General features: G+C 62.7%; 109 protein-coding genes and 1 pseudogene (2 of these 110 running past the window's edge). 44 read left to right on the top strand and 66 right to left on the bottom strand.

Features of this window, described 5'->3' with window-relative positions; all coding sequences use genetic code 11:
- Positions 1-571, top strand: partial view of an aldehyde dehydrogenase family protein gene (locus tag ACIQUG_RS23550; protein ID WP_402324449.1) — the 3' portion only. It extends 863 nt beyond the left edge of the window; the window shows 571 of its 1,434 coding nt (coding positions 864-1,434); its start codon lies off the left edge, out of view; it ends in the stop codon at positions 569-571.
- A gap of 132 nt (positions 572-703) precedes the next feature.
- Here ACIQUG_RS23550 and ACIQUG_RS23545 read toward each other — a convergent pair whose 3' ends face one another.
- The 4 genes from ACIQUG_RS23545 to ACIQUG_RS23530 form a co-directional block, all read right to left on the bottom strand.
- The gene (locus ACIQUG_RS23545) at positions 704-826 is read right to left on the bottom strand and encodes a hypothetical protein (protein ID WP_256442748.1); all 123 of its coding nucleotides are present in this window, start codon (positions 824-826) and stop codon (positions 704-706) included.
- A gap of 154 nt (positions 827-980) precedes the next feature.
- Positions 981-1,907 (bottom strand): dihydrodipicolinate synthase family protein, encoded by a 927-nt coding sequence (locus ACIQUG_RS23540; RefSeq protein WP_205239963.1) that lies wholly within the window; start codon positions 1,905-1,907, stop codon positions 981-983.
- A complete protein-coding gene (locus ACIQUG_RS23535) occupies positions 1,904-2,611 on the bottom strand; it encodes a ribonuclease activity regulator RraA (RefSeq protein ID WP_402324446.1) in 708 nt (235 codons plus the stop codon). The genes ACIQUG_RS23540 and ACIQUG_RS23535 overlap by 4 nt, the downstream gene beginning before the upstream one ends.
- Positions 2,612-2,627: 16 nt before the next feature.
- Complete coding sequence (locus ACIQUG_RS23530) at positions 2,628-3,413, bottom strand: SDR family oxidoreductase (RefSeq protein ID WP_192449127.1); 786 nt, start codon at positions 3,411-3,413, stop codon at positions 2,628-2,630.
- 91 nt (positions 3,414-3,504) lie between these two features.
- Here ACIQUG_RS23530 and ACIQUG_RS23525 point away from each other — a divergent pair, with 91 nt between their 5' ends.
- Together ACIQUG_RS23525 and ACIQUG_RS23520 are read left to right on the top strand one after the other, a co-directional pair.
- Entirely contained in the window at positions 3,505-4,362 is an 858-nt protein-coding gene (locus ACIQUG_RS23525; protein ID WP_402324444.1) for a LysR family transcriptional regulator, read from the top strand.
- Positions 4,363-4,692: 330 nt separating this feature from the next.
- Positions 4,693-4,995 carry a putative quinol monooxygenase gene (locus tag ACIQUG_RS23520; protein ID WP_402324443.1) on the top strand — a complete coding sequence of 101 codons (303 nt, stop codon included), beginning with the start codon at positions 4,693-4,695 and terminating at the stop codon, positions 4,993-4,995.
- Between the two features lie 47 nt (positions 4,996-5,042).
- On the opposite strand, the gene ACIQUG_RS23515 is transcribed toward ACIQUG_RS23520, so the two are convergent.
- From ACIQUG_RS23515 to ACIQUG_RS23490, 6 genes are all read right to left on the bottom strand, one after another.
- A complete protein-coding gene (locus ACIQUG_RS23515; RefSeq protein ID WP_043612605.1) occupies positions 5,043-5,744 on the bottom strand; it encodes a FadR/GntR family transcriptional regulator in 702 nt (233 codons plus the stop codon).
- Positions 5,745-5,794: 50 nt separating this feature from the next.
- Complete coding sequence (locus tag ACIQUG_RS23510; protein WP_402324441.1) at positions 5,795-6,697, bottom strand: dihydrodipicolinate synthase family protein; 903 nt, start codon at positions 6,695-6,697, stop codon at positions 5,795-5,797.
- 10 nt (positions 6,698-6,707) lie between these two features.
- On the bottom strand, positions 6,708-8,423 hold the full coding sequence (araD, locus tag ACIQUG_RS23505; protein WP_402324439.1) for an L-arabinonate dehydratase: 1,716 nt from the start codon (positions 8,421-8,423) through the stop codon (positions 6,708-6,710).
- A 166-nt stretch (positions 8,424-8,589) separates the two neighbouring features.
- Positions 8,590-9,366 carry an SDR family oxidoreductase gene (locus tag ACIQUG_RS23500; RefSeq protein WP_402324437.1) on the bottom strand — a complete coding sequence of 259 codons (777 nt, stop codon included), beginning with the start codon at positions 9,364-9,366 and terminating at the stop codon, positions 8,590-8,592.
- Positions 9,367-9,377: 11 nt separating this feature from the next.
- On the bottom strand, positions 9,378-10,526 hold the full coding sequence (gene dgoD / locus ACIQUG_RS23495) for a galactonate dehydratase (protein ID WP_402324436.1): 1,149 nt from the start codon (positions 10,524-10,526) through the stop codon (positions 9,378-9,380).
- A gap of 54 nt (positions 10,527-10,580) precedes the next feature.
- Positions 10,581-11,348, bottom strand: coding sequence for a FadR/GntR family transcriptional regulator (locus ACIQUG_RS23490; protein WP_402324434.1), 768 nt, complete (start codon positions 11,346-11,348; stop codon positions 10,581-10,583).
- 182 nt (positions 11,349-11,530) lie between these two features.
- Between ACIQUG_RS23490 and ACIQUG_RS23485 the strand changes: the two genes are divergently transcribed.
- From ACIQUG_RS23485 to ACIQUG_RS23445, 9 genes are all read left to right on the top strand, one after another.
- Positions 11,531-12,514 carry an arabinose ABC transporter substrate-binding protein gene (locus tag ACIQUG_RS23485; RefSeq protein ID WP_029742701.1) on the top strand — a complete coding sequence of 328 codons (984 nt, stop codon included), beginning with the start codon at positions 11,531-11,533 and terminating at the stop codon, positions 12,512-12,514.
- 170 nt (positions 12,515-12,684) lie between these two features.
- A complete protein-coding gene (araG, locus tag ACIQUG_RS23480; protein WP_402324432.1) occupies positions 12,685-14,199 on the top strand; it encodes an L-arabinose ABC transporter ATP-binding protein AraG in 1,515 nt (504 codons plus the stop codon).
- Complete coding sequence (gene araH, locus ACIQUG_RS23475; protein WP_029742703.1) at positions 14,196-15,146, top strand: L-arabinose ABC transporter permease AraH; 951 nt, start codon at positions 14,196-14,198, stop codon at positions 15,144-15,146. Before araG ends, araH begins: the two co-directional genes overlap by 4 nt.
- Positions 15,147-15,150: 4 nt before the next feature.
- On the top strand, positions 15,151-16,038 hold the full coding sequence (locus ACIQUG_RS23470) for an aldose 1-epimerase (RefSeq protein ID WP_402324429.1): 888 nt from the start codon (positions 15,151-15,153) through the stop codon (positions 16,036-16,038).
- Positions 16,039-16,233: 195 nt separating this feature from the next.
- Entirely contained in the window at positions 16,234-16,677 is a 444-nt protein-coding gene (locus ACIQUG_RS23465; RefSeq protein ID WP_246765120.1) for a PRC-barrel domain-containing protein, read from the top strand.
- Between the two features lie 320 nt (positions 16,678-16,997).
- The gene (gene proV / locus ACIQUG_RS23460; protein ID WP_402324427.1) at positions 16,998-18,230 is read left to right on the top strand and encodes a glycine betaine/L-proline ABC transporter ATP-binding protein ProV; all 1,233 of its coding nucleotides are present in this window, start codon (positions 16,998-17,000) and stop codon (positions 18,228-18,230) included.
- 23 nt (positions 18,231-18,253) lie between these two features.
- On the top strand, positions 18,254-19,138 hold the full coding sequence (locus ACIQUG_RS23455; protein ID WP_402324425.1) for an ABC transporter permease: 885 nt from the start codon (positions 18,254-18,256) through the stop codon (positions 19,136-19,138).
- Positions 19,139-19,209: 71 nt separating this feature from the next.
- Entirely contained in the window at positions 19,210-20,085 is an 876-nt protein-coding gene (locus ACIQUG_RS23450; protein ID WP_402324423.1) for a glycine betaine ABC transporter substrate-binding protein, read from the top strand.
- A gap of 182 nt (positions 20,086-20,267) precedes the next feature.
- A complete protein-coding gene (locus ACIQUG_RS23445; RefSeq protein WP_402324421.1) occupies positions 20,268-20,534 on the top strand; it encodes a helix-turn-helix domain-containing protein in 267 nt (88 codons plus the stop codon).
- A 125-nt stretch (positions 20,535-20,659) separates the two neighbouring features.
- Here ACIQUG_RS23445 and ACIQUG_RS23440 read toward each other — a convergent pair whose 3' ends face one another.
- The 7 genes from ACIQUG_RS23440 to ACIQUG_RS23410 are packed head-to-tail and all read right to left on the bottom strand — an operon-like array spanning position 20,660 to position 29,289.
- A complete protein-coding gene (locus ACIQUG_RS23440; protein ID WP_402324419.1) occupies positions 20,660-21,571 on the bottom strand; it encodes an FAD:protein FMN transferase in 912 nt (303 codons plus the stop codon).
- Between the two features lie 4 nt (positions 21,572-21,575).
- Positions 21,576-22,157 carry a nitrous oxide reductase accessory protein NosL gene (locus ACIQUG_RS23435; protein WP_402324417.1) on the bottom strand — a complete coding sequence of 194 codons (582 nt, stop codon included), beginning with the start codon at positions 22,155-22,157 and terminating at the stop codon, positions 21,576-21,578.
- Positions 22,154-22,975, bottom strand: coding sequence for an ABC transporter permease (locus tag ACIQUG_RS23430; protein ID WP_043612627.1), 822 nt, complete (start codon positions 22,973-22,975; stop codon positions 22,154-22,156). The genes ACIQUG_RS23435 and ACIQUG_RS23430 overlap by 4 nt, the downstream gene beginning before the upstream one ends.
- A complete protein-coding gene (locus ACIQUG_RS23425) occupies positions 22,972-23,871 on the bottom strand; it encodes an ABC transporter ATP-binding protein (protein WP_402324415.1) in 900 nt (299 codons plus the stop codon). The genes ACIQUG_RS23430 and ACIQUG_RS23425 overlap by 4 nt, the downstream gene beginning before the upstream one ends.
- Entirely contained in the window at positions 23,837-25,165 is a 1,329-nt protein-coding gene (locus ACIQUG_RS23420) for a nitrous oxide reductase family maturation protein NosD (RefSeq protein WP_402324413.1), read from the bottom strand. Before ACIQUG_RS23420 ends, ACIQUG_RS23425 begins: the two co-directional genes overlap by 35 nt.
- A 3-nt stretch (positions 25,166-25,168) precedes the next feature.
- Entirely contained in the window at positions 25,169-27,097 is a 1,929-nt protein-coding gene (gene nosZ / locus ACIQUG_RS23415; RefSeq protein ID WP_402324411.1) for a TAT-dependent nitrous-oxide reductase, read from the bottom strand.
- Between the two features lie 35 nt (positions 27,098-27,132).
- Entirely contained in the window at positions 27,133-29,289 is a 2,157-nt protein-coding gene (locus ACIQUG_RS23410) for a 4Fe-4S binding protein (RefSeq protein ID WP_402324410.1), read from the bottom strand.
- A 138-nt stretch (positions 29,290-29,427) separates the two neighbouring features.
- Here ACIQUG_RS23410 and ACIQUG_RS23405 point away from each other — a divergent pair, with 138 nt between their 5' ends.
- Positions 29,428-29,679: a hypothetical protein gene (locus tag ACIQUG_RS23405; RefSeq protein WP_402324409.1), complete on the top strand. Its 252-nt coding sequence runs from the start codon at positions 29,428-29,430 to the stop codon at positions 29,677-29,679.
- Between the two features lie 97 nt (positions 29,680-29,776).
- On the opposite strand, the gene ACIQUG_RS23400 is transcribed toward ACIQUG_RS23405, so the two are convergent.
- Positions 29,777-30,484 carry a DUF542 domain-containing protein gene (locus tag ACIQUG_RS23400; RefSeq protein WP_402324644.1) on the bottom strand — a complete coding sequence of 236 codons (708 nt, stop codon included), beginning with the start codon at positions 30,482-30,484 and terminating at the stop codon, positions 29,777-29,779.
- Between the two features lie 463 nt (positions 30,485-30,947).
- On the opposite strand from ACIQUG_RS23400, the gene ACIQUG_RS23395 reads away from it, so the two are divergent.
- Genes ACIQUG_RS23395 through ACIQUG_RS23370 form a run of 6 tightly spaced genes read left to right on the top strand, consistent with a single transcriptional unit; the run spans position 30,948 to position 36,021 of the window.
- Complete coding sequence (locus ACIQUG_RS23395; protein ID WP_043621853.1) at positions 30,948-31,991, top strand: transporter substrate-binding domain-containing protein; 1,044 nt, start codon at positions 30,948-30,950, stop codon at positions 31,989-31,991.
- A 29-nt stretch (positions 31,992-32,020) separates the two neighbouring features.
- Complete coding sequence (locus tag ACIQUG_RS23390) at positions 32,021-32,602, top strand: hypothetical protein (protein ID WP_402324408.1); 582 nt, start codon at positions 32,021-32,023, stop codon at positions 32,600-32,602.
- The gene (locus ACIQUG_RS23385; RefSeq protein ID WP_402324407.1) at positions 32,599-33,219 is read left to right on the top strand and encodes a GntR family transcriptional regulator; all 621 of its coding nucleotides are present in this window, start codon (positions 32,599-32,601) and stop codon (positions 33,217-33,219) included. Before ACIQUG_RS23390 ends, ACIQUG_RS23385 begins: the two co-directional genes overlap by 4 nt.
- Positions 33,216-33,725, top strand: a complete 510-nt coding sequence (locus ACIQUG_RS23380; protein ID WP_402324405.1) for a protein-tyrosine phosphatase family protein — start codon at positions 33,216-33,218, stop codon at positions 33,723-33,725. Before ACIQUG_RS23385 ends, ACIQUG_RS23380 begins: the two co-directional genes overlap by 4 nt.
- 8 nt (positions 33,726-33,733) lie before the next feature.
- Entirely contained in the window at positions 33,734-34,927 is a 1,194-nt protein-coding gene (locus tag ACIQUG_RS23375) for an amino acid ABC transporter permease (protein WP_402324404.1), read from the top strand.
- The gene (locus tag ACIQUG_RS23370; RefSeq protein WP_402324402.1) at positions 34,924-36,021 is read left to right on the top strand and encodes an amino acid ABC transporter permease; all 1,098 of its coding nucleotides are present in this window, start codon (positions 34,924-34,926) and stop codon (positions 36,019-36,021) included. The genes ACIQUG_RS23375 and ACIQUG_RS23370 overlap by 4 nt, the downstream gene beginning before the upstream one ends.
- A gap of 168 nt (positions 36,022-36,189) precedes the next feature.
- Here the strand turns inward: ACIQUG_RS23370 and ACIQUG_RS23365 are convergent, their stop codons facing one another.
- The 3 genes from ACIQUG_RS23365 to ACIQUG_RS23355 are packed head-to-tail and all read right to left on the bottom strand — an operon-like array spanning position 36,190 to position 38,545.
- Complete coding sequence (locus ACIQUG_RS23365; protein ID WP_402324401.1) at positions 36,190-36,996, bottom strand: aspartate dehydrogenase; 807 nt, start codon at positions 36,994-36,996, stop codon at positions 36,190-36,192.
- A 28-nt stretch (positions 36,997-37,024) separates the two neighbouring features.
- Positions 37,025-37,567: a 3-hydroxyanthranilate 3,4-dioxygenase gene (locus ACIQUG_RS23360; protein ID WP_402324399.1), complete on the bottom strand. Its 543-nt coding sequence runs from the start codon at positions 37,565-37,567 to the stop codon at positions 37,025-37,027.
- Positions 37,568-37,588: 21 nt separating this feature from the next.
- Positions 37,589-38,545, bottom strand: coding sequence for a dihydrodipicolinate synthase family protein (locus tag ACIQUG_RS23355; RefSeq protein WP_402324397.1), 957 nt, complete (start codon positions 38,543-38,545; stop codon positions 37,589-37,591).
- A 141-nt stretch (positions 38,546-38,686) separates the two neighbouring features.
- Between ACIQUG_RS23355 and ACIQUG_RS23350 the strand changes: the two genes are divergently transcribed.
- Positions 38,687-39,592 (top strand): LysR family transcriptional regulator, encoded by a 906-nt coding sequence (locus ACIQUG_RS23350; protein WP_402324395.1) that lies wholly within the window; start codon positions 38,687-38,689, stop codon positions 39,590-39,592.
- A gap of 76 nt (positions 39,593-39,668) precedes the next feature.
- On the opposite strand, the gene ACIQUG_RS23345 is transcribed toward ACIQUG_RS23350, so the two are convergent.
- From ACIQUG_RS23345 to ACIQUG_RS23325, 5 genes and pseudogenes are all read right to left on the bottom strand, one after another.
- Positions 39,669-41,099 (bottom strand): NAD-dependent succinate-semialdehyde dehydrogenase, encoded by a 1,431-nt coding sequence (locus ACIQUG_RS23345; RefSeq protein ID WP_402324393.1) that lies wholly within the window; start codon positions 41,097-41,099, stop codon positions 39,669-39,671.
- A gap of 196 nt (positions 41,100-41,295) precedes the next feature.
- Entirely contained in the window at positions 41,296-42,537 is a 1,242-nt protein-coding gene (gene kynU, locus ACIQUG_RS23340; protein ID WP_402324391.1) for a kynureninase, read from the bottom strand.
- Between the two features lie 12 nt (positions 42,538-42,549).
- A pseudogene (locus tag ACIQUG_RS23335) lies at positions 42,550-43,499 on the bottom strand (ABC transporter permease).
- A gap of 7 nt (positions 43,500-43,506) precedes the next feature.
- Positions 43,507-44,286, bottom strand: coding sequence for an ABC transporter ATP-binding protein (locus ACIQUG_RS23330; protein ID WP_402324389.1), 780 nt, complete (start codon positions 44,284-44,286; stop codon positions 43,507-43,509).
- A gap of 139 nt (positions 44,287-44,425) precedes the next feature.
- A complete protein-coding gene (locus ACIQUG_RS23325; protein ID WP_402324387.1) occupies positions 44,426-45,412 on the bottom strand; it encodes an ABC transporter substrate-binding protein in 987 nt (328 codons plus the stop codon).
- A gap of 167 nt (positions 45,413-45,579) precedes the next feature.
- Between ACIQUG_RS23325 and ACIQUG_RS23320 the strand changes: the two genes are divergently transcribed.
- The 5 genes from ACIQUG_RS23320 to ACIQUG_RS23300 all read left to right on the top strand — a co-directional run bounded on the left by ACIQUG_RS23320 (position 45,580) and on the right by ACIQUG_RS23300 (position 51,601).
- Positions 45,580-46,365 (top strand): GntR family transcriptional regulator, encoded by a 786-nt coding sequence (locus ACIQUG_RS23320; protein WP_402324386.1) that lies wholly within the window; start codon positions 45,580-45,582, stop codon positions 46,363-46,365.
- Between the two features lie 230 nt (positions 46,366-46,595).
- Complete coding sequence (locus ACIQUG_RS23315; RefSeq protein ID WP_402324384.1) at positions 46,596-48,332, top strand: hypothetical protein; 1,737 nt, start codon at positions 46,596-46,598, stop codon at positions 48,330-48,332.
- 147 nt (positions 48,333-48,479) lie between these two features.
- Positions 48,480-49,553 (top strand): porin, encoded by a 1,074-nt coding sequence (locus tag ACIQUG_RS23310; protein WP_402324383.1) that lies wholly within the window; start codon positions 48,480-48,482, stop codon positions 49,551-49,553.
- 172 nt (positions 49,554-49,725) lie between these two features.
- Positions 49,726-50,250, top strand: a complete 525-nt coding sequence (locus tag ACIQUG_RS23305; protein WP_402324382.1) for a DUF2127 domain-containing protein — start codon at positions 49,726-49,728, stop codon at positions 50,248-50,250.
- Positions 50,251-50,518: 268 nt separating this feature from the next.
- Complete coding sequence (locus tag ACIQUG_RS23300; protein WP_402324381.1) at positions 50,519-51,601, top strand: fatty acid desaturase; 1,083 nt, start codon at positions 50,519-50,521, stop codon at positions 51,599-51,601.
- 301 nt (positions 51,602-51,902) lie between these two features.
- Here the strand turns inward: ACIQUG_RS23300 and ACIQUG_RS23295 are convergent, their stop codons facing one another.
- The 4 genes from ACIQUG_RS23295 to ACIQUG_RS23280 form a co-directional block, all read right to left on the bottom strand.
- A complete protein-coding gene (locus ACIQUG_RS23295) occupies positions 51,903-52,790 on the bottom strand; it encodes a branched-chain amino acid ABC transporter permease (protein WP_402324380.1) in 888 nt (295 codons plus the stop codon).
- A 26-nt stretch (positions 52,791-52,816) separates the two neighbouring features.
- The gene (locus ACIQUG_RS23290; protein ID WP_402324379.1) at positions 52,817-53,554 is read right to left on the bottom strand and encodes an ABC transporter ATP-binding protein; all 738 of its coding nucleotides are present in this window, start codon (positions 53,552-53,554) and stop codon (positions 52,817-52,819) included.
- A gap of 92 nt (positions 53,555-53,646) precedes the next feature.
- The gene (locus ACIQUG_RS23285) at positions 53,647-54,810 is read right to left on the bottom strand and encodes an ABC transporter substrate-binding protein (protein ID WP_402324378.1); all 1,164 of its coding nucleotides are present in this window, start codon (positions 54,808-54,810) and stop codon (positions 53,647-53,649) included.
- 22 nt (positions 54,811-54,832) lie between these two features.
- Positions 54,833-56,713: an ATP-binding cassette domain-containing protein gene (locus ACIQUG_RS23280; protein ID WP_402324377.1), complete on the bottom strand. Its 1,881-nt coding sequence runs from the start codon at positions 56,711-56,713 to the stop codon at positions 54,833-54,835.
- 179 nt (positions 56,714-56,892) lie between these two features.
- Between ACIQUG_RS23280 and ACIQUG_RS23275 the strand changes: the two genes are divergently transcribed.
- The 5 genes from ACIQUG_RS23275 to ACIQUG_RS23255 are packed head-to-tail and all read left to right on the top strand — an operon-like array spanning position 56,893 to position 61,995.
- On the top strand, positions 56,893-57,774 hold the full coding sequence (locus tag ACIQUG_RS23275) for a MurR/RpiR family transcriptional regulator (RefSeq protein ID WP_402324376.1): 882 nt from the start codon (positions 56,893-56,895) through the stop codon (positions 57,772-57,774).
- Positions 57,775-57,816: 42 nt separating this feature from the next.
- Positions 57,817-58,479, top strand: coding sequence for an isochorismatase family cysteine hydrolase (locus ACIQUG_RS23270; protein ID WP_402324375.1), 663 nt, complete (start codon positions 57,817-57,819; stop codon positions 58,477-58,479).
- A 34-nt stretch (positions 58,480-58,513) separates the two neighbouring features.
- The gene (locus ACIQUG_RS23265; RefSeq protein WP_402324374.1) at positions 58,514-59,857 is read left to right on the top strand and encodes a glutamine synthetase family protein; all 1,344 of its coding nucleotides are present in this window, start codon (positions 58,514-58,516) and stop codon (positions 59,855-59,857) included.
- Between the two features lie 18 nt (positions 59,858-59,875).
- Complete coding sequence (locus ACIQUG_RS23260; protein WP_402324373.1) at positions 59,876-60,694, top strand: N-formylglutamate amidohydrolase; 819 nt, start codon at positions 59,876-59,878, stop codon at positions 60,692-60,694.
- Positions 60,691-61,995: an aspartate aminotransferase family protein gene (locus tag ACIQUG_RS23255; RefSeq protein ID WP_402324372.1), complete on the top strand. Its 1,305-nt coding sequence runs from the start codon at positions 60,691-60,693 to the stop codon at positions 61,993-61,995. Before ACIQUG_RS23260 ends, ACIQUG_RS23255 begins: the two co-directional genes overlap by 4 nt.
- A 110-nt stretch (positions 61,996-62,105) precedes the next feature.
- Here the strand turns inward: ACIQUG_RS23255 and ACIQUG_RS23250 are convergent, their stop codons facing one another.
- Complete coding sequence (locus ACIQUG_RS23250; RefSeq protein ID WP_043621807.1) at positions 62,106-62,489, bottom strand: MerR family transcriptional regulator; 384 nt, start codon at positions 62,487-62,489, stop codon at positions 62,106-62,108.
- Between the two features lie 75 nt (positions 62,490-62,564).
- Between ACIQUG_RS23250 and ACIQUG_RS23245 the strand changes: the two genes are divergently transcribed.
- On the top strand, positions 62,565-63,353 hold the full coding sequence (locus ACIQUG_RS23245) for a MauE/DoxX family redox-associated membrane protein (RefSeq protein ID WP_402324371.1): 789 nt from the start codon (positions 62,565-62,567) through the stop codon (positions 63,351-63,353).
- 155 nt (positions 63,354-63,508) lie between these two features.
- Here ACIQUG_RS23245 and ACIQUG_RS23240 read toward each other — a convergent pair whose 3' ends face one another.
- The 9 genes from ACIQUG_RS23240 to ACIQUG_RS23200 all read right to left on the bottom strand — a co-directional run bounded on the left by ACIQUG_RS23240 (position 63,509) and on the right by ACIQUG_RS23200 (position 72,796).
- Positions 63,509-64,042 (bottom strand): 2,4'-dihydroxyacetophenone dioxygenase family protein, encoded by a 534-nt coding sequence (locus tag ACIQUG_RS23240; protein WP_205239922.1) that lies wholly within the window; start codon positions 64,040-64,042, stop codon positions 63,509-63,511.
- Positions 64,043-64,068: 26 nt separating this feature from the next.
- Complete coding sequence (locus tag ACIQUG_RS23235) at positions 64,069-65,751, bottom strand: thiamine pyrophosphate-requiring protein (protein ID WP_402324643.1); 1,683 nt, start codon at positions 65,749-65,751, stop codon at positions 64,069-64,071.
- A gap of 55 nt (positions 65,752-65,806) precedes the next feature.
- Positions 65,807-66,565, bottom strand: a complete 759-nt coding sequence (locus ACIQUG_RS23230) for an SDR family NAD(P)-dependent oxidoreductase (RefSeq protein ID WP_402324370.1) — start codon at positions 66,563-66,565, stop codon at positions 65,807-65,809.
- Positions 66,566-66,657: 92 nt separating this feature from the next.
- Positions 66,658-68,109, bottom strand: coding sequence for an aldehyde dehydrogenase (locus ACIQUG_RS23225; RefSeq protein WP_402324369.1), 1,452 nt, complete (start codon positions 68,107-68,109; stop codon positions 66,658-66,660).
- Between the two features lie 21 nt (positions 68,110-68,130).
- Positions 68,131-68,844, bottom strand: coding sequence for an ABC transporter ATP-binding protein (locus ACIQUG_RS23220; protein ID WP_402324368.1), 714 nt, complete (start codon positions 68,842-68,844; stop codon positions 68,131-68,133).
- Positions 68,837-69,565 carry an ABC transporter ATP-binding protein gene (locus ACIQUG_RS23215; protein WP_402324367.1) on the bottom strand — a complete coding sequence of 243 codons (729 nt, stop codon included), beginning with the start codon at positions 69,563-69,565 and terminating at the stop codon, positions 68,837-68,839. Before ACIQUG_RS23215 ends, ACIQUG_RS23220 begins: the two co-directional genes overlap by 8 nt.
- On the bottom strand, positions 69,562-70,515 hold the full coding sequence (locus tag ACIQUG_RS23210) for a branched-chain amino acid ABC transporter permease (protein ID WP_402324366.1): 954 nt from the start codon (positions 70,513-70,515) through the stop codon (positions 69,562-69,564). The genes ACIQUG_RS23215 and ACIQUG_RS23210 overlap by 4 nt, the downstream gene beginning before the upstream one ends.
- Entirely contained in the window at positions 70,512-71,384 is an 873-nt protein-coding gene (locus ACIQUG_RS23205; RefSeq protein ID WP_402324365.1) for a branched-chain amino acid ABC transporter permease, read from the bottom strand. Before ACIQUG_RS23205 ends, ACIQUG_RS23210 begins: the two co-directional genes overlap by 4 nt.
- A gap of 188 nt (positions 71,385-71,572) precedes the next feature.
- On the bottom strand, positions 71,573-72,796 hold the full coding sequence (locus ACIQUG_RS23200; protein WP_402324364.1) for an amino acid ABC transporter substrate-binding protein: 1,224 nt from the start codon (positions 72,794-72,796) through the stop codon (positions 71,573-71,575).
- Between the two features lie 178 nt (positions 72,797-72,974).
- On the opposite strand from ACIQUG_RS23200, the gene ACIQUG_RS23195 reads away from it, so the two are divergent.
- Together ACIQUG_RS23195 and ACIQUG_RS23190 are read left to right on the top strand one after the other, a co-directional pair.
- The gene (locus ACIQUG_RS23195) at positions 72,975-73,877 is read left to right on the top strand and encodes a helix-turn-helix domain-containing protein (protein ID WP_402324363.1); all 903 of its coding nucleotides are present in this window, start codon (positions 72,975-72,977) and stop codon (positions 73,875-73,877) included.
- Between the two features lie 72 nt (positions 73,878-73,949).
- Complete coding sequence (locus ACIQUG_RS23190; protein ID WP_402324361.1) at positions 73,950-75,110, top strand: ROK family protein; 1,161 nt, start codon at positions 73,950-73,952, stop codon at positions 75,108-75,110.
- Positions 75,111-75,182: 72 nt separating this feature from the next.
- Here the strand turns inward: ACIQUG_RS23190 and ACIQUG_RS23185 are convergent, their stop codons facing one another.
- The 3 genes from ACIQUG_RS23185 to ACIQUG_RS23175 are packed head-to-tail and all read right to left on the bottom strand — an operon-like array spanning position 75,183 to position 77,386.
- Positions 75,183-76,409 carry an NAD(P)/FAD-dependent oxidoreductase gene (locus tag ACIQUG_RS23185; protein WP_402324360.1) on the bottom strand — a complete coding sequence of 409 codons (1,227 nt, stop codon included), beginning with the start codon at positions 76,407-76,409 and terminating at the stop codon, positions 75,183-75,185.
- A gap of 46 nt (positions 76,410-76,455) precedes the next feature.
- Positions 76,456-76,776 (bottom strand): 2Fe-2S iron-sulfur cluster-binding protein, encoded by a 321-nt coding sequence (locus ACIQUG_RS23180; RefSeq protein ID WP_402324359.1) that lies wholly within the window; start codon positions 76,774-76,776, stop codon positions 76,456-76,458.
- Positions 76,777-76,783: 7 nt separating this feature from the next.
- Positions 76,784-77,386 carry an MSMEG_1061 family FMN-dependent PPOX-type flavoprotein gene (locus tag ACIQUG_RS23175; protein WP_402324358.1) on the bottom strand — a complete coding sequence of 201 codons (603 nt, stop codon included), beginning with the start codon at positions 77,384-77,386 and terminating at the stop codon, positions 76,784-76,786.
- Between ACIQUG_RS23175 and ACIQUG_RS23170 the strand changes: the two genes are divergently transcribed.
- Complete coding sequence (locus tag ACIQUG_RS23170; RefSeq protein WP_402324356.1) at positions 77,385-78,629, top strand: hypothetical protein; 1,245 nt, start codon at positions 77,385-77,387, stop codon at positions 78,627-78,629. The genes ACIQUG_RS23175 and ACIQUG_RS23170 overlap by 2 nt on opposite strands.
- Positions 78,630-78,632: 3 nt before the next feature.
- Here the strand turns inward: ACIQUG_RS23170 and ACIQUG_RS23165 are convergent, their stop codons facing one another.
- From ACIQUG_RS23165 to ACIQUG_RS23150, 4 genes are read right to left on the bottom strand one after another with little or no spacing between them, the layout of a single operon-like run.
- Positions 78,633-79,934 (bottom strand): hypothetical protein, encoded by a 1,302-nt coding sequence (locus ACIQUG_RS23165; protein WP_402324354.1) that lies wholly within the window; start codon positions 79,932-79,934, stop codon positions 78,633-78,635.
- The gene (locus ACIQUG_RS23160; protein WP_402324352.1) at positions 79,927-80,685 is read right to left on the bottom strand and encodes an ABC transporter ATP-binding protein; all 759 of its coding nucleotides are present in this window, start codon (positions 80,683-80,685) and stop codon (positions 79,927-79,929) included. The genes ACIQUG_RS23165 and ACIQUG_RS23160 overlap by 8 nt, the downstream gene beginning before the upstream one ends.
- Entirely contained in the window at positions 80,678-81,727 is a 1,050-nt protein-coding gene (locus ACIQUG_RS23155) for a FecCD family ABC transporter permease (RefSeq protein WP_402324351.1), read from the bottom strand. The genes ACIQUG_RS23160 and ACIQUG_RS23155 overlap by 8 nt, the downstream gene beginning before the upstream one ends.
- A 7-nt stretch (positions 81,728-81,734) precedes the next feature.
- The gene (locus ACIQUG_RS23150; protein WP_402324349.1) at positions 81,735-82,802 is read right to left on the bottom strand and encodes an ABC transporter substrate-binding protein; all 1,068 of its coding nucleotides are present in this window, start codon (positions 82,800-82,802) and stop codon (positions 81,735-81,737) included.
- A 288-nt stretch (positions 82,803-83,090) separates the two neighbouring features.
- Here ACIQUG_RS23150 and ACIQUG_RS23145 point away from each other — a divergent pair, with 288 nt between their 5' ends.
- The 10 genes from ACIQUG_RS23145 to ACIQUG_RS23100 all read left to right on the top strand — a co-directional run bounded on the left by ACIQUG_RS23145 (position 83,091) and on the right by ACIQUG_RS23100 (position 92,623).
- A complete protein-coding gene (locus tag ACIQUG_RS23145) occupies positions 83,091-83,876 on the top strand; it encodes a L,D-transpeptidase (protein ID WP_402324347.1) in 786 nt (261 codons plus the stop codon).
- Between the two features lie 301 nt (positions 83,877-84,177).
- Positions 84,178-84,624, top strand: a complete 447-nt coding sequence (locus ACIQUG_RS23140; protein WP_402324346.1) for a GNAT family N-acetyltransferase — start codon at positions 84,178-84,180, stop codon at positions 84,622-84,624.
- 297 nt (positions 84,625-84,921) lie between these two features.
- Complete coding sequence (locus ACIQUG_RS23135; protein ID WP_402324345.1) at positions 84,922-85,968, top strand: glutathione synthetase; 1,047 nt, start codon at positions 84,922-84,924, stop codon at positions 85,966-85,968.
- Positions 85,969-86,162: 194 nt separating this feature from the next.
- Positions 86,163-86,411 carry a hypothetical protein gene (locus ACIQUG_RS23130; RefSeq protein WP_402324344.1) on the top strand — a complete coding sequence of 83 codons (249 nt, stop codon included), beginning with the start codon at positions 86,163-86,165 and terminating at the stop codon, positions 86,409-86,411.
- A 160-nt stretch (positions 86,412-86,571) separates the two neighbouring features.
- Positions 86,572-87,069, top strand: a complete 498-nt coding sequence (locus ACIQUG_RS23125) for a hypothetical protein (protein WP_402324343.1) — start codon at positions 86,572-86,574, stop codon at positions 87,067-87,069.
- Positions 87,070-87,312: 243 nt separating this feature from the next.
- Complete coding sequence (locus ACIQUG_RS23120) at positions 87,313-88,656, top strand: extracellular solute-binding protein (RefSeq protein WP_402324342.1); 1,344 nt, start codon at positions 87,313-87,315, stop codon at positions 88,654-88,656.
- A gap of 75 nt (positions 88,657-88,731) precedes the next feature.
- Positions 88,732-89,622, top strand: coding sequence for a carbohydrate ABC transporter permease (locus ACIQUG_RS23115; RefSeq protein WP_060521199.1), 891 nt, complete (start codon positions 88,732-88,734; stop codon positions 89,620-89,622).
- 7 nt (positions 89,623-89,629) lie between these two features.
- The gene (locus tag ACIQUG_RS23110; protein WP_402324341.1) at positions 89,630-90,517 is read left to right on the top strand and encodes an ABC transporter permease subunit; all 888 of its coding nucleotides are present in this window, start codon (positions 89,630-89,632) and stop codon (positions 90,515-90,517) included.
- Between the two features lie 42 nt (positions 90,518-90,559).
- Positions 90,560-91,681: a sn-glycerol-3-phosphate import ATP-binding protein UgpC gene (locus tag ACIQUG_RS23105; RefSeq protein ID WP_402324339.1), complete on the top strand. Its 1,122-nt coding sequence runs from the start codon at positions 90,560-90,562 to the stop codon at positions 91,679-91,681.
- Positions 91,682-91,708: 27 nt separating this feature from the next.
- Entirely contained in the window at positions 91,709-92,623 is a 915-nt protein-coding gene (locus tag ACIQUG_RS23100; RefSeq protein WP_402324338.1) for a TIM barrel protein, read from the top strand.
- Between the two features lie 352 nt (positions 92,624-92,975).
- On the opposite strand, the gene ACIQUG_RS23095 is transcribed toward ACIQUG_RS23100, so the two are convergent.
- The 19 genes from ACIQUG_RS23095 to ACIQUG_RS23005 form a co-directional block, all read right to left on the bottom strand.
- On the bottom strand, positions 92,976-93,200 hold the full coding sequence (locus ACIQUG_RS23095) for a hypothetical protein (RefSeq protein ID WP_402324336.1): 225 nt from the start codon (positions 93,198-93,200) through the stop codon (positions 92,976-92,978).
- Positions 93,201-93,395: 195 nt separating this feature from the next.
- Positions 93,396-93,926 (bottom strand): NUDIX hydrolase, encoded by a 531-nt coding sequence (locus tag ACIQUG_RS23090; protein ID WP_402324334.1) that lies wholly within the window; start codon positions 93,924-93,926, stop codon positions 93,396-93,398.
- Between the two features lie 568 nt (positions 93,927-94,494).
- Entirely contained in the window at positions 94,495-95,841 is a 1,347-nt protein-coding gene (locus tag ACIQUG_RS23085; RefSeq protein ID WP_402324332.1) for an aspartate aminotransferase family protein, read from the bottom strand.
- Positions 95,842-95,862: 21 nt separating this feature from the next.
- Positions 95,863-96,306 (bottom strand): GNAT family N-acetyltransferase, encoded by a 444-nt coding sequence (locus ACIQUG_RS23080; RefSeq protein WP_402324331.1) that lies wholly within the window; start codon positions 96,304-96,306, stop codon positions 95,863-95,865.
- 55 nt (positions 96,307-96,361) lie between these two features.
- The gene (locus tag ACIQUG_RS23075; protein ID WP_402324329.1) at positions 96,362-98,317 is read right to left on the bottom strand and encodes a hydantoinase B/oxoprolinase family protein; all 1,956 of its coding nucleotides are present in this window, start codon (positions 98,315-98,317) and stop codon (positions 96,362-96,364) included.
- Entirely contained in the window at positions 98,310-100,349 is a 2,040-nt protein-coding gene (locus ACIQUG_RS23070) for a hydantoinase/oxoprolinase family protein (RefSeq protein WP_402324328.1), read from the bottom strand. Before ACIQUG_RS23070 ends, ACIQUG_RS23075 begins: the two co-directional genes overlap by 8 nt.
- A 97-nt stretch (positions 100,350-100,446) precedes the next feature.
- Complete coding sequence (locus tag ACIQUG_RS23065) at positions 100,447-101,418, bottom strand: helix-turn-helix domain-containing protein (RefSeq protein ID WP_402324327.1); 972 nt, start codon at positions 101,416-101,418, stop codon at positions 100,447-100,449.
- Positions 101,419-101,712: 294 nt separating this feature from the next.
- Positions 101,713-103,080 (bottom strand): amidase, encoded by a 1,368-nt coding sequence (locus ACIQUG_RS23060; protein WP_402324326.1) that lies wholly within the window; start codon positions 103,078-103,080, stop codon positions 101,713-101,715.
- 9 nt (positions 103,081-103,089) lie between these two features.
- Positions 103,090-104,310 (bottom strand): PotD/PotF family extracellular solute-binding protein, encoded by a 1,221-nt coding sequence (locus ACIQUG_RS23055; RefSeq protein ID WP_402324325.1) that lies wholly within the window; start codon positions 104,308-104,310, stop codon positions 103,090-103,092.
- Positions 104,307-105,386 (bottom strand): CobW family GTP-binding protein, encoded by a 1,080-nt coding sequence (locus ACIQUG_RS23050; RefSeq protein WP_402324324.1) that lies wholly within the window; start codon positions 105,384-105,386, stop codon positions 104,307-104,309. The genes ACIQUG_RS23055 and ACIQUG_RS23050 overlap by 4 nt, the downstream gene beginning before the upstream one ends.
- Positions 105,386-105,709, bottom strand: a complete 324-nt coding sequence (locus ACIQUG_RS23045; RefSeq protein ID WP_402324323.1) for a hypothetical protein — start codon at positions 105,707-105,709, stop codon at positions 105,386-105,388. The genes ACIQUG_RS23050 and ACIQUG_RS23045 overlap by 1 nt, the downstream gene beginning before the upstream one ends.
- 53 nt (positions 105,710-105,762) lie before the next feature.
- Positions 105,763-106,644, bottom strand: coding sequence for a polysaccharide deacetylase (locus tag ACIQUG_RS23040; protein WP_402324322.1), 882 nt, complete (start codon positions 106,642-106,644; stop codon positions 105,763-105,765).
- Between the two features lie 34 nt (positions 106,645-106,678).
- Complete coding sequence (locus tag ACIQUG_RS23035; protein WP_192449049.1) at positions 106,679-107,785, bottom strand: ABC transporter ATP-binding protein; 1,107 nt, start codon at positions 107,783-107,785, stop codon at positions 106,679-106,681.
- Positions 107,786-107,936: 151 nt separating this feature from the next.
- Positions 107,937-109,169 (bottom strand): PotD/PotF family extracellular solute-binding protein, encoded by a 1,233-nt coding sequence (locus tag ACIQUG_RS23030; protein WP_402324321.1) that lies wholly within the window; start codon positions 109,167-109,169, stop codon positions 107,937-107,939.
- A gap of 141 nt (positions 109,170-109,310) precedes the next feature.
- Positions 109,311-110,090 carry an SDR family NAD(P)-dependent oxidoreductase gene (locus ACIQUG_RS23025; RefSeq protein ID WP_402324320.1) on the bottom strand — a complete coding sequence of 260 codons (780 nt, stop codon included), beginning with the start codon at positions 110,088-110,090 and terminating at the stop codon, positions 109,311-109,313.
- A gap of 8 nt (positions 110,091-110,098) precedes the next feature.
- A complete protein-coding gene (locus tag ACIQUG_RS23020; protein WP_402324319.1) occupies positions 110,099-110,845 on the bottom strand; it encodes an SDR family NAD(P)-dependent oxidoreductase in 747 nt (248 codons plus the stop codon).
- Positions 110,845-111,690: an ABC transporter permease gene (locus ACIQUG_RS23015; protein WP_402324318.1), complete on the bottom strand. Its 846-nt coding sequence runs from the start codon at positions 111,688-111,690 to the stop codon at positions 110,845-110,847. Before ACIQUG_RS23015 ends, ACIQUG_RS23020 begins: the two co-directional genes overlap by 1 nt.
- Positions 111,691-111,692: 2 nt before the next feature.
- Entirely contained in the window at positions 111,693-112,583 is an 891-nt protein-coding gene (locus ACIQUG_RS23010; RefSeq protein WP_371258906.1) for an ABC transporter permease, read from the bottom strand.
- A gap of 84 nt (positions 112,584-112,667) precedes the next feature.
- On the bottom strand, positions 112,668-113,522 hold the 3' portion of the coding sequence (locus tag ACIQUG_RS23005) for an ABC transporter ATP-binding protein (protein ID WP_402324316.1). The gene runs 222 nt beyond the window's last position; the window shows 855 of its 1,077 coding nt (coding positions 223-1,077); its start codon lies off the right edge, out of view; it ends in the stop codon at positions 112,668-112,670.

The following is a 113,522-nucleotide window of genomic DNA, read 5'->3' as shown; positions in this document are numbered from 1 at the left end:
CACCGAGGGCATCCACGATCGCTTTGTCGCGGCCATGGGCGAGCGGATGAAGGGGCTTGTTATCGACGACGCCTTGAAGGCCGGCACCCAGATCGGCCCGGTGGTCGACCAGAGCCAGCTCAACCAGGACACCGACTATATCGCCATCGGAAAGCAGGAGGGCGCAAAGCTTGCCTTCGGCGGCGAACTCTTGAAACGCGACACGCCCGGCTTTTACCTGCAGCCGGCGCTGTTTACCGAAGCCACGAACCAGATGCGCATCTCGCGCGAAGAAATCTTCGGTCCGGTCGCATCGGTCATCCGGGTCAAGGACTACGACGAGGCGCTCTCTGTCGCCAACGACACGCCCTTCGGCCTGTCGTCGGGCATCGCCACCACCAGCCTCAAGCATGCGACCCATTTCAAGCGCAATGCGGAAGCCGGCATGGTGATGGTCAACCTGCCGACCGCCGGCGTCGATTTCCACGTGCCCTTCGGTGGCCGCAAGGGCTCGTCACACGGCTCGCGCGAGCAGGGGCGCTACGCCGCCGAATTCTACACAACCGTCAAGACGGCCTACACCCTGGCGTAAGTCTCGGGCAAAGCCCTGCCACCCATCAAGCGACTGGCTTGTTGGGTGGCAGGGCTATTTCGCTTGTTGAAAGAGATGCGCGAGGAAAGCAGCCAAGGCCGCCAGCTTAAGGCGCACGCGCGCGGCTTTCTCTCAAAGAGCGGGATAGAGAGATCGCGAGGAGACCACGTACTGGATCGTTGCAAGCAGGATGGCGACCGCAACGATCACACCGATCCGCAACGTTCGTTCAAGGAAATCTTCCTGGCCTTGCATCTTCAAGCCTCGTTCTTCAACCGCCATGTTCGACGATCGCCAAGACCGAAATCCCGTCCTCATGGCCCTCGGCTCAGGATGGTGGAGGATGGCCCCCTCTACGCCCGTCCGCGGCCTTTGATCGGCGGTGGACGGGCTTGGGACAGGCGGGTAATTAAAGGGCAGCGCGCTTGTCGTGTCGCGCGACGCGGGCAAGCAGGTAATCCACTTCTGCCCGCGCGGCCGACGTGAGCATCTGTGCCGGCTTGCGCTGCGCGTCGGTGGCGATGACGCCGCGACGCTTCAAAACGTGCTTGCGAATGGCAAGGCCGATCCCGAGCTGCTGCTCGTAACGGATCAGAGGCAGGTGCGCGTCGAAGAGATCGTGTGCTTCATCCCTCTTTCCGGCCGCAGAAAGCTTCATCAGTTCGGTGAGCATGTCCGGAAAGCCATAGCCGGTCATGGCTCCATCGGCACCGCGCTCCGGCTCGAAGTCGAGGAACAGCCCGCCGTTGCCGCAAAGGATGGAAAACTCGCGAAGGTCGCCCGCCTTCTGCATGGCGCGCAACTTCGAAATCTTCTCAAGGCCGGGCCAGTCCTCGTGCTTCAGCATGAGGCAGGACGGGTGGTTGGTGATGATCTTCGCGATGACGCCTGGTGTCATGACAACCGTGAGGGTCAGCGGGTAATCCTGCAGAACCCACGGCACATCTTCGCCGACCGCTTCCACCGCCCCGGCGAAATAGTTGACGATCTGATCATCCGTGCGCAGCGCGGGTGGCGGAGCGATCATGACGCCGGCAGCACCCATCTCCATCGAGTCACGCGCCAGCGAGCGCATGCTGGCAAAGCCTGGGGCGGAGACCCCGACGATCACTGGAATCTTCGACCGGGAGACAACGCGCTTGACGATGGCTCGGCTTTCCTCCGGCTCGAGCTTCGGGGCCTCCCCCATGATCCCAAGGATCGTGACACCGGTGCAACCGCTCTCTTCATAAAAGTCCGTCAACTTGTCGATCGAGTTGAAGTCGATCGAGCCGTCCTCGAAGAACGGTGTCGTCGCAATGGCGTAGACGCCCTTGGATTGCGTGCTGAACGTCATTTCTGCTTTTCCTTCCAGGCCTCGTAGCGGGCCTTCGTTTCAGCGTTCATCGGGTAAAGACCGGGAAGCGGTACGCCCCGGTCCACTTCGCTCATGATCCAGCCTTCTATGCGTTCCTGTTCGGGGGCCTCAGCGAGCACCTCTTCGAGGAGCGCGGCCGGGATAAGGACTGCACCGTCGTCGTCGACCACGACAATATCATCAGGCAGAACGGCAACACCGCCGCAATTGATCGGCTCCTGCCATCCAACGAAGGTCAGGCCCGCGACGGAAGGCGGTGCTGCGATGCCATTGCACCACACCTTCATGCCGCTCGCCAGCACCCCCTCACCGTCCCGCATCACGCCATCGGTGACGAGGCCGGCAACTTTGCGTTTCGCCATCCGGGCGCACAGGATGTCGCCGAAGATGCCGGCGTCACTGACGCCCACCGCATCCGCGACGGCGATGCAGCCCTCCGGCATCGCTTCGATCGCCGCCCGGGTGGAGATTGGCGAGGCCCAGCTTGCAGGCGTAGCGAGGTCCTCTCGGGCAGGAATGAAGCGCAGCGTAAATGCCTTGCCGACAACCCGTCCCTGGCCGGGCTTCAGCGGCTTCGTGCCGCGCATCCAGATGTTGCGAAGCCCCTTTTTGAGGAGAACCGTCGTGAGCGTCGCAGTGGAGACACTCTTCAGGGTTTCAACGACGTGAGGCTCAACTGTCATGGGATACCCACCCAAATCAAATGCTGTTGATCAGGCCGCCATCGACACGGATGACTGAGCCGGTGATGTAGGAGGCGCGGGGGCTCGCAAGGAAAGTGACGGTGTCGCCATATTCCTTCGGATCGCCGTAGCGGCCGACCGGGATCGACCCGGTGCTTTCAGCCGTGACATCGGCAACAGGCCGGTTCTCGCGCTTGGCCTTCTGCTCGTCCAGAAAGACGATCCGGCCGGTGGCGATGCGCCCCGGCAGCACGATGTTTGCGGTGATGCCGTCGCGGCCGACCTCGCGCGCCAGGGTCTTCGACCAGCCGACCAAGGCCAGCCGCAGGCTGTTTGATATACCGAGATTTGCAATCGGCGCGACGACGCCGGAAGACGTCGAGGTAACGATGCGGCCCCATTTGCGCTCGCGCATGCCCGGAAGCACCGCATCGGTGACCGCAATCACCGAGCGAACCATGAGATCGAAATATTTCGACCAATCGTCGGGCGACTGCCCGGCGGCGGGCGTCGGCGGCGGCCCGCCGGTGTTGTTGACAAGGATGTCGACCGGCCCGAACGCAGCCTTGATGGCATCGAGCTTCTGACCGATCAGGGAAAGGTCGCCGATATCCCAAACGAGCGGAATGGCCTTGCCGCCAGTCTCCTTGATTGCTTGCGCGGTCGCCTTGGCGCTCTCCTCGTGGATATCGGCCACGACGACGGAAACGCCTTCGGCCGCAAGCGACCTGGCGATCGCGCCACCAAGTCCACCACCGGCGCCGAATACGAGCGCCGTCTTGCCATTCAACTGAAGATCCAACTCTTCCTCCTGTGTTTGACGGCACTATGACAAGGCGAAAACGGAAGAAAAACCTTCCTTTTTATCCCTTCAGACGATAGAAAAACTAACGATGGAGACACGCTTTCTCGAAACCTTTCTGGCAGTGGTCCAGCATGGCTCTCTCGCCGAGGCGTCGCGCCGCATGGGCGTCACGCCCGCGGCGGTCGCGCAACGCATCCAGGCGCTGGAAGACGAGATCGGACTGCCTCTCCTTGCGCGTTCTGGCAGGCGGGTTAAGCCAACCGAAGCGGGCGTCGCAATCCTGGAAAAGAGCCGACGCGTTCTGGCCGAAGTCAGGCAGTTGAAAGGCCTGGCGCGCGACGACCAAGCATTCGGAGAACTGCGGCTGGGCGCCATTTCGACGGTTCTGACCGGTTTGCTTCCGAACGCCTTGCGGCGGGTCTTCGATAGGATGCCGGGCGTCGACATCTTCCTGCTCCCGGGTACGTCGGCCGAACTCTACAACGGTGTCGCGGAGGAGAGGATCGATGCGGCGATCCTTGTCAAACCGCCCTTCCCCATCCCCAAGACGCTCAGTTGGGACCTCATCCGGTCGGAACGGTTCGTGCTCCTAGCCCCGCCGGACCTTGCAGACATTCCCGTCGATCGCCTGCTTCGCGAGCAACCATTCATTCGCTACGACCGAAGCAACTGGGGCGGCCGGCTGGCCGATACCTACCTTCAAACCCAGCGTATTCTCCCTCGTGAGTGGCTGGAGCTCGATTCACTGGAAGCCATGTCGATGATGGTTGAAGCTGGGCTCGGGGTATCGCTGATGCCCGACTGGCGCTCGCCGCTTTTCGACAACCTGCGCGTTGCCCGTCTGCCGCTACCGAACGCGCCAAACCGTGAGATCGGCTTGCTCCGGCCGCGCAACGTACCGTCCGGTCGACTGATCCAGACCGTCCTCGACGCCATTCGATCATAGAAAAGCGCGGGTCGCGTCGGCGATTACCTCGAGGGCGCCTTGGGCACTGGCCGACGGCCCCGAGCCGGAACCGACACCCGAGCCAAGATTATTCGGTAATTCCGAAATAACATTTCCGTTCGTCACGGATTATCGTGACAGGCCGCAAGGTACTATCGTCACTCGTAGTCGATCGGGGCTCTTTGACGAGGACGTGCCCTGATCGGCCCAAAGCATTTCAACCCGTTTGCACCAACCATCCGCGGAACCACGGACGGGGTCGTCCGCGCGCCCGTCGGAAGGCTTCGGCTGGATGATCGCCAAGACAACCGCCCGACGAAAGGAGCCGTCATGACCAAAGAAAAGGTAATCTCCATCGCGATCTTGAAGGCCAAGCCGCACCAGCGCGAGGCTCTCCGGCAAGGCCTGCTCGGCCTCATCGCCCCAACGCGGGCAGAACCCGGTAACCTCGACTATGTCTTGTTCGAGCTGCGCGATGAGCCCGGAACCTTTTACATGCGCGAGGCTTTCGCCGACCAGGCTGCGCTCGACGCACATTTCGCGACACCCCATTTTCAAGCCTTCGCCGCCGAAATCGATGCCCTCCTTGAAGAACCTCTGCGCCTGATTTTCTTGGATCAGGTCTCCACCTGAGGCGCGGTAACGATCTCACGTACGGGCGCGACCGCCGGAACAACTCGCTACGAGGCGAAATTGCGCTTGTAAGTCGAAGCGATCAAGGCCGCTGCGCGGTCGAATGCCTTGTCCTCGTCGCGGTCTTCAATCGCGATCAGGATCGCCTCGTGCTGGGCCAGGGATTGGCCAAAACCGCCTGTCGCCGCCATCGTCTTCGGGATGCTGATGGAGAGCGCCGCCCGGATGACGGACGCAACCGGCAGGAGGAAACGGTTGTGCGCAGCCTGGAAGATGTTGAGGTGGAAGGCGATATCGGCCTCGATCGCGTCTTCGACGCGGGCGCCACCCTCTGCCATCCGCTCGAAGGCGGCGCGGATCTCGGCATGTTCGGCCGCAGATCCACGTCTGGCGGCAAGGCGTGCGGCAAGCGGCTCGATCGACAGGCGGAGTTCGAACAGTTCTTCGGCAAGCGTTGCCTGATCCTCCGCATCGCTTTGCCACGACAGCACGACGGGATCGAGCGTGTTCCAGTGTTCGGCTGCCCGCACGCGCGTCCCGAGCCGTGGCTTTGCCTCGATGAAGCCCTTGGTCGACAGGATCTTCAGCGCTTCGCGCAGCGTCGTGCGGCTGACGCCGAGCGTCGCCAGCATGTCGGCTTCCTTCGGCAGGGTGTCGCCGACCTTCAGTTCGCCGAGCGTGATGCGGCGGCCAATATCGCCTGCGATACGAGCCGGCAGGCCACGATCCTCCCGAGCGATTGCCTTCATGCCCACACTCTCCATTGCATCTCCGCCCCGTTCATAGCCGGTCGCCCCGATCAGGAAAAGCCACCCATCGCGGCCGCATAGCGGCGGGTCATTTCGATGCCAAGCGCAGTCGGCCGCATGGCCGGCGCACGGTCGTGGATCGTTATGCCCGCCCGCTCGCCGAAGAGGCGCTTGCCGTAACAAAGCAGCGTCTCGATGCCCTGCATGGTGAAGACCACACCGGGCAGCATCTGCCGATAGGCCTCCTCGGCATGCTCGTCCCAGCCGTCTGAAAAGAACTCATAGGCGCGCACGGCGTAGTCGATCGAGTCAGGCGCAAGGATCAGGCCGTGGCAACCGATCCGCAGGTTCTCGAGCAGTTCGAGGCCCGCACGACCGTTGAACACCGGCAACCGGCCCTCCGTAACCTCGATGAGATGGGCGATGTCGACGACGGGCCCCTCGCCCTTCACCAGCCGGATGTTCGGGTGCTGGCGCACGAGTTCGCGAATATCCGCGGCCGTCAGCCCGCGCCCCATCAGGGCCGGGGCGTTCTGGATGGCAAGCGGCAGATCGGTCTGATCGGCGATGCGGCCGAAGAAGCGGATGTATTCGGCAGCCGCGAATTGGCCGACCATCGGAGGCTGGAGGATCAACCAGTCGGCGCCAACCCGTGCCGCATGCCGCGCCTGGCGTACCTGTTCCTCGACCGACGCGCCAAAGATCGTCAGGGCGACCGGCACCTGGCCAGCCGTATCCTCGACCAGCCACTCCATGATCGCCATGCGCTCTGCCTCATCCAGCTTTGAAGCCTCGGTCGCAAGGCCAAGCCCTGCCATGCCGTGCACGCCGCTTGCCAGGCAGATCTCCGTCTGGCGTCGCATGGCGGCGCGGTCGAGTTTTTCATCTTTGTCGAAGAGCGCGTAGAGGATGGCGTGGATGCCGTGAAGGTTTTCGATGCGGAAGTCGTCCACCGTTGCCTCCTCAGTGGCTTTCGCGCGGAACCGCATGGCCGCGGCTGCCGACAAGGAAATCGAGATCCGCACCGGTGTCGGCCTGCATCACGCGCTCGACATAGAGGCCCTGGTAACCGCCGGCCATCTCGGGGACAGGCGCCTTCCAAGCCGCCCTTCGGCGCGCCAGCTCCTCTTCACTCACATCGAGGTGGAGGCGACGACCGGCGACGTCGAGCTCGATCCAGTCGCCATCTTGCACCAGCGCCAGCGTGCCGCCGACAGCGGCTTCGGGGGCCGTGTGAAGAACGACAGTGCCAAAGGCGGTGCCGGACATGCGCGCGTCCGAAATCCTGACCATGTCGCGCACGCCCTTTTTCAGCAGCTTCTGGGGGAGAGCCATGTTGCCGACCTCGGCCATGCCCGGATACCCCTTCGGGCCGCAGTTCTTCAGCACCATGATCGAGGTCTCGTCGATATCGAGATCCGGGTCATCGATGCGCGCCTTGTAGTGGTCGATGGTTTCGAACACGACGGCGCGACCACGGTGCTGCATCAGCGCCGGCGTGGCTGCCGAAGGCTTGATGATCGCGCCATCAGGCGCAAGGTTTCCGCACAGGACAGCAATCCCGCCGCTTGCGGTGAGAGCCCGATCGAGCGGCAGGATGACATCGTCGTTGAAGTTTTCGACGCCTTCGATATTGGCGCCGACGCTCTGGCCCGTCACCGTCAGGGCGCTGAGTTCCAGAAGCGCGGCAATCTCCTGCATCACGGCAGGCAGCCCGCCAGCATAGTGGAAATCCTCCATCAGGTAGCGACCCGAAGGCATGAGGTTGACGATGGTCGGGACGTCGCGGCCGAGCCGATCCCAGTCGTCCAGCGAGAGCTTCGTGCCTATCCGGCCAGCAATTGCCAGGAGATGCACCACCGCGTTGGTGGAACCGCCGATCGCGCCATTGACGCGGATCGCATTGGCGAAGGCGTCACGGGTGAGGATCTTCGACAGGCGTAGATCCTCGGCCACCATTTCGACGATCCGCCGCCCGGTCAGCCGCGCCAGCCGGGCGCGGCCGGCGTCAACCGCCGGACAGGACGCATTGCCGGGCAGCGCCAACCCCAGGGCTTCAACCATGGAGGCCATGGTCGAGGCGGTGCCCATGGTCATGCAATGGCCCGGCGAGCGCGACATGGCGCTTTCGGCCGCCATGAAATCCTGCTGGGACATGACACCGGCGCGCACGTCTTCGGAAAACTTCCACACGTCCGTACCCGAGCCGATCGTCCGGCCCTTGAAGCGGCCGTTCAACATCGGCCCACCGGAAATGACGATCGAAGGAAGATCGCAGGAGGCGGCCCCCATCACGAGCGACGGTGTGGTCTTGTCGCAACCGGCCATCAGCACGACGCCGTCGATGGGGTTGCCGCGGATCGCCTCCTCGACGTCCATCGAGGCGAGGTTGCGGAAGAGCATGGCGGTCGGCCGCAGATTGGACTCACCGCAGGAAAACACCGGAAACTCCAGCGGCAGACCGCCAGCTTCGAGCACGCCCGCCTTGATGTGTTCAACCAGCCCGCGGAAATGTGCGTTGCAGGGCGTCAGCTCCGAGAAGGTGTTGCAGATGCCGATCACCGGCCGCCCGTCGAAGACATCGTCAGGCAAACCGTTGTTCTTCATCCAGCTGCGGTGAATGAAGGCGTCCTTGTCCAGTCCGCCAAACCAATTCTGTGATCTCAATTTTCTGGACATGCGCCCTCCCTGACGACGTTGAGCGCCGCCGCTCATTGTATTTCTCATATAATCGGAGTTATTTTCGGTCAAGCGGTGAACGGCCCGAACGTGAAGGCAAAGAAAAACCTCCGGCGGGAGACGCCGGAGGCTGCAAAAAGTCGAGGAAAGCTGTCGAAGTGGTCGTTCAGGGATGATGCAGCACGCTCATGCCGCCATCGACTGTCAGGCAGGTGGCATTCATGAACGGGCATTCGTCCGAGATCATGAAGAGCGCAGCCTTGGCGATTTCCTCTGGCGTTGCGATGCGGCCGCCGGGATGGAGCTTCATCGTCTCGGCCTCGGCTGCGAGCGGATCGGGGAAGCTGTTCCAGTATTCCACGGCCTTCTGCGTGCGCACATAGCCCGGCGCCAGCGCATTCACGCGCACGCCCTGCCCGGCATATTCGAGCCCCAGCGCCTTGGTCATGCCGAGAAGCGCATGTTTGGCGACCGGATAGGGGAAGGTGTGGGGGATGATCGTGAAGGCGTGGGTCGAGGCGATATTGAGGATGACGCCGCCGCCGGCCGCAATCATGCCCGGCAACACAGCCTTGCTGCAGTTCCACGCGCCCTTGAGATTGATGTCGAAGCAGCGCTGCCAGTCGGCGTCCGACAGTTTCAACGGCTCGAAGAATACGTTGACGCCGGCATTGTTGACGAGCGCATTCGGCTGGCCGATCTCACGCGCGGCGGCAGCAACGGTCTGCTCGATGGCATCCGCATCGGTGATGTCGGCCGTGGCGTAGCCGACCTTTCCGCCCGCCGCACGCAGCCGCTCGGCTTCGCTCGCCAAGAGGTCGCCATCGCGGTCGATGAGGAAGAGGCTCGCCCCCTCCCCAAGGAAAGCTTCGGCGATGGCAAGACCTATCCCCTGCGCTGCGCCGGTGACAACGACGCGTTTTCCCTCAAGACGACCCGCCATATCCGCGCTCCCTACCACTCGGCGACGCTGCCATCGGCGTGGCGCCAGATCGGGTTGCGCCAGCGATGGCCCTCCTTTGCCCGCTCGATAACATATTGCTCGTCCACCTCGATGCCGAGGCCAGGACCTTGCGGGATCGAAACGAAGCCATCCGCGTAGTGAAAGACTTCCTTGTTGGAGATGTAGTCGAGAATGTCGTTACCTGTGTTGTAGTGGATGCCGAGGCTCTGTTCCTGGATGAAGGCGTTGTAGCTGACGGCATCGACCTGGAGGCAGGCGGCAAGCGCGATCGGTCCGAGTGGGCAATGCGGCGCCAGCGCCACGTCATAGGCTTCCGCCATCGCAGCAATCTTGCGGCATTCGGTGATGCCGCCGGCATGTGACAGGTCCGGCTGCAGGATATCGACATAGCCGTCGGACAGCACCGACTTGAAGTCCCAGCGCGAATAGAGCCGCTCCCCGAGCGCGATCGGCGTCGAGCAATGGTTGGCGATCTCCTTCAACGCTTCGCGGTTTTCCGAAAGCACCGGCTCTTCGATGAACATCAGGTTGAAGGGCTGAAGCTCCCTTGCCAAGACCTTCGCCATCGGCCGGTGCACGCGGCCGTGGAAATCGACGCCGATGCCGATATGCGGGCCGATCGCCTCTCGGATCGTGGCAATGGTTTCGACCGCCTTTTCCACCTTCTCCCAGGTGTCGACGATCTGCATCTCTTCGCAGCCGTTGAGCTTGATCGCCTTGAAGCCGCGGGCGACCACGTCGCGGGCATTTTTGGCGACATCGGACGGGCGGTCGCCACCAATCCAGGAATAGACCTTGATGCGGTCGCGCACCTGGCCGCCGAGCAGCGCATGCACCGGCTGGCCGTAGGCCTTGCCCTTGATGTCCCAGAGCGCCTGGTCGATGCCTGCGATCGCCGACATGTGGACGGCACCGCCGCGGTAGAAGCCGCCGCGATACATGACCTGCCAATGGTCCTCGATCAGCAGCGGATCCTTGCCGATCAGATAGTCCGCAAGCTCGTTGACGGCGGCTTCCACGGTCAGGGCGCGGCCTTCAACAACCGGCTCCCCCCAACCGACGATGCCTTCGTCGGTCTCGATCTTCAAAAACAGCCAACGCGGCGGAACGATATAGGTGGTGAGCTTGGTGATCTTCATGGTGCGATATCCGCTGGGTGGGACAGGGCGGCGACGGCCGTCCGGGAAAGGGTTTCAGCGCGCCGACAGGGCGGGCCGGTGACGTTCGACGGCAAGCTTGAGGTCGCGGGCGGCGAGATCCAGCATGCGCGTGGAACAGTCGCGCGCCCGTGCCTTGTCGCGCAGACGCAGGGCCTCGACCAGTTCGCCATGGATATCGATTGCTTCGTCACGACGTTCGGCAACTTCGTTGGAGGCATACAGCGAGAACTTCAGCGCCGCCTGGATGATGCCGACGAGTTGCAGGAAGACCTGGTTATGGCTGGCCTTGAGCAGGCAGGTATGAAAGGCGACGTCGGCATCGGTGAAGCCGACGACATCGCGCTCGCCGTCACGCATCGCCTGCCAGGCGTGCTCGAGGTCGGCGATTTCCTGGACGGTCGCGCGCTCGGCTGCAAACTCAGCGGCCGCCGGCTCGATCGCGCGGCGCGCCTCCAGGACGCAGTTCAGTAGGTCGAATTCGAAGATGCGCTCGCCGATCCATTCGAGCACCTGGGAATCGAGGATGTTCCACTCGTCCTTGTTGCAGACGATCGTGCCCACCCGGGAGCGGCCGCGGACCATGCCCTTCGATTCCAGCACCTTCAAGGTTTCGCGGATGACGGTGCGGCTGACGCCATAGCGTTCGCAGAGGTCGTTTTCACGCGGCAGGAAGGAACCGACCGGAAAGACGTCGGTGCAAATGTCCGAGGCGATGGCGCGCGTCACATTCTTCTGAACGCGCGGACGGCGCTGGCCGCGCTCCTCCGCGCCGTTGCTGTAGTCTTGCTCTTCCACCGCCATTTTCCTCCCGCTTCCGTCTCCCTGTCGCTCCATAGCGCAGACGCTTGAAGGCGACAACGCAGCGAAGCACATTATCGTTATACATCACTATCGCATTCATCATACAAAGGCAATTGACGAATATGATGATTCATCATACACAAATGCTCACTGCAGGAGGCAGTTCACCAGGGAGAGACATCATGCGCTTTATCAAGGCAGCCATTCTGGCTGGTACCGTCGCCGTGTTTGCGGCAACCTCGGCGTTCGCTGCCGACGTCAAGATCGGCTTCATCGTCAAGCAGCCGGAAGAGCCGTGGTTCCAGGACGAATGGAAGTTCGCCGACGTCGCCGCCAAGGAAAAGGGCTTCACGCTCGTCAAGATCGGCGCCGAAGACGGCGAGAAAGTTCAGTCGGCGATCGACAATCTCGGTGCCCAGGGCGCGCAGGGCTTCATCGTCTGCACCCCTGACGTCAAGCTCGGCCCCGGCATCGTCGCCAAGGCGGCCGCCAACGACCTCAAGCTGATGACGGTCGACGACCGGCTGGTCAACGCCGACGGCAGCCCGATCGAAGACGTGCCTCACATGGGCATTTCGGCGACGAAAATCGGCGAAGCCGTCGGCCAGGCCCTGGTCGACGAAATCAAGAAGCGTGGCTGGGACATGAAGGACGTCGGCGCGATCCGCGTTTCCTACGACCAGCTCCCAACCGCGGTCGACCGCGTCGAGGGCGCACTCTCGGTTCTCAAGGCCAACGGCTTCCCGGAAGCCAACATCTTCGACGCGCCGCAGGCCAAGACCGACACAGAGGCGGCACTCAACGCCTCGACGATCGTGCTCAACAAGAACGCCGGCATCAAGAAGTGGGTCGCGATCGGCCTCAATGACGAAGCGGTACTCGGCGCCGTACGCGCGACCGAGACGGTCGGCATTGCGCCCGACAGCATGATCGGCGTCGGCATCGGCGGCGCGGATTCGGCGATCAACGAGTTCAAGAAGCCTGCTGCGACCGGCTTCTTCGGCACCGTGATCATCTCGCCGAAGCGCCACGGCTACGAGACCGCACTCAACATGTATGAGTGGATCGCCAACGGCAAGGAACCGGAAAAGCTGACGCTGACTGCCGGCCAGCTTGCGCTTCGCGACAACTACGAGGCCGTGCGCAAGGATCTCGGCATCGAGTAATCGCGTTCCGCGACACCAGATCACGAGTGTTTGGGTCTGACCGACCCAAACACTAAACGTGATCGATTCTGGTAGTTTAGAGCGGGATGCGAGCGGAAAACCGCGCACACCTCATCCCGCTCTATCGGCCCGGCGGCTCGACTGCCTGGCATTCCGCTTCGGAGCCGCGCATGCAAGATTTTCTCGAATTCCAATCGATCTCCAAGGGCTATCCCGGTGTCCAGGCGCTGTCGGATGTCTCGTTTTCCGTGCGCAAGGGTGCCGTCCATGGCCTCATGGGCGAGAACGGCGCCGGCAAGTCGACGCTCATCCGCCTGCTCTCCGGAGACCAGTCCGCCGATGAGGGAGATATCCGCATCGACGGCGAGACGCAGAGCTATCGCTCCGTGCGCGACGCCTTCCGCGCCGGCGTCATCGTCATCCACCAGGAACTGCAGCTCGTTCCGGAACTGACGGTCGCCGAAAACCTCTGGCTCGGCCACTTCCCCGGCAAGGGCGGAGTGATCGATCGCCGCCAGTTGCTTCGCGTCGTCGTTGAGAAGCTCGCGGAAATCGGCATCGACGTCGATCCGTCCGCTAAGATCGCCTCGCTGTCGATCGGCGAGCGCCAGATGGTCGAGATCGCCAAGGCGGTGATGCTCGATGCGCGCGTCATTGCGCTCGACGAGCCGACCTCGTCGCTGTCGTCCCGCGAGAGCGAAATCCTCTTTGCCCTGATCGATCGCCTGCGTTCGAACGGCACTGTGATCCTTTACGTGTCCCACCGGCTCGACGAGATCTTCCGGCTCTGCGACAGCCTGACGGTGTTGCGCGACGGCAAGCTTGCCGCCCATCATCCCGACATTTCCAAGGTCACGCGCGACCAGATCATCGCCGAGATGGTCGGACGCGAGATCTCCAACATCTGGGGCTGGCGCGGCCGCGATCTCGGTGCTGAACGTCTGCGCGTCGACGCGATCTGCGGCCCGAAGCTGAAGACACCCTTGAGCTTCTCGGTCCGGCGCGGCGAGATCCTCGGCTTTTTCGGCCTGATCGGCGCTGGCCGTAGCGAGATGACCCGGCTGGTCTATGGCGCAGACAGACGCCACCAGGGAACCGTGACGATCGACGGCGCGATCGTTCCGGCCGACAATCCGCCACAATCGATCCGCGCCGGCATGGTGCTCTGCCCGGAGGACCGCAAGTTCGACGGCATCGTCCAGGGGCGCAGCATCGAAGAAAACATGGCGATCTCGTCGCGCCGGCACTTTTCGCCCTTCGGCATCCTCAACCTCAAAAAGGAAGCGGAACTGGCCGACCGCTTCATCGCCAAGCTTCGGGTGCGCACACCGTCCCGCAAGCAGGACATCATCAACCTCTCCGGCGGCAACCAGCAGAAGGTCATCCTTGGCCGCTGGCTTTCCGAGCAGGGCGTGAAGGTTCTGATCATCGATGAGCCGACGCGCGGCATCGATGTCGGCGCCAAGTCGGAGATCTACGAAATCCTCTACGAACTCGCCGGTCAGGGCATGGCGATCGTCGTCATCTCCAGCGAGTTGCCCGAGGTGATGGGCATTACCGACCGCATCCTCGTCATGTGCCAGGGCCGGATCGCCGCCGATTTCGCGCGCGCAGATTTCGACGAACGCCGCATCCTCGCCGCCGCCCTTCCCGATGTTCCAACCGAGCAGGTTCAGCCGTCATGACTTCCTTGAAAAAACTTCTACTCGGCGAACAGGGTCTGGTCGTCATCTTCGCCGTCGCCTTCGCCATCGTGGCGCTGACGGTTCCGAACTTCCTGACCGAGCGCAACATGCTCGGCCTGCTGCAATCGGTCGTCACCATCGGCATCGTCGCCTGCACGATGATGTTCTGCCTGGCCTCACGTGACTTCGACCTCTCGGTCGGCTCGACCGTTGCCTTCTCGGGCATGGCCGCCGTCATGGCGTCGAACGCCTCCGGCTCGATCCTCGTCGGCCTGATAGCGGCACTCCTGTGCGGCGGCTTTGTCGGCCTCGTCAACGGCGTGGTGATTGCGCATTTCCGCATCAACGCGCTGATCACGACGCTTGCCACCATGCAGATCGTGCGTGGCTTTGCACTGATTGCCTCCGATGGCCGCGCGGTCGGAATCAACGATCCGAGCTTCTACCAACTGGCGCTGTCGAAGTTCTTGGGCATCCCGACGCCAATCTGGGTGATGGGTTGCTTCTTCCTCGTGTTCGGCTTCGTCTTGAACCGCACCGTCTTCGGCAAAAACACGCTGGCGATCGGCGGCAATCCGGAGGCTTCGCGGCTAGCCGGCGTCAACGTTTCCAACATGCGCATCTGGATCTTCGCGTTGCAGGGCCTCGTCTGCGCCGTTGCCGGAGTGCTGCTCGCCTCGCGCATCACTTCGGGCCAGCCGAATGCCGCGACCGGCCTCGAGCTCTCGGTCATCTCGGCCTGTGTGCTCGGCGGCGTGTCGCTTGCCGGCGGCCGGGCTGCCATGACCGGCGTAATCGTCGGTGTTCTCATCATGGGCATCGCCGAAAACGTCATGAACCTCCTCAACATCCAGGCCTTCTATCAATATGTCGTGCGCGGCCTGATCCTTCTGCTCGCGGTGCTGCTCGACAATCTGCGCTCAGCCGCCGCCGGTCGTCGCAGCTAGGGGCATGACGGACGACACCGTCCTCCTCGAAAACGAAGAAGGGCTCACCGTCGAGGTGAGCCCGCTTGGCGGCGCGATCCTGTCGGCTCGCTGGCGCGGCATTCCCGTGTTCGCGCCGACGCCGGCACCGGGGCTTGCCTCGCAAGTGTTCGGCGCCGAGGCCTGCTTTCCGTTGGTGCCCTTCGGTAATCGCATCGAGGACAACAGCTTCCAGTTCGAAGGGCGTGACTACAGGCTGGAAGCAAACACGACCGATCCGCTGGTCTTGCACGGAGACGGCTGGCTTGGGCGTTGGTCGATCCTGCAGCGCAACCGGCAATCGGTCACTCTTCGCTTTGACCAGGAGGCAAGCGTTGCCACGCCCTTTGCCTATGAAGCGGTACAGACGGTCGCCATCGACGGAGCCCGCCTGATCCTCTCGCTCGCCATCACCAACCGCGCCGACCAGACCCTGCCCTATGGACTGGGCTTCCATCCATACTTTCCGCGCACGCCTGAAACGCGGCTCTTTGCCCGTGCCGACCGATACTGGAGCGAACGGGAAGGTCATCTGCCAGGCCGCCCCGGCCCCATCCCTCAGGACATCAACTTTGCATCCGGCGCCCCCTTGCCCCCGAACTGGGTAAACAACGCCTTCGACGGCTGGGATGGACGAGCCCGCATCGAATGGCCGGAAACGGGGTTTGCCGTTTCGCTGGAAGCCGATGGGCATTTTCGGTTCTTCGTTCTCTACTCGCCGTCGGCGACAAGCAGCTTCTTTTGCTTCGAGCCGATGAGCCATCGGCCGAACGCGCACCGCGATCAACGAGACGGCGGCCTCGTCCGGCTTCAGCCTCGCCAAACCGTGACGGGAACGATCGCGCTCAACGTCGAGGACCTGGCGAGCGGGTAGCGGTTCGCAAGGAGCGGTTTCCCATCAGGAACGCCGCAATCGTTTAAAGGCACCCCAGGGAATAGCTTCGATCGACCATCCGGTCGCGGGGTAACTTGCGTATATCAATGATTCCGTGGAACTTTTTTGAGCAAGCTCCGTTTAAAAGCCGCCACGACCGTGCCGGTCGGTGGTGAGACTGAACAGGAGATATGCATGAATTATGTGACCGCCGCCGCGCTTTCCCTTGCCCTCGTTTCCAGCGCCGCCTTCGCGCAAGAACCCGCAGCAAACGGCGCAGATGCGATGCTGGTCGGCCCGGGCATCACGATGGGCACCGCCGCAACGATGCCGCTGAAATTTGTGGAAATCAAAGACACCGATATCGTCAATTCGCAGCTTATCGGCGTCGATATCTACAACAAGCAGGACGAGACGATCGGCGAGATCTCCGACGTCGTCATCGGAGACGGCAAGTCCGTCATCGGCATCGTCGCAAGCGTCGGCGGTTTCCTCGGCCTGGGCGAGAGCTATGTCGTCATCGACCCGGCGTCACTTGCCCTTGCCAACGACAACGGCACTTGGAAGGCCTATGTCGACACCAACAAGGATGACCTCTCCAAGGCACCCAAGTTCGACTACGGCAAGCTGAAGAAATAAAGACCGGCTGCCGCGCGCGTTCGCTTCTTCGGCGAACGCGTTTTTCGTCGCCGAGGCGCCCTGCACACCGCCGCTGACGATCGCCTTCAGGAGCGCGAAAGCATTCCATTTTCAGCGATAAGAATCGCCAAAACTTAGTTTTCTATACTCCCAATGTGGACATTTCTGTATAGGTATGCCAAAAGACAATCTGATTGCGACATGATGTCGTGTTTGCGCAGGCCTTTCTGGTCGTGCGCTTTTCCGTTTCGCTGATCGTTTCATCAGCCTTTCAAACACGAAGGAGAGTGCCCCGCTTCCGGAGCCGGGGCCCAGAACATATGGCACTTCAAACTGAGAGCGACCGCTCGGCCGACGAGCAACCGGTCAAGATCAGTATCAAGAACGTTTTCAAGGTTTTTGGCGAGCGGCCGGACGAGGCGCTGAACCTGCTTAAGGCGGGTAGCACCAAGGCGGAGATCCACGCCGAGACGGGCTGCACCATCGGCGTCAACAACGCGTCCTTCGACATTCGTGCCGGCGAGATTTTCGTCATCATGGGACTTTCGGGTTCCGGCAAATCGACGATGCTGCGCCTCCTCAACCGCCTGATCGAACCGACCTCCGGCTCCATCGAGATCGACGGCAAAGACGTGGCGCGCTTGCCGCGCAGCGAACTGATCGCCTTGCGCCGCCGCGACATCAGCATGGTCTTCCAGTCCTTCGCGCTGCTGCCGAACCGCAGCGTTATCGACAACGCGGCCTTCGGCCTTGAGGTCGCCGGCGTCGGCGAGGCCGAGCGCAAGGCGCGGGCCCGAACGGCTCTGCACGCTGTCGGGCTGGAAGGTTACGACGACAGCCGCCCCGACCAGCTCTCCGGCGGCATGAAGCAGCGCGTCGGCCTGGCGCGAGCGCTCGCCGCCGAGCCTTCGGTACTGCTCATGGACGAGGCCTTTTCCGCGCTTGACCCGCTGATCCGCACCGAGATGCAGGATGAACTCGTTCGCCTTCAGGCTGAACACAGTCGGACCATCGTCTTCGTCAGCCACGATCTCGACGAAGCCATGCGGATCGGCGACCGCATCTGCATCATGCAAAATGGTGAGGTCGTGCAGGTGGGCACCCCGGACGAGATCGTATTGAAGCCCGCCAACGACTATGTGCGGTCGTTCTTCCGCAATGTCGATGTCTCGCAGGTGTTCCGCGCCGGCGACGTCGCCCGCAAGACGCAGGTGACGATCATCGAGCGACAGGGCGTTTCGGCCGCAGCTGCCCTTGAGCGCATGGAGCACTACGATCGCGAGGTCGCCATCATTCTCGGCCGCGACAAGACCTATCACGGCATGATCAGCCGATCCTCGTTGATCGCGACCGCCCGAGACGGCGCCGCCGATCCCTATCGGCGCGCCTTCCTGGCGGATATCGAGCCGATCCCCGCGTCGGAAAGCTTGTCCAACGTGCTTGGCAAGGTGGCTGCAAGCCCCTTCCCCATGCCCGTCATCGACGAAGCCAACCGCTACCTCGGCTCGATCAGCAAATCCGCGCTGCTCGAAACGCTCGATCGCACCGCCTGATCCAGCCCTTTCGGAGACAATCCATGACTTTCGATATCGGTGACGGCGTCGACAGCGCCGTCAACTACATCCTCGACAATTTCGCACCGCTGCTCGATCTGATCGCCGCTGCCATCGGCACCGTGACCAACAGCATCCAGGCTGCACTTCTCGCCGCCCCCTTGGCCCTCGGGCTTACGATCTTCGTGCTCTTGTCGCTGTGGCGGGTCGGCTTCGGCTTTGCGGTCTTTACCGCCCTTTCCCTGCTGCTGGTCGAACACATGGGCCTTTGGTCCGCAATGATGGAAACGCTGTCGCTGGTTATCGCGTCAACGCTCGTCGCCATGCTCATCGGCCTGCCGCTCGGCATTGCCATGGCGCGCAGCGATCGCGTCGCGGCAGCCGTACGACCCATGCTCGACCTCATGCAAACGATGCCGGCCTTCGTCTATCTCATCCCGGCGGCGATGTTCTTCGGCCTTGGAGCCGTGCCCGGGACGATCGCAACGGTCATCTTCTCGATGCCGCCGGTCGTGCGGCTCACCAATCTCGGCATCCGTCAGGTGCATGTGGAGTTCATCGAGGCCGGCAACGCCTTCGGCTGCACCGCCTGGCAGCTGCTGGTAAAGGTACAACTGCCCAACGCCATGCCTTCGATCATGGCGGGCATCAACCAGACGATCATGCTTTCGCTCTCCATGGTGGTGATCGCCTCGATGATCGGTGCGGGTGGCATTGGCAACACGGTCCTGACCGGGATCCAGCGTCTCGACGTCGGAACCGGTTTCGAAGGCGGTCTCGCCGTCGTCATCCTCGCCGTCATTCTCGACCGGATCACCCAGAGCTTCGGCAAGGAGCGCACCAGCCCGTGGCGCGTCCTGTTCCGCCGGCGACGGGAACAACCCCAGACCTCCCCCGTCACGGCCTGACGCTGCGGACGTTCCTATCCATCTGGCGGCGTTCGCGTTGCCGACTGCAAACCTTCCTGAAAGGAGCACCCATGTTCAAGACCCTTGCGACCATCAGCCTTGCGGCCGGCATCGCCGCCGGTACGTTCGGCGCGGCTGCCGCAGAAGAAAAGCCAGCTGTCAGGATCGGCTGGGCCGCCTGGTCGGACGCCGAGTTCGTCACCAAGCTCGCCGCAAAACTGATCAAGGACGAACTCGGCCAGGAGGTCGAACTGGTCCAGACGGACATCGCGCCGCTTTACCAGGGGGTGGGCCGCGGCGACCTCGATGCCATGATGATGGCTTGGCTGCCGGAAACCCACGCCGACTACTTCGCCAAGGTGAAGGACAAGGTAACGACGCTTGGGACCGTTTACGACGGTGCCAGGCTCGGCTGGGTGGTGCCGAAATACGTTCCCGAAGACGCCATCGCCTCGATCGACGACCTGAAGAAAGACGACGTGAAGGAGAAGCTCAAGGGCCGGATCGAGGGCATCGATCCCGGCGCGGGCCTTACACGCCTGTCCGAGCAGGCAGTCAAAGACTACGCGCTCGACGGATACAAGCTGCAGATCTCCAGTGAGGCCGGCATGCTGACGACGGTTGACCGGGCGATGCGCAAGAAGGATTGGTTTGTCGCCACGGCCTGGAGCCCGCATTGGATGTTCGGCAAGTACGAGCTTCGCTATATCGCGGATCCGAAGAACGCGCTCGGCAAGGCCGAACGGGTGGACGTGCTGGCACGCAAGGACATCGAGAAGGACAACCCTGAAGTTTCAGGCCTGCTGTCGCGCATGAAGCTGCCGATCGGCGATCTCGAAGCCGCGATGTTCAACGCCCAGCAGACCTCCTACGAAAAGGCAGTCGACAAGTACATCGCGGATCATCCGGACCAAATCAAAGCCTGGCTCGCCAAGGACGATGGCTGAGCTTGGCCGCTAATGCATGTCGCGCGAAAAAATGCGCAGCGGTTTTGCGGCAACGACATGCATAAAAACAAGAGCTTAAAGCCTGGAGTGTGAACCATTTTTCACGCGACGGGCCTTAGCGTCCGACCGACGCCCGCGACCACGTTGCGGGCGTTCCTCCCGACAGAAGGATCATCGACATCATGAACGACATGCTTGCACCCCGCGCCACGGCGGACGCCACAGACGACACGATCGGCGGCCGCATTTCGCTTGCCCGCGATGCCATCAACCTTTCGATCGAACAGATATCCGCGATCGCGGGTGTTACCGAGGAGACCTGGATCAGCTGGGAAAACGATCGCGCCGAGCCGAGGGCCAACCGCCTCGACATGATGGCCGGTATCCTACAGGTCAACATCGCCTGGCTCCTCGATGGGCGGGGAACGGGACCAATGGAGGCGAGGTAGTCCGCAAGGACAACCCGTTCGGCGCGCACGCTGGAAGAACACCAAGGCCATCGTCGCTACGGCAGCCGCCGCCTTGCTTTCGTCGATCGGGGCCGAGGCCCCCGACGACGTTCCTTGGTCGCCCCTTAAACGGACGCCGCTTCCAGGCGTACGCGTTCAAAATGCGCGTTCATCGCAAGGATCGATCCGGCATCAGGCATCAGGCATGCGGCTGTCGCCAGTGCGTCGGCGATGGCGGCGGATGGTGCCGAGATCGAGACAGAGCGCCAGTTTGCTGGCGCGGGCATACCAGTTACGGGGTCGAGAATATGTCCGTCTCTGGCTGCCTGATCGAAGGTCGTGCCGAGAGGGGCGGAGGTCGCGACCGCCCGCTGGCGCAGCGGCAGGCGCTCGCCCGATTCCAGTCGGACCGGCCATCCGTCGCCGCCCGGTTGCCCCCCGAGCGCACGGAACTCGCCGGTGTCGATCAGAATGTCCGTCAGTCCCTCAGCTTCAAGCATTGCTGCCACACGGTCGGCAACATACCCCTGGCCGATGCCGTTCAACGTCAGCGCCATGCCCGGATGCAGCGTAATTGCTGCTGCATCGAGCCTGACCTTGCCCCAGCCAACGTTGCCACGCACGCGATCGACGTCCGCCGAGTCGGGTCGCGTGCCGTGTGCAGCCGATTGAGCCCAGAGCGTCCAGAGCGGCTGCACCGTCGGATCGAAGCGCCCGCCGCTTGCCAGGTGGACTGCGTCGGCCAGTGACAGACATTCCAAAAGCTCGAATGGCGGATCTTGAAGATGGCCGTCGCGGTTCAGTCGGCAAAGCGCGCTGTTCGCACGGTAGAGGCTGAGGATGTTTTCCAGGCGATCGATCTCGGCCATGACCCTGGCGACAATGGCCCCTGCCTCTGGATGCTCGATGCGGATCGAGGCACGCGCGCCAAGCGCCTGACCTGTCCAGAAGCGGGTTGCCGCGTTGGCACGGGCGATGGCGGGCGCTGTTGCGAGAACTGCAGAAATTGCAATCAGGCGGCGTCGGGTCACAAGCATGGGGTCAACCTCCGGCTGGATTGGGCAATGCGCGCAGACGGCCGAGATAGTCTTCGTCGTCCGCGCCCGGTTCCGAGCCGGTCTCCACCGGCGTCAAAACCATGGCATCGGTGATATCGGCGAGCGCGAGCACCTGGCCGCCCTCGGCAAGGACGAAGGCGGCAGCCTCGTCGCGGCTTGAGAACGGCACGGTTTCTGGCGCACCCATGCCGCCTCGCCGGGCAGAGCCGACCACGTAGAACGCCTTGTCGGCGGCGATCCAGTTGCCGTCACCGGGCTGGTCCCAGCTTGCCCCTGCAGCCCCCATATCGTTGACGTAGATAACGAGGATCGGCGCAATCTGCTCCGGGCCGCGCGCATAGGCGATCGCGTCGCGCACCTGACTGAAGAAGAGCGGTGCGGGGCTTCCTTCCAGAAAGATCTGCGCCTTCGGGCCGGGGTGCTCCAGAAGGTTCATCTGGCAGTAATGGCCGAGGGTCTCGGGCGTCATGTCCTGCGGCACGATGCTTTGGGCCACGTCCTCCTTGCAGGCGGAAAGCAGCGCCAATCCGGCAGCAACGAGGACGAAGCGAAGTCGGTTCCTCATGGGGTCACCTTTCGGAAGGCTGCGGCGGCCAGTGCGATGGCGGCCAATGGCCAGGTGAGAAGAGAGGCCGCCGATTGCCAAAGCGGGATCGCGCCGGCGGCGCCACCCAGTCCGCCGGCGGCAGAAACCGCTTGTGCGGCCGAGAGGTTAAAGACGCGGAAGGCATCGGCAGGGTTGGCAAGCAGAGCGACGGGCAATGCGTGTGTGGTGAAAGCACCGCCGCCATCCGTCACGATGAGCGCCAATAGGGCAAGATCGTAGAGCACCACCGCCACCAGCCAGAGCGCGATGGCCAGACCCGCCGCCCCCGACGGCCTTCGCGCCAAAGCCGAAAGCGCGTAGCCGGTGCCAAGAAAGGTCGCGCCCAGCAGCACCGAGGACCAGATCAGCCGCCAGAGCGCGCCAAGCCCTGCGGTCGCTCCAGGATCGAACCAGACGGCTGCGAGCGCCGCCGCGCCATAGCCAAGCGTCACGGCAAGTGCGAGGATTGCGAGATGCGCCAGCAGTTTGCCGAGCAGGATCTGCAGACGCGAGACGGGATAGGTGAGAAGCAGTGGCAGCGTGCCGCGTTCCACCTCGCCAGCCACAGCATCGAAACTCATCAGCAATGCCAAAAGCGGGACCAGATAGACCGCAAGCGAAGTGAGCGAGGCGACCGTGACCGAGAGCCGGTCGACGCCGACATCGCCTGTCGGGGCAGAGCCGGCGGCGGCCAGCACCAGGGCGAACAGCACCATCATGCCGGTGGCGATGGAGACCCAGCGATTGCGGAAAGCGATGCGGAATTCGCTGACGGCGGTGGCAAGGATGCGCGTCATTGCCCGTCCCTCCGGCTAAAGTGGCTGTAGATGTCCTCGAGGCTGGGCGGAATGACATCGAGATCGGCAACGGCGCTCCCAAGCGCCGCAATACGGGCAAGAAGCGGCAGTTTTTCCGACTGCGAACCACGAAGGCGCAGGAGGCCGTCCTCCCCTTGCACACCTTCGGGAAAGGTCGCGGCCAGTGCCGGCGCATGGCCCGGTGCGGGGCGAACGGAAAAGGCGACCGGAAGTGCCGCACGGGTCCGAAGATCGGCAAGCGTACCTTCCGCCACCAGCTCCCCACCGGACAGGATGAGGATGCTGTCGGTGCGAGCCTCCACCTCGGTCAATACGTGGGAGGAGAGCAGGATGGCGGTCCCTTCTGCGGCCAACCCGTCGAGCAGGTCGTAGAAGTCCCGTCGCGACACCGGATCGAGGCCCGAGGTCGGTTCGTCCAGCACCAGGAGACGAGGGCGGCCGATCAGCGTCTGGGCCAGACCCACGCGCTGGCGCATGCCTTTGGAATAGGTGCCGATCCGACGCCGCGCCGCGTGACCAAGCCCGACGCGCGCAAGAAGCTCTATGGCCAGCGCCGGGCTTTCACCGCGCAGCGCGAGATAGTGGCGAAGCTGTTCCTCTCCCGTCAAAGCCGGGTGAAAGGCGACATTTTCCGGCAGATATGCCACCTGGGCCCGCGCGGTGGGCGAACCGGGCGCCGAGCCGCAAACGAAAACCTCGCCGCCGTCGAAGGGGATGAGACCGAGCACGATCTTCATCATCGTCGACTTGCCGGCACCGTTATGGCCGAGCAGTGCCGCGCGCCGTCCCGGCTCCAGCGCAAGGGAAACGGACTTCAGCGCTTCCACCGATTGGAAACGCTTAGTGAGCCTGGAGATTGTCAGCGTCGGTGTCATCGTAATTTCCTTCAGTCCAGCGCCCTGCGGCCTCCGCCTCGCAGGCAAGGATGTCGGGCGGGACAGGGATGGTCAGGGGGCGCATCAGCGGCGCGCTGTCGCGCACGCCTCCAGGTAGGGTGGCGGGAAAATCCCGTTGGCTCCAGCGAACGATCTGCACGGCCGGCGCACCGGTGAGCAGGCCTGCCGCGGGCTGCGACCAGAGGATCTGGTCCATCAGGTCGTTGGGGCGGTAAAAACTGTCGGCAATGCCGTCGCCGTTGAGGTCGAAGGCCGGATGGTCGGACCAGAAATTGCCCCGGCCTTCATGGCTCCATTCCATGTTGCGGGTGCCGACATATTTGACCTGCTCGCGGTTGGCGATGAAGGCGTTGCCTGTCAGCACATTCTTTTCCGAACCGGCGGTGAAATGAATGCCGATGCCGCAGCTCTCGAAGCGGTTTCCCCAGATCAGGTTCTTGTGGGCGTTGTAGATGAACAGGCATTTCTTCGTGCCGCCGCGCACCAGATTGCCCGACACGTCGGCATTGTTGGCATAGTTCAGCATCAGGCCGTGCTCGCGGTCGCCGAGGCTGAGATTGTTCAGGATCTTCGCGCGGTTGGAGAACATGATCGCGAAGCCGAGATGGTTTCCGATCGAGATGTTGTCGGAAACCTCGGTGTTGCGGGTGTACATGAAGTGCACGGCAAAACGCAGGTCGCGCATGATGTTGCGGCGATAGATGCTGTCGGCGCTGGCGTTCGAAAAGATGCCGTCGCGACCGTAGCGAATGACATTGTCCTGAAGCAGCGTGCCCGGGCTGTTCCAGACATAGATGCCATTGCCGCGCTCGTTCATGCGAGGGCTGCGCGTGCCGACGATCTCGTTTTCAGAGACAATCGCGTCGCGGCCGCCATGGACGTCGATGCCGTGCATGTTGTCGGTAACGAGCAGTTTCTCGACACGGGCGCGATCGGCGCCCTGAACGATTTTGACCCCCGCGTCGAGATCCTGGTTGATGCGACCCGAACCGGTGACGGTGAAACCTCTCAAGGTGACGTCCGGCGCGGCAATCGTCACCACGCTACCCTGCCCGAGCCCGTCCACCACCGCTCCACGCGGACCAGTGATGGTCAATCGCCGGTCGATGGTAACGGGGCCGCGATAGGCCCCGTCGGTCAGTGTCAACACATCGCCGGGCTCCGCCCCGGCGATGGCTGCGGCAAGACTGCCCGCACCCGGCACGACCGCGCGCTCCGCCGCGAAGAGCGGAGAGGCGAGAAGAAGACCGATCAGGAGAACGGACAGCCGCATCGATCAGGCGTCCTTCGGTTCCACGAACATGCGTCCGCGCATTTCCATGTGCAGGGCATGGCAGAACCATTGGCAATAGTACCAGTAGACGCCAGCATTGGCCGCAACGAAGGTGACGGAGCTCGTCTGTTGCGGGCCGACCTCCATCGCCACGCCATGATTGCCCATGGTGAAACCATGGGTGAGGTCATCGATCTCATCGAGATTGGTGACGATGATCGTGACCTCGTCGCCCTCCTTCACCGTAAAGCTCGGCTGGCTGAAGCTGGGCGCGACGGAGGTCATGTAGACGCGAACCTTGTTACCGTCGCGGATCACGGCCTCGGTCCATTCGTCGATGTCGACCTCATCGGCCTCGGCCTGCTTGCGCGTTTCGGCCCAGAGCGGATCCTTACGATCCCAGACCGAGCGGATGTTCGGCAGGATCGAGGGGGAGACTGCGATGGCGTCATGCGGCTCGGCGAAGGTCGGGCCGTCATGGACCAGCACCATCTTGTCACCGGAAATGTCGATCAACTGATCGTTTTCCGGCTTCAGCGGGCCGACATTCAGGAACCGGTCCTTGGAGAACTTGCAAAGGCAAACGAGCCAGTCGTTGGCGGCATCCAGCGTTTCGCCCATCACCGTCTTCAGGTGGCCAGGCTGGTACTGAACGTCGAGCTTGTCCTTGATCGGATTGATCTTTTCACCGGCGTAAGCGCGGATGGCCTCGTCGATGTTCCACTTTACCACCTGGCTATCGAGGAACAGCGAGGTATAGGCGTTGCCGCGCCCGTCGAAGGCGGTGTGCAACGGGCCGAGGCCCAGCTCCGGCTCCGCTACCACGGCGCTGCGCGGCTCGGCATTGTCGTAGAACAGGGCATCGAACTTCGTCACGTCCAGCACGGTGACGGTGGGCGAGAGCTTGCCGGCGACGCACAGATGCTTCCTGTCCGGCGCCATGTTGCAGCCGTGCGGGTTGTTGGCGATCGGGATGTAGCGGGTGAAAAGCGACTTGGCTTCCTTGCGCCCGTCCACCACCTTGACGCCGTTGATCTCCTCGTATTTGCCGGCCGCAATCGCCTTCTCGATTTCGGCGATGTTGAAGACGACGATGTGGTCCATCTCGGACTTGGTCATCTCTTCCAGCGTCATGCCCATTTCGGAATTGTAGCTGGTGGAGAACGCCCACTTGCCCTCGTAGTCGGCATCGCAATTGTCGAGGTTGCCCGAGACCTTCACCTGCCAGGCCACTTCCCACTTGTCGGCATCGACAGCGGTGAAGATGTTCACGTAGGTCGCCACGTCAGTCATCGTCGAGCCGTCGTTGACGAGCGGGGCCTCGTCCTCGCCGTTGCAGAACACATAGTTCGAACGCGGCCATTTCTGCGGACGCATGCCGTGGATGCCCTTGGCGTTGGGGATCTCCAGGATGGCGTCGGTCTTCATCACGTCGCAGCGCACGCGCGCCACGCGCGTATTGGCCTTGTCGTTCATGAACAGGAAGCGGCCGTCATATTTGCCGTCGGTAAACGACATGTGGACGTGGTGCAGGTCACCGTTGTCGTGGATTTTCTTGCCGTTGGCGGCGAGCTGCTTTTTCGTCTTCTCCGACATCGTGCGCTGGTGGATGTGGATCGATTCATTGGTCTGCCCCCAACCGGTGGCCGAGCAACGGTTGAATACCGGCACCCGCATCAGCTCGCGCATCGAGGGGATGCCGAGAATGCGCATTTCACCTGTCTGGCCGGAGGACCAGAAGCCGTAATAGTCGTCGAGCTTGCCGGGTGCGACCGAGCCGTCGGCGCCTGTCGCGGCACGGGCCGGCGTCGCCAGTCCTGCAGCGCCGAGGCTGAGTGCGGCCGGCCCGACCGTGCCCGCCAGGATGGCGCTGCCTGCGGTCGCGCTGAACAGCGCTCGGCGGCTTAGTCCCTTGTGTTCCTTTGTTTCCATGATCTGGTTCCTTTTTGCTTGAACCTTGGCTTCGATTAAACTTTGGCTGCGGGTTGATGGGTCGGCACGCCGCCCGGGCTTGCCGCAAGCTTCGCCCGTGACTTCATCTTCTTGATCACGACGGGGCAGACGGTTTCCGACTGGTAGAGCACCTGGCAGTGCAGGCAGTTGATGCACTCGTTCGGATTGATCTCGCCGGTCCGGTGGATCGCCTGCACCGGACATTGGTGGGCGCAGGTCTGGCAGGGGTTTCCGCATTCATGGTAGCGCTTGAGCCAGTCGAACATGCGGATGCGCGCAGGGATCGCGAGCGCCGCACCGAGCGGGCAGAGATAGCGGCAGTAGAACCGCTCGACGAAGAGCCCGGCGACGAGAAGTGCGACTACATAGGCCACGAACGGCCAGGCGCGGATGAACTTCAGGATGATCGCCGTCTTGAACGGCTCGATTTCGGCCAGATGTTCCGCCTGCTCGACGCTCATCAGCGAGACCCCGAAAAGACCGAGGAAGATCATGTATTTGATCGGCCAGAGCCGCTCGTGCAGGCCCCATGGCAACGTCCATTGCGGGATGCGCAGCTTGCGCGCGATCTGGTTGGTCAGCTCCTGCAGGGCGCCGAAGGGGCAGAGCCAGCCGCAATAGGCTCCCCGTCCCCAAAACAGGAGCGCTGCGGCAACGGCAAACCAGAGGATGAAGGTCAGCGGGTCGAGCAGGAAAGCCTGCCAGCTGAAGCCGTTGACGAGGCTCCCGAAGAGCGCCATCAGATTGACGACGGAAAGCTGCGCGTTGGCGTACCAGCCGAGGAAGACCAGCGTCACCGTCAGGAAGATGATGCGGAAGATGTAGAACGCCCGTGCGTTTCTGACCGCATAGGTCTGGAAGAAGAACACGCCCGTCAGCACGACCAACATGGCGCCGAGCACGACAATCTTCAGCTTCGAGTCGTCCCAGATGCGTTTCCACAGGTCGGCCTGTGCCGTGCCCTCGTCACGATCGACTACGGCGGCAACCTCCTTCACCGGTGGCGCGACAGCATGCAGATACTTCTGCGGCAGCTGATACCCCAGATCGAAGGTATGAAAGACCTTTTCGACCGGTCCAACCTCGCGGTGCGCCAGAAGCTGTATGCGGAATGGTTTTGTCGGATCGAAGCCAAGGCCTGCCTTAATGCGGAACAGGTCCATCTCGTTGTATTCCGGCGCACCGGCAAGCGCGATTGCCCCCAGGCGACGGTGGTCGCGATCACGAAAGCGAACGGAAACATCATCTTGGATCAGCACGATGCGATCAAAGATGCCGCCGCGCACATAGCCAGACCCCTTGAAGGAATAGAGCCCGCGTCCGACTACGGCGATCGCGTGCTCACCTTCGCCGAGCCAGGACTGAAGGTTTTTCTCTTCGGCCGGCCCGAGAAGGGCCTTGCCGATCGCGGGGACCGAGACCAGTGCCGCCTGCATCTCGATGAACGTCGTTTCGGGCGCTTGCGCAATCGCGCGCTCGCGGGCGCGTTCATCGGGATGGCCAGCGAAAGCAGCATTGACCTGGGCAACGTCGAGCGACAGGCGGCGCAGCGTGCCATCGCCTTCTGCCTCGACCCAATCAGCCGGCGCGACGGCCGCGGGATCGATCTCGAAGCGCGGGCCGGCGTTGGCTGCTTCCGGCGTCAGCCCGCCAAGGCCGAGCGCGCGCGCGACCTTAAGCCCGGACCGCACGATCGAATCGTCGATCACCATAACCGTCACCGTCGCGCCCGAGATGATATCCACCTCATGGGTCGTACCGCCGGATTTCGCCTCGGCGACGAGATCGAGGCCAGCATAGCCGGCAACCAGCGCCTTTACCTTGGCGTCCGGAATGCCGATGAGGACGATGGGCTCGGAGTGTTTCACCAGCCGGACGCCGACGATCTTCGCATCCTTGTCCACCGCGACAAGCGTATGGATGGGCTTGCCGGAATAGCCCGTCGTTCCGACAAAATCCGAGGTCACAAAGACCCACGCCACTGTCTCGCCGCCCTTGAGCACCGGGGCCACCGCCACATCATCACGCACGGCGCCGAAACCGTCTGCGCCCGGCACAAGATCCGAAGCGGTGGTGGTCGGCAAAAACTCCTGCAGCACCGATGCCGCACTGGCGGATACGGCGCCGCAAAGGCTGAGGCAGAGCAGAAGGACAAGACGGAAGAGTTTCATTCCAGGGTGTTTTCCCGCAAATCGTTGCCGGAGCATTGGAACTTTGGCGCGGGACGTTCTTTGATCTAGCTCAAACAAAGACAGCTTCGTTAATTGCAATCCTTGATTGTTACCTGTCGCGTACATGGTGATGCTCAGGTGGATCTGCTGGAACGACTGCGCGTCAAGCCGCCGGTCGGCCGGCGCAACAACGATAGCTTTGAAGTCGGATGGGGCGGCCCATGGCCTGCCCTTCCCGCGATATTTGCCGGAAGTCGGCAGATGGCTGCCACCCACAACCATTGCGCGATCCGCAGGTTTAAGTTCCGCCCTTTGAGCTCATCTCGCGACGAGCAGATTGATCGCCGCCGTGGCTCATGGGTTCGCGGCGGCGCCACCTTAAAACAATGAAAGTGTCTCCGCCGCCAAGCGCCGGGTCGGATTGCGTGCAAAGAGTTGTGTGAAGCTCCGTCTCCTCCCGTTGGGCAAAGCGATGCCTGTCAGGGCCTCACCCCGCGGAAAGCGCTGCTGATGAGAGAGCGGCGCCATCGACTGCATCAATGGCGGCGAACCGTGGAAACAGAACGCGGTTTTCGAGATGCATATGCGTGACGAGATCGTCGCAGAATTTTTGAACTCCGACATAGAGCGCCGTCCAGGACCTGCAGGCCCCGTCGGGAAGCGCAAATCCATGCGTCAAATGCTCGATCACCGCGAGGCTCCGGCTTTCGCATGCATGATCGTCCCGCATGCCGGCAATCAAGTGCCCGATGTCCGGATCGGGCTTATGGCGCATCATGGGAAAGAGCGCGAGCTCTTCGCGCGCCATGTGGGGAAGAAGGTGTTCCTTGAGCTCGACCAGCGCGTCAGCCAAGCCGAGTGGCGCGGAACCATGCGCGCCGTGGACGTGCTCCACCTTTTGCGCAAGCGGGATCAGCCATTCCAGATCGGTGCGGTGCGTCTGGTGATAACGCTCCAGAATATGCGCGATAAGCTCGCCGGTCGCAGCCGGAGCTTCGCGTCTTGCAGCAAGCTCCAGTGCCTGAAGCCGGGCGAGCAGATCAGCGGCCTCTATGCCGGCATCCGCAGCCGCTTGCGCAAGCGGTACGTCGCCGCCACAGCAAAATCCGATACCGGCCTGCCTGAAGAGTTCCGCGGCGCCGGGAAGCTCGCACGCAATCGTTCCAACGGCGGTGTCCAAAGTATACTCGGTCAATGTGCTCTCCCTGATGCCCGAAGGGTCATGATCCGCAATCGATGCGTTGCTCAAGGGAGAGGCTGGCGCAGTTTTTCCAATCGTTCTTTGTCGAAACGCAACTTCGTGCCGGAGCGATCCAATTCTTCCGACCAATGCCGCATGCGCCAAGTTGCAGCCGGTGGTGATTGGTTCGGCGCGCCCCTGCCGCGATTTCCTCCCGCCACCTCACCAGCGCGCTAACCTTCGCGACATTGCCTGCGCGGAAGCGCCCAGCACTAAAACGGCCAGCACGAGAACCGAACAGCATGTTCCAAAGGCGGCCGTAGAGCCTTGGCCCTCGACGAGCGATAGGGCTTGTCGACCTTCTTGTTGCGCGATGCGACCGTCTCGCCCGCTACCCCCGTTGACAGCAGGAAAAACCACTCTTAAACACCTGTATACAGGTATAGCTATCTTTACCTGTTTAAGGAGGGGAAGAAATATGCTTCGGTCTTATCTCGCGGCAGCGCTCGCCTGCGCCGCCGGTCTTGCAATCACGTCCCATGCTCAGGCTGGTCCGGTTTTTGATGAAGTGGTGTCTGGCGGCAAGCTCGTCTGCCTGGTCAGCCCCAGTGCGCCGGGTTTCTCCGTGCCCGACAGCGCCGGCGTCTTCCAGGGTTTCAACGCTGACTTCTGCCGCATGGCGGCGGCCGCCATCCTCGGCGATGCGAGCAAGGCGGATATCCGCGGCATTGGCTTTTCCGACTCGTTGAAGAGCCTGGTCTCGCGGCAGGCGCACATGGCCTCCCGCTCGGTCACGGAAACCGGCACGCGTTCTGCCGACCCGGGCCTCGCCTTCGTCGCGACCACATTTTATGACGGCCAGGGCTTCATGGTGCCGAAGGCGCTGGGCGTGAAATCAGCAATGGAGTTGAAGGGCGCAACGATCTGCGCCGAGGACGGCTCGACGACACTGCTCAACATCGCCGACTGGTTCGCCGCCCAAGGGCTCACCTACAAGGTCGAGAACATCGCCGACAAGACCGCACGCTTGCAGGCGTTCTTCGCCGGCAAGTGCGACGCCTACGCCTCCGACATGACGGCGCTTGCCGCCGACCGTCGCCTGGCCAAGGATCCCGACGACTACGAACTCCTGCCGGAGATCATCTCGGCCGAGCCGCTGACGCTGGTGACCCAGCCGGATGAAACGCTGGAAAAGGCAGTGCGCTGGGCTTTCCAGGTCATGCTGAACGCCGACGAACTCGGCATCAATTCCAGCAATGTCGATGCGGCCATCGCCGATCTCGACAAGCAGCCGAAGGCCGTGCAGCGTCTCTTCGCCAAGGACGGCGCAACCGCCGACATGGCCGCCAAGATGAAGCTTCCCGCCGACTGGGCTTACCAGGTCATCAAGCAGGTCGGCTCCTACGGCGAAGTGTACGACCGCCATCTCGGTCCTGCGACGCCTTTCAAGCTCAAGCGCGATGGCACCCAGAACGCCTCGACCACCAATGGTGGCCTGATGTACGCCTATCCGATACGGTGAGGAGAGCGGCCAGAAGGAGGAGCGGCGGCGTGACGGATATCGACGGACCCATATCCATCCGCGCCACCGTCGATTGCCCAGCCGGAGGACGCCTCGTAACCCTCGGCGCACCCGGCCTGACGATCAGTCCGCGCGGCGAGGTCTGGGTGGACCCCGAGGGCATCGACGAGACGCTCGCCGCCCTTGTTGCCCGCGGAGCCGATCTCTTTTTGTTTCTGGCGCGCGACAGCGACTGCCCGCCCGGCTACCGCATCCTGCTGCGCAAGCATGTCAGGCAGACAGGCATGGCGTTTGCGGCCTTGCCGATCGACGATTTTTCCGCGCCCGGCCAAACGTGGATAAAGGCTTGGCGGCGGTTGGAGGGGCGTGTTTACGCTCTGCTTGCCGCGAACCAGGCCATTGCGCTGTGCTGCAGCTATGGTGCTGGACGCAGCGGTATGATCGCCGCGCATATTCTCAATGCGCGGGGCCTTTCGGTCGACGAGGCGCTGTCGACAGTGCGCCTCGCTTTTCCCGAATCGGTCGAAAGCCCGCTGCAGGAAGACTGGCTATACAACCAGAACAACGGCCGCGCCGACGCGCGCCAAAGCATAGGAAGGGGGAAAGCGTGAGCTTGCCGCAAACATCGAGATCCGGTCCGCCCCGCTCGGAGGACATGCTGCAGGAGTTGCGCTTCCGCATCTGCACGACCCACCCCGATACGCCGATGATGCTACACGAAGGCAAGCTGGCGCAGGAGTTCGGCGTCAGCCGCACCCCGATCCGCCAGGTCCTGCAGCGGCTTTCCTTCGAGCACCTCCTCGAAACGCGCTCGGGCGTCGGCACGGTGGTCAGCACACTCGATCCCGCCCAGCGCAACCTGCATTTCACCATGCTGTCGGATATGCTGAACCTGTGCACGCGATGCTGTGCGGCGAATTTCGCCATGCCCGCCCGGGTCCAGCTCGCCACCATCGGCGAGCTCGCCGCCAACCCGGGCGAGGCGCCCGTCGAAAGCTACTTCACCATCCGCGCCTGCCTCCTCGAACTCGTCTCCGGCCTGGTGCTCGATCCGATTGCCGCCGAAGCCCATGCGGCCCTGCACTGGCGCGTGATCCGCTGGCGCATGCAAGCCGCACATGATGATCTCGAGGCCGCGTTCAGAGCGCTGCGCACGACAGTCACTGCGGTCTTAACGGCGCAGACGCCGACCCACCTTCTCTCGGAGCTCGCAGCGGAAACCGCATGACAAATACACATTTCCTGCGCCCCCTCCGACTGCCGTCTGGCATTGCCGGCACGCTCTGGCTCGGACCTATGCCCGGCCGCCTGCGCCCGTTTTCCGACGACATGGACGATCTGCGCGCGCAGAAGATCAGCCGCATCGTCAGCCTTACCCCGCTTGCGGAGATCGAGGAAAAGGCACCGGACTATGCTGCAAGCCTTGCCGCAGGGACGGACATTCCCGTCGTGCGGTTCCCGATCGCGGATTTCGGCGTGCCCGCCGACGAGGCCGGGCTCTTCGCCCTCGCCGGCGAGATGGCGCAGGCGCTTGCCTCCGGCGAGCGGGTCTTCGTTCATTGCGCGGCCGGCATAGGCCGCACCGGCACCTTCGCCATCTGCATTCTGCGCGCTTTCGGCCTAGATCTGACGCAGGCCACCGCCCTTGTCGCCAGCGCTGGCTCGGGGCCGGAGACCGAGGCGCAGAAGGCGCTGGTCGCTCGCTTTACCCTGCCTGCCGAAACCAATCCCTGAGCACACCCATGGACCGGAAACTGCAAATTCCCCACGCCCCGCAGGACGGTCCGCCCAAGGCAAGGCCGGCCGTTTCCCTCGCCGATATCGGTGTCGGCGTTGCGATCCTCGCGGCCTTCGCCGTCGTCGCCTTCAACGTCCACTCCAACATGCTCGCGGCCGGCATCCAGCCCGGCTTCGCCTTCCTCACCCAGCAGGCCGGTTTTGACCTTAGCGAAACACTCATCCCCTATGGGGCGAATGATACCTACCTGCGCGCCATCTTGGCCGGACTTGCCAACACCATCGTCGTCGCCGTCGCGAGCCTCGTCATCGCATCGTTTGCCGGCCTGCTGCTCGGCCTTCTCAGCGTCAGCGCTTCGCCGCTCGCGCGCCTCTTCGCACTCGCTTACGTCGAACTCTTCCGCAACCTGCCGAAGATCCTGGTCTTGCTGGTCATTTTCGTTGCCGCTGTGAACGGTCTGCCCGCCATCCGGCAGGCGCTGATCCTTGGACCCTTCACGATCTCGAACCGGGCGATCTACCTGCCCTGGCTTTCGCAAGATCCGCGCAATACGCTCTGGCTTTTCGCAAGCATCTTTCTCGTCTCAGCGCTCATCTGGCTGTGGGCACGCCATGCCGCCCGCCGCCAGGCCCTCACCGGCCGGCGCCTGCCCGTTCTGACGGTCGCACTGGCCCTATGCCTTGCCGTCCCGGCGGTGCTTGCCATCGTGCTCGACGCACCGCTTGGGCTTACCTGGCCGACACTTCAAGGGTTTTCGGTGGAAGGCGGCGTCGCCCTTTCCATCCAGTTCTGCACGGTGGCCGTCGCACTCGGTCTTTATCACGGCGCGCAGATCGCAGAGGTGCTGCGCGGCGGCATCGAGGCCATTCCTAAAGGCCAGATCGAAGCCGCAGCGGCGCTCGGCCTCAAGAGCGGCCAGACCACCCGTCTCGTCGTCGTGCCCCAGGTGCTGCGCACCGTCGTTCCACCGCTCAACAACCAGTTCGCCAATCTCCTGAAGAACACCTCGATCTCGATTGCCGTTGGCTATTCAGATCTCATGTCGGTCGCTGGCACCGCAATCAACCAGACCTTCCGGCCGCTCGAAACGATGCTGATCACCATGTCGATATACCTGCTGCTTTGCCTTGCGCTCACCGGCGTGCTGAACCATTGGAGCGCCCGTATTCGCGCCCGGGAAGGAAGGGGCGTGCGATGAGCGGAGCGACACAACCGATCGGCCCGAGCCGGCTTTCCGCCTGGCTGCTGAGGCAGGTTTCCCGACCGGGCGCAAGCCTCCTCTCCCTTGCAAGCGGCGGCCTCGTGCTCGCCATTCTTTGGGTTGTAGCCGACTGGCTCGTGCTGGCGGCCGTACCGCCCTTTGCCGATCCGGCCGCCTGTGCCGAGGCTTCCGGCGCCTGCTGGCCCTTCTGGGTGGAGAAATCCCGCTTCATCCTGTTCGGCACCTATCCGTTCGACGAACAGTGGCGGCCGATGCTCGCATCGCTGCTGCTCCTTGGCCTTTCCATCGCCACCGGCCAGATGGCTGTCAGCGGGCGCTGGCCGGACATGAGGCTCTTCGCGGGACTCTGGCTGGCGGGCATGGCCGCGTCCTTCGCGCTGATGAGCGGCGGCACCCTCGGCCTCGCTCCGGTCGATGCCTCCCGTTGGAACGGCCTGCCGATCCTCCTCATCCTTTCCACCATCGCGCTCGCCCTTGCCCTGCCGGTCGGCGTGCTGCTCGCGCTTGCCCGATACCAGACGCGCCATCGGCTGCTGCACCGCGCCGCAGGCGCCTATGTCGAGATCATGCGCGGCGTGCCGATGGTGACGCTGCTGTTCGTCGGGGTTTTCGTGCTGCCGCTGACGCTGCCCAAGGGCACGAGCATCGACCCGATCGTGGCGGTGCTGATCGCCCTCATCTTCTTCCATGCCGCCTATTTCGCCGAGGATGTGCGAAGCGGCCTCATGGCTCTGCCGGCCGGCCAGCATGAGGCCGCCTCTTCGCTTGGTCTCGGCTTCTGGCCAACTGCCCGTCTCGTGCTCCTGCCACAGGCCACCGAACGGGCCATGCCCGCGCTCGTCAACAGCACCATCGGCGCCTACAAGGACACGTCCCTCGTCGTGATCCTCGGCCTGCACGATCTCAGCGCCACCGCGCGCATGGCTTTCAGCGACGTTGCCTGGGGCAACCAGGCACTCGAGGCCTATGTCTTCGTTGGCGTCTGGTTCCTCGTCTCCTGCTCCTACCTCTCCTGGATCGGCCGACGGCTTGCCAACAAGAGCGTAAAAGCCCGGCGTCGGAGCGACTGACGGCCCGCAACGTCTAGGCGCTCAAGCACCGCGCACGCGCGATGCCTTTCAACGACGATGTCGAAGGTGGTTTGGTTAGGGCCAACAGAACAAGCCGCGCGCCGTTGCCGGCGGCGCGAAGATCCATCCGGAACGGCAAGGGCAAAGCAGTCGAGCGGCAGCTACCAATTAAAGGACAAGCGGACTTGTCCTGTTCTCGATCAGGCGAACGAGGTTCAGTGCCGTCATCTCCGAGGATTTCGGATTGGTTGCAAGCGGACGGTTTTGGAGGCGGATTTCGAGCGTGCCGAAGGCGCCGCGGGCGACAATGCTGTGCGTATTTTCCACGGCCTTGGGATCGGCGACGAGCTGCACGCGCGTCTGTTCCATGCCGATGCCGGCAAGGGATGTGGTCGCCGCCACATTGGCATTTTGCGGAAAGGCGGTCGCGGCTTCCGCGGCCGATCCTGCGAAGAAGGCTTCCGCCTCCTGAAGTTCGCCAAGGCGACAGAGCGCCTCGGCCGGCGTCCCGAACCAAGCCCGCGCGGGCTTGGTGATGGTGTGCTCCACGCTGTCCAGACCCAGCCGCGAGGCCGCCGAGAGAGCATCGATGCCGCCGAGCGCGCCTGGCGGAACGATGAGCTGGCAACCGTTTTGCCGGGCGAGTTCCACGAGTTCGTCGAGCACGGCAGCATCCACCAGGGCCGAGGTCGAGGACACAGCGAAATCGATGCCCGCTGCCAACGCCGCCCGGGCGAAGGGCTTGACGCTTTCGCGGCTCGCCGCCTCGACAACCAACGTCGCGCCGGTCGCCGCCAACGCTTCGGGACCGGCAACATGGACCGCCCCTTCCGGCATGGTCGCTGCGACTTCACCGGGATCGCGCACGGCGATCCCGACGATCCGGGCATTCGCGCCGCGCGCCCTGAGAAGTTCTGCCACCCGTTGACCGATGGCGCCCCAGCCTATGAGGCAGATGGCTTCGACTTTCGACATGACAGTCCTTTGCTGGTTTGCTGCCGGTTCAGAGCGTCACCCAGCCCTCGGGCGGGGTTTTGCCGGGGTGCACGGTCCCGCATTTCGGGCATGTGCGCAGCTTTTCGTCGGCATAGAAGGCCTGGTAGATCGGCGGCAGGTCGTCGACGATAGATTCGAGGTCTACCTCCGCGCGGTGCACCAGCTCCGCGCATTCGAAGCAGTACCATTCGACGGCGTCGAGCAGGCCTTCAGGCCGCGTCGGCTCGATCACCAGACCGATCGATCCCTCCATCGGCCGCTGCGGCGAATGGCGCACATGCGGCGGCAGCAGGAAGATGTCGCCCTCCCGGATCGGCACGTCGTAGAATTCCTTGCCGTCATAGAGCTTCAGCACCATGTCGCCCTTGAGCTGATAGAAGAACTCCTCGACGGGATCGTCGTGATAGTCGGTGCGCTTGTTGGGGCCGCCGACAATCGTCACCATGAGGTCGGCATCTTTCCAGATCTGCTGGTTGCCGACCGGCGGCTTCAAAAGGTGCTTGTGCTCGTCGATCCACTTTTGCAGATTGAACGCCTTGAGCTTCGTCATCGATATTCCTCCCTGTCCCGTTCAGCGCAGTTTCAGGCCGCATTCCTCGAAGGCGGCTCTGGTCAGTGTCTTTTCCTCATCCGTCAGCTCCAGCAGCGGCCGGCGGACGGCGCCACCCACCTGGCCAAGCAGTTCCTGCCAGTACTTCTGGTGGGCATGCGGCTTTTCCGCGGGCTTGGACTTGCGGAACGCGTCACGCACCCCTTGCAGGCTCGCGCTGACGGCGCGGGCCTCCTCGGCTTTTCCGGCGAAGGCGAGTGCCGTGTATTCGGCCATGCGCCGGTCGGCCTTGGTCTGGAGCGTGTAGGGCGGCGACGAGCAGAGATAAAGCTGCCAGCCCAGCTCCAGCACGTTATCCAGCCATTCCTCTTCCGAAGCGGTCGAGACAAGAATGCGGTCACCGGCAAGCGCCGTCAGCGCCTTGTACATCGCGCGTGGCACGGAGTACTTGATCGCCACCACCGTCTCGATGTCGGCAAGCCGGTTGCACAGCTCCGGGCTCATCAGATAGCCGCTGTCGGGATGCGACCAGAGCGCCATGCCGATATCCACCTTGGAGGCGATGGTCTCATAGTAACGCAGCAGCGTTTCATCCTGCTGCTTGAAGAAATGCAGGATCGGCGCATGCACGACGATATAGTCGGCGCCGCAGGCCTGCGCGTGCCGGGCAAGGTCGATCACGACGTCCATGTTCTGATCCGAGCAGGACATGATGGTCTGCGCGCGACCGCCAGCCGCATCCACCGAGAGATCGAACATGCGCTTGCGCTCGTCGACCGACATCGCGAAAAACTCGCCCTGCTTTCCGGCAATGAAGAGGCCGTCGATGCCGAGATCCGAGATCCAATGGTCGACGTTGCGGCGATAGCCCTCCTCGTCGATCGCGCCATCGGCCGTAAACGGCGTATTGGCCGCCGCCCACACGCCGCGCATCGTGGCACGGGAATGAGCCTTTGCATCTTTACGCTGGTATTTCATGACGCTCCCTGTCGCATGTCCGTCCGGTGGCGCACGAAGCAGCCGTTCCGGTCTCTGTCGGCGCATTTAGCGCAGGATTTTTTTATTCATTAAGACGCATAGTCCGTATATATTCATGCTGAAATCAGTATGGATCCCGCGATGCTCAATCTCCGTCAGATCAAGTGTTTTCAGGCCGTGGTCGAACTCGGCAATTTCTCCCGTGCCGCCGAGCGGCTGCACACCAGCCAGGCCGGCATCTCGCATGCCATCCGCGACCTCGAAGCGCTGCTCGGCGCCCGACTGTTCGACCGCACGACCCGGCGCGTCGAACTGACCGAAGCCGGACGTGTCTTTGCCGCCGGCGCCTTGCCCGGGCTTTCGGAAATCGAGCGTGCCGTCGATGCGGTGCGCGATCTCGGGCAGCTCAGGACCGGTCTCGTGCGCATCGCCGCACCGCCCTTTCTTGGCGCAACCGTGCTGCCGCGGCTGTTGCAGGAGGTCGCGTCGACCCACCCGAACCTGAAGCTCAGGATCGAGGACGTGGTGACCGATCTGATCGCCCCCAAAGTGCGCAGCGGCCTTTGCGATCTCGGTGTCGGCACCTTTGCCAGCGACGAAGACGGGCTCGAGATCCAGCGCGTGCTGCGTGACCAGCTGATGGTTTTCGCGCCCGAAGGGCACGCTGTCTGCGCCAAGGCCGAAGTGGCGTGGTCCGCGCTCGCCGACCAGCCGATCATCACGCTGACGCGCGAAAGCAACATCCGCCTTTTGACCGAGGTCGGCTTCGAGAGCGCCGGCGTGCCGCTGCGCCCTTCCCTGGAAGTCCACCAGATCAACACGGCCTTGTCGCTGGTCGAGCGCGAGGCTGGCCTTGCAATCCTCCCGACCTATGCCTTTACCGGTCTCAACGGCCGGAAGATTTCTGCGCGGCCATTGGTCGAGCCGTCGATCGCCCGTGACGTTGCCATTATCACCGCGCGTGAGCGCACACCGTCCCCCGCGACGATCGCAGTCCGCACCATGCTGCGCAAAGTGCTGCGTGACATGATCCCGGTCGTCGGCTGACGAAACGCCTGAGGCTGAAACCGTGCAACGACGGTTTCAGCCTCAGCTTGTCACAGGTGCAACTGTGCGAAGGTCGTCAGGCGACGCGCAGGGAAACGTTCTTCACCACGGTGTAGTGATGCAGGCCTTCCGCACCGCCCTCGCGGCCAAGGCCGCTTTCCTTGACCCCGCCGAACGGCGTTTCCGCCACCGAGGCTTCCAGAGTGTTGATCGACAGGTTGCCGGCCTCTATGCCCTGCATGAGGCGATCCACATTGGCCGTCGAGTTCGTGAAACCGTAGGCCGCAAGACCAAAGGGAAGCGCGTTCGCCTTGGCCAGCGCCTCGTCCACCGAGGACACCGGATTGATCAGCGCCAGCGGGCCGAAAGGCTCTTCGGAAAGCGCGCGGGCATCGTCGGGCAACTCGGCGATCGCGGTCGGTGCGAAGAAGTAGCCCTTGCCTTCCAGGCGCCCGCCACCGCAAAGGATGCGTGCACCCTTAGCGCGCGCATCGTCCACGAGTTCCTGCAGGGCGGCGATGCGCCGGTCATTGGCAACCGGCCCCATCTGGGTCGATGCATCGAGGCCGTCGCCGACCTTGATCGATCGCGCCTTCTCCACGAAGGCTGCCGTGAAGCGCTCGTAGAGCGCCTCATGCACGAAGAAGCGTGTCGGCGAGGTGCAGACCTGGCCGGAGTTGCGGTACTTGCGCGTTGCGCAGGCGACACCGGCCGCAACGGCATCGGCATCCTCGCAGACGATGACCGGCGCATGACCGCCAAGCTCCATCAACGCCGGCTTCATGACCTGTGACGCGAGCGTCGTCAGGTGCTTGCCGACGGCGGTCGATCCGGTGAAGGCGACCATGCGGATCCTGTCCTGCGGGATAAGATATTCCGAGATCTCGGCGGGATGTCCGAAGACGAGGTTGAGCACACCCGCCGGCAGACCGGCATCGTGGAACGCCCGGGCGATGTGCACGACGCCCGTCGGTGTCTCTTCGGACGCCTTCATGATGATCGAACAGCCAGCGGCAAGCGCCCCGCCGATCTTGCGGGCGGGCTGGCTCATCGGGAAGTTCCAGGGCGAAAAGGCCGCGACCGGGCCGATCGGCTCGTGCAGCACGATGTAGCGGATGCCCGGCGCACTCGGGATGACCCGGCCGTAGAGGCGCACGCATTCGCCGGCGTCCCATTCGAAGAACTCGCAACCGCGAATGACCTCGGACCGTGCCTCGGAAAGCGGCTTGCCGTTTTCGAGCGTGATCGAGCGGGCGATCTCTTCGGAACGTTCGCGAAGCAGCTGAGCGGCCTTCAGAATGATTGCCGCCCGGGCGGCGGGTGATGTCCGGCTCCAGAGCTGAAAGCCTTGCCAGGCGGCGTCCGTCGCATCGGCGAGATCCGTCTCGCGGGCGACCGCTACCTTGCCGATGACATCCTCATTGGCGGGGTTGATGACGGCGAGCGTCTCGGAGGTCGCCCTCCACTTGCCGCCGATATAGAGCTGAGCATGCGTATCCTGAGCCATGAGATTGCCTTTTCGCCATTCCTTCAGAGGCTGCGCCTTCCTGTCCGGTAATGGATGCAATCAGCGGTCTAATATAACAATCCACATAGGTTGAATGAATTGATATCGAGATGTGATAAGTCTCGAGACAACTCCAAACGCAAAAAGCGCCTTCCCGGCAGGGAAAGCGCTTTTCCATTTCTCTCGGCGATCGCGATCAGGTCACGGCACTACGGACAGCGAAGCGCGCATCGCGCCAGGCACCCGTCGCCATCACGTCATGCAGCACGTCCACGGCGTTCCACACATCCCTAAAGCTCGTATAGAGTGGCGTGAAACCGAAACGGATGGTGGCCGGGGCGCGGAAATCGCCGATGACGCCCCGCTCGATCAGAGCCTGCATGATTTCATAGGCCCCCTCATGCTCGAAGGAGACCTGGCTGCCGCGCACCGTGACGTCCGTTGGACCCACCAGTTTCAGGCCAAACGCGCCGCAACGCGCTTCGACGAGCTTGATGAAGAGGCCGGTGAGCGCGACGCTCTTCCGGCGGATAGCCGTCATATCCACCTCGTCCCAGAGATCGAGTGCTGCCGACAGCGTGCGCAGCGACAGGATCGGCTGGGTACCGGAGAGGAAGCGCAGGATGCCCGCGCCGCCATCATAGTTACGCTCAAAGGCGAACGGACGGGCATGCCCCCACCAACCGCTGAGCGGCTGGCTGGCCTTTTCCTGATGACGCCTGGCCACGTAGATGAAGGCCGGCGCGCCAGGACCGCCATTGAGGTACTTGTAGGTGCAGCCGACCGCGAAATCGACGTTACAACGGTCGAGTTCCACCGGCAGCGCACCGGCCGAATGGCAGAGATCCCAGACCACCAGCGCGCCCACATCGTGCGCGCGCTTGGTCAGCGCCGCCATGTCGCGCAGAGCGCCGGTCTTGTAGTTGACGTGATTGACGAGAACCACGGCGACGCTCTCGTCGATCAGGTCTTCGATCCGCGGGCCATCGACGCCCTCGAGCCTGAGGACGGTACCGGGCCGCGTCGCAATCACGCCTTCGGCCATGTAGAGATCGGTCGGGAAGCTCTCGCTTTCCGCGACGATGACCTTGCGGTCTGCGTTGAGGCCAAGCGCTGCGTGCAGCGCCTTATAGACATTGGCAGACGTATGGTCGGTCACAGCGGTCTGGCCGGGGGCCGCGCCGATGAGGCGGCCGACACGGTCGCCGAGCGTTAGCGGCAGGGCGAACCAGCCAGCCGTGTTCCAGCTCCGGATGAGGTCACGACCCCATTCGAGTTTCGCAGCCTTCTCGATCTCGGCATAGGAGGCAAAGAGCGCCGCGCCGAGCGAATTGCCGTCGAGATAGGTGACGCCTTCAGGCAGGTCGAAGCGCTTCTTGAAGCCCGCGAGCGGATCGTCGCGGTCCAGCGCCTCGACGGCATGGATATCGATGTTCATGGAGCAATCCTTCTATTCACGGACGGTTTCGCGGGCCGGCATAGGGCCGCGGGCGCGCTTGAGGGTCGGCAGCGCCAGCATGGCGAGCACGAAGAGGCCGGTGGCGAGTTTGAGGTCGGTCGGCGGCATGCCGGCGGCAAGGCAGAGCGAAACAAGCTGGTAGTAGACGATGGCGCCGACAAAGGGTGCCGCAAGCTGGCGCCGACAAAGGGTGCCGCAAGCTGGCGCCGGATCGTCTGCTTGCCGACGATGGCTTCGCCGATCATCAGCGCCGCAAGGCCGTTGATCAAGGTGCCGATGCCCATGTTGACATCAGCAAATCCCTGCGACTGCACCATCAGGGCGCCGCTGGTGGCCGAGAAGGCGCCAGCCAGGCCGACCCCACCGATGGTGAAGGCCCAGATGCTGATCCCTTGCGCTTCCGCCATATCCGGGTTGGAGCCGACGGCGCGCATGGCCGTGCCACGCTCGGTGCGGAAATAAAGGTTCAAGAGGCAATAGACGGCGATGCCAAGCAGGCCCGCGACGACAATCTTCGCGACCGGGAAACCCGGTTCGACAAAGGGTACGCCATCGAAAATGGTCGGCGTGCCGTAGACCGAGAGGTTGGACTTGCCCATCAGCCGCAGATTGATCGAGTAAAGCATCGTCATCATCAGGATGCCGGCAAGCAGCGTATGAATGCGGAAACGCAGATGCACGAAGGCCGTGCAGCTACCCGCCAGGAAACCGGCGGCCATCGCCACCAGGATGGCCAGCCAGCCCGGCGCGCCACCCGCCAGCGACAACGCACAGACACAGCCACCGAGGGGGAACGCGCCTTCGCTCGTCAGGTCCGGGAAGTTCAGCGTGCGGAACGGCAACATGATGCCGAGGACGATGAAGGAAAGGATGAGGCTCTGCGCCAGCGTGACCGGAACGAGCGTGATGAAGTTCGAGAATATGGTTGAAACTGTTTCCATGTCCGTCTCAGCTTGCCAGCAGCATGCGATCGGTCTTCATGCCGAAGTGACCGATGAGTTTCGGGATCGTGACGTCGGCCTTTTCCGCGCCGGTGATTTCGAGCCGGATCTGGCCGGCATCGAGCATCACCACGCTGTGGCCGAAATCGACGGCGTGCTGCATGTTGTGCGTCACCATCAGCGTGGTGAGATTGAAGGCTTCGACCGCGCGCACCGTCGCCTGCATGACGATGTCTGCAGTGCGGGGATCAAGGGCGGCCGTATGTTCGTCGAGCAGCAACAGATCCGGCTGGTCGCACGTTGCCATGATCAGCGAAAGCGATTGACGCTGTCCGCCCGAAAGCAGTTCGACGCGCGTATCCAGCCGGTTTTCCAGCCCGAGGTTCAGCGCCGCCAGGCGTTCGCGGTAGCTCGCAAGCCGCCTGGCGTTGAGCCCGCGGCTGAGGCCGAGCTTTTTGCCACGCAATTCGGCGAGCAGCATGTTCTCCGCGACCGTCATCGAAGCGGCGGTCCCCTTCATCGGGTCCTGGAAGACCCGGGCGACCCGCGTTGCGCGCTTGTGCACAGGCAGCGCCGTGACATCGTCGCCGTTTATGAGGATCTTGCCGCTGTCGAGCATGAGTGCGCCGGATATGGCGTTCAGCATGCTGCTCTTGCCGGCGCCGTTCGATCCGATGACGATGGCGAAGTTGCCGGTCGGAAGCGTCAGGCTGAGATCGTTGAGGGCGATCTTCTCATCGGGCTGTCCCTTGTAGAAGACCTTTCGTGCAGATCGGATTTCGAGCATCCGTTCCTCCTCTGAGCAATTCCGTAGAGGCCGCCTCCGCAGCCTTGTTCCGGAATTCATGTAAATACGAATGGACAGGGCGCGCTCGGCGCTCTCATGGACGGCGGCGTCGTGGCCGCCGCCCGTTGCAGGCGTCGGGTTACTCGACGATGCAGTTGCAATCGGCGAGCGAAGCCGGGATCTCGACGCCGAAGGCGGCCATGGCCTTCTTCGAGATCAGCGCCTGGTGATCCTCGTAGGCGGGAAACACCGGGGCGATGGACTTCGGGTCCTTGCCCTTCAGGACTTCGGCGGCGATCTTGCCGGCGTTCTTTCCGACCTGTTCGTAGTTGACGGCGAAGCTTGCCGGCACGAAGCCTTCCCGAACGGCCGTATCGACGGCATTGACAACGGGAATGCCGGACTGGCGCGCAGCCGATGCAACCGCCGCGATCGCCGGCTGGATCATGTTGGACGTCGGGCCATAGATAACGTCCACCTTGCCGGAGAGCGAGGTAATGCGCTGCTGGATGTCGTTGAGGTTGTCGACGCCGACTTCGACGACTTCAAAACCCTGTTCCGGAGCGATCTTGCGCACGCTTTCGAGCAGCGCGACGTCATTGGCTTCGCCCGGGTTATAGGGAAGGCCGAGCCGCTTGGCGTTCGGCAGCAGCTTTTTGGTGAAGGCGAGCACCGCTGCCATATCCTGGCTGTCGGTCGCCCCGGTGATGCCGTCATCACCGCTTTCGCGGGAGGGTACGAGCTTGGCGGCGACCGGATCGGTCACGGCGGTAAAGATCACCGGGATGCCCGAACCTGCCAGCGCCTTCTTGGCAATCTGCGAGACCGGCGTGGTGACGGTGTAGACGAGCTTCGGCTGTTCGGCCTGCAGCTTCGCGATCATCTGCGGCACGAGCGACGCGTCGAAATTGGTGTGGCTCTCGGTGTAGACGACGTCCTTGCCCTCGACGAAGCCGTTTTCCGCAAGCGCCGCCTTGAAACCGGCGATAGCGGCATTGAGCGGGGGGTGTTCGCCGAAATTGGCGATGCCGATGCGGATCGGATCGGCGGCGGCCGAGCCGATGCCGGCAAGGACGATGCCGGCTGCCATCAGACCTGTCATGAGTTTCGATTTTGTCGTGGCCATCTTGTTCCTCCTCTGACTGTCGCAGTTGACAGCATGAGCGATGAGGAAGCGCAGCCCCACGGCAAAGTCAACGATATAGTATACAATTATAGCAATTGGCGATTATCATATATTATTCTCGCATATATGATGACCGTACATTCGGGCGGTGAATTTTGGAGGTGCCTTTGGTCGACGAGCAGGAAAACAGCACGAAAACGGAGATCGCCTACAGGATCTTGCGGACGGAGATCCTCATGGCCCGTCTGCAACCGGAGGCGCCGTTGCGGCCCGATCTTCTGAGCAAGGCCTACGATATCGGGCGGACGCCGCTGCGCGAGGCCCTGTCGCGGCTGGAGGCGGAGCGGCTGGTGGTGGCGATCTCCAATCGAGGCTTCACCGTCGCGCCCGTGTCGCGCAAGGGACTGGAGGATCTGACGAAGGCCCGCGCGGTCGTCGAAATCCCCCTGTTGCTGGAAGCCATGGAGCGCGGCGGCGCGGAGTGGGAATCGGCAATCGTCACGGCGCACTACCGACTGTCGCGCTGCAAGACGGTCGTCGAGGATTCTTCCAACCTTGCCGTCGATACCTGGATGGAACGGCACGAGGCGTTTCACGCCGCGCTGCTCAGCGCGGCGCAATCGAGTTGGCTGATGCACTTTCGCTCGACCATTTCCGACCAGCTCCAGCGCCACTACCGGTTCCTCGCCTTTGCCCCCGTCCTGCGCGCGGAACACGGAGAGACGGCCGGCTACGCGGAGGCCATGGCCGCGCTGCACAAGGCGCAGTCGATCGGTCCGCACACCGAACTGATGGAGGCCGTGCTCGACCGCAACGCCGAACGCGCCCGCCTCCTGATGGACGAGCATTTCGGTTATCCGCTCGAGGTCTACGCGGTCGAAGAAGGGGAAGCGGTGTCATCAGCATCCCGCAAAGCATCAACACGCCCGGGAACTCATAAGAAATCCGCATGAATTAATGCTGATTAAGGCGATTGTTATAGGGAAAGCGACCCTGTTTCATGGCGCCTAGCAAACGGGAGCGGCGTGATTTGCGCGGGCATGAGGAGGCCTGCGCGATCAACTGACACGACGAGAGAATTCGGAACGCGACACAAGGGGGCGTCGCCGCCGCGCCGTCGTTTGCTTGCGCCGCTGCCAGGCTTGGACGCGGCCATTCACCGATATTCCAGGAGGAGACCGACATGCCGAAACGGCTGATCATCACATGCTCGATTTTATGTCTGGCAGCGGGCGCGACCTTTGCGGCCGGCTGGGAAAAGGAAGTGCCGACGGAGATCAACATCCAGGATCCGCACCTCAAGCGCTGGTCGGAACTGACCTATGACAAGCAGCCGCCGGCGCTGGTTCCGGGCAAGGACTACGGCATGGATCCGGCCACGGGCACCTTCAAGGCTCCGCGTGCCACCGCACTTGGCGCATCACCCAATTTCCCCGGTCAGCTCACCCATTGGGACGACAAGACCTACAAGAGCAATGTCGAGGAAATCGCCTTCTACCCCCACATCACCTCGCCATGGCACGCCTGGCCCGATGTCGCGGATTTCGACGGCAAGCGCTACATGTACCTGCACGACCGCGACTACATGCGCGTGCTCGATATCACCGACCCGACCAAGGCCAAGGTCGTCTATTCGAAGGGCGGCGTCTGGGGACCGGAAGGTTCGAGCGAAGACTGGGACGCCAAGACGGTACAGGACTATTTCGGCGGCATGACGATTGCCTGGAGCGAGAAGCTCCAGAAGAACGTCGTCGTCGCCTCCTACGAGATCGGCCGCTTCGGCATCCTCGACAACAAGCGCACCCAGCCCGACATCGTCGAAACGCTACGCCACTACAATTCGCTCAAGGGCTTCAAGGTCTATGAGATGAACGGCCCGCTGCCGAGCGACTGGAAGCTGATTGCGACCCGCACGACGGACCTCAAGAACCCCGACGCACCCATCGGCAAGCAGCAGGGCTCCGGCTCGCTCGATGCGCCGGCCTGGTTCGGCGGCAAGTACATGTATCTCTCGTCGGCACCCGACGACAGCTACGCATTGACCGAGTACCCCGATTACCTGCATTCGCCCGGCTACCAGGCCTGGGACATGACGGACCCGGCAAACCCCGTCTTCGTCAGCCAGGTCACGGTTCCTGGCCAAATCGCCGGCGACAAGGCAAGCGAGGACGCGTACCTCATGAACCCGCGCGCCGGCAACCGCACCTCCTGGATGGGTTCGCGCATGCCGCTGTTCCTGCCGAAGCCGGTGGAAAAAGGCGGCAAGATCGGCTTCGGCGCCATGGGCGGCCTTGGCTTCTACACCTTCGACCTCACCAAGCCCGGCACCCCGGAAATGATGGGGCATCTCAGCATCCCGCCGAGCTTTGCCGGCACCGAGTTCGACAATGCCGATACCAGCCAATACGAGCGCACCGGCTATGTCTTTGCCAACGGCTATCCGATGAACTCCAATTGCTACGAGCCCTACAAGGACGTGCTGGTCATCGACGCCAAGGATCCGAAGGACCCGAAGGTTGTCGCCACCTTCCCGCGTCCGACCCCGCCGGCAGAAGCAGAATTCACCGACTATTGCCAACGGCGCGGCAGCTTCGGCCCGAAGCGCTCCGGCACGACCCACCAGCCGGGATACAGCCGGCAGGGTATCCTGCCCTACGCCTTCTATAATGCCGGCCTGCAGATCTTCGACGTCAACGACCCGAAGGATCCGAAGATCGCCGGCTACTACGTGCCGCGCTTCCCCAAGCCAGAGGAAATGCCCGAATACACCTATGAGAACGCCAGCTTCGCGGTCTTTACCGAATATGACCGCAACATCATCTGGCTGATCAGCATCGACGGCATCCGCGCCCTGAAGACGCCTCTTCTCGGCGAACCGAAGACCGGGCTTTCCGGCGAGGTCTGGCCGCCGCGCGGGTAACACCCGACCGGGCCGGCATCGCAACCGATACCGGCCTTTCTCTCCTTTTCACACAATCCCAGTCAGCACCCGCTTGTCCCGCATGCCGTGGACGGAGCCGGCGAAGCTTTTTCGATTTTACAAGAACACCGAGGGGACCAACTCGACATGAACAAGCAAACAATCGCGACGTCACCACTCTTCTTGAAAGGTGCCGTAGCGGCGCTCTGCACGATGGCGGGCCTGCAGCCGGCAAAGGCTGCAGATGCGGAACCCGTCGAATATGTCCGCGTCTGCGATGCCTATGGCAACGGCTTCTTCTATGTGCCGGGTACCGAGACCTGCCTGAAGATCAGCGGCTACCTGCGCCACGAGGTGGCGGCGGGCGACGATGTCTATTGGGGCGGCTCGCTCGACGGTCTGCCGGGCAAGGCGCGCGCCACGATGCGCTTCGACGCCCGCAACGAAACCGAGTTCGGAACGCTGCGCTCCTATCTGGAGACGCGTTTCGAACACAAGGCGTCGGGCGAGCGCATCTATATTTCAGAGGCCGTCATCGAGCTCGCCGGCTTCTCGGTCGGCATCGCCGATTCCCTCTTTGCCAACTGGACCTGGGGTGCGGGCAACGTCATCTATGACGACGTCATCTACTACTCGGGCGACCGCACGATGCAGGCAAGCTACACCCACGACTTCGGGAACGGCTTTTCCGCCATGGTCGGCGCCGAGGAAGGCAACGGCTCGTGGGAACTGGAGACGGTCGATGGATCGGGCGTGGCACGCCGTGAATGGTTCGATCTTCGGGCCGACAGCGTGCCGCATTTGCTTGGCGGCGTGAAATATGAGCAGGACCGGATGACGCTGTTCGGCATGGCGGCCTATGACACCCGCTACGACGCCTGGGCCTTCAAGGCGCGCGTCAATCTCGACGTCACCGACGCGCTCTCATTGTTCGTCATGGGCGCCTACCAGTCCGACCCGAGCCGGCCGAATTATTATGGAAGCTGGTATGGCGACTGGGCAATGTGGGGCGGTGCTTCCGTGAAGGTCAGCGAGAAGGCAACCATCAACAGCCAGATCGACTTCGAGGAGGACGGCACCTGGAACGCGGCCCTCAATGTCGCCTACGAGGTCGTGCCGGGCTTCAAGATCACGCCGGAACTCGACTACACGGCCTTCCGCGGGTTTCGCGGACACGAAGACGCTTTCGGCGGCGTCGTGCGCTTCCAGAGAAACTTTTAAGCTTGGGGTTGAGGAGCCGGGGGCGACATTGCCGCCGGCTCCATCCGGCTGCAATAGCTCCGTGGGCTGCCACGCCCATCGCCGGCTTGGTAAGCCGCGAAAAGGAGGTTGAATGGCCAGCGCCACCTGAATGTAGCGAAAACCTTCAATCACGGGTTCGGCGAACGCTTGAATGACCACCTATACCATCCCTATTGTACTTCCAGGCGGTGAGGTGATTTTGAACGAGCAGCGACTACACCAGATCTTCCAACTCAGCATCCTCGCCAAAGGCGTCCACGCGCTGGCAGAATGTGTCGGCGGTGTCGCGCTATGGCTGGTCTCGAACGACGCCATCACCAGGTTTGCAAGGTCGATCACGCATCTGGAACTGATCGAGGACCCGAGGGATTTTCTTGCCACGCATCTCCTGACCTTTGCGCAGAACTTCTCGGTCGAAACGCGACATTTCTACGCATTCTACCTGGTCAGTCATGGCGTCGTGAAGCTGTTCCTTGTCGCAGCCCTCTTGCGAAACAAGCTATGGGCCTACCCAGCTTCGCTGGTGGTAATGGCCCTGTTCATTGTCTACCAGCTCTACCGCTTTAGCTACACGCACAGCTGGGGCCTGATCGCGCTGACAGTGTTTGATGTCATCGTCATTTGGCTCATCTGGCATGAGTACAAACTGGTCATGCGCCGACGTCCGGCGACTTGAGGCGTCGCGAACGGCGGAAAAGGCCGTCTTTTCCCAACGAGCGAACAACCGATTGACGCCGAACTGAAGATATCGATAGAACGCCCTATCGAATTTGCTCGCGAGCTTTGGTTATTGCGCAGTTGGCTTCGCGCTCTGAACGAACCTTCCTTTCAAAATCGCTATCGGGCCCCAAGCTTCGCGCGGAGCCTCCCAGTCCCGGTTTGCCTGATGCGTCCACAGCAATGACTCAAGGCGATCATGTCATACAACCAACTAGGAAGACGCCTTGAAGAATACCAGAGTCAGCCCGCTTTCCGACCACGGCGCCGCAGCAACCGTCGATCGTGAAAAAGCCTGGCTGAAGATCCTGTCCACCTATCGACAGCCGCATATCGGCCGCAGCACGTTCGAGCTGGCGGTGACCTTTGTGCCATTCGTTTTGCTGTGGGTAGCGGCTTGGGCCTGCATGCACTTCGGGTACTGGCTCGGCATCGTGCTAATCGTCCCTGTTGCGGCGGGTTTCCTCCTGCGCCTGTTCATGCTGCAACATGACTGCGGCCATGGTTCGTTCTTCGGGCGCCGCCGCCTGGATGACTGGACGGGCCGAGTGATCAGCGTGCTGACACTGACACCCTATGACTACTGGCGCCGCGCCCACGCCGTCCACCACGCTTCGGCAGGCAACCTCGACGAACGGGGTGTCGGTGACATTGCCACACTCACCGTTGCCGAATACGAGGCCCTCCCGCGCAGAGGGCGGCTTGTTTACCGCCTCTACCGACATCCGCTCGTTATGTTCGGCATCGGTCCCGCATGGCTCTTTCTGATCAAGCAGCGCTTACCGTTCGGAATGATGCGTGCAGGTCCCCGGCCGTGGATTTCCACCATGGCAACGAACGTGGCCATCGCCGCACTCGCGGGCATTCTTATCTGGGCAGTGGGTGTCGCACCGTTTCTGCTGATCCATCTGCCGATTGTGCTCCTTGCTGGCGCAGCAGGCGTTTGGCTGTTTTACGTCCAGCACCAGTTCGAAGACACGCACTGGTCGAGGCCTCCCGAGTGGACGTTCCAATACGCGGCCATGCATGGCGCCTCGCACTATGATCTGCCGCAGCCCTTGCGCTGGATCACCGGCAATATCGGCATGCACCATCTTCACCACCTGTCGAGCCGCGTTCCCTTCTATAGACTTCCTGAGGTCATCCGCGATCATCCCGAGCTGGGAGATATGGGCCGCATCACCATCCGGCAGAGCCTGGGCCTGGTGAAGCTCGTCCTTTGGGACGAGGCCTCGCACCGGCTGGTATCATTTCGAGAAGCAAACGCACGCCAAGCTGCAGCAGGATCCGCTGTGCCGACGCCTGCCTGATAGCGCAGTCGAGCAATCCGCACCGACAAGGATTGAAATGCAGCCCTTCGACCACCGCGACGAAACAGGAGCAGTGGCGTCGCCCGTGGCCCACGCCATTCCGTCGTCGCGCAAACGCCGGGATAGCGCCGCGCCGGCTTGAGCGACCGTCGATTTGGCAGCCATGCCAGCCGCGCGCGCGACCCGTCATCGGCCGGTCGTTGTTATCGAGGCTTCCGGTTCTAAGCCAAGGCCACCGGCATCGCCGGTCGCACCATGGACTGGGCCGGATCGTGCGCAGTCTCCTGTGCTGCCGCCACTCTCAAAGCTTGACGATGGTCTTTTTCGCAAGCAGCCCCTGCGGGGCAAAGAGTAGTACCCCGATGACGAGCAGGATAGTGAAGGCATCACGGTAGCTGAGCAGGCTTTCCGGCAGATAGGCTTGCAGGAAGACTTCGATAAAGCCGAGCAGAAAGCCGCCGGCGACAGCGCCGGAGAGGCTGCCGAGCCCGCCGATAATCGCAGCGATGAAGGCTTTGAGCACCGGCAGGAAACCCATCAGAGGATCGACACTGCCGCGCTGGGCCACCCAGAGGATACCGGCGACACCGGCAAGCAGGCCGGAGATCGCAAAGGCGGTGGCGACGACCGCATTGGCGCGAATGCCCATCAGCCGAACGATGGCGAAATCTTCGGAAGCGGCGCGCATGGCACGGCCGAGCACGGTCGTGCGAAGGAAGAGGTTGAGACCGACCAGCATGATGATCGTGACGAGGATCGAAGTCCCCTGGATGAGGCCGAGATGCAGGCCGCCGATCTCGATCGTGCCGGAAAAGCTCTCGGGCATCGGCACCGGCTTCGGCCGGGCGGAAATGAAGTTCTGGAAGATGACGCGCAGGATGGCGCTGACGGCGAAGCTCGTCAGAAGCAGTGTCGTGCCGCTGGCGCCGCGCACCGGCCGGAAGGCGATGCGCTCCATCAGCATGGCGAGCACGATCGCGATCATCAGCGCCGCGCAGATGGCGAGCGGAAACGGCAGACCCAGCAACAGGGCGAAGCAGAGGCCGTAGCCGGCCGCCGTCATCAGCTCGCCATGGGCGAAGTTGATGAGCCCCATGATCGAGAAGACGACCGCAAGGCCGAGCGCCAGCAGCGCATAGGTGCCGCCGAGGCTCAGCGCATTGACGAGCTGCTGCAGGAACATGTCCATGGTTTTGACCTCTTGCCCGCCGGGCCTCAGGCGCCGAGATAGGCGCCCTGGATTTCGGATGAATTGCGAAGTTCGGCGGCCGTGCCCGACAGCACGATCCGGCCATTGGCCATGACGTAGCCGGCGTCGGCGATCTCGAGCGACAGCGACACGTTCTGCTCGACGAGCAAGATCGTCAGACCCTTCTGTCGAAGGCCGGCGATCAGGTCGAAGATCAGGTCGACGATCTGCGGCGCAAGGCCGAGCGACGGTTCGTCCAGCAACAGCAGGTCCGGCGACGACATCATCGACCGGGCGATCGCCAGCATCTGCTGTTCGCCGCCCGAGAGCGAGCCGGCCTTCTGGCTGAGCCGTTCCTTCAGGATCGGAAAGCGTGACAGCATGTCTTCGCGCACTTCCGCTATCGCGCCGCGGGCCTTGTGCATGGCGCCGCCTAGAAGCAGGTGTTCGTCGACCGAAAGGCTCGGAAAGATCCGCCGACCCTCCGGTGTCAACGTCATGCCGAGCCGGACGATCTGTTCCGGCGCGAGGCTTGAAATATCCTGGCCGTTGAACGAAACGCGCCCGGCCTTCTTCGCTGCCAGCCCGACAAGCGAATTCAAGGTCGAGCTCTTGCCGGCGCCGTTGGCGCCGAGCAGCGTCACGATCTGCCCCTTGCCGACGGTGAGATCGACGCCCTTCAGCGCCTCGACCGCGCCATAGGCGACCTTGAGACCGCTGACTTCCAGAAGCGGCTTCGGAACGGGAATTTCACTCATCATCATCGGGCAAAGTCCTTGCCGTGGATTGCGAAGCGCCGCCGGCGCAGGCGGGAGCGACCCCCGGCAAAAACCGGGAGATCGCCTCATGACGTCAATCAGGGTGCCGGAACGTCGGCAGCGGCCGGAACGCCCTGGCTGATCAGCTGGCGATTGCCGCCTTCGATCTGCACCAGCGACACCGAGCGCATCGGCATGCCTTGCGTGCCGGCGTAGCTGATCGGCCCGGTCACGCCCTGGACGTTTTCGAGCGAGGCAATCGCATTGCGGATGGCGACCGGATCGATGCTGTTGGCTTCGGTCACCGCCGCGTCGATCACCTTGCCAAGGTCATAGCCGTTGGCGATGTAGACCGTGTCCGGCACCTGGCCGTATTTTTCCTTGTACTTCACGTTGAAGTCAGCGAGCGGGCTGCCTTCGCTGGCAAAGCCGGCGGTGGTGAAGACGACGCCATCGACGGTGGCGCCAAGGCCGAAGGTGGTGGGTGAATCGATGCCGTCACTGCCGAGGATCGGGGTGGTCACGCCGGCACCGCGCAGCTGGCGGATGAAGGCCGGGAAATCGGGCTCGTAGGCGGCGGTCATGATAACGTCGGGCGCCGGGTTCATCGCCTTGATCTTGGTGACCTCGGCGCCGAAGTCCTGCTGGCCCATGCTGTAGGTGCCTTCACCGAGTAGCTCGCCGCCCTTGGCCTTGAAAGCGATGCCGAAGTATTCCGGTAGTTTCAGCGTATAAGCGCTGTCGGGCGACTTCAGGATATAGGCCTTCTTGTAGCCCTTCTCGGCCGCATAGGTCGCAAGCACCGAAGCCTGGACGTTGTCGGCGGGATAGTTGCCGAACATGTAGTCGCCGACGGCAAGCGGCATCGTCGGCGTCGTGGCGCAGAAGGAGAAGGCCGGGATCTGGGCGGCCTGAGTCACCTGGCCGGCGGCGATCGACGGATCGGCGTCGCACGGCGTGATCACGATCTTGACGCCTTCGTCAACCAGTTCCTGCGCCACCAGCGCGGTTTGCGCCGCATCCGAGCGCGTATCCTTGGCGACGAGTTTGATCGGGAATTTGCCGGCGGCACCGCCGGCCGCGTTGATTTCCTCGACGGCCATTTCCAGGCCCTTCAACGACGGCTGGTCATAGGGCGCAAGACCGCCTGTCTGGGCGGTCGCAAGGCCGATGACCAGATCTTCTGCAAATGCCGGCAATGCCGACAGGGCAAAACCGCCGAGCATGGTGGTGAGGCACAGGGCCGTGACGTTCTTCTTCATCCGAAAAGCTCCCTCTTTTGATTTATGCGGGTTTATGCAGGCCCGGCGCGCCGGACGGCAGAGCAGGGGCACCGACGGGCTCGCTGCGCGCCTGCGCCGCTGAGCGGCGGCGGCCGATATAAGCCTCGACGACATCGGGGTTCGCCTGGATTTCCGCCGGCGTGCCGATGGCGATCTGCTGGCCCTTGTTGAGGACGACGACGACGTCGCAGAGCCGCATGATCAGCTTCAGGTCGTGCTCGACGACGAGCAGGCCGAGGCGGTATTTCGTGCGGATGCGGTCGAGCACATGCATCAATTCCTCGGTCTCGGCCGGGTTCATGCCGGCGGCCGGCTCATCGAGCAGCAGGTAACGCGGTTTGAGCGCCAGCGCGCGGGCGATTTCAAGCCGCCGCTGCGCGCCGTAGGAAAGCGTGCCGGCCAGCCGGTCGGCAAATTCCGCAAGGCCCACTTCCGAAAGCACCGTCAAGGCGCGGGCCGCCGGATCCTCGCCGCCCGCCTTAAGGGCGCTCGCCGCGACCGTGACGTTTTCGATGACCGTCAGGTTCTTGAAGAGACGGATGTTCTGGAAGGTGCGGGCAAGGCCTGCGGTCGGAACAGCGTGAACGGCAAGCGACGCCACGTCCTGACCGTCGATGAGCACGCGTCCCGTCGACGGCGGCACGACGCCGGACACGCTGTTGATCAGCGTCGACTTGCCGGCGCCGTTAGGGCCGATGAGGCCGGTGACGAGACCGGGCTTGATCTCGAAGTTGGCGTTTTCGAGTGCAACGAGCCCTGCAAATTTCTTCCCGAGATTTTCGACCCGAAGCGTGCCTTGGCCGGCCGAAGAGCTAGCGGCGGCAACCGTGCCCTTCAGCGGTAGAGCCTCCTTCGTCGTGGAGCGCTTGAACCAGCCGAAGCGCTCGTCGAGTTCGCGCACACCGAACAGCCCATCCTGCAGGCGGTACATCACGACGAGGATAGCTACGCCGATGCCGATATCGGTGAGGCCGAAGACGGTCGGCAGCTTGAGGAAACCGAGATCGACGCCACCCTCGAGCTTTCGCAGGAGTTCGACGATCAGCATGATCACGGCGGCGCCGCCAACGGCACCGGAAACCGTGGTGATGCCGCCGAGGATCAGCATGGCCAAAAGCATGAAGGTCAGGTTGAAGTAGAAGTCCTTGGGCGAGAAGGCGCCGAGGAAATGGGCCAGCAAGGCACCGGCAGCACCGGCAAGCACCGCACCGAGAACCCAGGCAAAGAAGCGGTGCAGCTTGACATTGACGCCGACGGCGGTCGAGGCGATCTCGTCCTCGCGCGACGCCCGAAGCTTCAGGCCCGCACTCGAATCCCGATAGAGACGCGCGACCACAACGGCGGCGATAGCAAAGGGCACCGCCACCCAGAGGTTGACCGCGCGCGGAATGCCAAAAAAGGTCTGGCTGCCGCGGGTGAAATCGGTCGAGGCGACGAGCACGACATGCACGATAACAAGGAAACCAAGGGTCGCGATCGAAGCCGATGAGCCGCCAAGGCGCGCAACAGGAATGCCGATCAGCACCGCGACGAACGCGACCACGACAAGAGCAATCGCAAGTGCCGGAAGGAAGGGCATGCCGATCCCCGCCAGCCATTCCGGCAGATGTGGCAGCGCCGTTTTCTGAATGATCGGATTGAGCGTCAACAGGCCCGACGCATAGGCGCCGATCGCCATGAAGCCGACATGGCCGAAGGAAACGATACCGGAGTTGCCGGCATAAATGCCGATCCCGAGCACGGCGATCACGTTGATCATGTAGAGCGTCACCAGGCGCTCGCCGCTGCCTGGAAAAAACAACGAGGCGATGGCGGCAGCGGCCAGAAGCGGCAGCGACGTTACAAGGATACCAACGACGGTTTCTCGCCTGACGCGCACCATCCGCATTCCCCCAGATTTCGGCCCGCCTCATATTTTTTGGCTCGGGCCCGTTCCCGACATGAACGTTATCGCAGATCGACCGAATGTCAATCTTGTTTCAAAAAACATTCTCTGCTAGCAATTATGTAACAAAAAGTAGAAAACGGGATTCACGCCATCGTTTTTGGGAGGCAGAAATCGTGGCAATCCGGGACCGACTGACAGACGGCGCCATTACCTTCACGCGCTCTGAACTGAAGATCGTCAGGCAGCTTCTGTCGAATTATCCGGCAGCGGGACTGAACACTGTTGCGCATCTTGCGGCGGCGGCTGGCGTCAGCAATCCGACCGTCGTGCGCTTTGCCAACACACTGGGCTTTGAGGGTTATCCCGAGTTCCAGAAGGCGCTGCTCAGCGAAGTCCAGGAGCGGATGAGCTCGCCGCTCTCCATGCTCGACGCGCGGCGCCCGTCATTGGAGCAGGAGAACTTCTACCAGTACTTCCTGCGCGCCAGCATCCATGCGCTGGAATCCTCGATGCAGATGCTGCCTTCGGAAGACTTCGAGGCAGCCGTGGATGCGGCGGCAGACATGAGCGCCCGTATCCACTGCCTCGGCGGCCGGTTCAGCGGCTTTCTCGCCGGCCTGCTCTGGTCGCACATGAAGCAGCTGAGGGGTGACACCCGCTGGATCAACGGCAGCCAGGCCGACCAGGTCGACCAGCTTGTCGATCTCGGCAAGCGCGACGTGCTCTTCGTCTATGACTATCGCCGCTACCAGAACGACACGATCCGCTTTGCCCGCCAGGCGGCAACGCAAGGCGCGCGCATCGTGCTTTTCACCGACCGCTGGCTCTCGCCGATCGCCGATTTCGCCACCGTCACGCTGACGGCACCTGTCGATACCGTCTCGCCCTACGACACGATGGTGCCGGCGATCGCCCAGACGGAAGCGCTGATCGCGGCGTTGACCGCCCGCCTCGCCACCCAATCGCGCGGCCGCATCGAGAAGATGGAGGAGCTGCGCCGCGGCTACGCCATCACTGAAGACGCGCTGAACCCGAACGTCGACGACGGCCGCTGACCCCTTGCCGCAAGGCGAAAACCGACAACCGAGGAGAACCCAATGAGTGCCGTTACAGTGAAGGTCGGGGACGACATGCTGAGACGCGACAGCGACTATGAGCGCGGCCGTACGTCCGTGCTGTTCGTCGACATGCAGCGCATCTGGTGCGAGCCCAACCTCGACCCGACCCATCCGCAGGATGCCGACAGCTATTACCACAGGCGTCTGCGCCAGACCGTCATCCCCAACCAGGTACGCATTCTGGAGACGGCGCGAAAGGCCGGTTGCGAAGTGCTGCACACGATCATCGAAAGCCTGACGCTCGACGGCCGCGACCGGTCGCTCGACCACAAGCTCTCCGACATGCACGTGCCGAAGGGATCACCCGAGGGCCAAGTCATTCCGGAACTGGCGCCGATCGACAACGAGATCGTGCTGCCGAAGACGTCGTCCGGCGTCTTCAACTCGACCAACATCGACTACGTCCTGCGCAATCTCAACACCCGCTACCTGATCATCGCCGGCGTCATCACCGACCAGTGCGTCGACATGGCGGTGCGTGACGCCGCCGACCGCGGCTACCTCGTCACCGTGGTCAACGACGCCTGCGCCACCTACAGCGAGCAGCGCCATGACGCGGCCCTTCGGGCCTATTCGGGCTACTGCTGGACGACCGACACCGACACCGTCGTCAGCCGCCTGAACGGCCTGCGCCAGGCCTGAGCGCGCGCAGAAAAACAAGACTGGAGGGGAACTCATGACCGAAACCAACAATGGCAAGGTGGCCGCCGAACTGATGGAGCTCGCCACCTTCGTCACCACCGACATCGCCGGCATCACCCGCGGCCGTAGCTTCGCTGCGACCGAAATCGACAGCTATCTGCGCAAGGGCGTCGGCTGGGTGCCGGCCAACCTGGCACTGACACCCTTCGACCTGATCGCCGAAAACAATCCATGGGGTTCGGCCGGCGACCTGCGGCTGATGGCGGATCCAAACAGCAAGGCGCGCGTCACCTGCCTGCCCAACGAAACGCCGCTGCATTTCTACCACGCCGACATCACCGACCTTCAAGGCAATGCCTGGGACTGCTGTGTGCGCAGTTTCCTGAAACAGACGCTGAAGGAATATGAAGAGATCGGCCTCAGGGTCATTTCCGCGGTCGAGCAGGAGTTCCAGCTTCTCGGCGTCGACTGGCCGGACGCCCCCTCCTTCGGCCTGCGCGCCCAACGCCGCGCCGAGCCTTTCGGCTCGCTCTTGATGACCGCACTTGAAGAAGCCGGCGCCGAACCGGAAATGTTCCTGCCGGAATACGGCAAGGACCAGTTCGAAATCACCTGCCGTCCCGCCGACGCGCTGACAGCCGCCGACCGCGGCGCCACCATCCGCGCGATCACCAAGGAAGTCGCCGCCCTCTTCGGCTGGAATGCGAGCTTCGCGCCCAAGACCGCCTCGAATGGCGTCGGCAACGGCGTGCACCTGCATGTGAGCTTCACCGATCTCGACGGCAATCCGGTCACCTTCGACGCATCGCGCCCCGGCAGGCTCTCCAAGATCGCCGGTGCCTTTGCCGCCGGCGTCATCAAGCATCTGCCGGCGCTGACCGCCTTTACCGCTCCATCGGTGCTTTCCTACATGCGGCTCGTGCCGCACCATTGGAGTGCGGCCTATACCTGCCTCGGTGAAAAGAACCGCGAAGCGACGCTGCGGATCTGCCCGACGCTGGACCTGCCCGGCAGCAATCCGGCCAGGCAGTTCAACATGGAGTATCGGGCGGCCGACGCCTGCGCCAGCCCCCATCTGTCGTTGGCTGTCCTCTTGAAGGCCGGGCTCGAAGGCATCAGGGCCGGGCTCGAGCAGCCGCCCCTGATCAATTCGGACCCGTCCGATTTCTCGGCGGCAGAGCAGGAGAAGCTCGGCATCCGTCGCCTGCCCGCAAGCCTGCCGGAAGCGCTGGACACACTCGCCGCCGATCCGGTCGTCACCGGCTGGTTCTCGCGAGATTTCCTTGCCTGCTACATGGGGATGAAGCGCAAGGAGATCGACATCGTCGACGGGCTCTCGCCGGACGAACTCTGCGCCCGCTATGCGGCGGTCTACTGATTGATGGATGGGCAGCCCATGACCTCGACAACGGCCATCAAGAGCCCCGAACAGGGCGCGCGACACGACCCGAGCGCGCCGCTGCTTTCGATCGACGAACTGCCGCCCTATGCGGTCTTCAATCCGGACGGCACCTCGCCGATCCTGCTTTTGTGCGAACACGCCTCCAACCGGATGCCGCGCGCGCTCGGCGATATGGGGCTGCCGTTGCACGAGCGCCAGCGCCACATCGCCTGGGATATCGGCGCCATGGCGCTGGCCCAGCATTTGAGCCTCAGCCTCGATGCGCCTTTGTTCTTCACCAATTATTCGCGACTGGTGATCGACTGCAACCGGCCGCTTTCCGCCCCCTCGATGATCCCCGAGGTCAGCGAGACGACGGAAATTCTCGCCAACCGAAGCTTAAGCGACGAAGAACGGCAGCAGCGGATCGACACGCTGTTCACGCCTTTTGCCAACGCCGTCAGCCGCCGCCTTGACCGGCTTGAAGGCGAAGGCAAGCGGCCCTTCGTCGTCGGCATCCACAGCTTCACGCCCGTCTATTTCGGCAAGCCACGCCCCTGGCAGGCGGGCATTCTCTATCGCGACGCGGTCGATTTCGCCGGCGCGCTGATCCGTGAACTGGCGAGCGAACGCGAACTGACGATCGGCGACAACGAGCCCTACAACATCCACCCGGACGAGGATTACACCGTGCCGGTCCATGCCGATGCGCGCGGGCTTCCGGGCGTTCTGGTCGAGGTGCGCCACGATCTGATCGACACGCATGCGGGCGTCGCCGCCTGGGGCGAACGCCTGACCCGCTGTCTGAAAGCCAGCATTGGGGAAGGCCGGTGACGACACTCTACGAGAGGGACCGGGAAGCGGTTGCCAACCTGCAGAAGCTGCGCTTCTTCCCGCTTGCCGTGACCGGTGGCCGCGGCGCGCGGGTGATCGAGGAAAACGGCCGTGAACTGATCGACCTCTCCGGTGCCTGGGGTGCGGCAAACCTTGGCTACGGCCACCCGGCGCTGGTCGAGGCAATTTCCGGTGCCGCGGCAAATCCCGCCGGCGCCAGCGTCCTGTCTGCCGCCAACGGACCGGCGACGGCGCTTGCCGAAAAACTGCTCGCGGCCTTTCCCGGGGCGGGCGACAACAAGGTCTGGTTCGGCCATTCCGGATCCGACGCCAACGAGGCGGTCTTCCGCGCTGTCACCAAGGCGACGGGACGATCGGGCGTCATCGCGTTCGTCGGCGCCTATCATGGTTGTACCGTGGGTTCGATGGCCTTTTCCGGGCATAGCGTGCAGGCGGGCGCGGCCAAGGCAGAGGGCCTGCTCTTGCTGCCCTACCCCGATCGCTACCGCCCCTATCGCGACGACCCGACGGGTGGCGCGATCCTCGCGGAATTGCGGGAGCGGCTTGAGGCGGCGCCCGAACATTTCGCCGCCGCCTTCATCGAGCCGATCCAGTCAGATGGCGGCCTGATCGTCCCGCCGCCCGGCTTTTTCAAAGCCTTTGCCGCGATCTGCCGTGAATACGGCGTGCTTGTCGTCTGCGACGAAGTGAAGGTCGGGCTTGGCCGCAGCGGTCGGCTGCACTGCTTCGAGCACGAGGATTTCGTCCCCGACATCCTGACCATCGGCAAGGGCCTCGGCGGCGGGCTGCCGCTTTCCGCCGCGATCGGTCCGGCGCGCATCCTTGATTGCGCCAGCGCCTTTGCCATGCAGACACTCCACGGCAACCCGATCTCTTGCGCCGCCGGACTTGCCGTTCTCGAAACCATTGAACGCGAAGAACTTGCGCAGGAAGCCGAGCGCAAGGGCAAATTGCTGCGCGAAGGCCTGGCAAGGATTGCCCAACGACATCAAGTGATCGGCGATATCCGCGGTCGAGGTCTTGCCTGCGGCGTCGATCTCGTCCTCGATCGGCAAACACGGGCGCCAGCGCGAACGGAAGCGGCGAAACTCATCTATCGGGCCTATGAACTCGGCCTCGTCGTCTACTGTGTCGGGATGAACGCAAACGTTCTGGAGATGACCCCGCCACTAACCATCCCGGACACCGATATCCGTCAGGCACTGGGCGTTCTGGAACAGGCCTTTGCCGAAGCAGGTGCCATTCCCGATGACGTTGTGGCGCAGTTTGCGGGCTGGTGACCACAACAGCCTGCGCCCGCGAGGGCCAGGACCTTGAGGTGGAACCCGTCCCGACTGCCAGCATGAGCGCAACGGCGGCAAGCAGGGCGGCACCGTCGCCCGGCTCGACGCTACAGATCGAAGGACGCAAGGATCGGGCAAGGACCCGACTTGTCGGTGGCACATTCCCCGACCAGTCGCTGCAAGGCTTTCCGCGCCTGTTGAAGCTCCGCGATCTTGGCATCCAGCGCACCAATGCGGTTTTTCGCAAGGTTTCGCGCTCTCTCCCTGTCTTCTCCAGAATCGAGATCGAGAAGCTCCTTGATCTCCTCGAGCGTGAAGCCGGCCGTTTGGGCCTGCCGGATGAACTGCAAGCGGCGGACGTCTCCGTCACCGTAATGGCGGATGCCCTCAAGTCTTCGTGGCGTGTCCAGCAACCCTCGCCGCTGATAGTAGCGGATCGTCTCTACGCCGACGCCGCCGGCTGCTGCAAATTTTCCGATCGTCAGTTCCATGGCTCTTGACTCCGTACCATGGTACGGAACGTATGGTCGTGCCAACAGTTTCACAAGAGTAAAAGGAGACGTGAGATGTTGGACAGGACGAACCAAGGACAGGCGCGCAAGAAGGCCGTTCTCTATCGAATGGTCATGGGTGAGCATACCTGCCCCTATGGCTTGAAGGCGAAAGACCTGCTCAAGCGGTCGGGCTACGATGTCGACGACCGCCATTTGACAAGCCGCGAGGAGACCGACGCCTTCAAGGCACAGCACGGCGTGGCGACGACACCCCAGGTGTTTATCGATGAAAACAGGGTCGGAGGGTACGACGACCTGAGAAGGTTTCTCGGAAAGCCGGTCGCGGACCCCAAGGCCACGAGCTACCGCCCTGTCGTCGTTCTGTTCGCCTTGACCGCCTTGATGGCGATGGCCGCCAGCTACGCGGTCGACGGCAGCCCATTCACGCTGCGCGCCGGCGAATGGTTCATCGCCTTCTCGATGGTCGTGCTTGCACTCCTGAAGCTCCAGAACGTCGAAGGTTTTGCGACGATGTTTCTGAACTACGACTTGCTGGCGAAGCGCTGGGTTCCCTACAGCTACATCTATCCCTATGCCGAAGGCCTCGCCGGGGTCCTGATGATAGCGGGAGCGTTGAACTGGCTGTCGGTCCCGGTCGCGCTCTTCATCGGCACGGTGGGAGCCGCATCGGTCTTCAAGGCGGTCTACATCGACAAGCGGGAACTGAAGTGCGCCTGCGTCGGCGGATCCAGCAACGTTCCTCTCGGCTTCATCTCGCTCACGGAAAACCTGATGATGATTGCCATGGCCGTCTGGATGGCTGCTGCCTCGTTCGGCATCGCGGTCGGACACGCCATGTAGCGAGCCTGTTCCGATCGGCGGCAACGCGCCGAATGGGCGGTTGCACCGATCGGACATCGCATTCAGCAGAAGCCTCACAGGAAGCAGGTCGGATCACAGCCAGGTTTCGGATCGCAAATACGATGCGCGCCTGCCGCCGCGGGTGAAGCCATCGTCTATCGGAACAGGCGGTCGACGTAGTCGCGACCAAGGCCGACTTTCTCGTAGTGGTCGCGACAAAGCGCGATGTAATTATGCACGTCGAAGAAGCCGTCCGGCTCGCCCTTCTCGTCGAGCCAGATCAGCGGCCCCTTGACCTGGAAGAACACCTTCATCGGCTGTTCGTGTTCATAGGCAACCAGGGTATGGCCCTCTCCCGGCGTCTCATAGACGAAATCGCCGGCCGTTGCCGTCCAGTCGTGTTCCAGGTAGCCCCACTTGCCCGAGATCGTGTAGGCGAAGACTTCGTGGGGATGGTAGTGGCGGTTTACCAGCCCCGCCTTCTTCGCCATCAGGATATCGCACCACTTGTTCTGCGTCGGCGAGATCCAGAGCGGCCGTGACGATACGGTTTCAGTAAAGGGCACATAGAAGCGCTCGTCCTCCGTCGCCGCATTTTCCAGGTAGACCTCGGGCAAGGCATCCGGCTGGAACACCTTGGTGATCGGCTTCAGGTCCTTCCAGAATTCCGTTGTCGCAAGCTCAGGCATGATGTCCTCCGGGTTTGGTCCAGTGCTCAGGCGCGCACGTGCACGTTCAGCAACGCAGCGCCCCGTTTGGTATCGATGTGGCTGATGGCGCGCTTCAGCGCTGCTGCCAGTTCCTCCCCGCGGCTGACGGTTTCGGCATGGGCATTGCTGGCTTCGGCGACCTTGGCGAAGTCGGGAACCGGCGACAGCGAGGTGAGCGGCATCCGGTTTGCTTTGGCGGCATAGCCTTCGGGATAGACGCCGAGCACCGACTGGCGCACGGCACCCCACTCCGCATTGTTGAGGATGACGATGAGGATCGGCAGAACCAGCGCCTCGGCGATCTGGTGGCAGGCGGCCGGATTGGAAAAGATGTAAGAGCCGTCGCCCATCGTCGCGACGATCAGCCTGTCGCGGTCGGCCAGCTGCATGCCGAGCGCGGCCGGAAACGCCCAGCCGAGACCGCCGGAATGCGGCTCCTGATACCAGGCGCGCGGGTGATCGAGCCTCATCGGCGCAAGGGGGCAGCCAAGCTCGGAAAGCACGGTCGCCTCGCGGCCGGCAATCGCCTCCGACAGTTTCAGGCTCACCCATTCCTTCGTCATGGGATCGGCCATGCCGGCGACCGCCCTCGCCTCCGTCGCGTTGCGGGCGGCGCGATTGGTTGCGGCCACGCGCCCGCGGCGCGCCTCGACCTCGGCTGACACTGGAAATTGCCGCAAGGCATCCTGCAGGGCCAAGAGCCCCGCATCGATGTCGCAGGCGATCGTCACGTCGGAACGGAAGTAGCGAACGGGGAACCGCTGGAACAGCGGATCCTGCCCGAGCTGGATCACCTTGCAGCCGGGCTTGAGCCGATGGATATCCGGCGACCATGGCGCCAGTGCATCGATGACGAGGATGACGTCGGCATCTTCCACCAGCGCTTTCGGATCGGCGGCGGCCGCCATCGGATGATCGGTGGCAATCGCAAGCTGCACGGCCCAGTACTGGCAGACAGGAATGCCGCGATCGAACGCAAGAGATGACAGGGCCTGAAAACCGGCTTCGGAGCCCGCCCCGCGTTGGGCGACAATGAGCGGGTTTTGAGCCCCGGCGAGCAGTTGGGCGGCCGCGGCGATTGCCTCTGCCGACGGCGCATGCACGGCCGGCTTCATCGACAGCGGCTCGGCAAGCCCGTCGCTCGGACAGGGGCGGCAGAGCACCTCGCGCGGCAGGCTCATATAGACGGGGCCGCGCGGCGTCGAGGTGGCAATCGCATAGGCCCGATCGACCATTTGAGGCACGTGTTCGGCAAAGCGCAACTCGTCGTCCCACTTGACCGCCTCGCGCACCAGCGCCGCCTGGTCGCGCATCTCCTGGCCCCAGCCGATCGGCACCGTGCGCGAGCCGAGCTGTCCGCGCTCGGTGACCGGCGTCTTGCCGGAAAACAACAGGACCGGGATGTGCTCGGTGGCCGCGTTGATCGCGCCGATCGCGCAATTGGCAAGCCCGACATTGGTGTGGGCCATGACCGCCTGCGCCCGTCCGGTCGCCAGATAGTAGCCATGCGCCATGCCCATTGCCGCGCTTTCGTGCGGCATGACAATCGCCTCGGGCAAGGCCACACCCTTGGCTTCAGCCTCAGCCAACCCCTCGATGATCGGCGGGAAGTCCGTTCCGGAATTGGCGAAGATGTAGTCGACGCCGACCGCTTTCAGGCGTGCGAGCAAGGCGCCGCCTGCCGTCATCGTTCTTGTATCGTGTTCGCCGTTCTCACTGGCCAAAGTGCGCTCCCTTGCGTTGTCAGCAGCTCATGCCGCCATCGACCATCAGCATCGTTCCGGTGACGAAGCTCGACTGATCCGAGGCGAGGTAAAGCACCGAACGGGCAATCTCGTCTGGCGTTCCATGCCGCCCGAGCGGGATCATCCGGTTGAAGAATTCGGTTCCGTCTTCGCCGATCGCAGCTCCCAGGCCCTGTTCGACCGCAAGCTGGAAACCGTTGTCGATCGGGCCGGGGTGAATGGTGTTGACCCGGATGCGCCGCGGCGCCAGTTCCTTCGCCAGGCAGCGCATCAGGCCGACCTGCGCATGTTTGGCGGTGATGTATGCGTAGACGCCGGCATCGCCCCGGGTGGCTGCCACCGACGAGGTGATGACGATGCTGCCGCCGTCGCGCATGGCCGGAACCGCATGTTTTGCAGCGAGGAACGCGCCCTTCACATGTACGGCCTGGACCGCGTCGAACACATCGTCGGGATAATCGGCGATCGGCGCCACAGTGCCGAAATTTCCGGCATTGGAGACCAGCACGTCGATCGGCCCGAAGCGCGCGACGGTTTCGCCGACATAACGCTGCGTCTCGGCCCTGTCGGAAACGTCAGCCGCGATGAGCAGGACCCGATCGCGCGGCGAGCCTTTCGCCGCAGTCTCCAGTGATGCCATGGAGAGATCGACAAGGGTGACGTTGGCGCCTTCGGCCAGAAACAGCCTGGCACAGGCAAGGCCAAGGCTGCCGGCCCCGCCGGTCACGATGCAGGTCTTGCGTTCAAGTGCTGGCACGTGGCGGATCTCCTTTCGAACGCATCTGTTGCCGTCCTTCCGGGAAGCCGCGTCCACCCTCAAGGGACGCGGAGCCGGCGGTCGACGTGCACTTAGATCGGGTAGTGGATCGGACCGTCCTGGATCGTGACCCATCGCAGCTCGGTGAACTCGGCGATGCCGGCCTTGCCGCCGAAGCGGCCGTAGCCGCTTTCCTTGACGCCGCCGAACGGCATCTGCGCCTCGTCATGGACCGTCGGTCCGTTGATGTGGCAGATGCCGGACTCGATGCGACGCGCGACGGCCATCGCCCGGTTGACGTCGCGACCGAAGACGGCCGAGGACAGGCCGTATTCGGTGTCGTTGGCGACCCGGACGGCTTCGTCGACCGACCCGACACGCACCACAGAAACCACCGGCCCGAAGCTTTCCTCGCCATAGATACGCATGGACGGAACGACACGGTCGAGCAGGATGGCATCGACGATCGTGCCGTTGATGCCGCCGCCTGCGGCAAGGACGGCGCCCTTGGAGACGGCGTCGCGAACCAGCGCGTCGATGCGCTGCGCCGCATGGGCATCGACGACAGATCCGAGCGGCGTTTCGCCCTTGCGCGGATCGCCTGCCGTGAGCGTCTTGACCTTGGCGGCCAGCGCCTCGACGAAGCGATCGGCAATCGCATCGTCGACGACGATACGTTCGGTCGACATGCAGATCTGCCCCTGGTTCATGTAGGCGCCGAAGGCCGCCGCAGCGACCGCCTGGTCGAGGTCGGCGTCATCGAGCACGACAAAGGGCGCCTTGCCCCCGAGTTCGAGCAGCGCCGGCTTCAGGTGGCGCCCCGCCGTTTCGGCGATGATCCGTCCGACGCGCGTCGACCCGGTGAAGTTGACGCGCCGCACGGCCGGATGGGCGATCAGCGCCTCGACGATCGCGCCGGCGTCTTCCGGTGCGTTCGACACGGCATTGAGCACGCCATCGGGCAGGCCCGCCTCGTGCAGCGCGTCAACAATCAAACGGTGGGTTCTGGGGCAGATTTCCGATGTCTTCATCACGACGGTGTTGCCGCAGGCAAGCGGCATGGCGATGGAGCGCACGCCGAGAATGACCGGCGCATTCCACGGCGCGATCGAGAGCACCACGCCGGCCGGCTGGCGGACCGCCATGGCAAGGCTGCCCGGCCGGTTGGAGGGGATGATCTCGCCGGAAATCTGGGTCGTCATCGAAGCGGCTTCGCGCAGCATGTCTGCGGCAAGGCCGACATTGAACATCGCCCAACCCGCCGTTGCGCCGGTTTCGGCGGCCATCGCAGCGACGAATTCCTCTGCCTTTGCTTGCAGGCGGTCTGCGGCGGCAAGCAGCAGCTTGCGGCGCTCTCGGGGACCGGTTGCCGCCCAGGCCGGGAAAGCCTTCGCCGCGGCGTTCACCGCGAGCCGCGCATCGTCGATGCTGGCGGCCGCCACCTTCGAGGCCACCTCGCCCGAGATGGGGTTCAGTCGCTCGAAGAAGCGCCCGTCCGCAGCCTCGATCTCGGCGTTGTTGATCTTCAATCCCAGCATGTTCATGGGTTTCTCCTTATCGAAATTTCAGACGGCGGCGCCGAGGAACGCGCGCTGGACAGCGGCATCGTTCATCAGCGCCTGTGCGGTGCCTTCGCCGGTGATGCGCCCGGCTTCGGCGAGGTAGCCGCGATCGGCGATCGATAGGCTCATCTTGACGTTCTGCTCGACGATCAGCAGCGCAAGCCCCACCTCCCGGATCCGTCCGAGACTGGCGAAGAGTTCGCCGACGACGACCGGTGCGAGCCCCAGGCTCGGTTCGTCCAGCATCAGAAGGTCCGGCTTCGACATCAGCGCGCGGCCGATTGCCACCATCTGTTGCTCGCCGCCAGACATGGTGTTGACGTATTGGCGCCTTCGGTCGCGCAGTTTCGGGAACAGCTCGTAGACAAAGGCCTGACGGTCGCGCGCGCCGTCTCTTGCCCGCCTTGCATAGGCACCAAGGGCGAGGTTCTCCTCGACCGTCAGATCGCCAAAAACGCCGCGCCCCTCCGGTACCAGCGCGATGCCGGCTTCGACTACATCATGCGCTGGGGTACCGGTAATATTGCGGCCGTCAAAGGTGATGCGCGTACCGTCGTCCGCCCGGACCAGGCCGGCAATTGCCTTGAGCAAGGACGATTTGCCGGCGCCGTTGGCGCCGAGGATGACGACCGTTTCGCGTCGGCCGACCTGGAGCGACAGGTCGCGAAGCGCAACATGGCGTCCGTAGTGCAGGCAGAGATTGCTGACTTCAAGCATGGTCATCTCCAAGATAGGCTTTGACGACCTCGGGATCGGTCAGCGTCTCGGCCGTCGGCCCATCGGCGATCTTTCGCCCGGCATTCATGACGACGCAACGGCCGCAAAGGGCCCGGATGGCATCCATCACGTGCTCGACGAGCAGAATGGTGATGCCGCGATCGGCAAGTCCCTGGATCAGGTCGATGCCAGTGCGAAGCTCCGTCGGGTTGAGGCCTGCGAGCCATTCGTCGAGTAGCAACAGTTCGGGCTCGGCCGCCAGCGCGCGGGCAAGCTCCATGCGCTTCTGGTCGATGTAGGTCAATTCCTGCGCGCTCTGGTCGGCCCTTTGCGCAAGGCCGACCTCGGCAAGCCGGGCAAGCGCCTCGCTGCGGGCCTCATCCCCCCAAAGCTTCCGCCGGCCGAAGGCGAGCGCGGCGATGACGTTCTCGGCGACGGTCAGCGACGGCAGTCCACGAACCAGCTGGAAAGTCCGGGCAACCCCCTTCAAGGCGATCCGGTTGGGCGCCAGACCGGAAATGGTGTTGCCGTTGAGCGTTATCGTTCCGCCTGACGGCGCGAGGTGCCCCGAAATCATGTTGAGCACGGTGGTCTTGCCGGAGCCATTCGGGCCAAGCAGCCCGACGATTTCGCCTTTGGTCAGGGAGAACGACGCGGCGTTGACCGCAGTCAGCCCGCCAAAACGCTTCGTCAGGCCGGAAATGGTCAGGATCTCGCTCATTGCGCCCCTCCTGCAGCCGGCTTGATGGCCGGTCGGCGCCAGCGGCTCCAATGTTCTTCGGCAAAGGCGAGCACACCGCGCGGCAGAACGAAGACGATGGCGATAAAGAGAAGGCCGAGGATGATCGAATAGTGGTTCGGGAAATTGGCCGAGAGCCACTCGAACAACAGGAAGAGCGGCACCGCCCCGAAGATCGGGCCATAGAGCCGGTTGGCGCCACCGAGCAGGGCCATGATCAGCGTCAGGAACGACACCGTCGGGTTGAACGCGATGGAGGGTTCGACATAGGTCCATCGCGGCGCCTGGATCGCTCCGACCAGCGTGATGATCACCGAACTCAAGGCAAAGAGCGCAAGCTTCAGCCGGGCGATATCGATGCCGCAATGGCGCGCCACGACTTCGTCGTCGCCGATGACCTTCAGCGCCAGCCCGAAGCGGCTGCGACCGATCGCAAAGGACAAGAGGAAGGTGACGGTGGCAAGCGCCAGCAACTGCCAGTAGATGCCCTCAGGCGTCACCGGCAGGAAGATATAGCGGCCGAGCGTTCCCGTCATGTTGACCTCGTACCAGGTGACCAGCTGGCGGACCAGTTCGGCAAGACCGAAGGTGAAGATGACGAAATAGACCCCGGCAAGTCGCAACGTCGACAGACCGACGACGATCGCAACGACAAGGCCGATCGCGGCGGCAACGAGAAGCAGCAGCGGATAGCTGAGGCTCTCGCTGAAGACGGCGACCGTGTAGGCGCCGATGCCGAAGAAAGCGACGGTTGCAAGCGACACATAGCGCGTCGGGCCGGAGAACATCGCCCAGGCGGACGCAAGCGTCACGTAGCCGAGCATGCCGATCATCAGCGTTACGCCGTAAGGACCGACGAGGTAGGGAACGAAGGCCAGAGCGCCGATCACCAAGGCGAAAAACAGGGCTGGCAAACGTGGAATACGGCTCATCGCGCAGCCCTCCCGAATAGGCCGGCGGGACGCCACAGCAGCACCACGAGGAACATGGCATAGGTCGAGGCCAGCGTCAGGCCAGGATCGAGATAGGTGGCGACGAAGGTCTCGACGACGCCGAGGATGAGGCCGGCCGACAGTGCACCGGGAACATTGCCGACACCGCCCATGATGACGACGATCAGCGCCTTCATGGTGAAGACGACGCCGGAGGTGGCGGTAAACGTCTGGTACATGGAAATTACCACGCCGCCGACCGCGGCAAGTGCGCCGCCGAGCGCAAAGGCCAGGCGGGCCGCACGGTCGACATCGATGCCAACGAGCGGCGCCGAGCCAGGTGCGACCGAGACGGCGCGCAGCGCCGTTCCCCAGAGCGTGCGCGTGAGGACCAGATAGAGAGCACCTGCAAAGACGGTGGCCAGCACGAAGGCGAGCAGCCGGTTGGCGGCGATCGTGGTTCCGAACACATCGACGGCGATATTGAGATAGCTGTAGCTGGTGAAGTTGGCGCCGAAGGCGACGAGCAGCACGCCCTGGATGACGAAGAGCAGGCCGAAGGTCGCCAGGATGGAATCGATCTCGAGGCTCGCCTTGTCTTTCGCCCTCGCCACCAGCGGCCGCATCATCACCACATAGATCAGATAGCCGAGGGCAAAGCCGGCAGGTGCAGCGACCAACAGGCCGAGCACCGGATTAAGCCCCCAGAAATTGAACAGGCTATAGGCCAGGAAGGCCGCAGCGATGATGATTTCGCCATAGGCGAGATTCATGATCCGCGCGATGCCGTATTGGAGCGTCAGCCCCATCGCGACAAGCGCATAGGTTCCGCCGAGCACGAGCCCGGACAAAAGGGCCGTGGCGAACATCGGCCTCCTCCTCTATTGCATTCTTGGGACCGTCGCGATCGCGCGCCTGCCCCCTTGGGATCGCCCCTCCCCGCGATGGGGATGGGGCTTGTCTCGCTTGGCTGACCAGGACGCCGGCACGGCGCGCCGCGGCGGCCTTCCTGCTCGGCTCTACCCTGGGCAGTTTTCCGGCCGACGCGGTCTCAGGGCTACTTCCAGGCCTGGCGCGGCAGGAGGGGTTTGCTCGCGCCCTCCCGGTCGCCTGGCGCCACGCCGACGAACTGGCCGTTCTGCCATTGTCCCGTCCACCAGAGCTTGCGCAACTGGTTGTCCTCGAACCGGGTTTCGCCGATGACGGTTTCGAACGTGCCGCTCGAAAGTTCGGCAGACACCGCCACCCGGTCGAGACCCTTGCGCTTGATCGCCTCCTGCAGCATCTGCAGGCTGGCATAGGTGATGACGCTGCCCCAGTAATCAGGCGCGACGCCGGTGACGGCTTCGTGGCGCTTGCGATAGTCGGCATTGGCCGCGTTGTTCGGGTCGATGCCACCCAGGCTCATGATGCCTGTGGCGTTGTCGCCGTTGTTCTTGCCGTAGACCGGAAAGCCGGTGCCAACCCCGAGATAGAGCACCTTGGGATTGAAGCTTGCCACCTGTGCCTGCTGCGTCAGCGCGAAAGTGTCCGGCGGATAGGAGAAGGCAACGAAGGTATCGGCGCCGCTTGCCTTCGCCTCATTGATCATCGGCGAGAAGTCGGAGGTGCCGACAGGATAGGTCTTGTCGTAGACGACCTCGATGCCGGTTTCCTCGAAGGCCGGACGGGCGGCCGTGACCAGATCGATGCCGAAGCCGTCGGCAACCGAGACCATCGCCACCTTGGTGTTGATCGTGCCGGCCTTGCTGGTTTCGGCAAGGATCGCGGCGAGCGCCCGCGCATAGTCGTGGCCGCCGCCCAGCATCCAGAAGCTCTTCTTCCAGCGCTGCACGAATTGCGGCGCCTTGTCGGTGACGGCGGAAACGGCAAGCTGCGGATAGCCGTAGCGGTCAAACAGCGGTGCGACGGCCAGGTTGAAGCCCGTGCCCCAGGGCACGAGCATGAAATCGACCTCGTCCTGGGTCGCCAGGCGCTCGACCGCTCGCACGACCTCTTCGGACGAGGAGCGGTCGTCATACTCGATGACTTCGATCGGCAGTTTCGAACCGTCAGGCAGTTCGAGGCCGCCGGCGTCGTTCACGTCCTTTACCCAAAGCTGGTAGTTCGGCAGCGTGGTAATGCCGGCACCGCCCGCGTTCGGCCCGGTCTTCGAGATCGCATAACCGATCTTCACGGACTTGCGGTCCTCAGCCATCGCCGTGCTGGCGACGCCGCTGGCGAGCATGATCACGGCGAGCGCCGTCGTTCGCAGGACTTGCCTGCGTCGAAAGGTTTTCATGATTCTCCTCCCATTTGCCCGCGTGGTGCGAGCCCCGTCGTCATGCTCGCCTGGTGCCCGTTCTCCTCCGGCATCCAGAAGCTGTATTCGACCCTCTCAGGCTAATACCGGCACTGTCGCTACGGAATAGACTTTTACAAGAGATACTTGTACTTTTCACGGAAACCGGGATCACGATGTGACGCCAGCTTCCAGCACCTCTGCAACGAACCAGCCAACCGCAAACGCACGCCCCGCCGGCCCCACCGAGGCACGGGTGTTCAAGGCGGCCCTGTCGCAGTCGGAATGGACGTTCCGCGGGACCCGTAACCGGATCTTCGTCGTGCTTTCGGGCGGCGGCCATATCCGCCTCGGTCGGCATGACGTTCCGCTATCCGGCCCGGCAATCGTGTGGGCGCCGGCAGGCGAGACAGGATCCGTCCTGTTCGATGCGGGCGCCGAGGGGGCGTCGCTGGCTATTCCCGATCTCGTGCTCGGTTCGGCGATGCCGACGGGCGCCGTCTTTGCCCAGGTGCGCGAAGCGATCGCGCGCCCGATCCTTGGCGCCCGTATCCCGGTCGCGGCTGCCCGCCAGTTGTCCCAGGCGTTGCAAGCCATAGAACAGGAACTCAGCGCCAACGAGCCCGGCGCACAGGAAGTCATCCGCCATCAACTGGCGCTGGTGCTGATCTCCATCTGGCGGCTGGCAAACCCCGGTCACGACCGGCCGCAACCGTCGCCGCGGGCGATCGTGCGCAGCTTCGTCCATCTCGTGGAACTGCACATTCGCGACCACTGGTCGATCGGCGCCTATGCCGAGGCGCTCGGCGTGACCGCCGACCGGCTGAACACCGCGACCCGGCGAGCGACCGGCCGAACCCCGATGGAACTCATTCACGAGCGGCTGATGACGGAAGCCTCGATCCTGCTCGACAATTCCGGCCTGCAGGTTTCGGAAGTGGCAGAAGCGCTCGGCTTCAAGGACGCCGCCTATTTCAGCCGGTTCTTCAAGCGCATCGCGGGCGTGTCGCCCCGCGCCCATCGCGCCGGCGCCGCCTTGAAGAGGAGCGACGTCAACACGAACTACGCGGCCTGGCCGTGAGCCTCAGGCAGTGTCGGGTGCGCGGTCGCCGGGATCCGGCGCGGTTGCCGATTTGCGGCGGTTTTGCTAGGTGTGCAACCAACGAATATTGAGGCAGATGTGGTAAAGTTTGGAAATTCCGCAGCCCTTACAAGGACCTACAACCGGGCTGTAATCCTCGACGCGCTTCGGCGGACGGAAAGTCTATCGCGGGTCGAGCTTGCAAGGTTGAGCGGCCTGACGCCACAAGCCGTAAGGAACATTGTGGAAGACCTGTTGGCCGAAGGCTTCGTCAAACAGATCGGCAGGCGCAAGGGGCTTCGGGGTCAGCCGCAGATCGAGGTCGCCATCAATCCCGACCGCGGCTATTCGCTCGGCTTTCACCTGACCGGGTCCGAATGCCGGTACCTGGGCACCAATCTGGTCGGAGACGTCGTGTTCGAGGGCGGCGCCTTCAAGCTCGCGTCGGACGCGGCGGAAATACGCCGGTCCCTGGAACGAATAGAAGCGGCCTGTTCGCAAAGCATGCAAGACAGGGCGCGGCTTGGCGTCGGGATCGCGGTCTCGGCCCCGCTTGCCATGCCACGGCACCGCGAGCCGCATTCGGATTATCTCGAGCAAGTCGGCACGATCCAGCACTTCTTCGGTCCGGACACGTGGATCGAGAATGACGCGAATGCAGCCGCGATGGCGGAAAATCTCTCGGGTACGGCCAAGGAACGAAGCGACTTCCTTTACATCTTCATTGGCGCCGGCGTCGGTGGCGCGATCGTGCGCGACAGCAAGCTGCAGCGCGGCTATCGCGGGAACGCCGGCGAATTCGGTCACATCCTCGTGGACCCGAACGGCCCTCAATGCCACTGCGGCAACAGGGGCTGCCTGCACACCTATTTGTCGCTGGCCGAATTCGGCGATCGGATCGATCGCCTGGGTTCCGACGACGGCGAGATCAAAGCCTGGCTTGCAAGGGCGGTCCCTCCCCTCACGCGCGCCATAGTGACGTTGGAAAACGCATTCGACCCCGATCGGATCATTCTGGGCGGAACGGCGCCCGGCTGGTTGCTGGAGTTGCTTCTCGCCGGCGTGCAGGAAATCCTGCCGTCGATTTGCACGGACGAGGCTCATCAAAGGGTCGAGATTAGCAGGCTGGGCAGCACGAGCGCGCTTTTGGGCGCATCCGCTCTTCCTCTCTTGAACCTGATGACGCCGCACCCGGATCTGCTGACGAAGCAATCGCTCGAGGGGATGCGGTAGGCAGGCGGCGCCGTTACCAGCCGACGCGATCACATCGTTTCGGCCGGCTCCCGGATATGTCAGCGCTGAAAATCAGCGCAACAGGGATTGGACATAGCCAACCACATCGACGTCTGGATCTGCAAGGATGTCCCTGGAAGGAGAAATGCCGCGTGCGAGAAGCTTCTTCCCCATCACAAACGATTTGCCATCGTTGATGGCGTCGACGGCGAGAAACCGTTCCTTGTCGAAGTACCAGAGCGAACGCGCGTCGGCAGTCTTTCCAACGCGCGACAGGACGTCGGTGTAACCCGTGTTCAGTCCGGCGATCTGCAGCTTCGCATCATATTGATCGGACCAGAACCAGGGCACTGGTGCATAGGGTTTCGGGGAACCCGCAATCGATGCTGAAGCAGCTTCGGCGAGGTCAATCGCGTTCTGTACGCACTCCAATCGGACCGTGCCTTGACCGTACGGAAAGGCGGCGCAATCTCCGACGGCGTAGACGTTTGGATCCGAGGTTCTGCCGAAGGCGTCAACCAGGATACCGTTCATCACGGCGAGCCCGCATCCTTCTGCCAGGCCGATGTTCGGGGTGATCCCAATTCCAACGATTGCGAAATTGATGGGCAGGATGGAGCCGTCGCTCATTTCGGCTTCGGCGACGCGGCCGTTGTTGCCGACGAAGCGAACAAGGCCAGTTCTCTCCTTGATGGAGACCCCATGGCGCACGTGAAGTTCTTTTAAAAAGTCTGATGTCGCCGATGATGCAACACGATTGAGAATCCGGGCCTCCGCCTCGATCACCGTCACGTTCAGGCCGAGTTCAGCGCCGACGGCGGCAGCTTCAAGGCCGACATAGCCGCCACCGACGACCAGCATGGTCTTTCCAGTTATCATTTCAGGCATAAGCCGATCGGCATCCGCCTTGTTCCGCGCCACATAGACACCGTCCAGGTTTCCCCCGAGGGTCGCCGGCCAGGTCCGTGGAGATCCGCCCGTTGCCAGAACGAGCGTTTCGTAGGCACGCTCTTCGCCGGTGTCGCAGGTGACACGTTGCCGGTTGCGATCGATATGATCGACCCGTGTCCCGGTCAAGATTTCGATGCCGAGGCCGGCGTACCAACTCGCGGGCCTGAGCAAGATATCGGTGAGAGAAGCACCGCCCAGCAGGTAGCTCTTCGAAAGCGGCGGTCTTTGGTAAGGCAGCACGGCTTCGTCGGCAATGATCGTGATCGGCCGCTCGACCTTGAGCGCCCTCAACCTGGAAGCCGCAGCAACGGCAGCCTGGCCGCCACCCACTATCACTATAGCACTCACGGTTCTGCCATCCCTTCTGAGCCAAAAGCTCGACGGTCGTTCCTGGTTATCCCTGCACTTCGGGAACGCGCACGGTCAGCCCGTCCAGCTCGGGCTTCAACTTGATCTGGCAGGCAAGTCGGCTTTGCGGCGTGAGGTTTTCCGACAATGACAGCATGTCGGCTTCATCGTCGGCGACCGATGGGAGCCTTGCCATCCAGTGCTCGTCGACGTGGACCTGGCACGTCCCGCAGCCGCATGTTCCACCACAGTCTCCAAGGATGCTCCCGACATTGTTGGCCAGCGCCAATTGCATGAGGCTGCCCACGGGCTCGGTCAGCACGACGCATTGCTCACCGTTCGATTGGATGAATTTCACTTCGATCATTGGCGCCTCAGTAAAGTGTTCGTTGATCGCCGACGCGGATCTTTTCCACCATCTCGTCCTTGTCGAGACCGGCAATCTGATCCGCAAGGATCGCACCGAGTGGCGGAAAGTCTTCGCGCATTGCAAAGGTTGCCGGATTCCAGAGTTTCGAGCGGATGACCGCCTTGGAGCAGTGAAAGAACACTTCCCTGACATGCACCCGGATCGCCACGCGCGGCGCCCTGCCCTGAATGGAAAGGGCTTCGAGCGCGTCGCCGACCACGATGTCGGCAACGCCGTTGACGCGAAGGATCTCGCCCAGGCCAGGCACAAGAAACAGGCATCCGACCACGGGATCAGCCAGGATGTTTTCCATGGTGTCGAGCCGGTTGTTGCCAGGGCGGTCGGGGATAAGGAACGTGTTTTCATCCAACACGTGGACGAACCCCCTTGGATCCCCGCGTGGCGATACGTCTCCACCCGCCTGGCTGCGCGTGCCGATCAAGGCGAACGGAGACAGCGAGAGAAATTGAAGACAGTGTTTGTCGAGCCGGGTGAGTTGTTTGCTGACAACCAACGCCTCGGGCGCGGGAAACATCCGTCGCAGTTCAGTTTGGTCGATTGAGCGCATGCCTTGCCCTCCCCTTGAGCGCAAGGAGTGTCAAAAAACCGACGCCTCGTCAATAAAGAAAAACAATTGTTTTATTATTATCCGATCGATATGGTCGCCGAAGACCAACTCCCGGCCAATGGAGCGGATAATGCATGTCATCGAAACCAACAGCGCGAAGGTAACGTTCAACCCGCAGGGCGGTCATCTGGAGGAGGTCGTCTTTGGGACCGGGCCCGACCGGATACGACCGATGCATCGTGCACCCTGGCGCACAGGCGAGGACAATGGGGGCTGTCCGGAACGTGTACCCGCAGCCATGGGCCAAAGCCTTGCCAGTCTTTCCGGTGATTTCTTCTGCGCGCCGTTCGGGCATGATGACGTCAGCGGTACCGTCGAACATGGCTTGACCGCCAACGGGGTCTGGCTGGAGGAGAGCTGCCGGACAGATGCCGACGGTACGGTTACAGCGATCTTCCGGCTCGACGGACAGGTTGCTGGCGCCGCTGTATTCAAGGAGCTGACGCTCAAGCCCGACCAGCCGATTGTCTATCAGCGTCATCGTTTCGTCGGGGGCTTCGGCATGCTTCCCGTCGCACACCATCCAATGGTCCGGATAACGGGAGAAGCATCTCTGAACTTCTCGCCGAAAGCTTTCGGGGCAACGCCCGAACATGCCGTGGAAACCGACCCGCAACGCGGAAACTCGGCACTCATGTACCCTCAAGAGTTTGTCGATCTGACAAGCGTGCGACTGAAGGGAGGCGGCGCGGTGGATCTGAGCGTTCAGCCGGGTCCACCCGATTCCGAGGATTTCCTGATCCTCGCGGAGGAGCCGAACTCGACCATGGGATGGACCGCAGTGTCGGCGCGTGATGACGGATTCTTGTTTTTCTCCGTCAGGGACCCGCGGGTCTTGCCATTCTCGATGCTCTGGATGAGCAACGGGGGACGTCACTACGAGCCCTTCTCGGGCAGGCATCGGGGCGTGCTGGGACTGGAGGAAGGATGCACCTTCTTCGGCTACGGTCGCGAGGCAAGCAGCCGACCGAACTGGCTGAACGAGCGGGGTTACCCGACGGCAATCGAGCTTGTGCCGGACGGGGAAGTCGCCATCGGCTTTGCATTCGGCGCCATCCGCCTGCCCGATGGCTGGCGCGCCGTTTCCGACATCGGCGTTTCGCGCGAGAACCTGATCATTTCGTCGGACACGGAGGCAACGGTCGCGTTGCCTTTCTGGATGGACGGCGTCTTCTCCCGGTAGGCGTTAGAATAGCAACTCGCCCATGGAGAGCCTGCGAAGCGCCAGGCAGACATTGGCGACCAGCGCCTCCTTTTTGGGGCCACGATCCGGGTAGCGGGTCATGTTGTCGCCATTGTGCATGAAGACATAGCCTCCACGCCCCGTCGTCGTCGGATACTGCCACAGCCAGTCCGCAGGCTTCGGGTCGCCCTCCGGTCCGACATCTGTCAGCCAGATCGCTCCGGGGGGCGGATCGCTCCAACCTCGCGCATATTGCCCGAATATGCCTTCCCAGCCATCGAAGTCGTCACCGAGATCGGCAAAGATGCCAAACCGGTCGTTGCGCACCCGTACCTTGATGTTGGTGAACGGACGCGGCGAGACCGCATGGAAGGGGGCCATGAACGGCAGCCATGGCTGGCACGGCTCGGCGCAGATGACGAGGTTTCCGCCACGGGCGAGGAACGCAAGGAGATCGTCGGACCGGCTTTTCAGGAAGAACTCGTCGTGGCTGCTCGGAATATAGAGCGTGTCCGTCTTTTCCAGGAGTTGGGGCCCGAGTTCGTAAAGCGGCGAAAACAAGGTCTCAAAACCGGCACGTTCGAGACTTTCCTCGATCCAGGCGGGATGCCACTCCGAGGGCACATGCGAGCACTGCAGGTAGGTGAAGCGATTGTTCGACGGGCGCTTGATGCCGAGTTCACGGTTGAGCCAGGGATAGAAGGACTGAAGGAACCGCGTGGTCGCCGGCATGAAGCGCTGACCGTTGTGCGAATGGGGATCGAGCGTCGAAAGCAGCAGCCGCCCGCCGCCCGGCAGCGACGGAAAATCGAGAAACAGGCTGCCGCGGCCACCATCGATCTCAAGTATCGAGCGCGCGCCTTCCGGCACGTTATAGGATCCGCCCCAATGCCAGCTCATATGCGAAAGCGGAATACTGTCGGTGATCGGATGAAGCGGCTGTGTGAAGCTCACCTCCAGCCTTTCCCCTTTGGTCCACCACAGCCAGTCGCGGCAGTTTCCCGGCGTCCATTCAAGGCCAGGAATCTCGAGCCAGTCGGCATGCCCCTGCAGACTGACGACGAGAAAGCCGCCACCCTTCAGATAGGCATTCAGCTGCTGTCGGTGCGGGATCGGCGCGGCCGCATCCATCGCATCCGGCATGATGACCGCGGCGTAGGTCGAAAGGTCGAACCGAGGCAGGTCGTGGATATAGATGAGATCGTCGATATAGTGGTTGAAGTCCTGGAAGCTTCGCAGCTGCCAACTGTTGCCCCAATGGATGTAGGCGATCCGCTTTGCGGCGTTGGGCGTCACGTCAGCCATCAAACCGAACTCCATCATGACGAAAAACCGGGGCATAGGTATGCTTCGGCAGCCCATCGAAATCGGCGCGCGCAATCGGCAGGTCGTAGAGCGCCGTCAGGTTCTCGGCGCTCAGCGCCTCGGCCATCGGCCCTGAGACATACTTGCTGCCGCTTGTCATCAAAAGCACGTCGCTGGCGATCTCGACTGCGTGCTGCGGCATGTGGGTCGAAAACACGATCGTCATACCGTGCTCGTCCTTGAGGTGTTCGAGCAGGCTGAGGACCTTGTCCTGGTTCTTGTAGTCAAGGGCCGCACAGGGCTCGTCGAGCACCAGAAGGTCACATTCCGACGAAAGTGCCTGGGCGATCATCACCAGCTGGCGCTGGCCGCCGCTCAAGGAATTGAACGATTGCCCCTCGAAATGTTCGATGCCAAGCAGGTGGAAATAATGCCGGACGATCTCGTAGTCTTTCTTGCCCGGCGCACCGAAAAGGCCAAGATGGCGCGCCCGTCCCATGAGTGCGATGTCGAAGGCGGAATAGGAAAACGGCGCCTCGAACAGTTGCGGCACATAACCCACCTGCCCGCTGACGGAAAGCCGGCCGGATTTCGGCTTGATGACACCGATCAGCGTGTTGATGAGCGTCGTCTTGCCAACACCGTTGGCCCCAAGCACAGCAAGCACATGCCCACGCTCGAGGCGAAGGCTGTAATTGGCCAGAATGGTCCTGCCCCCGCGCTCGACGGTCAGATCTCGTGCCTCAATCACTGCTCCAGCCTCCCTTTGCATGCAGGCGGCGAAGGATGACGGCAAAGACGGGAACGCCGATCAGGGCGGTGATGATGCCGAGCGGGATTTCCGCCGTCGTGACCGTTCGGGCCAGATCGTCGACCAAAAGCAGGTAGATCGCGCCAATCACGCCCGCCACCGGCAGGAGGCGCCGATGATCGGCGCCGACGAGCGCGCGCGCGATGTGCGGAACGACGAGACCGACCCAGCCGATGATGCCGGAGGTGGCCACCACACCAGCCGAAATCAATGCGGAGGCAAGGAGGATGATCCACTGCACCAAGACCACTTTTGTACCGAGCGCGCGGGCTTTCTCCTCGCCGAGCGACAGGATGTTGATCTGGAAGCGCAGCAGGTAGATCGCGATGGCGGAGGGAACCACGGCGACCGCGAGCAGCAAAACATCCAGATAATTGGTCGAAGCGATGCTTCCCATGAGCCAGTAGGTGATGGCGGGCAGCTTCTGAAAGGGATCGGCCAGCAGCTTGGCAATGGAAATCGCTGCCGAAAAGAAAGCGGAAATGACAACGCCCGCCAGGACCAGCGTCAGCATGCTGGTGCGTCCGCGCACGGTCGACAACAGCTTGACGAGGAAGACGCTGCCGATGCCGAACAGGAACGCCAAGGTCAACAGCGCGTAGCCCTGCCATCCGAGAAGGATCGCGAGCGTCCCGCCAAAACCGGCACCGGAGGTGACGCCGATGATCCCCGGATCCACCAGCGGATTGCGGAAAAGGCCCTGCAGAGCGGCCCCCGACATGGAAAGGCCGAAACCGATGATGACCGCCGCCATAATGCGCGGCAGCCGAACCTGCTCGACCACCACCTCCTGGACCGGATCCCAGTAGGGAACGATCAAGGGGTGAACGTTGTCGATCAGAATGTAACCCACGTCCCGCACGGAGAGGTCGTAGCGCCCGATCGTCACCGAATAGAGGACGACGGCCACCAGGAGCCCCAGGAGGACAGCCAGGACGGAGACGGAAGCGCTTTTCCGCCCCAATCCGGAAGGCACGCTCATCGATGCCTTACTGGAAGAGCTCGGCATATTTGCTCGCAGGCGCATTGCTTTCAGTTTCGAGGATCGCAGCGACCTGGCCGTCTTTCAGCTCGGCGCCGTAAATGAGCTTGTAGCTGTCGAGGATCTGCTTCTTGAAGTTGGGAGCAAAATCGGCCCCATGGGCGATCGCCGCCAACCATTCCGATGTCAGGAAGATTTCCGGCGCATCGGGGGTGCGGGCAAAGACCGGCTGCTTATAGACGCGCTTTTCCTTCACAGCCTTGAGACTGGCTAGCACCGGGTTATCGAAGAAATCCTTCGGGTTGAGGTCGGTCGCATAGGCGGGAATGATGATGATATCAGGGTTCCAGACGAGCAACTGTTCGAAATCGACGGTGCGCCACCATTCGCCGGTATTGTCTGCCGCCGGATTGGTGACACCGCTGAGGGAAAGATCCTGCGAGCCGTTGGCGATGACCTGGATCTGATCGGCAACCTTGTCGATGTGGAGGACAGACGGAAGCGCCGACTTGTCGAGCTTGGCTACCTTTTCATCAAGGGCCTTCAAAGTCTCGGACTGAGCTTTCAGGATCGCCTGCGCGCGGTCGTTACGGCCGGTCATGTAGCCGCTGAGCGTGACATAGTCGAGCCGGTCCTGCTCGGAGCAGCATTGCCAGCCGACGACAGTGAGCCCCACCCGTTCCAGCGGCTCGATGAGCTTCTCGTCATGGGTCCACTGGATCACCGCGTCGGGTTTCTCAGCAAGGATCGCCTCTACATTCGGCACGAAGCCGTCCTGTGCTGCGCTGGCATTGATCTTGGCCATTTCCGGGAGCATCTCGGCATAGATGCCGCTGGTAAAGTATCGCACCAGCGAATCCTTGTTCATGCCGACGATACGATCGGCCTTTTCGTCCACGGCACGATAGATGATCGGCGCCGAACGGACGATCGTCACGACGCGCTCCGGCGGTTTTGCAAATGTGATCGTCTTGCCGCGGTGATCGAGGAAGGCCGTTTCGGCCGACGCCGCTGCCGGCAGGAGCGCCGACAGGGACAGGGCCAGTGCAGTGAATGTCTTGAGGCGGCTTGACATGTACGCTCCATCGCAAGGCCGGCAGGTCCGGGCCAAGTTCGTTTTCATGAGTGTGCTAGTCAAGTTATAGTCACATGTCCAGCGCTCTGTAGATTTTTAGGGGTGGCGTCGCCTCGGAAGCGCTCCTCCTGAAATCATTCAGAGCACTCCCAGCATGACCCGGAGAGCTTCATCGATTGTCCCAAGATGGCGCGCGACCGGCAGCCCTTTCACGTCTTTTTAACCATGATTCGTGAAACTGCGCCCATCCGGAGGCATGATGCCGACGTTCGTCTGGGGTAAAAGTGCATGCGTAAGCCGCAAGATCAGAAGCTGTCCTCCGGTGCAACCATTTCGGAGCCCGGCTACGTCGTCTCCCGCCGCGCCCTGCTTTCGAACCTCGGTATCATGACGCTGCTGGGTGCGTCCGGGTGCTCGCAGGCCCTCGACCTCCCATCGCTCGAGCCGTCCGGTCGTATGTCGCCTATGGGTGTTGACACGATGTCGACAGGGGCAATTCCACCGATCAGCGTCGACAGCAACATCACCGACAACAGCACGATGTATGCGTCGCTGGCCGACAACGGCTTCGTCATCCCGGCCATTCCGTTCCAGAAGGTCAAACCGGAATTCCGTCGTCAGATCGTTCGCGATCCCACCGGTGAGGCGCCGGGCACAATCGTGGTGCGGCTCAATGAGCGGCATCTCTATTGGGTGCAGGACGGTGGCGAAGCGGTCCGCTACGGTGTCGGCATCGGCAAGGCCGGCTTCGAGTGGAGCGGCCGTGCGGAGATCCAGTACACGAAGGTGTGGCCGACCTGGACGCCGCCCAGGGAGATGATCGCGCGCAAGCCTGAGCTGGTGAAATGGACGAACGGCCAGCCGGGTGGCCTCGATAACCCGCTCGGAGCCCGGGCACATTACATCTTCAAGGACGGCCAGGACACCGGCTATCGCGTGCACGGCTCACCGGAATGGTGGACCATCGGCACGCAGGCGTCTTCCGGTTGCGTGCGCATGATGAACCAGGACGTCGTCGATTTGTACAACCGGGTCAAGGCGTCACCGATCAAGGTCCCGATTGTGGTGGCATAGGGCGCTACGCCGCATGAAACGGGGGCTGAGAGCGACGACGGCCCTGGCAAAATCAAACGCTCGACCTGACGCGCCGGACCACGCCTCCTCGACGGGCTGATCGCGCGCGAAATGGAACAAAGAAGACTCGGCGGGAAAGATAGGGCTCCTTCATCGCATCTGCACAGTTGAGCCACGGCGCCCATCATTTAAGATACAAGGTCGGCGGGCCAGACTGATCCACGTCACGGCGCGACCGACAGCTGGATCATGCCGCGACATGCCGTCACCAATTACGATTAGAGCCGCCCGACAGGATGACATGCCCGTGCTTGGCGCGTTTGGCACGCAACTGACGGCACTCCATCATCAATGGGACCCCACGCGCTTCATCGCGGCGGGAGCCGGCACGAAGGCTTCCTATGGCCGATGGTTGCACAGTCAGCTTGAAGAGCCGGATGTCGTGGTCCTCACAGCCGAGCAGGAAAATGCAATCGTCGGATATGCCTATGCCTCTCGCGAGGGATACGATTACATGGCACTCCGAGGACCGGCCGGCGTCATTCACGACCTTTTCGTGGATCCCGAACGTCGCAGCCAGGGCATCGGCCGCATGTTGCTCGACGCGGCCGTTGCAGAGTTGCGAAAGCGAGGGGCTGGCCTGGTCGTGCTTTCCACAGCGCACCGGAACGAGGCAGCGCAAAGGCTGTTCGCAACCGCAGGCTTTCGTCCGACGATGGTCGAGATGGCGCTGGACGATAAGGCTTGATCAGGCAGCAATCTGCTCGCGGTTTGGGCAAGCCTTCCTCCTCAACTCGACCTCGGAACGACCGAACGTAAAAGGAATGGCCAAAGCCCGTTCGCTTGCGGCTGACCGGAAAAAGGGGCGCGAGTCCTGGGCACCAGAACATCGACGGTGAGGAGCGTCGGTCGCTTCGGAACCGATCGCACTGTGCTTCCGTTTCTCCTGCGCATCGACGACGGTTGTCGCTGGCTCCAACGCCTTCAGGGCAAATTCTTGCTGCCAGGCGTGGTCGGCGGCACCTCATTCCAGGTAGGAGCCCCTATGCGCATCGCCTTCCTTGTCAACGCGATCGAGTCCGAAAAGCCTTCCTATACGACAACGTCGTTGGCGCTTGCCGCGCTCGCTCGCGGCCACGACGTGCTCTATGTAACGCCGGGTGATTTCATCCTTGGCCCCGACGACGCATTGATGATCCGCGCAGCAAATCTTGGCGACGCGCGCCCCAAGAAGTCCGAAACACTGCTGCGTGCTCTGATCGCTCCCGAACAGCAAAGAACCCTTGTCAATGTCGAGGAGGTGGATGTCCTGTTCTTACGGAACGATCCCTCGCTGGATGCCGATAGTCGCCCCTGGGCAGCGCATGCCGGCGCGAATTTCGGTCGGCTTGCCGCTGAGCGAGGCACGATCGTCGTCAACGACCCCTGTGGTCTGGCCCTGGCGCAGGACAAACTCTACTTCCAGGATTTCCCGGCCATCGTTCGTCCGACCACTTTGATTTCCAAGGACATAGAGGAGATCAGAACGTTTATCGACGACCATTCGGACGGTGTGATCATCAAACCGCTGCAGGGATCCGGCGGAAAGAACGTTTTTCGGGTTGGAAGCAGCACCGAGTCCAATCTCAATCAAATCATCGATGCCGTCGGTGAGGTCGGCTATCTCATTGCGCAGTGTTACCTTCCAAAAGCGTCGGAAGGCGATACCCGATTGTTTCTCATGAACGGACGCCCCTTGCAGCGTGGCGACGTATACGCTGCATTCAGGCGCGTCCCCGCGAAGGGCGACGTGCGTTCCAACATCCACGCGCGCGGGACCCCAAAACGGGCGCAGGTCACAAAGGAAATGCTGGCGATCGCCGAGACCCTGCGGCCCAAGCTTGTCGAAGATGGCATGTTTCTGGTCGGCCTCGATATCGTCGGCGACAAGCTGCTCGAGATAAACGTGTTCACGCCCGGCGGTCTCCAGACCATTCGTGAACTCTACGACGTCGACTTCTGCGAAGACATCCTTGCCTCGCTGGAAAACAAAGTTGCGACCAGGAAGACCTACGGCGGATCGTTGAGCAACCGTATCCTGTCGACCCACTAGGACTTTGCCGAAGAATTCTGGCGCACGATCCACCCCAAAGCGCAATTGACGGGCTATTTTGCCGGCGGCGAGCTCCGACTGCCCCGGAGGCAGTCGCGACCGGATGGCTGCCTTGAACAAAATCGTACCCGGGGCTTCGGAACCGATGGCGCCGTGCTCAGTTTCTCCTTCATACGCGAAAGGAGATGAAAGCGATGGCCAAAGACGACGATCTGAAAGCGGGCTTCACAGGCACACCCGAAGAACCCCTTGCCGGTATGCGCAAAGCTGCACAGACAGCCAGCGAAGCAGTAAAGAGGGAAACGACCGCCGTCGCGACCGCCGCGGCACAACATCCTCACACCGCGACCACCCTCAGCGTGCTGATCGGCGCGCTCGCCTTTACCATCGGCTACGTCGTGGGACGATCATCGGTCGATACCGGGCGGGGATACTGGCGATAAACCGGCCAGCCGGCGAGGCTGATGTTTCGCCGGCGCCTCTTAAATCACGACAACTTCCTCCTTACCATGAATTTAGGTAGCGCTAATATCCATTGACTGCAGCGTGCACTGTGCAAAGCTGAAAGCTCTTGATTGTGCCACGACGCTGCAGGGATCCTTCATGTTTTTGGTCCGCACCGATCTCGATGTCGCCATCACGCGATGGCGCGAGATCATCTTGACGTCCTTGCCGTGGGACCGACTTGGCGGCTACGTCGCGTTGCGCAAACATGATTTGACCATCGAACTCCACGACCTCGATGAGGATAGCGATCTGCTCGTCTTTGCAACCGATGGCGAAGCTCTGGCCAGCCGGTTCCGTTCAGCCTATCCCTTTGTGGTGACATACGGCAGGAACCCCGGCTATCCGCTTGAATATCTGGTCTGGCTTTCATTCCATATGCAAGCGAACTTCGATCGGTTGGGCGCCCTGGAGATGAGCGCGACTTACGAGGACGAAGAGGGCGACATCGAGAGCATGTCTGCCGTGGCCATGGGCTTCTCACGTCAGGCCGACCTTGAAGACTTTATTGCGCGGTTCGACGGCAAGGACCTGAGCCAAGACCTGTTGTTCGGCTACGACGCATACCTGTCGGAGGTGGGAGCGAAAGTCGACTGAGGCCGCGCCTCTTTTTCCGCCCCACTTAGTCCTATTGCGAACCAAGCGGGTTTTCAGGCCCTTCCGGTCGGCCAGGGCCAAGGGAGATTGGTTGGCCTGCCTGTCGCGCGCCAGCGTTACGAAACTTTCATTTTATCATCATGCAGATTGTCACGGACTGTCACACGCAACTGTTAGCAAGCGCCCCGGCTTCATCGTGCCACCGATCCTGGTGTCCGCCATCCTGCAAGGAGCGTTTTGCAAATGAGAGTCTCCGTCACTACTTCCGTATTCCTCGGCCTGATGGCGAGCGTCGCGTTCGGCGCGTCGGCTGCGGCCGCCGAAAAGACGAAATTCGAATTCTGGTACGGCCTTTCGGGCGACCTCGGCGAACGCGTCCAGGATGCCTGCAAGAAGTTCAACGACAGCCAGTCGGAGTTCGAGATCGTCTGCACCTCGCAAAACGGTTACGACACGACCCTGCAGAACACGATTGCCGCCTACCGCGCCAAGAAGCAGCCGGCGATCACCCAGATCTATGATGCCGGCACGCTCGACATGATGCTGTCCGGCGCCTTCGTGCCCGCCAAGAAGCTGATGGCCGACAACGGCTATACGATCGACTGGAACAACTATTTCGGCGGCATCGCCAATTACTACGCCACAGCAAAGGGCGCACTGAACTCCTTCCCGTTCAACTCCTCCACCGCGATGTTCTACTACAACGTCGACGCCTTCCAGAAGGCCGGCATCGACTTCAAGCCGGACACCTGGGAGCAGGTCGAGGAAGCGGCCCGCAAGCTGAAGACGGCCGGTTTCGAATGCCCGCTGGCGTTCAACTTCGACACCTGGCCGCTGATGGAGCAGTTCTCGGCCATCCATAACCAGCCGATCGCCACCCAAGCGAACGGTTACAATGGCCTCAACGCCGAGCTTGTCGTCAACAAGACCAAGTTCGTCGACCATGTGAAGTTCTTCAAGAAAATGGCCGACGAGAAGCTCTTCGTCGTCAAGACCAAGCAGCTCGGCATGGACATCGTCCCAGCCTTCACCTCCCAGACCTGCCAGATGATCCAGACCTCGGTCGCCGACCACGGCACCATCGGCAAGACCCTGCCTGAGGGTGTGAAGTGGGAAGTCGCCATGTTGCCGGTCTGGAAGGGCACCGAGCGGCAGAACTCGCTCGTCGGCGGCGCCTCGCTTTGGGTGCTCGCCGGTCGTCCGGAAGCCGAATACAAGGGCGCGGCCGCCTTCCTCAACTACCTTGCGACGCCGGAAATGGCCGAGTGGTGGTCGACGGTAACCGGCTACATCCCGGTGACCAAGACCGGTTTCGACGCCATGAAGGCCAATGGCTTCTATGACAAGGCTCCCTACAAGGGCCGCGAATTCGCCATCCAGAGCCTGTCCTTCACCCCGACCTCGGAAAACACCCGCGGCATTCGCCTCGGCGGCTTCACGCAGATCCGCAAGGAATTCGCAACCGCCCTCGAAGCGATCTTCATGCAAAACGCAGACGTACAGGCCGAGCTCGACAAGACGGTCGAACGCGGCAACGCCGTTCTGCGCCGCTTCGAGAAGACCTACGCCGGACAGACGCTGAACTAAGATCCGATCCGCCCGGAGCCTGCCGCGATATCGGCGGGCTCCGATCGCTCTTCTTGCGCATTGGAATTTCGACATATGGACAAGCGCGCGGCCTTTCGCAGCTGGTGGCTGCCGAGCCTTTTCGCCCTGCCGCAGATCATTTTGATCCTGCTCTTTTTCTACTGGCCAGCGGTCGCCGTGTTGCGATGGGCCTTCACGCTGGAGCCGCCGTTCGGCGGGGCGGCAGAGTTCGTCGGCTTGGCAAACTTCCAGGAAGTGTTTGCCGATCCGCTCTACTGGAACTCGGTCGGCGTCAGCCTGGCATTTGCCCTTTGCGGCACGCTTGCCACCATTTTTATCGGCCTTGTCCTTGCCCTTGCGGTCGACCGGCAACTGCCGGGTTCCGCGCCGTTCCGGTTCCTCTACATTCTGCCCTATGCGATTGCCGGGCCTGCAGCCGGCATGGCCTTCCGCTTCATCCTGTCGCCGGAGCGCGGGCTGATGGCATCCGTCAACGCCGCCTTTCCGGATTTCTGGAACCCGGCCAAGTACGGCAGCCACGCCCTCATCCTCGTCATCGTCGTCTTTGCCTGGAAATGGGCGGGCTACACGTTCATCTTCCTGCTTGCCGGCCTGCAGTCGGTTCCGCGTTCGCTGATCGAGGCGGCCGCGATGGACGGCTGCGGCCCGATCCGTCGCGCGGTCGATATCCAGATCCCGTTGTTGGCGCCAACGCTCTTCTTCCTGCTGGTCATCATGATGACCGAGGGTTTCGTCGGCGCTGACACCTACGGCATCGTCGCCCGCACGACCGATGGCGGCCCGAACCACGGCACTGACGTGATGGTCTACCGCATCGTCGAGGAGGCGTTCCGCGGCCTGAACTACTCCGGTGCGTCCGCCCAGAGCCTCGTGCTCATCGGCCTCATCATGATTTTCACCTTCATCCAGTTCCGCTTCATCGAGCGCCAGGTCCATTACAAGTGAGGCTCCCATGATCCAGCGGACACCCTTTGCCAACGCCCTGACCTATGGCGTGATGATCTTCGGCTTCCTGCTTTTGATCGGCCCCTTCATCGTCATCGTGTCGGGCGCCAGCCAGACTTTCCAGCAGGTCAACGCCATTCCCTTCAGCTTCGTGCCGCAGGATCGCCTTTTCGAGAACATGGGTGCGGCCTGGTCGCGCGCCAGTCTCGGGACGGCGATGCTGAACAGCTTCGTGATGGCGAGCCTCGTCACGGTCGGCAAAGTGGCGCTGTCGGCGCTGACGGCCTTTGCCATCGTGTTCTTCCGAACACCCTTGAAAGGCTTCTTCTTCTGGATGGTGTTCATCACCCTGATGCTGCCGCTCGAAGTACGCGTGGTGCCGACCTATGCCGTCGCCGCCGACCTGTTCCAACCGATCCGCTTGCTGATTTCCGCCGTCACCGGCTTCGAGGTCTCCGTCGATTGGAACCTTCTCAATTCCTATGCCGGCCTCACTTTGCCGTTGATCGCCACGGCGACCGGAACCTTCCTCTATCGCCAGTTCTACCTGACCCTGCCGGACGAACTGGCGGAGGCTGCGCGCATGGACGGGTCGGGCGCGATCCGCTTCTTCATCGACATGCTGCTTCCGCTCTCGCGCACCAACATGCTGGCACTGACGACCATCATGTTCGTCTACGGCTGGAACCAGTATCTCTGGCCGCTCCTGATGGTGACGGACCCGCAATACAAGACCACGATGATGTCGCTGGTAGCGCTCCTGCCCGCCGACAACGGCACGCCGGACTGGAATGTGACGCTCGCCGGTTCGCTGATCATCATGCTGCCACCGCTCGTCGTCGTCGCCGTCTTACAGCGGTGGTTCGTTCGCGGCCTCGTGGCCACGGAAAAATGACCCCGCTTTCCCCAATCAGAACAGACAGAGAGGTCCGCGCTCATGGCTGACATCGCAATTCGCGCCGTGCGTAAATCCTACGGCAAGAACCCCACCCTGCACGGCATCGACCTCGCTTTCGCATCCGGAGAATTCGTCGTGATCCTCGGCCCGTCCGGCTGCGGGAAATCGACGCTTCTGCGGATGATCGCGGGGCTTGAGGAGATCACCGCAGGTGAGATCGCGATCAACGGAAAAGTTGTGAACAAGCTCGAACCGCGCGAACGCGGCTGCGCCATGGTGTTCCAGAACTACGCCCTCTACCCGCACATGACCGTTGCGGGAAACATCGGCTACGCGCTGAAGGTGGCGGGCGTTGCAAAGGCGGAGCGGCTTCGCCGGATCGAGGAAACGGCCAAGATCGTCGGGCTTTCCGACTATCTCGATCGCAAGCCGGCCGCCCTTTCCGGCGGTCAGCGGCAGCGCGTCGCCATGGCGCGCGCGATCATTCGCGAGCCGAACGTGTTCCTGTTCGACGAACCGCTGTCGAACCTGGATGCCAAGCTCCGCGTCACCATGCGGGCTGAAATCCGCAAGCTGCATCAGCGTCTGGCAGCAACGTCTGTCTTCGTCACGCACGACCAGGTGGAAGCAATGACCTTGGCCGACAAGCTGGTGGTGATGAACAAGGGCGTGGTCGAGCAGGTGGGCCAGCCGCTCGACATCTATCACCGGCCGGCAAGCGTCTTCGTCGCATCCTTCATCGGCTCACCGGCGATGAACCTGTTCGAAGCCACCGTCGATGTTGAAAATGCGTGCCTCACATTCGGCGGCACCAAGATGCCGGTCAACAAGGGCCTTGCCACGCGACTGGGCGCAAGACAGATCACCGTCGGCATTCGACCGGAACAATGCGTCGTTGCGCCGGACGGCGTCTCGATCAAGGTGGATTTCATCGAGGAGCTCGGCTCCGGCCGCGTCATTCACTCGGACCTGAACGGCTATCCTTTCGCCGCCGCTGTCGACGAGCATCTGCGCGTGCGGCCGGGCGATCGCGTTACCCTGAAGCTGCCGCTCGCACACCTCCACCTCTTCGACAAGGAAACCGGTCGCCGGATCGAGATCGATCTGGAGCCGCGCGCCGTGAGCAGTTCCGCCAGCCAACCGACACTCCAAGCAGTCTGAACACTTCCATAGATCAGGAGAACCGTAATGAACGACATCATTTCCGCCGTGGGATTCTGCAACCGGACAGGCAAGGGCGATCTTTCGAGCCTTGACGCCTCGCTCCGTGAAGTTGCCGAGACGGGCGCCGACGCCTGCGAGATCGGGATCTATGGCGAAGAGATCGTCAGCGGCGGTCGCATCATCGAAGACCGTGTCCAGCGCGTCGCCGAGATCACCAAGAAGTACACGTTCGACAAGCTGTCGCTGCACGGCCAGATCGTCTCCAATTTCATGGATCGCCAGCACCACCATCTGCAGAAGAAGGTCGTGAGGGCGATGCTTGAACTCTGCGATCGGCTTGGCGCGGGGATCCTCGTCCACCACTCCGGCGCAGCACAGCTTGCCGCCGGCGAGAGCGCCGCGGATCTCGACAAGATGGAACGCGACGCTCTTGCGGAGATGGCGGACGTCGCAAAAGGTTACGGCGTTCGCATCGCACTTGAGAACATCTTCACCACGGAAAGCGGCCAATACCGGCAGACGCCGAGCCAGGTTGCCGAAACGGTGCGGGCGATCGGTTCCGACAACGTCGTCGCGCTCATCGACTTCTCGCATGCCTATATCGAGGCCACGCATCGCGGGCTCGATTTCCGCGACGAACTCAGGGCCATGGCCCCGGTGACCGGTCACCTGCATGTGCACGACAGCTTCGGCCTGCCCTATACCATGAACCGCTTTTATCATCCGGCAGAAGCGACTGCGCTCGGCATCGGTGACCTGCATCTGCCGATCGGCTGGGGCGACATTGCCTGGGATGAGATCTTCTCTGAGCTGACCTTCCTTCCGGATACGACGCTGATCATGGAAATTGGCGCCGAGCGCTTTGCCGATCAGCAGCCGGCGTCCCTGGAGCACGCAAGGCGCCTGGCGGCGCGCGTGGGGCTTCGGCGCGCTGCTTAACGTGTCACCGACCGCCCTGGGGCTGAATAGGCCTTCCGGCTTGTCGCAAGCAAAGACACCGACAGTATCAAACGGTACCGAGGCGCACGATCGACAAGACGTGCGCCTCAACTTGCCCCCAACACCGTGCTTCTGGTCTGCGCCTCTCGGCCGCCCGGCATCGCCTGCGACTGGGCCATGTCGATGAGGTCGTCTCCTGGCGGTGACGTGAAGGGGGACCGAAGATTCCTCCTTCGGCTTTTTGGGCGCCCGACCACCGCAAGCATTTTCATGCGAGGAAAAGAACCGGCGACCAGTGTCTCGATCGCCGGTTCAACCGCCTCAGCGGTCGCGAGATGGACAACAGGGGATGTTAGCAGGTCCTTCTGTCGTCCAGATCCACGCCTTCAAGCTTCGCCATCAGCGTAGCGCGGTCCTCAACTGATCTGAGGCGGACCGTCAAGGCGATACTCTTGACCGGAACCTGCGGGGGAAGGGACAAGGCGATCCCTGGGATGTTCTCGGCGGCCCACTGTTTGAATCGGGGCAGCTTGTTTGCGCCGCTGATCGGCAAAGTATGACTGTATCTGAAGCTCATCGCTTATTCTCTCCGTATGCGGAATTGGCCGGATAGGTCGGCCTTTGAAGGATCAATGCTCGCGAGGTCCTGGCGCCGCTCTTGCCGTCGCAGGTAGTGGCGCCAGGCGATTAGCGTGCGCGACTGACCCTATGGCTGCAGACGGCCTTAACTGGTCGCCGCCATTTTTCGAGGTGCGAGTACGTCGACACGGGCCTAACGCCTCAACATGAGGATCTCGTCGAGCGAGGGTTTCCTACCGCCGACCCCGGTCGGTGCTTCCAAACATTCAGACGCGGCATCCAGGGTGCGCACGAACTCCGAGAGTTCGCGGTCATCAAGCGTGTCTGCCGCCGCTGCGAGCGAAAACCACCGCCGCTGCCTTTGTGCTTTTTCCCGCCAATCAACCAGTGTCCCGCGCACGTTCAGTCCGAACACCGCCACGCGGCAGACAACGTTTGCGCCGCTATCCAGTTGTTTCATGTAGCGATAGGTCGTCACCGGCGCCTTAGAAAGGACGCCGATGACACCGCCCTCTTCCAATGCTTCCCGCGATGCGGTCTGACGGGGCGCAAGGCCCTTCATTGGCCATCCCTTGGGCACGATCCACCGCCCGCTCCTGCGCGACGTGACGAGCAATATCCTTGCTTCGCCATTCCTGGCGATGCGCCAGGGAAGAGCTCCGACCTGCTGCATCTCTTCCGGTGCGGCCTCCGCAGCGGCGCAAATGTTCCTGGTGTTCGTCATTTTCCGCTCCCTTTGCAAAACGCGCAGGGAGCCGGCGGATGCGCGCTCCGTTCGCGCGCGGCGCACGCGTTGCGGCGGGCGGCGGCGCAATGCGTCTTGCACCACGGGCAACGGCGAGCAGAAAGGGGAAGATGCCGGTTGCAAACGATGCAAACGGGGCGAGTTGGAGACGCGGACACGGGTACACTCCGTCAATCATGAACCGCACTGTTGGTCAGTGGATTCCCGGAGCGGCGGGGGCTGTGGCGGCGTTACAGGATCAGGGCAGCCGGCTCCGGGTAAGGGAGCGTGCTTGATCGATGAGCCGCGATATCCTGATGAAAGTTTCCGTATGCATACCCCTCACATCGCCCTTTCTTTCCAGCACATCAATGGGCAATTTTGTCGCGCCGAGAACCTGATGGGCTGGATGTTCGGCGACGGCGACACGATCGTCCTGACGATGAGAAGAAAGGATCTCGTCGCGGGCCGGTTCGATGCCGTCAGGGTCCAGGTTTCCAACCAGAGTGTCATCCCGCCCCAGCCGGAACTGGGCCGAGATAAACGCCCCAGTCGTGGCGCCGGCGCGCTACAGTCCAGAGAGCTCCTTGAGGCTTTTCTCGACGATATCGAACATCTCGTCGACCTGCGCCTTGGTGATGATCATGGGCGGGCAGAAGGCGATCGCGTCGCCGATGTTACGGGAGATCAATCCGTTCTTCTGCAACAGAGCTGCGGCCCGAGCGCCCATCGTCCCCGTCGGCGCGCCGTCGGCAGCCTCCAGTTCCAAGGCCCCGATCAGCCCGACACCGCGCGCTTCGACTGCAAGGGGGTGCCGCTCCAGCGCGTTGAGGCGCTCGAGAAAATGTGGCGCCAGCCGGCGCACGTTTCCGACGAGATCGCGCTCCTCGATGATCGCCAGGTTCTCCAGCGAAACCGCGGCGGCGACGGGATGGCCGCTTGCGGTGTAACCATGGCCGAGCGTGCCGATCCGGTCTGCCTCGGATGCAATAGGCTCGTAGACGCGCGCGTTGATCATCAGCGCCGAGATCGGCTGATAGGACGAGGAGAGCTGCTTGGAGACCGTCATGATATCGGAACGCAGCCCATAGGTTTCCGAGCCGAACATGTTGCCGGTGCGGCCGAATCCGCAGATCACCTCGTCGGCGATGAGCAGAATATCGTAGCGGTCGAGCACTTCCTGGATGGCCGCCCAGTAGCCTTCCGGCGGTACGATGACGCCTCCCGCCCCCATCACCGGCTCGCCGATGAAGGCGGCAATCGTTTCCGGCCCCTCCTCCAGGATCATGGCCTCCAGTTCCTCGGCGCAGCAACGCGAGAAGGCAAGCTCGTCCTGTCCCGGTTCCGCGCCCGTTCGATAGTGCGGGCAGGTCGTGTGCAGGATGTTGGGAAACGGCAGATCAAAGGAACGATGATTGTTGGGCAGGCCGGTCAGGCTCGCACTCAGCGCCGTCACGCCGTGATAGCCCTTGATCCGAGAGATGATCTTCTTCTTTTCGGGTTTGCCGAGCGCGTTGGAACGATACCAGACGAGCTTGATCGCCGTGTCGTTCGCCTCCGAACCGGAATTGGCAAAATAGACCTTGGACATCGGCACTGGCGCAAGAGACACCAGCTTCTCCGCGAGATCGGCGACGGGGCCGTGCGATTTCTGCGAGAAGGTATGGTAGTAGGGCAACTGGCTCAATTGTTTGCGTGCGGCCTCGACGAGCCGCTTCTCGCCGAAGCCGACGGCGACACTCCACAGCCCCGCCATGCCCTCGATGTAGCGTTTGCCGCTGTTGTCGAAGACATGGATGCCCTCCCCCCGCTCGATCACCATCGGCCCTTCGCGTTCCAGGCGTCGGGGATTGGTGTAGGAATGGAGGTGGTACGCCATGTCCCGCGCTTCGGTGGAATTTGGCTGTGCGGTCATCGGCGTCTCCCTGCTGCAATTTCAAAGCGTGATATCATAAGTAATCCAATCGGTACGCGACGCGACCCGGTCATAGAGCGTTCGTGCACGATAATTGTTGTCGCGCGTGATCCAACGGATCGAGTTCCAGCCGCGTTCGCGCCCGATGTCGGCGACCGCACGGATCAGCGTGGTGGCAGCGCCGCTCCCGCGTGCCTCGGGTGCAACGAACAGATCGTCGAGAAAGCCGCCGCGCGCCGCGAATAACGGCCGGATGTATTCGCGAAAGTGCGTCAAGCCGATCGCACGGCCAGCGCCGTCGAGCGCAAGGCGGCATTCGAGCCGGCCGTCCTTGATCCAGCCCCACACCCGATCGCGCATTTCGTCGGTCTGTTCGACGCCGTAGTAGCTGGCAAACCCCGCATGCAGTTCGTTCCACGCTGACCTGTCGCCCTCAGTTACGGCGACGATCGTGATATCATCCATTGTTACCCCCCGACCCCGGGTGGGCCAACCACCCACCCTCCAGGCATTTTCGACACTATTGCCAGGCGGCCGCCGAACGCTTGCGATACATCTCCCGGAACTGGGCCGTGGAGACCGGCAGCAGATCGCCGCTGTCCCAGTCGAGGATGACAGCATAGCGACGCACGGCGTCCAAGGCATCGATCTCACCGGCCTTGAACCGCCTGGAGACATGCTCCGGATCAGCTGCCAGCCAATCGTTGCGTTCCGCCCGGATCTGCCGGCGCAAGGCAACGGTCGCATCCTTGTCAATCTCATAGGCGCAGATTTCCGGATCGATCGGTTGAATGACGACGCCATAGTCCTTGGCAGCGCGTTCGACCGAGACATAGTCGTCGATGACATCCTCCAGCACCCGCTTCGGATCGCGCTCCAGCGGATCACCGAAACCACCACCGCCGGCGGTCGGACGAGAGAAGACGTCGCCTGCTTCGATCGCGACGTCCGAGAAGGTTGCGCCGAGCCACTCCTTTTGCCCGGTCGCCGCGCGCGTCAGCGTCAGCCCGTGCGGTATCGACGGCAGGCCGCCCTCGATACCCCAGACGATCGCCCGCTCGCGGTCGCAGATATAGGAAATGACCGTGCTCTCCGCCTCAAGCATGCGCGAGGTCTTCATGACACCGGCACCCCCGCGCCATTTGCCTGGCCCAGCAGAATCCTTGAGCACCTCGAACTCGGTCGTCAGGATCGGATTTGCGCGCTCCTGCCCCTCGACCGGCTGCGCCATCAGTCCAGTGCCGAAGCAGGCGGTGGTGACATTGCAGCCGTCTTTCCCGTTGCGCCCGCCCCAGCCCCCCGGCAGCCAGTCATAAAACATGAAGATCGGCTTTTCTTTCGCCCGGGCATCGCGCCCACCGGTCAGGAGATATTCGAGGTTGAAGGCGCAGGCGATCGCCCGCTCCGGAATGATCTTCGACCAGATCTCATAGATCGCATTCATGATCTTCTCGAAGGGCATCAGGAAGCCGGTGACCGCCACCGGCCATTTCGCATCGACGATGGAACCTTCCGGGGCAATGATCTCGAAGACGCGGTAAAAGCCGCTGTTGAGCGGAAGGTCCGGGAAGAAGGTTTTCATACCGGCGGCAACTGCCGAGAAGGTGGCGCCGAATGCCGAGTTGTAGATCGACCCGATCGTCGGGTGGCTACCGGTGAAATCGTAGATTACCCGATCGCCCTTGATCGTCAGCTTGACCTTGATTGGGATCATGCCCTCGCTGCCGGCCGGATCGCGATCGATGAAGTCCTGCGTTTCCCAGGTCCCATCCGGCAGCGCTGCGATGCGCTGGCGCATGGCGCGTTCCACATAGTCCTGCACGGCACCGAGGCCCTGCTTCACGGTGCCTTCGCCGTATTTGCCGACGAGCCGAAGGATTTCGCGCTCGCAGACCTGGGTGGCCTGCGCCTGGGCGTGGATGTCGCCAATGATCGAGGCCGGATCACGCGTGTTCGAAGCGATCAGGTTGGCGACGTCCTTGCAGAACCGGCCGCGGTCGAAGAGCCGGATCGGCGTGATGCGCATGCCCTCCTTGAACATCTCCTTCGCAGCCACGTCGAACGAGCCCGGCACGCTGCCGCCGAGGTCCGACCAGTGGCCGTTGGACTGACTGAAGGCGATGATCCGGCCGTCGACGAAAATCGGGCGGATCAGACGTACATCGTTGAAATGGGTGCCGCCGGCATAGGGATCGTTGATGGCATAGACGTCGCCCGGATGCATGTCGCCGTCGAAGGCGCGGATGACGTCCTTGCAGGTGAAATGCAGGGTGCCGACATGCACCGCGATGTCCTGGTTTCCTTGAGCGGCCGAGTTGCCTTCTGCATCATGCAGCGCGCTCGAGAAATCGCGGTTGTAGATGACGAAGGAATAGCAGGTCCTCAATATCTGCTCTGCCATCTGGTCGACGCTGGTGATGAAGGAATTCTTCAGCACCTCGAAGGTGACGGGATCAAGGCTCTGCTGTTCAGACATTCTTCTCACCTTCGATGCGGATGATGATGTTGAGATACCGGTCGACTTCGGCGCGTGTGTCCGGTGGAATGACGACCGTGGAATCGAGCTGTTCGACGATGGCGGGCCCGGAAAGAACGAGCCCGGCCGGCAGGGTTTCGCGCTCGTAGACCGGCGTATCCAGACCACGTTCGCCATCGAACCAGACCGTGCGCCGCGTCTTCGGTTCGGGCACGATGCCCGTCGGCTCATGGCGCGCCAAGGTCGCCTTGGGCACGACGCCGATTGCCTTCAGATTGATGCGGAAGAGGCTCACCGGCGTTTCGTCGCGGCGGAAATTGTATTCGCGCTCGTGTTCGCGGTGGAAGGCTTCGACGAGCGGCGCGATCTCGGTCATGGCCGAAGGGGCTGAAACCGCGAGCGAGCGCCATTGGCCGAGATACATCATGTCGATGCTGCGCTGGAGCACCACGTCCTTTTCGGCGACACCCTCGTGGGCAAGCCGTTCCAGCGCCTCTTTTTCAAGACGGAGGAAGGCTGCCTCGATCGCGGCGGGATCGGCATCGGCCGCCGCCTTCAAGTAGCTTTCCGAGAAGTCGTGCTGCATGTCGACAAGCAGGCAGCCGAGCGCCGAGGTCACGCCGGGATTGGGTGGCACGATCACAGCCGGGATCGAAAGCTCCCGGGCGATCGCCGCCCCGTGCAGCGCGCCGGCACCACCGAATGCGACCAGCGCAAAGTCGCGCGGATCATAGCCACGGCTGATGGAGATCAAACGTACCGCATCGGACATGTTGGCATTGGCGACGCGGATGATCGCGTCCGCAGCCTCGTGCAGACCGAGACCGAAGGGTGCTGCGACGCCGTCCTTGACCGCAACTTCTGCCAGTCCCGCATCAAGCGTGATCTTGCCGCCGGCCAGACTGGTGCCCAAGCGACCGAGGACGACATTGGCATCGGTGTTGGTCGGCTGTTTGTTGCCCTTGCCGTAACAAGCCGGGCCCGGATTGGCGCCGGCCGATTGTGGGCCGTTGCGCAACGAGCCCGCCTCATCCGTCCAGGCAAGCGATCCGCCACCGGCACCGATCGTCAGCACCTCGATCGAAGAGAAGCGGATCGGGTATCCGAATTCGATGAACCAGTCTTTGGTCACCCGCGATTGCCCGTCATAGGCAAGCGACACGTCGGTCGAGGTGCCGCCCATGTCGAGGCCGATCGAGTTTTTGAAGCCGCAAAGTTCGGCGATGTATTTGCTGGCGATCGCGCCGGCGGCGATACCGGAACCGGCAAGCCGGGCGGCAAAGTCCTCCACGCTCTTCGGCGTCATCACCCCGCCGCCCGTATGAAGCAGCAGCAGGTCGCGCTGATAACCGTCCGCGGCAAGGCGCTTGCCGAGCCTCGAGGTATAGTCGACGACAACAGGGCTCAGTGCCGCATTGGCCACCGTGGTCGAAAACCGCTCGTGTTCGAAGATCTCCGGCAGCACTTCCGACGAGGTCGAGACCGGCACGCCGGGCATCACCTCCATCAGGATCTCTTTCATCCGCCGCTCGTTCTCGCCATTCATGAAGGCGTTCATGAAGCAGACCGCGACGGCGGCGACGTTGCGGCGCTTGAGGATACGGGCGACGTCGCGGGCTTCTTTCTCGTCGAGCGGCGTCACCACTTCGCCCTGGGCGTCGACGCGCTCCGATACGACGAGCCGGTCGCGTCTTGGCACGTAGGGCGGCACGACATCCTTGTAGGTATCCCAGAGGTCTTCCTTGTTGGCGCGCCGGATTTCGATGACGTCGCGGAAGCCTTTCGTCGAGACCATCGCCGTGCGCGGCAGGCGCCGGGTGATCAGGGCGTTGGTGGCAACGGTGGTGCCGTGCGAAAACAGCGCCACCTTTTCGAGATCGATGCCGGCCTTTTCCACGCCCGACATGATGCCATCGATCGGATCGACAGAGGATGATGTCTTTTCGACGCGGATGAGGCCAGTCGTCTCGTCCATGATGCAGATGTCGGTGAAAGTACCGCCGACATCGACCGCTACGCGAAGGTTCTGCAAGTTCCGTCTCCTGTCTCGAAGGTAGAAATTGGGCAAGGCTTCGCCATCGGCCAAAGCGACCGCTGGAAAGCGTCACGGTAGGGTGGTCGCTGAACGATCAGCCCGATGCGGGCACACGCTCCTTCAGGTATCTTTCGCGCGCTTCGGTCGGGCTGAGGCCGAAATGCGCCTTGTAATGGCGGCTGAGCTGGGCGTGGTCCCCAAAACCCAAGGCATAGGCGATCTCCGAAACCAGCTTGCGGCAAACGGGATCCCGAAGCATTTCGTCGCAGCGTAGCAACCGCTGCAGCCGGATCCACTGGCATGTCGACGTGCCTTGCTGCTTCATGATCTGGTGCAGATAGCGCACCGAGATGCCGCAGGCCTCGGCAATTGTCTGCGGACCGAGATCGCTTCTGGCGAGATTGGCCCGTACGAAGCTCTCGACCCGGTGCAAGTGGCCGAGTTGAACCGATGTCGCATCCGACATCAGCATGCGCTCGTCCGCTGTCAGCGACATCGCCAGGATGTCGACGAGGTGCTTTCCGGTCATGTCGCGGGCGGATGCATCCATTTCCACGAGCCGCGGCGCGATCAGGCGGATCATGTCGACGAAGAGGGCACCGGTGCCGCGGGTTGAATCGAAGCTCAGCGAGGCAATGCGCTCAGGCAGTCCGACACGGGGTCGTAACGCGACGATCGGCACTTTCAGCACCCAAAGGGTGTTCTTCGCACTATAGCTGAATTCATAAGGCAGATGGCTGCGTTCGACCAGGAAAGCGCCGGGCTTGCAGGTCACTTCCTTGCCGCTCTGCTCGAAGCTGATCTCGGCCTTCTCCGGCACAGTGATCAGGTAGCTCTCCTCGCGCTCATGCAACAGATGCCGTTTCTGCCGGCGGTAAAGCAGGCCGTCAGATTCCAACCGTGACAGTGAGACGGCGCCAAGATCCCAGACGTTGAGTTCGCCGGAAAACTCCTGCGCATTCTGGAAGCGCAGATCGAGCGGAAAATAAGTGCTCGACACGGCCTCGTCCCAATAGCGCTTGCGCTCGAACGCAGCGGTGCCTGCCGTGGAATAACTCACGTCCATGCGAAGCTCCCATCAAGTCCGACGGCCCCTCGCTCGGCTGTTCCCTTGTGCCAAGCGCTGCCGATCTCGGTCATTCTGTGATCCCACCGGCCTTCGTTTCGCGACATCTTTCGTGTCTTGCGCTTGAGGCTTTCGCGGAGGATCTCCTGCAAAGTGCTTCAGCATCCGTTGCGCATTTCATAAGGCGCAGGGCGCTGTAGGGTCAGTAAACTACGGCTCTTGCGGCCCGGCTAGTCGCAAAGTGCGTTCGCTCTTGTCGGTGGGCGTAGTGCCATAGCCTGCAATTCCACGACATCAGCCCACACGAACCACGTCTTCCGCGGCCAGTGCCACGGAAAGAAGATGCGTATCGTGATGCGGCAGAGCGGACAGCAGAAGACCAACCGGCATACCCGCTTCGCCGGTGCCACAGGGCAGCGAGACGCCACACCAATCCAGGAAGTTGCCGATCAATGTGTTGCGCAGCGTCCGGCCATTCGTCTCCACGAACAGGGCGTCATCCGCTTCGAGCGGCACCGTTGGGGGCGCGACGTGCGCGACAGTCGGATAGGCGATGATCTCGCTTGGGCCGACCAACGTCGAAACCTCGGCGACCAATCGGTCGCGGGCGTCAAGGATTGCGATATAGTCGGAGAGTGCGATCTTCTCCCCAAGCCGAGCCCGAGACACGACGCGCCTGTCCATCGATGCGGCATCCGCGCCTTCGAGCCTGAAGCGATGCAAGGCGTATGCCTCGGCCGTTACGAGGGGACCATGAGCGGCAGTGATCTCGAAGATGCGTTTGAAAGCGGGAAACGCCTGACGCCTGACCCTTGCGCCCGCCCGTTCAAGCCGCGACAGCGCCCCTTCGAAGGCAAAGACCACACCGTCTTCAGCTCCATCGAAAACGACATCGGTCGGCACGACGATCGAAAGTCCCTCCAGGCTACCCCTGCGCACTTCCGATGCTGGAAGACCGCGCATCGCGGCATCAACCCAGACGGCATCCTGGACCGTGCGGCAAAGAGGGCCAAGGGAATCGAGGCTTTTTGCCAGCGGGAAGACCCCGCGCATCGAATAGCGACCGCGCGTCGCCTTGTAACCGACGATGCCGTTCAGCGCCGCCGGAATGCGGATCGACCCTCCGGTGTCGGTGCCGATCGAGACCGGCACGAGACCTGCGGCGACCGCAACACCGGACCCGGAAGACGAACCGCCAGGAATGCGCCCGACGTCCTTTGAGCATGGGTTGCGCGGCGTGCCGTAGTGCGGATTGAGCCCGAGGCCGGAGAAGGCGAACTCGCTCATATTGACCCGCCCGACACTGACCATGCCGGCATTGGCGAGAGCAGCCACGACGGCCGCGTCCTCTGTGGCCGCCGGATCATTCTTCAACACGATCGAGCCGGCGGTGGTCGACAGGCCCTTGATCGCGAAGAGATCCTTCCAGGCGACAGGGATACCGTCGAGAAGTCCAAGCGGACGGCCAGACGAAAGCCGCATGTGCGATGCCTCGGCCTCGCGCATCGCCCGTTCCGGCGTGACGACCGTAAAGATCGCCTGATCCGCATGATCCCTGACACGTCCAAGCGTCCACTCCGTGAGCGCGCGCGGGTCGAGTGCCCCGGATTGCAACAACACCGAGAGCTGCGCAATCGAGCGCCCGCTAAGATCCTGCATCATAGACTTCCTTTAGCGCTCGACGAGCTGCATCCAGCGGCGGACCAGATAGTTGTGCTCGTCCATCGTGGTGTTCCAGACGGCAATGCAGTTGGCGCGCTGCCAGTAGGAGCCGCCGCTGCGCACAGAGCCCGCCTTGATACGGATCGTGCCGTCGGGACCCGGCAGATCGGTGGCCGCCGGCAACCCGCCATACCAATAGTCCCACTCCGCCACCGACATGAAGGCGCGGGACCGTTCGGGGGTGGAAATGTAATAGCCCTGGCGGGCGACGACGGCACCCGGCCAACCGGCAATCCACCAGTTGAGATACTCGTAGGCGACGTCGAGCATGCGGCCAGAGAGATGGCGAGCGAGACACAATCCTCCATGCCACGCGCGGTATCCTTCTGCGGGGACGGCCTGCTCGACGGGAACGCCCTGGCCGTTGAGGATGTTGATGCCGGTCGACCACATGCTCTGAATATCCGTTTCGCCGCGCAACATCAGCCTAGCGGCGTCCTCTGCGGTGCGCCAAAAGGCGCGGAAATAGCCATCCTTCTTACGCTCTTCCAGCAGCCCGATCAGGCGATCGATCTCATCGACACTCATGCTGCCGATGTTGTCGAAGCTCATGAGGCCGGCAGCTTGAGCCGCGAGCGCTGCATCGAAGATGCCGATTGCCGGCTCGTCGACCAGCGCAGCGCGGCCAGCCCAACGCTCGTCGAGCAACGCCGCCCAACTGTTCATCGCAACCGCGTTCGGCGCCACATCCGTGCGATAGGCAAAACTGTCGAAGTTATGGGTCGTCGGCAACATGGAAACCGACGTCGACGGCGTATCGCCCAGTTCGAGATTGGGCTGGACGAAGAGCTTCTTGACGGGCGCGTCCCCCTGCCCCAACCGTGCATTTGGACCGATATGCCCGGTCTTCGTCAGATCGTTGATTTCGTCCCAAAGCGCAATGCGCCCGATGCTGATCGGCTGGATCGCCCGCCAGTACCAGACGATGTCCAGGTTATGAAAGCACTGGTCATAGATGTCGTAGCTGTCCGGTTCCTGTGCCGCCTTGTGCTGGGTCGTCAGGAAGTCGTTGTTGTCGAACACCACCTCAATGCCGAGGTCCTCTTCGGCGCGCACCCGAAGTTCCTCAAGCAGGGAAATCGCCGTGCCGAGCACCCGGAGCTTCGGCCGGCCGACCAGATGCAGGGCAGGAGTGGGAATTTTCGTTTGATCAGGCTGCTGCTTGCTCATTGGGACGAAAGCCGTTCCTGTAATACCGGTTCTTCGGCAACATCCGAGGTGAGCACGGGCGTCCGATCGAGCGCGAATGCCTCGAACGACCGTTTGAGCAGTCCGACATCGAGACCGTCAACGATAAAGACGATGCGCGAGCGGCGGTCCTCATCCGGCCAGCGCTCCATATGGACAGGCGTATGCACCAGCTGCTGAACGCCGTGGATGGCGACAGGGCGCTCTTCCCCGGCGATATTGAGGATGCCCTTGACCCGCAAAACCCGTTCACCGTGGCGATTGAGCAGCATCGTCAGCCAAAGGCCGAAGGCGGTCCAGTCCACCGCCCTTTCGACCGTCATGACGAATGAGGCCACCGCGGAGGCATGCGCCGTACCATCAGCCGTCGTCAGAACCGTGGGCGCATCGCAATAAAAACCGCTCGACGACTGCAGGCCGCCCGCGCGCAGCGTGGGCCCTTCGTCGATCAGCGCAGCAAGGTCGATGTCCGGTTCGCCAGCCAGCACCAGTGGCGCATCCGGATTGATGATCCGCAGTTTGTCCGATAGTGCCCCGACAGTGCCTGCATCGCTCAGATCAGACTTGGTGACGACCAGGCGATCGGCGACGGCCGCCTGGCGGTTGGATTCGACGTATGTCTCGAGTTGCGTCAGGCCGTTGACCGCGTCGACCGTGGTGATGACGTTTCCCGGGCGAAAGTGATGGCGCAATACCGGATCCGCCTTGATCGTTGAGAGCACCGGAAAGGGATCGGCGAGCCCGGTGCTTTCGACGACAATGCGCCGAAATGGGGGTACGAGCCCACGCTCACGTTTGGAATGCAGGACCTTGATGGCATCGGCGAGTTCACCGCGCACGGTGCAGCAGAGGCAACCGGACTGCAGAAGCACCATGGTGTCGTCGATACGCTCGACCAGATGGTGGTCGAGACCGACTTCGCCGAATTCGTTGATGAGCACCGCGGCGTCGCTGAGCGCCGGGTCGGCAAGCAGGCGCGACAGCAGCGTCGTCTTGCCCGATCCGAGGAAGCCGGTCAAAAGGTTGATAGGCGTGAGCCGCGATATCTCCTCGACCATCACGTTTCCTCCGCCCCGGCAATGAAGGCAGGATCGAGCGGATCGCAGAGCCGGCCGCAGAGCCGTTCGGCCGCCGGCCACAAATGGCCGAGATCCTCGATGATCTCGCTCTTGCCCGTCCGCGTCGACAGCACGAAGGATGCGCCTTGCCAATCGGCAAGCGTCAGGCCGAAGCGGGCAAGCATTGCGTTGGCGATGCGCACACGGTTCGCCCGTTCACGCCGGCGATCGATCCGCTCGACATTGCGGGTGAAGACACCGGGGCGCGCCACGGCGTCCGCCCAATGTTCGTTGCCGCCGAGGATGCCGCAGAGGGAACACATGATGCTGTCCGTTCAAAAGGTCTAAAGGGGGCGGCAGGCCGCCCCCGGGTTGGTTATTTCTTCCGCGGGAAGCGCTTGGCAAAATCGTCGGCGATCTCGTTCATCGTCACGAACTTCACGCCCGGATGCTTGATCATGTGGGCATAGAGCCGCTCGAGCATCATCAGAACCTGCGGGCGTCCGGCGACATCCGGATGGATGGTAATCGGAAACACCGCATAGTCCATCTCGCGATAGACCCAGTCGAACTGGTCGCGCCAGATCTGTTCGATATCGTGCGGATTGACGAAGCCGTGGCTGTTCGGGGACTTCTTGATGAACATCATCGGCGGCAGGTCATCGAGATACCAGGAGGCCGGGATTTCGATCAGATCGGTTTCCTTGCCGCGCGTGAGCGGCACCATCCAGTCCGAAGGCTTCTTCGAATAGTCGATCTTGGTCCAATTGTCGCCGACGCGCACGTAATAGGGCGTGAAGTCGTTGTGCATCAGCGAGTGATCGTACTTGATGCCGCGTTCGAGCAGCAGCTCGTTGGTGACATTGGAGAACTCCCACCAGGGGGCGACGTAGCCGGTCGGTCGCTTGCCCGAGAGCTTGGTGACGAGCTCGATGCACTTGTCGAGCACTTCGGTTTCCTGCTCGCGGGTCATGGCGATCGGGTTTTCGTGGGTGTAGCCGTGAATGCCGATCTCGTGGCCGGCATCGGCAACCGCCTGCATCTGCTCCGGAAACGTCTCGATCGAGTGCCCGGGGATGAACCAGGTGGTCTTGATGCCGAAGCGCTCGAAAAGCTTCAGCAATCGCGGGCTGCCGACCTCGCCGGCAAAAAGTCCGCGCGAGATGTCGTCCGGCGAATCCTCGCCTCCGTAGGATCCGAGCCAGCCGGCGACCGCATCGACGTCGATGCCGAAGCTGCAGAGGATTTCCTTGGCCATGATGTGTGTCTCCTTCGTGTTTTCGTTCAAGAGGTCAGGCTGGGATCACGGTTGCTTCGCCGGGTTGCCAGCTCAAAAGAATGTCGGCGCCGACGGGGAAGGCGTCGGGCTGGTATTTGTCGACGTGGGCCTCCAGCGAGACGGTGCGACCGTCCGGAAGGGCTGCCGTCAAATGCGAGACATGGCCGACGACGTCGAAGCGGCTCACATTTGCGCCGACGACGTTGCCGCCGTAGTTGGCAGCGATCCGGTCACGGTCGACGCGCGCGGCTGCGTGAACCTCGATCGCCTCTGCCGGAATGACGACGTTGACGCGTGACCGTCCGGCGAAGGCGCCGTTGACGCGCCCGGACAATTGGCCGACGGCAGTCGATACCAGAGCCCGCTCGCCGGAGGCGTCGTCGACCTCGCCATGAAAGATGGTGTTGTTGCCGATGAACTGGGCGACGAAGGCCGTGTTCGGCCGCGTATAGAGCTGATGTGGCGGGCTGATCTGCTCGACCCGCCCCTGGTTCATGACAACGATCCGATCCGACAGGGCAAGCGCTTCGGATTGGGCGTGCGTGACGAAGATGAAGGTCACGCCGAGCGTCTTTTGCAGCAGCTTGAGCTCGTTCTGGATCGCCTTGCGCAAATTGGCGTCGAGTGCGCCCAGCGGTTCGTCGAGCAGCAGAATATCAGGCTCGACCACCAGGCCACGCGCCAGCGCGATGCGTTGCCGCTGACCGCCGGACAGCCGGTCGGGCTTCTTGTCGGCAATGTCTTCCAGGCCAAGTGTTGCCAGGATGCGATCGACCTTCGCGTCGCGCTCCGGCTTGGCCATGCCCTTCACCTCCAGACCGTAGCCGACATTGCGGCGCACGGTCATGTGCGGAAAGAGCGCGTAGCTCTGGAAGATCATCGAGGTCGGCCGATGCTCTGGCCTGACGTCGTTCATCCGCTTACCCTTGATCAGCATGTCGCCGGAGGAAATCGCCTCGAAACCGGCGATCATCCTGAGCGTCGTTGTCTTGCCGCAGCCGGAAGGGCCGAGGAACGCGATGAACTCGCCCTTGGCGACGGACAGGTTAAAGTCGATCACGGCAGGCGTGCCGTTGTCATAGACCTTGCCGACATTGTTGAGTTCGAGGTCGAAGATCATCGTGGCTCTCCGGAGCTTGTCTGAAATCACGGCTATCGGGCACATGGCCCCGGCCATCCCGACCGGTTGGTATGTAAGCCGACCGGGTGGTCGCTTGGGGCCATGCACCATGTCTCAAGAACCGGGCGGCACGGCCGCCCGGCCTGTTCGATCAGGCGTTCAGGAACTCGTCCCACTTCTGGATCAGGTGATCGTATTCGTCCGGCCACTGGTGCCAGTAGGCGACGTTCTTGGCGCGCTCTTCGAGCGAGCCGCCGTCGCGCAGGTCCCCTTCCTTGATGCCGCGCTCGGCAGCACCGACCCAGGGCTTGCCCTCGTACCAGAAGGCATATTTCTCCGGCGCCATGACGCTCTTGATGTTGGTCGACGGCGAATAGTAGCCCTGTTCCGAAACGGTGATGCCCGGTTCGCCAGAGAGCCAATAGTCGGCATAGGCGATGACGGCTTCCTTGTTCGTCGTGCCGGCGATCATCGCAGGTCCGATCGCCCAGCCGCGATACCCCTCCTTCGGCACGGCGTAGCGGCATGGCTTGCCTTGCGCCTTGACGGCCATGACGGCCGGCTGCCAGGCGTCGCAGACCACCATTTCGCCCGATGCCATGAGGTTGACGAGTTCGCCGAAATCGCCCCAGAGCGCGCGGAACTGGCCTTCCTTCTTCTTGGAGATCAGGAACTTCGCAGCTTCGTCGATCTCGGCAGCCGTCGCATTGCCGGGGTTCTTGACGTCGGAAAGTCCAAGCGAGTTCATCGCCATCATCGCCTGGCCGATCGCGATCAGCGGGTCGGTGTTGATGCCGGACTTACCCTTCCACTTGGGATCGAAGATCGCGGCCCAGCTATTGGCTTCCTCAGCCGAGAGCACATCCGGATTGTAGCCAATGGAATCGTAGTTATAGACGGCCGGCACCATGTTCAGCGAGGACTGGCCGTCGTCGGTCCAGATCTGGCCGACGATCTGGGCGGCCCGGTCCCACTTGTCGCTCGGCGTGGTGAAGGTATCGCGAATGTTCGCCCAGTTCTTCAGCGCCGAAGCCGGGATCGGCTCGACATTGTTGGTCATGACGATCGACGGCAGACGCTCGGCGATGATCTCCCAGCAATCATAGTCCTTGGAGCCGGAAAGGATTTTCGTCTGCGCGTCCGGGAAGGTGGCTGCCGTTCCCGACGTGCCGCCGACGCCGGCTGCCGCCTTGAACTGCTCGAGGATGCGCTCCTGCACAGTGACCGAAAGGCCGATGGTGCGGAGCTGCTGACTGGCGAGATCGCTCGCTTGCGCGAAGGCTGCGCGCGAGGAGAGGAACGGCGTTCCGCCTCCGATCGCGAGCGCCATCACCCCGGCGGAGCGTTTGAGGAGTGAGCGGCGATTGAGTTCCATATTCGGCATTGTCTCTTCTCCAGTTGTCGTTGTTCCCCGGAGGCCGTTTTTTCGGCCCCCTCTTCATCATTCGCCGCCACCGCGGCACTCGGTCCGGAGGCCTGGAGCCGGTCGCTCCCTCTGTGGCCGCCGCACGATTGCAAGGGCGCATCAGTAGCGCCCGACCAGGAGGCCGCCGTCGACGACCAGCACCTGCCCCGTCATGTAGCGAGCGGCATTCGACGCCAGGAACGCGATGACGTCGGCGATGTCTTCCGGCGTGCCGAGCCGTTTCATCGGAATGAAAGCGGCTGCCGCTTCCGCGCCGACGGGCCCCAGCGAGTTCTCCTCGGAAAGCAGTTGCGCCGTGCGGATGTATCCGGGCGCGACGCCGTTGACGCGCACGCCGTCGGCAGCAAGCTCGACCGCCAACCCGCGCACGAGGCCGACGACGCCGGACTTTGCCGCGGAGTAATGGACATGCTCGTCCCAGCCATAGGCGACGCCCATGATCGAGGAGAGCGCGACGATGCTGCCTTCCCCGTGCCGGCGCATGCCGGGCGCCGCGGCACGAGCCAGCCGGAAGATGCCCTTCAGGTCGATATCGAAGGTGAGATCCCACTTGTCGTCGGTAAGTTCGGTCAGCGGCGTGCGATGGGCGATGCCGGCATTGGCAACAACGACATCAATGCGGCCGTGGCGCGCCTCCAGGTCGGCGATGATGGCATCGGTCGCCGCGGTCGAGCGGACGTCATAATAGACAAACTCGGCAGAGCCGCCGGCGGCACGGATCGCCTCTACGGTGGCGATACCTTCACGCTCGAGGATATCGGTCACTACCACATGGTCGCCGGCCGCCGCAAAGGCCTTGGCGGTTGCCTGGCCGATGCCGATGCCGGCACCGGTGACGATGACAATGCGGGACGTCTTGGGAGGGTGTGTCATTTCCATCTTTCCTGTCAAAGCATCACGTCGCCGGAGTTCGGCCCGAGCGTCTGGCCAACGAAGAGGCCGGCTGCCGGCGATGCCAGAAAGGACACCGTGGCTGCGACCTCTTCCGGCTCGCCGAAGCGGCCAAGCGGCAATTGCTGTTTTTTGGCTGCGCGCCAGTCGTCCGAGAGTTCCATCACGAGCGGCGTATTGACTGGCCCGGGCGCGACGGCATTGACGCGAACGCCGCGGCTCGACACTTCACGGGCCAGCGCCTTGGTCATGCCGATGATCGCGGCCTTGGCACCGGAATAGTGGACAAGTTCGACGCCACCGATCTGACCGAGTTGCGAGGCGATATTGACGATCACCCCCTCGCCGCGCTCAAGCATCGGGCGCAGCACCGCCCGGGTCATCAGGAACGTACCGCGCACGTGAACGGCAAACATCCGGTCGAAGTCGCCGATCTCGAGGTTCTCGAACAGCGCCTGATGGGCGATGCCGGCGTTGTTGACGAGGAGTGTCGTCGTGCCATGGGCGCGCTCGCCGGCCTCCACGATCTCGCGAACATCCGCCTCGCTGGAAACATCACCGGCCACAGCAGTCGCCCTGCCGCCTGCCGCAACGATCTCGGCGGCGACGGCCTGGCTGCGCTCGGCAGAAAGATCGTTGACCAGCACAGCATATCCGTCAGTTGCGAGCCTCAAGGCGATGGCGCGTCCGATGCCGGAGCCGGCGCCGGTGACGATTGCTGCGTGAGAGGAAGCGTCTGCCATTACGCCTCCTCCTGGATCGCGACGCGCTTGGCGCGGCGTACCGAAAGCGTCATCAAGGCCGCATAGGTGCCAAGCAGCGCGAAAGAGAACAGCGTCGTCAGCACGCCGAAGGCGAAGACGTTCGGATGCACTTCAACCGAGAAGGTGCCGTAGATCGCCAGCGGCAGGGTCAGATCACGGCCCGAGGCAAAGAGCGTGCGCGAGAACTCGTCATAGGAAAGCGTGAAGGCAAAGAGCATCGCCGAGAGCACGCCGGGGAAGATCAGCGGGAACGTAACCTTGCGGAAGGTACGCGCCGGAGTGACCCCAAGCGACCAGGACGCCTCTTCCATGCTGGGGTCGAAGCGGTTGAAGATCGCAAGCATCACCAGGAAGGCGAAGGGGAACGTATAGACCACGTGCAGCACGAAGGCCGTGCCCCACCAGTGGCGATCGATGCCCAGCGTATTGGCAACGAGCGCCATGCCGAGGCCTACGAGCACGCCCGGTACCATCATGCCGAGCACGATGAGATAGAAGACCACGCCGGAACCGCGGAACTTGCGGCGGAAGGCCTGCGCTGCGGTAACGCCCAGAACAGTCGAGACGATCATCGTCATCACGGCAAGTCCGAGCGAGCGCACCAGTGCCTGTTCGATCGGCAGTGGCGCAATACGCGACGGCGGCGTCAGGCCGAAGAGATGCTGGTACCAATAGGTCGACCATTCGATGATCGGGAACTGCGGTCCGCCTTCCGGCCCGGTCTGGAACGAGAGGATCGCAAGCACCGCAAGCGGTCCGTAGAGGAAGACCAGGAAGAGCCCGGTATAGGCGCCGAGGCCGAGTTTCATGCCGCTGGCGTTCATGATCAGAGTTCCTTCCTGAGGTCGACGACCCTGAGCAAAGCGGCGATGACGGCGCCCATCAGGATGGTGAGGACGACGCCGGCAACCGCGGCAAACGCCCATTTCAACGAGCCGACCTGGGTGACGATGATGTTGCCGAGGAGGTTGACCTTGCGGCCGGAGAGCGCTGCGGACGTGGCAAACTCCCCAAGCACCATCACGGAGACGAAGATCGCGCCGACCACCACACCCGGCATGGAGAGCGGCAGGATGATCGTACGGAAGATCCGCCAGAAGCCGGCCCCCAGATCCTGCGCCGCCTCGATGATGGAGTGATCGATACGGCCAAGCATGAAGGCGATCGGCCCGACCATGAAGACGCAATAGATCTGCGTCATGCCGATGATCACCGAGAGTTCCGAAAACAGGAGGACCTCGATCGGTGTATCAATGATGCCGACGTTCATGAGGATCATGTTGATCGCGCCTTCCTTGCCGAGCATGGGGCGCCAGGCGAGAACGCGAATGAGGAACGAGGTCCAGAAGGGAATGACGCAAAGGACCAGCAGAACCGTCTGCAGCGCCTTGTTCTTGACGAACAGCCCGACATAGAGAGCGGCCGGATATCCGACGAGAACGGTCGCGACGAGAACGATCAGCCAGATACGCACCGTCGTCCAAAGCGCGCCGAGATAGGTATCGCTGGTGAAAAACGTGACCCAGCTCTTCAGGGTCAGTGTCGGCTCGATCTTGAAGGTGGTCTGCGTCCAGAAGGATACGTAGACCATCATCAGCATCGGCAGGACGAGGAACAAGACCATCCAGAGGACGCCAGGGGCGAGGAGCCAGAGCGCCTTTCCGGTGGGTTTCCTTTCAGCGACGGATTCTGCTTCCGTCTGTTCCGCAACGGCCATCATGCTCATCTCTCAATCTCCGGGGACCAGCGCAGCATCGAGGCATTGGCTCTGGCAGTTTCAGTTTCGGGCGCGTGAGGCGTTTCAAGCGTAGACAAGGGCGTCCTCCCGCTTCCAGACGAGCGCATAGCGGCCCTGATCCTCATAGGCTTCGGGGGCGGCATGGCTGAGATGGGTCTCCACTTCGAAGACCCGACCATCATCCAGGGTGAAAAATGAATTGACTGCCGCGCCGGAATACTCGCTGGCAACGAAATTGCCCTCGACGCGGACCTCGTCGCTCCCGATCGCCGCTTCGCGCGGGCGCACGGCAACACGGTCGTAGCGGATCGCATAGGCCGGTTGCGCCGCGCGGGTTGCCGGGCGATTGCCCAACGAAAAGCGCCCGGCACTGCCGACGAAGGCACCGCCCTCCAGACGTCCGGGAAAAAGGTTGTAGCAATTGAGGAAGCGGGCGACCGCCGGTGATGCCGGACGGTTGTAAATCGTATCGGAATCGGCCGATTGCGCGATGCGGCCGCGATCGAGCACCAGGACCGTGTCACCCATTGCCAGCGCCTCGGTCTCACTTCCCGTTACGTGCAGGAAAGTCACGCCGCAGCGCTCCCGGATGGCGCGAAGCTCGGTGCGCATGCGGGCGCGCAGGTTGGCATCGAGCGCACCGAGCGGCTCGTCGAGCAGAACCATGCGCGGTTCGGTGACGAGCGTGCGGGCCAGCGCGACGCGCTGCCGTTGACCGCCGGAAATCTGCGTGACGGCGCGACCTTCCAGACCTGTCAGGCCGACGAGAGCAATGATGTCCTTGACCCGCCCTTCGACCACCCGGCGGTCCGTCACCGCATCGATCTCGCGGTTTTCGAGACCGAAGGCGATGTTCTGGGCGACCGAAAGATGCGGGAACAGGGCGAAATTCTGGAACACGAAGCCGATGCCGCGCTG

The organism is Ensifer sp. NPDC090286, assembly GCF_044769565.1.
Taxonomy (GTDB): Bacteria; Pseudomonadota; Alphaproteobacteria; order Rhizobiales; family Rhizobiaceae; genus Ensifer.
This window is presented reverse-complemented; position numbering and strand designations above follow the sequence as displayed.

Bases quoted from the DNA above. Each gene is read 5' to 3' on its own strand.
- ACIQUG_RS23545 (WP_256442748.1), bottom strand. From the start codon at position 826: ATGCAAGGCCAGGAAGATTTCCTTGAACGAACGTTGCGGATCGGTGTG.
- ACIQUG_RS23540 (WP_205239963.1), bottom strand. From the start codon at position 1,907: ATGACGTTCAGCACGCAATCCAAGGGCGTCTACGCCATTGCGACGACA.
- ACIQUG_RS23535 (WP_402324446.1), bottom strand. From the start codon at position 2,611: ATGACAGTTGAGCCTCACGTCGTTGAAACCCTGAAGAGTGTCTCCACT.
- ACIQUG_RS23525 (WP_402324444.1), top strand. From the start codon at position 3,505: ATGGAGACACGCTTTCTCGAAACCTTTCTGGCAGTGGTCCAGCATGGC.
- ACIQUG_RS23520 (WP_402324443.1), top strand. From the start codon at position 4,693: ATGACCAAAGAAAAGGTAATCTCCATCGCGATCTTGAAGGCCAAGCCG.
- ACIQUG_RS23515 (WP_043612605.1), bottom strand. From the start codon at position 5,744: ATGAAGGCAATCGCTCGGGAGGATCGTGGCCTGCCGGCTCGTATCGCA.
- araD (WP_402324439.1), bottom strand. From the start codon at position 8,423: ATGTCCAGAAAATTGAGATCACAGAATTGGTTTGGCGGACTGGACAAG.
- ACIQUG_RS23500 (WP_402324437.1), bottom strand. From the start codon at position 9,366: ATGGCGGGTCGTCTTGAGGGAAAACGCGTCGTTGTCACCGGCGCAGCG.
- dgoD (WP_402324436.1), bottom strand. From the start codon at position 10,526: ATGAAGATCACCAAGCTCACCACCTATATCGTTCCGCCGCGTTGGCTG.
- ACIQUG_RS23490 (WP_402324434.1), bottom strand. From the start codon at position 11,348: ATGGCGGTGGAAGAGCAAGACTACAGCAACGGCGCGGAGGAGCGCGGC.
- ACIQUG_RS23485 (WP_029742701.1), top strand. From the start codon at position 11,531: ATGCGCTTTATCAAGGCAGCCATTCTGGCTGGTACCGTCGCCGTGTTT.
- araG (WP_402324432.1), top strand. From the start codon at position 12,685: ATGCAAGATTTTCTCGAATTCCAATCGATCTCCAAGGGCTATCCCGGT.
- araH (WP_029742703.1), top strand. From the start codon at position 14,196: ATGACTTCCTTGAAAAAACTTCTACTCGGCGAACAGGGTCTGGTCGTC.
- ACIQUG_RS23470 (WP_402324429.1), top strand. From the start codon at position 15,151: ATGACGGACGACACCGTCCTCCTCGAAAACGAAGAAGGGCTCACCGTC.
- ACIQUG_RS23465 (WP_246765120.1), top strand. From the start codon at position 16,234: ATGAATTATGTGACCGCCGCCGCGCTTTCCCTTGCCCTCGTTTCCAGC.
- proV (WP_402324427.1), top strand. From the start codon at position 16,998: ATGGCACTTCAAACTGAGAGCGACCGCTCGGCCGACGAGCAACCGGTC.
- ACIQUG_RS23455 (WP_402324425.1), top strand. From the start codon at position 18,254: ATGACTTTCGATATCGGTGACGGCGTCGACAGCGCCGTCAACTACATC.
- ACIQUG_RS23450 (WP_402324423.1), top strand. From the start codon at position 19,210: ATGTTCAAGACCCTTGCGACCATCAGCCTTGCGGCCGGCATCGCCGCC.
- ACIQUG_RS23445 (WP_402324421.1), top strand. From the start codon at position 20,268: ATGAACGACATGCTTGCACCCCGCGCCACGGCGGACGCCACAGACGAC.
- ACIQUG_RS23440 (WP_402324419.1), bottom strand. From the start codon at position 21,571: ATGCTTGTGACCCGACGCCGCCTGATTGCAATTTCTGCAGTTCTCGCA.
- ACIQUG_RS23435 (WP_402324417.1), bottom strand. From the start codon at position 22,157: ATGAGGAACCGACTTCGCTTCGTCCTCGTTGCTGCCGGATTGGCGCTG.
- ACIQUG_RS23430 (WP_043612627.1), bottom strand. From the start codon at position 22,975: ATGACGCGCATCCTTGCCACCGCCGTCAGCGAATTCCGCATCGCTTTC.
- ACIQUG_RS23425 (WP_402324415.1), bottom strand. From the start codon at position 23,871: ATGACACCGACGCTGACAATCTCCAGGCTCACTAAGCGTTTCCAATCG.
- ACIQUG_RS23420 (WP_402324413.1), bottom strand. From the start codon at position 25,165: ATGCGGCTGTCCGTTCTCCTGATCGGTCTTCTTCTCGCCTCTCCGCTC.
- nosZ (WP_402324411.1), bottom strand. From the start codon at position 27,097: ATGGAAACAAAGGAACACAAGGGACTAAGCCGCCGAGCGCTGTTCAGC.
- ACIQUG_RS23410 (WP_402324410.1), bottom strand. From the start codon at position 29,289: ATGAAACTCTTCCGTCTTGTCCTTCTGCTCTGCCTCAGCCTTTGCGGC.
- ACIQUG_RS23395 (WP_043621853.1), top strand. From the start codon at position 30,948: ATGCTTCGGTCTTATCTCGCGGCAGCGCTCGCCTGCGCCGCCGGTCTT.
- ACIQUG_RS23380 (WP_402324405.1), top strand. From the start codon at position 33,216: ATGACAAATACACATTTCCTGCGCCCCCTCCGACTGCCGTCTGGCATT.
- ACIQUG_RS23375 (WP_402324404.1), top strand. From the start codon at position 33,734: ATGGACCGGAAACTGCAAATTCCCCACGCCCCGCAGGACGGTCCGCCC.
- ACIQUG_RS23370 (WP_402324402.1), top strand. From the start codon at position 34,924: ATGAGCGGAGCGACACAACCGATCGGCCCGAGCCGGCTTTCCGCCTGG.
- ACIQUG_RS23365 (WP_402324401.1), bottom strand. From the start codon at position 36,996: ATGTCGAAAGTCGAAGCCATCTGCCTCATAGGCTGGGGCGCCATCGGT.
- ACIQUG_RS23360 (WP_402324399.1), bottom strand. From the start codon at position 37,567: ATGACGAAGCTCAAGGCGTTCAATCTGCAAAAGTGGATCGACGAGCAC.
- ACIQUG_RS23355 (WP_402324397.1), bottom strand. From the start codon at position 38,545: ATGAAATACCAGCGTAAAGATGCAAAGGCTCATTCCCGTGCCACGATG.
- ACIQUG_RS23350 (WP_402324395.1), top strand. From the start codon at position 38,687: ATGCTCAATCTCCGTCAGATCAAGTGTTTTCAGGCCGTGGTCGAACTC.
- ACIQUG_RS23345 (WP_402324393.1), bottom strand. From the start codon at position 41,099: ATGGCTCAGGATACGCATGCTCAGCTCTATATCGGCGGCAAGTGGAGG.
- kynU (WP_402324391.1), bottom strand. From the start codon at position 42,537: ATGAACATCGATATCCATGCCGTCGAGGCGCTGGACCGCGACGATCCG.
- ACIQUG_RS23330 (WP_402324389.1), bottom strand. From the start codon at position 44,286: ATGCTCGAAATCCGATCTGCACGAAAGGTCTTCTACAAGGGACAGCCC.
- ACIQUG_RS23325 (WP_402324387.1), bottom strand. From the start codon at position 45,412: ATGGCCACGACAAAATCGAAACTCATGACAGGTCTGATGGCAGCCGGC.
- ACIQUG_RS23315 (WP_402324384.1), top strand. From the start codon at position 46,596: ATGCCGAAACGGCTGATCATCACATGCTCGATTTTATGTCTGGCAGCG.
- ACIQUG_RS23310 (WP_402324383.1), top strand. From the start codon at position 48,480: ATGAACAAGCAAACAATCGCGACGTCACCACTCTTCTTGAAAGGTGCC.
- ACIQUG_RS23305 (WP_402324382.1), top strand. From the start codon at position 49,726: ATGACCACCTATACCATCCCTATTGTACTTCCAGGCGGTGAGGTGATT.
- ACIQUG_RS23295 (WP_402324380.1), bottom strand. From the start codon at position 52,790: ATGGACATGTTCCTGCAGCAGCTCGTCAATGCGCTGAGCCTCGGCGGC.
- ACIQUG_RS23290 (WP_402324379.1), bottom strand. From the start codon at position 53,554: ATGATGATGAGTGAAATTCCCGTTCCGAAGCCGCTTCTGGAAGTCAGC.
- ACIQUG_RS23285 (WP_402324378.1), bottom strand. From the start codon at position 54,810: ATGAAGAAGAACGTCACGGCCCTGTGCCTCACCACCATGCTCGGCGGT.
- ACIQUG_RS23280 (WP_402324377.1), bottom strand. From the start codon at position 56,713: ATGGTGCGCGTCAGGCGAGAAACCGTCGTTGGTATCCTTGTAACGTCG.
- ACIQUG_RS23270 (WP_402324375.1), top strand. From the start codon at position 57,817: ATGAGTGCCGTTACAGTGAAGGTCGGGGACGACATGCTGAGACGCGAC.
- ACIQUG_RS23265 (WP_402324374.1), top strand. From the start codon at position 58,514: ATGACCGAAACCAACAATGGCAAGGTGGCCGCCGAACTGATGGAGCTC.
- ACIQUG_RS23260 (WP_402324373.1), top strand. From the start codon at position 59,876: ATGACCTCGACAACGGCCATCAAGAGCCCCGAACAGGGCGCGCGACAC.
- ACIQUG_RS23250 (WP_043621807.1), bottom strand. From the start codon at position 62,489: ATGGAACTGACGATCGGAAAATTTGCAGCAGCCGGCGGCGTCGGCGTA.
- ACIQUG_RS23245 (WP_402324371.1), top strand. From the start codon at position 62,565: ATGTTGGACAGGACGAACCAAGGACAGGCGCGCAAGAAGGCCGTTCTC.
- ACIQUG_RS23240 (WP_205239922.1), bottom strand. From the start codon at position 64,042: ATGCCTGAGCTTGCGACAACGGAATTCTGGAAGGACCTGAAGCCGATC.
- ACIQUG_RS23235 (WP_402324643.1), bottom strand. From the start codon at position 65,751: ATGACGGCAGGCGGCGCCTTGCTCGCACGCCTGAAAGCGGTCGGCGTC.
- ACIQUG_RS23225 (WP_402324369.1), bottom strand. From the start codon at position 68,109: ATGAACATGCTGGGATTGAAGATCAACAACGCCGAGATCGAGGCTGCG.
- ACIQUG_RS23220 (WP_402324368.1), bottom strand. From the start codon at position 68,844: ATGCTTGAAGTCAGCAATCTCTGCCTGCACTACGGACGCCATGTTGCG.
- ACIQUG_RS23215 (WP_402324367.1), bottom strand. From the start codon at position 69,565: ATGAGCGAGATCCTGACCATTTCCGGCCTGACGAAGCGTTTTGGCGGG.
- ACIQUG_RS23210 (WP_402324366.1), bottom strand. From the start codon at position 70,515: ATGAGCCGTATTCCACGTTTGCCAGCCCTGTTTTTCGCCTTGGTGATC.
- ACIQUG_RS23205 (WP_402324365.1), bottom strand. From the start codon at position 71,384: ATGTTCGCCACGGCCCTTTTGTCCGGGCTCGTGCTCGGCGGAACCTAT.
- ACIQUG_RS23200 (WP_402324364.1), bottom strand. From the start codon at position 72,796: ATGAAAACCTTTCGACGCAGGCAAGTCCTGCGAACGACGGCGCTCGCC.
- ACIQUG_RS23180 (WP_402324359.1), bottom strand. From the start codon at position 76,776: ATGATCGAAGTGAAATTCATCCAATCGAACGGTGAGCAATGCGTCGTG.
- ACIQUG_RS23170 (WP_402324356.1), top strand. From the start codon at position 77,385: ATGCCTTGCCCTCCCCTTGAGCGCAAGGAGTGTCAAAAAACCGACGCC.
- ACIQUG_RS23175 (WP_402324358.1), bottom strand. From the start codon at position 77,386: ATGCGCTCAATCGACCAAACTGAACTGCGACGGATGTTTCCCGCGCCC.
- ACIQUG_RS23165 (WP_402324354.1), bottom strand. From the start codon at position 79,934: ATGGCTGACGTGACGCCCAACGCCGCAAAGCGGATCGCCTACATCCAT.
- ACIQUG_RS23155 (WP_402324351.1), bottom strand. From the start codon at position 81,727: ATGAGCGTGCCTTCCGGATTGGGGCGGAAAAGCGCTTCCGTCTCCGTC.
- ACIQUG_RS23150 (WP_402324349.1), bottom strand. From the start codon at position 82,802: ATGTCAAGCCGCCTCAAGACATTCACTGCACTGGCCCTGTCCCTGTCG.
- ACIQUG_RS23145 (WP_402324347.1), top strand. From the start codon at position 83,091: ATGCGTAAGCCGCAAGATCAGAAGCTGTCCTCCGGTGCAACCATTTCG.
- ACIQUG_RS23140 (WP_402324346.1), top strand. From the start codon at position 84,178: ATGCCCGTGCTTGGCGCGTTTGGCACGCAACTGACGGCACTCCATCAT.
- ACIQUG_RS23135 (WP_402324345.1), top strand. From the start codon at position 84,922: ATGCGCATCGCCTTCCTTGTCAACGCGATCGAGTCCGAAAAGCCTTCC.
- ACIQUG_RS23130 (WP_402324344.1), top strand. From the start codon at position 86,163: ATGGCCAAAGACGACGATCTGAAAGCGGGCTTCACAGGCACACCCGAA.
- ACIQUG_RS23125 (WP_402324343.1), top strand. From the start codon at position 86,572: ATGTTTTTGGTCCGCACCGATCTCGATGTCGCCATCACGCGATGGCGC.
- ACIQUG_RS23120 (WP_402324342.1), top strand. From the start codon at position 87,313: ATGAGAGTCTCCGTCACTACTTCCGTATTCCTCGGCCTGATGGCGAGC.
- ACIQUG_RS23115 (WP_060521199.1), top strand. From the start codon at position 88,732: ATGGACAAGCGCGCGGCCTTTCGCAGCTGGTGGCTGCCGAGCCTTTTC.
- ACIQUG_RS23110 (WP_402324341.1), top strand. From the start codon at position 89,630: ATGATCCAGCGGACACCCTTTGCCAACGCCCTGACCTATGGCGTGATG.
- ACIQUG_RS23105 (WP_402324339.1), top strand. From the start codon at position 90,560: ATGGCTGACATCGCAATTCGCGCCGTGCGTAAATCCTACGGCAAGAAC.
- ACIQUG_RS23100 (WP_402324338.1), top strand. From the start codon at position 91,709: ATGAACGACATCATTTCCGCCGTGGGATTCTGCAACCGGACAGGCAAG.
- ACIQUG_RS23095 (WP_402324336.1), bottom strand. From the start codon at position 93,200: ATGAGCTTCAGATACAGTCATACTTTGCCGATCAGCGGCGCAAACAAG.
- ACIQUG_RS23090 (WP_402324334.1), bottom strand. From the start codon at position 93,926: ATGACGAACACCAGGAACATTTGCGCCGCTGCGGAGGCCGCACCGGAA.
- ACIQUG_RS23085 (WP_402324332.1), bottom strand. From the start codon at position 95,841: ATGACCGCACAGCCAAATTCCACCGAAGCGCGGGACATGGCGTACCAC.
- ACIQUG_RS23080 (WP_402324331.1), bottom strand. From the start codon at position 96,306: ATGGATGATATCACGATCGTCGCCGTAACTGAGGGCGACAGGTCAGCG.
- ACIQUG_RS23075 (WP_402324329.1), bottom strand. From the start codon at position 98,317: ATGTCTGAACAGCAGAGCCTTGATCCCGTCACCTTCGAGGTGCTGAAG.
- ACIQUG_RS23065 (WP_402324327.1), bottom strand. From the start codon at position 101,418: ATGGACGTGAGTTATTCCACGGCAGGCACCGCTGCGTTCGAGCGCAAG.
- ACIQUG_RS23060 (WP_402324326.1), bottom strand. From the start codon at position 103,080: ATGATGCAGGATCTTAGCGGGCGCTCGATTGCGCAGCTCTCGGTGTTG.
- ACIQUG_RS23055 (WP_402324325.1), bottom strand. From the start codon at position 104,310: ATGAGCAAGCAGCAGCCTGATCAAACGAAAATTCCCACTCCTGCCCTG.
- ACIQUG_RS23050 (WP_402324324.1), bottom strand. From the start codon at position 105,386: ATGGTCGAGGAGATATCGCGGCTCACGCCTATCAACCTTTTGACCGGC.
- ACIQUG_RS23045 (WP_402324323.1), bottom strand. From the start codon at position 105,709: ATGTGTTCCCTCTGCGGCATCCTCGGCGGCAACGAACATTGGGCGGAC.
- ACIQUG_RS23040 (WP_402324322.1), bottom strand. From the start codon at position 106,644: ATGGCCAAGGAAATCCTCTGCAGCTTCGGCATCGACGTCGATGCGGTC.
- ACIQUG_RS23035 (WP_192449049.1), bottom strand. From the start codon at position 107,785: ATGATCTTCGACCTCGAACTCAACAATGTCGGCAAGGTCTATGACAAC.
- ACIQUG_RS23030 (WP_402324321.1), bottom strand. From the start codon at position 109,169: ATGCCGAATATGGAACTCAATCGCCGCTCACTCCTCAAACGCTCCGCC.
- ACIQUG_RS23025 (WP_402324320.1), bottom strand. From the start codon at position 110,090: ATGGAAATGACACACCCTCCCAAGACGTCCCGCATTGTCATCGTCACC.
- ACIQUG_RS23020 (WP_402324319.1), bottom strand. From the start codon at position 110,845: ATGGCAGACGCTTCCTCTCACGCAGCAATCGTCACCGGCGCCGGCTCC.
- ACIQUG_RS23015 (WP_402324318.1), bottom strand. From the start codon at position 111,690: ATGAACGCCAGCGGCATGAAACTCGGCCTCGGCGCCTATACCGGGCTC.
- ACIQUG_RS23010 (WP_371258906.1), bottom strand. From the start codon at position 112,583: ATGGCCGTTGCGGAACAGACGGAAGCAGAATCCGTCGCTGAAAGGAAA.